Origin of the sequence: Streptomyces sioyaensis (assembly GCF_004122735.1) — a bacterium.
GTDB classification, from domain to species: Bacteria; Actinomycetota; Actinomycetes; order Streptomycetales; family Streptomycetaceae; genus Streptomyces; species Streptomyces sioyaensis.
The window spans coordinates 1-99,459 of sequence record NZ_SDIF01000017.1 but is presented as its reverse complement, the minus strand read 5'-3'; the positions used below and the strand labels follow the sequence as shown (position 1 = coordinate 99,459).

The following is a 99,459-nucleotide window of genomic DNA, read 5'->3' as shown; positions in this document are numbered from 1 at the left end:
CGGCACCCCCTCGGGGGATGGTGAGCGGCGCGTCCGGGCACGGGGCGCGCCGCTCAGCCATGTGCGCCGGCTCGGCCGGCGCGCTTTTGTCTTTCTCCATCGCTCCACCGGCGCCCAGGCATCGCCCCCTCGCCGCCCCCCTTCCCCTCTCTTCCGAAGCGCCGGTGCCGCGGTCCCTCCCGCCCGCACCCGGGCATTGGTCCATTCCACTGACGCCCCGCAGGCCCCGGCACGGGCTCGGGAAGACTCCTCGTGAGATGCCCCGACATGCGACATCCCGATTCGGCAGGGTGATTGACGGACCGTCGGCACAGATATAGCTCTGGGTCGACAGGGGGCTCTAGTCTCGGGTCCCGCCCGTGCGGCCGTTTGCGCACCCACCGTCACACCGCCCCGGCTCGGGCCGGCTCGAGGAGGTTGCTTTGCGAGGATCCGCTCCGGAAGACGAGAAGAGATTCCACCGCCCCGCCCTGCGCAGATCCGTCACCGCCGTCGCGGCGGCGGTCCTGCTGCTGCCGCTCTCGGGAACGCCGTCCGCCACTGCCGGGCAGCCCCGGACGGACGGGCTCCAGCAGGCGTTCACGGATGCCGCCGCCCGCTTCCATGTGCCGCGCAGTGTGCTGCTCGGCGTCTCCTACCTGGAGTCCCGCTGGGACGGCCACGGCGGCGCGCCCAGCGTCTCCGGGGGCTACGGCCCGATGCATCTGACCGACGCCCGCACGGCCCTGGCCCGGACGCCGGAGTTCAGCACGGGCGACCAGGATGCCCGCGGCGACGACGCCCGGCCGCGCACGAGGCCGGCCGCCCCGGCGAAGCGGGCAGCGCTGCCCGCCGAACTCCCCGCCCGGCTGCGTACCTTGGCGACGGCCGCCGAGCTGACCGGGCTGCCGGCCGGGAAGCTGCGGACCGACCCCGCGGCGAACGTGCTCGGCGGGGCGGCGCTGCTCGCCGCGGAGCAGCACAGGCTGGGGCGGTCCGCGTCCGGTGACCCGGCCCGGTGGTACACCGCCGTGGCGCGCTACGGCGGCCAGGACGATGCCCGCGCCGGCCGGGCCTTCGCGGACGAGGTGTACGAGGTGATGCGCCGCGGCCAGTCGCGCACCACCGACGCGGGGCAGCGGGTCACGCTGGCCGCGTCGCCGCGGCTGGCCCCCGATGCCGCGCAGCAGAAACGACTCGGCACACCGTCCGACCGGGGCGCCGCCCGCAAGCTGGAGTGCCCGTGGACCGTCGCCTGCGAGTCGGTGCCGGCGCCGTACGAGGAGTTCGGCGACGGTGACTACGGCAACCACGACAAGGCGGACCGCCCCGAGGACCAGCGGGTGCGCGCCATCGTCATCCATGACACCGAGGGGTCGTGGGAGACCACGCTGAAGTTGATCAAAGACCCCACCTATGTGTCCTGGAACTACACGATCCGCTCCTCGGACGGGCTGATCGCCCAGCATGTGCCGACCAAGGACGTCGCCTGGCACGCGGGCAACTGGTACATCAACTCGCACTCCGTCGGCATCGAGCACGAGGGCTTCCTCGCCGCACCGGACGCCTGGTACACGGAGGCGATGTACCGCGCGTCGGCCCGTCTGGTGAAGTATCTGAGCCGCAAGTACGACGTACCGCTCGACCGTCAGCACATCCTGGGCCACGACAACGTGCCCGGCACGACCCCGGCCACGATCCCGGGCATGCACACCGACCCCGGGCCGTACTGGGACTGGGCGCACTACTTCACCCTGCTGGGCAAGCCGTTCCGGGCCACCGCGGGCGCGCGGGGCGGGCTGGTCACCATCCGCCCCGACTACGACCGGAACCAGCCCGTGTACACCGGCTGCGCGAAGCCCGGAGACGCCTGTGCGCCGCACGGCTCCACGGCGGTCCGGCTGTACACCGCGCCGAGCGAGAGCGCGCCCCTGGTCAGGGACATCGGGCTGCATCCGGACGGCAGTGACTCGACGACCGGGGTGAACGACACCGGTGCCCGCGCCACGACGGGCCAGCAGTTCGCGGTGGCGGACCGGGACGGCGACTGGACGGCGATCTGGTACCTCGGGCAGCGGGCGTGGTTCCGCAATCCGCACGGCCACCGGGTGGCGGTGAACGCCAAGGGGCTGATCGCGACGCCGAAGGAGGGCCGCTCGGAGATCCCGGTCTACGGCCGCGCGTACCCGGAGAAGGAGGCCTATCCGGCCGGGGTGCCGTACCAGTCGGTCTCCCCGCTGCCGTACAAGCTCGCCGCCGGCCAGGAGTACGCCGTCGGGGGCCGGGTCAGGGGCGACTACTTCTACGCCCCGACCTTCGACGTGTCCAAGCACGCGATCGTGCGCGGCGAGGACGTCTACTACGAGATCCAGCTCGGGCACCGGGTCGGCTATGTGCGGGCGGCCGATGTCGAGGTGCGGCGCTCGGGGTCCTAGGCCGGTACGCCCGGGGCGGCGACGACCGGGCACCGGTCGGGTGAAACGCCTCGCGCCCGGTGGACGGATTCCGTCCACCGGGCGCGATCGTGTCCGCTCCGTTGCTGCGCCGGGAGGTCAGCCCTGCTGGAAGAGCTCCGCCGGCAGCGGCTTGAGCAGGGCGTAGAGGTCGTCGGTGATCGGCCGGTCCCAGCTGGCGATGGTGACCAGCACACCGTCGCTGCGGTCGAACTGGGCGCAGGAGATCCGGCTCTCGGAGCACTTGATGCGCTTGACGATCAGCAGGTTGTCCTCGTGCATCACGGGGGTGTCCTCGCTCTCGACGACCGTCACCGGCTCGTCGTTGCCGAGCGCCGCCAGCAGCTGGGCCACCTCGAAGGGCACCTGGTCGTCCGCCAGCTCGCGGGCCGGGGAGCCCTCCGGCAGATTGCCGATGATCATCGCGGGGCCGCGGCCGCCGAACAGGTCGTAGCGGAGGAAGACGCCCTGGCAGGTGCCGTCGGGCGCGGGCAGCAGCCCGGCTCCGAGATTGCCCGGCCAGTCCCCGGGGTCCATGGCGAGGACGTCGAAGTCAGGCCCGGCGGGCGTGGCTGCGCTGCGGCGGCGGAGGAAGGACATGCCGCCATCGTACGTGGCCCGGGCGGGCACGCCGCGCCGACGTCGGGGGTGGGCGACGCCCCGTGTACGGCGCCGCCGGCCGGCGTACAGCCGCTGGTCAGGCCTGGTCGGCCAGTGCGCGGAGCCGACGCAGTGCCTCGTCGGCCGCGGCATACGGCACAAAGAGGTGATCGTGGTGGAAACCGGCGACGACATTGCAGCTGAAACCGGCCTGGGCGAGTGCGGTGGCGACGGCGGCGGTGAGCCCGACGGCGTCCAGTGCGGAGTGCACCCGCAGGGTGATCCAGGCAGCGACATAGTCGTAGGTCAGGCCCGCCCGATCGGCCTCTTCCTGGTGGACGACGAGGGTGCGGCCCTCGGGCTCGGTGACGGTGACCACCGGCGTCAGCCCCTCGGGGACCGCGCCGGGCACGGTGGTGAAGACATAGCGGCCTGCGTTGAGCTCGGGACGCATTCCGCTCAGCAGGGCCCTCAGATCACGTTCGCCGGTCATGCCGACCACCCTACGGGGCGGCGCGGGGCCTGCGGCGTCTCGGGGTGGCGGGCGCGTGGGAGAGAGGAGAGGACGGTGAAGCTGGATGCAGCGGATAGGCCGCACTCCGCTCCCGAGCCGATTACGGCTTCGGATAGGCGATTTCCCAGTGGTGGTAGGTGGTGCGGCGTTGTTCTTCTTCAGAGGCCAGTCCAGTGCGTGCCGGACCACAAACGGCGGTGACCGTCAATGTCTTGTCGTCCGGTGAGAGGGAGGAGTAGAACTGCGCGGTGGCCAGCTTTTTGTCCGCTGCGCACGACGGCGGGACGGGCAGCGGGGTGTGGCCCAGGATTCGGTGGGAAGCGGTGTCCCAGAATGTCAGGCGGAAATCCTGTGCGGCGGCAGCGATCCGGCCGTCGTCAGCGAGGGGCTGTACCGGACTTCGCCGACGGCTGATGGTCTTGTCGGCGATGACACGGCCCAGTTCGGGCTTGGGGTTTTCGGGGCCCGGGACGGGCGGGTGGGGCAGCGGGTCGGTCGCGCGGTAGTTCAGCAGAAAGACGTGGCTGAAGGTGCCGTACAGGATGCGACCGTGACCGATGCGCGCTCTGCCGGTGGTGGGCGGGTAAGCCCGCCGATACAGTCGCAGAGTGGAGGAATTCCACACGTTGACGCAACCCTGAGTTGCCGAGATGAGATCGCCTTTGACAAAGGCGAGGTCATCCGGGGAGTCACAGGGATTGCTGAAGTCCAGCCAGCGCGGGGGTCGGTGGTCCCGCAGACTGTAAACGCCGATCAAATCAGTCTGCACGGCGACGTGGCTACCGGTGGTATCGACGGCGAGCATCCTCGGAGGCAGAGCGCTGTAATAGCGGGACGCCACCTGCAATCGCTGTCTGATGACCGGAGCCTTGGGGTTGCGGGTGTCTGCCACGGCGAGCTGCATATCGGTGTCGGCAGCGGCAAGCCAGCGGCCGGTGGAGTCGAAGGACAGAACTTCCACGGGCCGGGTGAGTACGGCAATCCGCCGTAATCCCGTACGGCCCGTCTCGACATAGACCCCGCCGGATCTGGTGCCGTAGGCCAGCGAGTGGAGGCCCGCGGCCACCCGTGTGACGGGCTGTCCCGCTACGACCGTGCGGAGCGGCGCGGGATGGGGAGCGATGACGTGCGTAGAGCTATTTCCCGGATCTCCCGTACCGCCGGGGCTCGTGCCGGGTTCCGCGGGGAAGGCCACCAGGGCGACGAGGATGCCGACCGTCGCCGCCAGTGCCAGCACGGCAATGATTGCCGGCCTGCTCAGCGCCTGCTTGCGGACCTGCGGCCCGGGACCGGGGGCCGATGTGGAACGCAATGGGCGGTTCACGATGTCCGGCCCTGCGGACGGCCCGAGGCGCCTTCCACGTGCCCCGCTGCGTGCCAGTCGCCGTTGGCGTGCGGATCCAGCGTCCAGGACTCAATTCCCTTGGGGCGTGCCGCGGTAGCGAAGGGTTTGCCGTCGTTGTCCACCACGAGAGTTCGCTTGTGACCGTCCTCCACCACATCGACAGCGAGTTTCCACCTCGATGCGCCGTGCGTGATGTCGGCCGTCACCAGAAAGGTTTCCAACTCCCCTGCCGCGACGGTGAAGTCCAGCGGATGATGCTTTCCCTTCTTTTGATAGACGCCGACCGGCTGCGGTTCGTCGAGATTCAGGTCCACGGCGTACACCTGGGCTTCGCCCTGTGTCGGACACGTGGCCTCGACCATGTGGGAAACAGGGCTCCGGGAGAGCACCTCGGCCCGCATTCCGGTGATCAGTGCCGCATTGGACCCGCTGTTGGTCACGGTGAGTTGGAGCATGGTGCTTCCGTCGTCCACCGCGCCCCGTTTGCGTGCCCAGTCCCAGAATCCGGCGCACCCTTTGTCAGGTCTCGTGCGATCGAATCGGTCGGCGGGAATGAGCTGTACGAGATTCCTTTCGGCGTCGATGCGCAAGGGGTCGGTCTCCACGGTGGTGGAGACCGACGCCGGCGCCGACCACAGATGGACCCCGCCGGTGAAGGCAGCGGTCGTGGCTGCCGCGCAAGCCGTCGTGACCACCGTGGATGCGGCCAGCCCCGGCACCGTGCCCAGCCACCGCCGAAAGCGCCGGCCCAGGGTGGGTCGGGGGGACGATTCCTCATCGTCCCGAGGCGCTGTGATGGTGTTCGTGGCAGCCCCGTCAGCCCCGGCGGTCCCGCCCACATCCGGTGACGGTTCCTCATGGTCAGCTGCTGCTGCGGGAGATACTGCAGCCGCGTTGCCTAATTCACCTGCGCCGTCGGCATCATTCAACTGACGTGATTCCGGATCGCGCCCCTCGTCATCCGGCCCCGCGGCCGCTGACGCTCCTGCAGTCATTGCCGTCCTCCCCCGCTGCACACGTGTCAGAAGATGCAGGCTCCATGGTCCCAGTCCTGGGCCCGTGGCGGTACGGAAACGCGTCACCAGTAAGAACGTGGTGAGCCGTGCACGGATTCCCGGTTTCGCTGTGACATTCCTCCGCCACCAGTTGCCTTCTCGTCACCGCTCTCACCTGGGCATACTCCACGTCTGCCGCGCCCCCGACCAGCAAAAGGGCGAGGACTTCCGAAAAGGCTGATGGTGGAGATGAGGAGCTGATGGTGGAGATGACGTGCGAGACGGTCCGTGCGGGAGCCGCAGGTACCTGGGTGCTCGGAGACCGCACGGTCAACCGGATCGGTTTCGGCGCCATGCGCCTGACCGGCAGCGCCGCCTTCCACCAGGGCACCCCGCGGGACCGCGGCCAGTCGATCGATGTCCTGCGCCGGGCGGTCGACCTCGGCGTCAATCACCTCGATACCGCGGCGTTCTACTTCTCCCGGCTGCGCTCCGCCAACGAGCTGATCAACTCGGCGCTGGCCCCGTACCCGGACGACCTGGTCATCGCCACCAAGGTCGGCCCCGCACGGGACGCGTCCGGCGAGTGGACCTCCCGGGCGCGGCCCAACCAGCTGCGCGGACAGGTCGAGGAGAACCTGCGCCAGCTCGGCCGCGACCACCTCGACGTGGTCAACCTGCGTGTCATGGGCCAGGATTCGATCAGCGAGGACTTCGGGGCGCTCGCCGAGCTGCGTGCGGCCGGACTCATCCGCCACCTCGGCATCTCCCAGGCCCGCCCCGCCCACCTGGCCCAAGCCCAGGCGATCGCCCCCGTGGTCTGCGTACAGAACCGCTACGGCGTCGACGCGCGGGCCGGCGGAGAGATGCTCCGGGCATGCGCCGCACACGGCATCGCGTTCGTGCCCTTCTTCTCCATTGCCGGTGAGGGGCGCGAGGCAGGCGCCGTCCGCGCCGAGCACGCCCAGGTCCGCACCGTCGCCCGTGCGCACGGGGTGTCGCCGTCGCAGGTACGCCTGGCCTGGACGCTGCGGCAGGGCACGCACGTCCTGGCCATCCCGGGAACGGGCAACCCGGACCACCTGATCGACAACCTGGCGGCAGGCGCCCTCGATCTGGCGGAGGAAGAGGTCGCACTTCTCGATTCGATCGACTGCGCTGCGCCCTGATGCGGGCTGCCAGCGGTCCCGCTTGAGCAGGGCTGCCAGCGGTCCCGCTTGCGCAGGGGCACGCTTCACGACAGCGCCAGGCCAGGTCAGACCGGGTCTGACCAGGGTCAGGTCACGCCGGATCAGGTCAGATCGAATGCACCCTCGCGGGCGTCGACGACGAAGGCGCGCCACTCGGCGGGGGTGAAGATCAGTGCCGGGATCTCCGGACTGCGGCGGTTGCGCATCGCGATATAGCCCTCGACGAAGGCGATCTGTACGTCGCCCACGCCCTGGGTGCTCGACTGCCACTCGGCCTGCGCAAGGTCGAGGTCGGGCCTGGGCCCGCCCGCGAGCCGCTGCTCGGTGATGCTGTCGGCCACGATTCCCGCTCCTCCCGGTTCGTCGTCCGCGGTCAGCCTAGCCAGTGCGTCCGGGGACGGACAGGGGACGTGGCGCGGCGGTGGGGTGGTGGTCCGGGGAGGGGCGCACCGGTCCGGTGCGCGCCTGCCCGGGGGTGTCAGGTGGCCGGTGCCTCGGCGCCGACCAGCCACATCGCGAAGAACTGGGAGCCGCCCCCGTAGGCATGGCCCAACGCCCGCCGGGCGCCGTCGACTTGGTGGGCGCCGGCCCGGCCGCGTACCTGGAGGGCGGCTTCCGCGAAGCGGAGCATCCCGGAGGCGCCGATCGGGTTGGTGGACAGCACCCCGCCGGAGGGGTTGACCGGGAGATCGCCGTCGAGTTCGGTGACGCCGGACTCGGTGAGTTTCCAGCCCTCGCCCTCCTCGGCGAAGCCCAGGTTCTCCAGCCACATCGGCTCGTACCAGCTGAAGGGGACGTACATCTCCACGGCGTCGAGCTGCCGGCGCGGGTCGGTGATGCCGGCCTGCCGGTAGACGTCGGCGGCGCAGTCCTTGCCGGCCTGGGGCGAGACGAAGTCCTTGCCGGCGAAGAGGGTGGGTTCGCTGCGCATCGCCCCGCCGTGCACCCAGGCCGCCGGGTGCGGTGCCCGGGCGGCGCCGGCCCGGTCGGTGAGGATCATGGCGCAGGCGCCGTCGGAGGACGGGCAGGTCTCGGAGTAGCGGATCGGGTCCCAGAGCATCGGCGAGGCCTGGACCTTCTCCAGGGTGATGTCCTCCTCGTGGAGGTGGGCGTAGGGGTTCTTGAGGGCGTTGCGGCGGTCCTTGTAGGCGACGAGGGAGCCGATGGTGTCCGGGGCGCCGGTGCGTCGCATGTACGCGCGGACGTGCGGGGCGAAGAAGCCGCCGGCGCCGGCCAGCAGGGGCTGCTGGAAGGGGATCGGAAGGGACAGTCCCCACATGGCGTTGGACTCGGACTGCTTCTCGAAGGCGAGGGTGAGGACGGTGCGGTGGACCCGGGCCGCGACGAGGTTGGCGGCGACCAGGGCGGTGGAGCCGCCGACCGAGCCGGCGGTGTGCACCCGCAGCATCGGTTTGCCGACGGCGCCCAGGGCGTCGGCCAGGTACAGCTCGGGCATCATGACGCCCTCGAAGAAGTCGGGGGCCTTGCCGATCACCACGGCGTCGATGTCCGCCCAGGTCAACTCGGCGTCGTCCAGGGCGCGTCGGGCCGCTTCCCGGACGAGTCCGGCGAGGGAGACGTCGCGCCGGGCGGCGACATGTGCGGTCTGGCCGATGCCGGTGACGGCCACGGGCTCCTTGCTCATCACTCACCCTCCAGGACGGCGACCAGATTCTGCTGCAGGCACGGCCCCGAGGTGGCGTGCGCGAGGGCGCGGTCGGATGCGCCCCGGTGGATACGGGCGGCGGCCTCGCCGATCCGGATCAGGCCGGTGGCCATGACGGGGTTGGCGGCCAGCGCGCCGCCCGAGGGGTTGATGCGGACCGTGCCGTCCGCCGCGTCGAGGCCCAGGGCGCGGCGCAGCACGACTTCCTGGGAGGTGAACGGGGCGTGCAACTCGGCAGTGTCGACGGGGAGTTCGAAGGCGCCGGCGCGCTCGGCGGCGAGCCGGGTGGACGGGGAGTCGGTGAGGTCGCGCACCCCCAGGCTGTGTGCCTCGATGCGGTGGTCGAGGCCGCGGATCCAGGCGGGGCGGGCGGTCAGCCGGCGGGCGGTGTCGCCGGCGGCGAGGACGACGGCGGCGGCGCCGTCGCCGATGGGCGGGCAGTCGCCGGTCCGCAGCGGGGCGACGAGGGGCTCTCCGGCGGGTACGGCGCCGCGCAGCTGGGCGTGGGGGTTGGACTCGGCGGCCGTACGACTGCGGGCGGCGATACCGGCCAGCGCCCGCTCGTCGGTCAGCCCGGCGTCGATCAGCGCCTGGGCCTGGAGGGCGGCGAGCGCGACGGAGTCGGGCCACAGCGGGGCGACGTAATAGGGGTCGAGCTGGCGGGTGAGGACCTCGCGGAGATCGCCGGGCGAGGACTTGCCGTACGCGTAGACCAGCGCGGTGTCCGCCTCGCCGGTGAGGATCTTCACCCAGGCCTCGTACAGCGCCCAGGCGCCGTCCATCTCGACATGGGATTCCGAGACCGGCGGCCAGGCGCCGACGCCGTCCAGGGCCATGGTGAAGGAGAAGGCGCGGCCGGCGAGGTAGTCGCAGGAGCCGGAGCAGGTGAAGTCGATGTCCCGGGCCGCCAGGCCGGTCTGTGCCAGGACGTCGTGGAGCACCGGCATCAGCATCTCGACCTCGGAGGTCTCCGCGCTGTCGCGGACGTGCACGCTCTGCCCGAAGGCGACGACGGCGACCTCGCGCATCAGATCAGCTCCTTGTAGCTGTCGTAGTCGGCATCGGGTTCGCCGGTGGGGCGGTAGTGGTCGGGGAAGCGGCCGCCCTCGGTCCATACGGGCTCCACCCGCAGGCCCATGCGGACCTGGTCGTACGGGATGCCACCGATGCGGGCGTGCAGGGCCAGGTCGGCGCCGTCCAGGGCGATGTGGGCGTAGACGTAGGGGACCTCGATGTCCAGGTTCTTGGCCTTGATGTTGACGATGCAGAAGGTGGTGACGGTGCCGCGGGGGCCGACCTCGACCTGGGTGCCGGTGGCGACGCCGCAGGTGGGGCAGGCGCCGCGGGGCGGGACGTAGACCTTGTGGCAGGAGGGGCAGCGTTCGCCGACGGTCCGGTGGCCGGCGAGCGCCTGGAGGTAGCGGGACTGGGCGCGGCCGGGCGCGTAGGTGTAGTCGAGCCGGGCGGGGGCGGTGAGGGTGGTGACGGGGTCCGCGAACTCCCCGCGGTGCCCGGCCGGCCGGCCGTCGCCGGCGGGGCCGTCGTCCGGTTCGAAGCAGGCGATGTCGGTGATCGCGCCGGTGCGTTCGGCGGCCCAGCGGACGCGCACCCGCATCCCGGTGCGTACGGCGTCGGGGCCGGCGGCGTCCAGGGCGTGCAGGAGTGCGGTGTCGGCGCCGTCGAGCCGGACCAGGACCCAGGCGAAGGGGGTGGCCAGCGGCTGGCCGCGGCGCGGGGAGGGGTTCCAGGCCCAGGTGGTGACGGTGCCGCTGCTGCCGACCTCGACCAGCTCACGCATCTCCTCGGCGGTCACCGGGTCGTATTCGGTCGGCGGGACCACCACCCGCCCGTCGCTCGCCCGCACGCCGAGGACGGTGCGCTCGCGCAGTCCGGTGAGGAAGGCGCTCAGGACGGGGCCGAGCGAGCGGGTGAAGGGGAATTCCACGACGAGGGGCGCCGTGAGGACCTCTGACATGCGGGACTCCTTGGGTCAGGCGCGCCGGAAGACGGGTGGGCACTTCTCCGCGAAGGCCCGGGAGCCCTCCTTGGCGTCGGCGGTGTCGAACAGCGGCCAGCCGCGGGCGAGTTCGGCCTTGAGCCCGTCGGCCTCGGTCATCTCGGCGGTCTCGTAGACGGATGCCTTCACTGCCTCGACGGCCAGCGGACCGCAGCCGTTGATGAGTTCGGCGATCTCCAGGGCCTTGTCCAGCGCGGTCCCGTCGGGCACCACCTGGCCGATCAGGCCGATGCGGGCGGCCTCGTGGGCGGGGTAGGGCCGGCCGGTGAGCAGCATCTCCAGGGCGTGGGTGCGGGGGATCTGGCGGGCGAGGCGGACGGTGGAGCCGCCGATCGGGAACAGCCCGCGCCGGACCTCGAAGAGCCCGAAGGTGGCGCTCTCGCCGGCGACGCGGATGTCGGTGCCCTGGAGGATCTCCGTGCCGCCGGCGACGCAGTGGCCCTCGACGGCGGCGATCACGGGTTTGCGGGGGCGGTGGTGGCGCAGCATCGCCTTCCAGTGCAGATCGGGGTCGGCGCGCAGCCGGTCGCGGTAGTGCTCACCGGCCATGCCGTCGCCCGCCAGGGCCTTGAGGTCCATTCCGGCGCAGAAGGTGCCGCCGGCGCCGGTGAGGACGACGGAGCGGATCCCGTCGTCCTCGTCGGCGGCGACCCAGCCGTCGTACAGGCCCACCAGCATCGGCAGCGAGAGGGCGTTCTTCGCCTCCGGCCGGTTGAGGGTGAGCACCAGGGTCGCGCCGGTGCGCGCCACGGTCAGATGTTCCGTCCCGCCCATGTGTCCTCCCGTCTCACGACGCAGAACAGGGTGCAGGAGCCGCACGGCGACTTCAAGGCTTTTCTGACAGACAGTCAGATTTCTTGGCCGCGGACCTTCCCAGCTCCTCCGGGCGGCGCTCTAATGACCGCCAAGCCGACGCCCGCCCGGTCTGGAGGAGACGTGGAGTTCAACCTTGCCGACCTCTTCGAGTCGATCGTCGACACGGTGCCGGACCGCGAGGCGCTGGTGTACGTCGACCATCCGGGCTCCGGTGCCGAACGGCGGCTGACCTACGCCGAACTGGACCGCGCCGCCAACCGGCTCGCGCACCACCTCGCCGACCACGGCATCGGACCCGGTCAGCACGTCGGACTGCACCTCTACAACGGCGTCGGCTACCTCCAGGCCCTCTACGCCTGCCTGAAGATCCGCGCCGTCCCGGTCAACGTCAACTACCGCTACGTGGAAGAGGAGTTGGTCTACCTCTACCGGGACGCCGACCTGACGGCGCTGGTCTTCGATGCGGAGTTCACCGCGCGGGTGGCCGCCGCCCTTCCGCGGGCGCCCCGGCTGCGGCATCTGGTCCGGGTCGGCACCCCGCCCGAGGGCGCCGCGCAACCGTCCATCGCCCCCGTCGCGCTGGCGGACGCCGAGGCCGCCGCCTCCCCCGCGCGCGGCTTCGGGCCGCGCTCCGCCGACGACCGGCTGGTCATCTACACCGGCGGCACCACCGGCATGCCCAAGGGCGTGATGTGGCGCCACGAGGACCTGTTCTTCTCCGGGATGGGCGGCGGGGCGCCGACCGGTGAGCCGGTGCGGCGGCCGCAGGAACTGGCCGAGCGGGTCGCGGCCGGCGGCGAGGGCATCATCTTCTTCCCCACGCCCCCGCTGATGCACGGCACCTCGACCCTCACCGCGTTCATCGCCTTCCACTTCGGCCAGAAGGTCGTCCTGCACCGCAAGTACGTGCCCGAGGAGGTGCTGCGGACCATCGAGCGGGAGCGGGTCACCAGCGTCTCCCTGGTCGGCGACGCCATGCTGCGCCCGCTGGTCGATGCGCTCGCCGGACCGTTAGCGGGCACCGACTGCTCCTCGCTGTTCAGCGTCAGCAGCTCCGGGGCAATCCTCTCGGAGACCGTCCGCGCCCAGTTCAGCGCGCTGGTCCCGGGCGCCTTGCTGCTCAACAACTTCGGCTCCTCCGAATCCGGCTTCAACGGCACCGCCACCGCCGACTCCGGCCCCGACAAGGGCTTCCGGCTGCAGGTCAACTCCCGTACGGCGGTGGTGGATCCGGCGACCAACGAGCCGGTTCCGGTCGGCGAGGTGGGCCGGCTCGCCCAGCGCGGGCACGTACCGCTGGGCTACTACAACGACCCGAAGAAGACCGCCGAGACCTTCTTCGAGGCGCACGGTGAGCGCTGGGTGCTGCTCGGCGACATGGCCACCGTCGACGAGGCGGGCATCGTCACCGTGCTCGGCCGTGGCTCGCAGTGCATCAACTCGGGCGGGGAGAAGATCTATCCGGAGGAGGTCGAGCAGGCTCTGAAGGCCCACCCGGACGTCTACGACGCGCTGGTGGCGGGCGTGCCGGACGAGCGGTGGGGCAATCGGGTCGCGGCCGTGGTCCAACTGCGGCCGGGAGCCGCGCCGTTGGACCTCGCCGGGATACAGCTCCACTGCCGGGCCCGGCTGGCGGGCTACAAGATTCCGCGCGCCGTCGTCTTCACCGACCACATCCGGCGCTCGCCCAGCGGCAAGGCGGACTACCGCTGGGCGAAGGCGGTGGCGGCGGGCGAACGGACGGCCTGAGCCGGGCCGGTCCACCCGCCGCCGGGATCGAGGGCTGCCGCGGGGCTCAGGCTGCGGCGCAGACCGACGGCAGCGAACGGGCCAGCGCCACCGTGTGCAGCCCGTCCAGCTGCCGCTCCGCGCGGACCCGGGCGGCGGCGGTGGTCAGCAGCGGGGTGCAGGAGGGTGCCGAGCGGGCGTGCGGGGAGGCGGCGATGGCCCGCACCAGCTCGCCGTTGACGCGGTTGATCTCCTTGCGCACCTCTTGGAGGTCGGGCCGCTCGGTCGGCGCCTGCGCCGGGTCCGCGTCCCACTGGCGGTACAGCCCGCGCTGTACGACCTTGTTGGCCTCGATCTGGTCCTTGAAGATCCGCGTCGTCGCCTCGGGATCGGCGCCCAGCTGCCGGGCCTGCTCCGCCACGGACTTCAGCACCTCCTGCTCACGGGCCGGGTCGTCGATCGGGCTGCCGGTACCCCATTTCGCCGCGGCCACCAGATCGGCGGTGGCCAGCCGCTCCGCCGAGAACGTGGCGAGCGACCGGAGCTGGCTGTACGGGGAGTGCGCGGCGGCAGCGGGCGCGGTCGCCGGGGCCGGCGGGGCGGTTGCCGGGGCCTTCGCGGCGGTTGCCGATGCCGGCGGGGCGGCCGGGGCCGCGACGGCCGCCCCGGCTCCGGCGAACAGGACGGTCACGGCGGCGCCGGCTGCCAGGGCGCTCCGTATCGAGGGGGTCAGCTGCACGATGAGCCTTTCTCGCGATCCCCGGGACTCCGGGCCTCCGGGGGAAGTCCCGGTCAGCGTACGACCGCGACTCCGGCAAGACCGGGCAATCGTCGCGCCGAGGGGCATTTCCGTGCGGCGCGGCCGGTACGGGTCGGCGCGGCCGGTACGTGTACGCGCGGGCCCGGCGTCCGCCTGACAGAGCCGGGCGGAACGGTGCGGGCTCTCCCTGGCGGAGTGGTGCGCACCGTCCCTGCCGCTACGCCCCCGCCCCTCCCTGAGACTGCGGCGCGAGGAACGAGTTGACCGCGGCGAGGAATTCCCCGGGGCGCTCCTCGTGGACGAGATGCCCGGCGCCCTCCACCGTCACCAGACGGGCATCGGGCAGCCGCTCGACCAGCTCGGCGAGGTGCCCCCGCGGGACCTGGCCGGTCTCCCCGCCGGCGATGACCAGGGTCGGCGCCGTGACCCTAGCCACCGCCTCCCACCATCCGGGATCGGGCGCATTGCGCTCCGCCGCCACCGCGATCCTGGCTTGCCAGTCGAACGGCTCCGGGCCCCCCGGCTGCGCGGGCACCTCCTGGGGCGGGTCGGCGGGCAGCGGCGGGACGGCCTCCTCCAGGACCAGCCGGTCCACCAGCTCGGGCCGGTCCGCGGCCACCAGCAGGGCGGCCATCGCGCCCAGCGAGTGCCCGATGAGGATCACCCGCTCCAGCCCGAGCGCCCGCAGAAACCCGATGGCGTCGTCCCGCCACCGCGCGAAGCCGTACTCCCCCGGCCAGTCGCTGTGGCCGTGGCCGCGCTGATCGAGGGCGAACACACGATGGGTACCGGCGAGCCGGCCGACCACGCCACGCCAGTCCTCGCCGTCCTCCCCGAGGCAGTGCAGCAGCACGGCGGGCGGGGCGTCCTCCTCGCCCCACACCCGATATGCCAGCTGGACCGCACCGACCTGCACCTTCCGGACGTCACTCATGCGCGGGACGCTACCCGTGCACCGACCACGCCACGCCCCTTGACGCGTTCGCCGCGCGCTGATTACTTGGATCAGCACGCGGCTACCGAATGATCGGTAGGGATACGAGGCGGTGAACTCCATGCCGGCAGCGGCTGAGGGCAGTGAGACGTTCGACGAGGCGGAACGGCTCTCCCAGGACGCGTTGCGCGAGCGGCAACTGACCCGCCTGCGCGCCTCGTTGCAGCATGCCTATGACCACGTCCCCTTCTACCGGGAGTCCTTCGAACGGGCCGGGCTGCATCCGCGGGACTGCCACTCGCTCGGCGACCTCGCCCGCTTCCCCTTCACCGTCAAGGATGATCTGCGCTCCCAGTACCCCTTCGGGATGTTCGCCGTCCCCAGGGCGGAGGTACGCCGTATCCATGCCTCCAGCGGCACCACCGGCCGCCCCACCGTCGTCGGCTACACCGAAGGCGACCTCTCCCGCTGGGCGGACGTCGTCGCCCGCTCCCTGCACGCGGCCGGCGGACGGCCGGGGCACACCGTCCACATCGCCTACGGATACGGCCTGTTCACCGGCGGTCTGGGCGCCCACTACGGCGCGGAGCGGCTCGGCTGCACGGTCGTACCGGCGTCCGGCGGGATGACCAGCCGGCAGGTGCAGATCATCCAGGACTTCCGACCCGAGATCATCATGGTCACCCCGTCGTACATGCTCACCCTGCTGGACGAGTTCGAGCGGCAGGGCATCGACCCTCGTACGACCTCGCTCAGGGTGGGCGTCTTCGGCGCCGAGCCGTGGACCCAGGAGATGCGCCGCGAGATCGAGGAGCGGTTCGCGATCGACGCCGTGGACATATACGGCCTGTCGGAGGTCATGGGGCCCGGCGTCGCCCAGGAGTGCGTGGAGACCAAGGACGGGCTGCACATCTGGGAGGACCACTTCTACCCGGAGGTGGTCGACCCGCTCACCGGCGAGGTGCTGCCGGACGGGGCGCACGGCGAGCTGGTGTTCACCTCGCTCACCAAGGAAGCGATGCCGGTCATCCGCTATCGCACCCGTGATCTGACGCGGCTGCTGCCCGGCACCGCGCGCCCCGCCTTCCGCCGGATGGAGAAGGTCACCGGACGGTGCGACGACATGATCATTCTGCGCGGGGTCAATCTCTTCCCCGCGCAGGTGGAGGAGGTCGTGCTGCGGACACCGGGCGTCGCCCCGCACTTCCAGCTGAAGCTGACCCGCGAGGGCCGGCTGGATCAGCTGACCGTGCGCGCCGAGGCCCGGCCGGACGCCACCCTCCAGGAGCGCACGACCGCCGCCGGACTGATCGCCCGAGCCGTCAAGGACGGAATCGGCGTCTCGGTCGCCGTGGAGATCGTCGATCCGGAGACCCTGGAGCGCTCGGTCGGCAAGATCAAGCGCATCGTGGACGCCCGGCCGCGCGACAGGGGCTAGGGGGTGTCGTCCTGGGCAGTGTCCGTGAAGTCCCGCCTGCCGCGCGGCGCCCGGCCCGCGGCGCTCAGGTCGTCGTCGGATCGCCCTTGAGCAGGGCGAACGGGGCGCCTGCCGGGTCCTTGAGCATGGCCAGTCGGCCGACGCCCGGGGCATCGGTGGGCGGGATCATGGCCGCGGCGCCGTGGTCGGTGGCCGTGGCGAAGGTGGCGTCGCAGTCGGTCACCGCGAAGTAGGGGTGCCACTCCGAGGTCGAACCGGCCTGCAGATTCTCCTGCTGGAGCTGCATGATGCCGCCGTGCCCGGTGTCGTCGGTCTTGCCACCGCCCGGTGCGGAGACGACGGAGTAGACCGCGCCGCCGCCCATGGGCATGTCCTGGGACTGCCAGGAGAAGACCGGGCGGTAGAAGTCCTTCGCCGCCGCCGCGTCGGTGGTGTACAGCTCCGTCCAGCACAGCGTGTTCGGTGCCATGACCGTGTCGAGGCCCTGGACGTCACCGGGCTGCCATACGGCGAAGTCAGCGCCCGTCGGGTCGGTGAAGGCCGCCAGCCGGCCCGCGGTGAAGACGTCCATCGGCGCCATCCGCACCGAGCCGCCGGCCTGCTCGACCGCCTTGGCCGTGGCGTCCGCGTCGGGGGTCTGGAAGTAGACGTTCCAGGCGGAGGAGGCGCCCTCCTCCGTCAGCGGGCCGACGGCGCCGACGGTCTTCCCGCCGAGCTGGAAGAAGCCGTATCCGCCGGCATCCGGGCCGGCGGACCGGAAGGTCCAGCCGAACACGGCGGAGTAGAAGGAGACGGCGGCGTCGACATCGGGGGCCCCGAGGTCGAGCCAGTTCGGTGTGCCCGGGACGTAGTTGGTGGTCAGCATGGGTGGTCCTCCGATGCGCGGATGGTGACGTTCATGGCTGTTTCCCGACGTTTCTCAGGATGGCAGGGGGCACTGACAATCGCCCTTCACGCCCGCCGCGCCGGGCTCGGGTCAGCGCGCGCCGGCCCGGCTCAGGGGGCGCCGAACCGGGAGCGCAGCTCGCGCTTGAGGACCTTGCCGCTGGCGTTGCGCGGCAGCGCGTCCACGAACATCACCCGTTTGGGTGCCTTGAACGGCGCGAGGCGAGCGCGGGCCGCCTCGATCAGCTCCTGTTCCCCCACCACGCCGGCGTCGCCGTCCGCGCCCCCGGCGCCGTCCGCGCCGTGCGGCCGCCGTACCACCACCGCGGTCACCGCCTCGATCCAGCGCTCGTCCGGCAGTCCGATCACCGCGACCTCGGCCACCTGCGGATGCTCGTAGAGCACGTCCTCCACCTGGCGCGAGGCGACCAGGACGCCACCGGAGTTGATGACGTCCTTGACCCGGTCGACCACCGTGAAATAGCCCTCCGGGTCGCGGACGGCGAGGTCCCCGGAGTGGAACCAGCCGTCCCGGAACGCCTCCGCGGTCTCCTCCGGCTTGTCCCAGTAGCCGGTGCACAGTTGCGGGGACCGGTAGACGACCTCGCCCCGGGTGCCGTCCGGCACCTCCCGGCCCGCCTCGTCGACCACCCGCGCTTCGACGAACAGCACGGGGCGCCCGCAGGAATCCATCCGGCCCTCGTGTTCGTCCGGGCCGAGGACGGTGGCCAGCGGGCCGATCTCGCTCTGCCCGAAGCAGTTGTAGAAGGCGAGTTGGGGCAGCCGGGCGCGCAGCCGCTCCAGTACGGGGACCGGCATGATCGAGGCACCGTAGTAGGCCTTGCGCAGTCCGCTCAGCTCACGGGTGGTGAAGCCGGGGTGGTTCGCCAGCGCGATCCACACGGTCGGCGGCGCGAACAGGCTGTCGGCCAGGCCCGCTTCCACCAGGTCGAAGATCCGCTCCGGATCGGGGCCGTCCAGGATGGTGTTCTCCGCTCCGACGGCCAGATACGGCAGCAGGAACACATGCATCTGCGCGGAGTGGTAAAGCGGTAGCGAGTGCAGCGGCCGGTCCGTCTCCTTCAGGTCGAGGGCGACGACGGCGCTGGTGTACTCGTGCACCAGCGCCCGGTGCGTCATCATCGCGCCCTTGGGCAGGGCGGTGGTCCCCGAGGTGTAGAGGAGCTGGACGAGGGCGTCGTCGGGCACCTCGGCCGCCGGCAGCGGGCCGGCGTCCTCGGCCACCCCGTCGGCGAGCCGCTCCAGCAGCCCGTCGGGGCTCCCGTACAGCGGCATGCGGCGTACGGAGTCCGGGAGCCGGTCCGCCAGTGCGGGATCGGTGAGCACCAGCGCGCTGCCCGACTGGTCCAGGAGGTAGCGCAGATCCTCGCCCGTCAGGCCGTGGTTGACCGGCACGTGTACCAGGCCGGCGCGGGCACAGGCCAGAAAGCCGATCAGATACGCATCGGAGTTGTGCCCGTAGGACGCGACCCGGTCGCCGGGCTCCAGGCCGTCCGCCAGCAGCACCCGGGCCGCGGCGGTCACCGCGTCGTCGAACTCCCGGTACGTCCAGGCCCGCGCCCCGTAACGCACCGCGGTCCGCCCGGGCACCCGACGGGCGCTGCGCCGCAGGACTCCGTCGACCGTATTGCTCCGCGCTCGCATCATGGCGCGATCCTCGACCGCGTCCCATCCGGGGTCAAGGCACCCGGCCGCCCGGAGCCGCCGTCAGACGGCGCGCTCGCGTCCCTCCCAATACGGATCACGCAGCCGGCGCTTGTACAGCTTGCCGTTGGGGTCACGGGGCATGACGGTGATGAAGTCGACGGACTTGGGACGCTTGTAGCCGGCGAGCTGTCGCGCGCAGTGGGCCAGGATGTCGGCGGCCAGCCCGGGGTCCGGTCGGTGGCCCTCGGCGGGTTCGATGACGGCCTTGACCTCCTCGCCCCAGTCGTCGTGCGGGATGCCGAAGGCCGCCGCGTCGGCGACCGCGGGGTGGCTGAGCAGGGCGGATTCGATCTCGGCGGGGTAGATGTTCACGCCGCCCGAGATGATCATGTCGATCTTGCGGTCGCGGAGGAAGAGGAAGCCGTCCTCGTCGAGCCGGCCGAGGTCGCCGACGGTGAAGAAGTCCCCGATCCGGTTCTTCTGCGTCTTGTCCTCGTCCTTGTGGTAACGGAAGCCGCCGGTGCTCATCTTCATGTAGACGGTGCCGAGTTCGCCCGCGGGCAGCCGGTTGCCGTCGTCGTCGAAGATGGCCAGCTCGCTGATCGGCCAGGCCTTGCCGACCGTTCCGGGCTTCTTGAGCCAGTCCTCGGCGGTCGCGAAGGCGCCCCCGCCCTCGCTCGCCGCGTAGTACTCCTCGACGCAGCCGCCCCACCAGTCGATCATGGCGCGTTTGACGTGGTCGGGGCAGGGCGCGGCGCCGTGCAGGGCATGCCGCATGGCGCTCACGTCGTACGCCGCCCGGGTCTCGGCGGGCAGCGCGAGCAGCCGGTGGAACTGGGTGGGGACCATGTGGGTGTGGGTGCAGCGGTGCGCGTCCATCAGGGCGAGCATCCCCTGCGGCGTCCACTTGTCCATCACGACGATGCGGTGGCCGATGTGCAGGGAGGCACCGGCGAATTGCAGGACGGCGGTGTGGTAGAGCGGCGAGCAGACCAGATGGACGTTGTCGCCGAACGGCTCGATGCCGAAGATCGCCAGGAAGCCGCCGAGGTAGGTCTCCTCGGGCGGGATGCCGGGCAGCGGGCGGCGGATGCCGCGGGGGCGTCCGGTGGTGCCCGAGGTGTAGTTCATCACCCAGCCCAGGGTGCGGTCGGCGGGCGCGGACTCCGGCTGCCCGTCGACGAGTTGGGCGTACGGGCGGAAGCCGTCGATGGCGCCGACGGCATAGCGCTGTCCGGCCGGCAGGTCCGCCTCGTCGGCGGCCTGCCGCGCCGCCGCCGCGAACCGCTCGTGCGCCACCAGCACCTTCGCCCCCGAGTCGGCGACGATCCAGGCGATCTCCGGGCCGACCAGATGGTGGTTGACCGGGACGAGGTAGAACCCGGCCTGGGACGCGGCGAGGTAGGCGGTGAGGAACTCCACGCCGTTGGGGAGGACCACGGCGAAGGCGTCGCCGCGCTCCAGGCCCGCGGCGCGCAGCCCGTGCACCAGTTGGTTGCTCGCGGCGTGCAGCCGGCCCGCGGTCCATTCCTCGCCGTCCGGGGCGATCAGGACCGGGCGGTCCGGGTCGGCGGTGGCCTGCGCCCAGAAGCCGTTGGGCGGTGGGGAGCCTGGGGTCATTCCGCTGTCCTCCTCGGGTTCAGGCGCGTCCGGCGATGCGGTTGATGCGGTCGACGGCCCGCTCGAAGCCGCGGGTGAGGTCGTCGAAGACCGCCTGTACGCTGCGTTCGCTGTTCATCCGGCCGACGATCTGGCCGACCGGGGTGCCCAGCAGCGGCTCGACCTCGTACCGCTGGATACGGGAGTTGGCCTCGGCGACCAGCAGGCCCTGGAGCGGCATCGGGAGCGGGCCGGGGCCGTTCGGGTCGTCCCAGGCGTCGGTCCATGCGGTGCGCAGCTGGCGGGCGGGTTTGCCGGTCAGGGCGCGGGAGCGGACGGTGTCGGCGGGTCCGGCGGCGAGCAGTTTGGCGGTCAGCCGCCGGGAGTGCAGCTCGGCCTCCTCGCAGGTCAGCCAGACCGAGCCGAGCCAGACGCCCTGCGCGCCGAGGGCGAGCCCGGCGGCGATCTGTTCGCCGGTGCCGATGCCGCCGGCGGCGAGCACCGGCAGCGGATCGACGGCGGCGACGACCTCCGGGGTGAGGACCATGGTGGCGATCTCGCCGGTGTGGCCGCCCGCCTCGTAGCCCTGGGCGACGACGAGGTCGATACCGGCGTCCTTGTGGTGCCGGGCGTGCCGGGGGCTGCCGGCCAGCGCGGCGACCAGGATGCCGTGGTCGTGCGCGCGCCGGATGACGTCGGGGGGCGGGGAGCCGAGGGCGTTGGCGAGCAGCTTGATCGGATAGTCGAAGGCCACATCGAGCTGGGTGCGGGCGACTTCCTCCATCCACCCGGTGATCCGCCAGCCGGACGCCTCGCCCTCCGCGAGCCGCGGTACCCCGTGTGTGTCGAGCAGTTCGGCGACGAAGCGGCGGTGCCCCTCCGGAATCATCGCCTCGACCTCGGCCTCGCTGACGCCGGCCACCTTCTTGGCGGGCATCACCACATCGAGTCCGTACGGCAGCCCCTCGGTGTGGTCCTGCATCCAGTCGAGGTCACGGGCCAGCGCGTCCGGGGCGGTGTAGCGGACCGCGCCGAGCACCCCGAACCCGCCGGCCCGGGTGATCGCGGCGGCGACGGCGGGAAAGGGCGTGAACCCGAAGACGGCGTGCTCGATTCCCAGCGTGTTGCTCAGCTCCGTCTGCATGCGCGCAGGATGCCGCAGCGGGCCGTACGAGGGAAGAGAGTTTCTGATGGAACGTCAGAAACTTGCCCCGGGGCGGCGCGGGGACCGATTCCGCCGCCCCGGGGGCCCTAGCTCTTCCCGGCGCCCTCCTCCAGCACCGCCATCGCCGCATTGTGCCCCGGGATCCCGCTCACTCCCCCGCCGCGTACCGCGCCCGCGCCGCAGAGCAGGACGGTGGGGTGCGTGGTGGCGACGCCCCAGCGGGCCGGTGCGCCGCCGCCGTGCCCGTCCTCCGGATCCGCGTACGGGAAGGCCAGGTCGCGGTGGAAGATGTTGCCGCCCGGCAGGCCCAGTTCGCGGTCCAGGTCGAGCGGGGACCTGGCCTCGATGCAGGGGCGGCCCTCGGCGTCGTACGCCAGGCAGTCGGCGAGCGGTTCGGCGAGATGGGTGTCGAGTTCGGCGAGGGTGGCGGCCAGGAGGCGGTCGCGGGTGGGGGCGTGGTCGGCGGTGTCGGCGGCGAACAGGCGCGCGGGGGTGTGCAGCCCGAACAGGGTGAGCGTCTGGTAGCCCTGGCGGACCAGGTCGGCGCCGAGGATGGAGGGGTCGGTCAGGGAGTGGCAGTAGATCTCCGAGGGCGGGGCGGCGGGCAGCGCGCCGGAGGCGGCCTGCCGGTAGGCGTCCTCCAGCTGGCGGTAGCCCTCGGCGATGTGGAAGGTGCCGGAGAACGCCTCGCGGGGATCCACCCGGGTGTCCCGGAGCCGCGGCAGCCGGGTGAGCAGCATGTTGACCTTGAGCTGGGCGCCCTCGGCGGGTGGCGGCGGAGCCTCGCCCAGGAGGCGGGCCAGCTCCCGCGGGGCGGCGTTGACCAGGACCCGGCGGGCGCCGACGGTGCCCGCCGCGCAGCTGACCTCCGCGGTCCGGCCGTCCGTCGCGATGCCGGTCACCTCGCAGTCGGTGACGATCTCCGCGCCGGCCCGGCGGGCGGCGTCGGCCAGGGCGTCGGTGAGTGCGCCCATGCCGCCGATGGGGACGTCCCAGTCGCCGGTGCCGCCGCCGATGACGTGGTAGAGGAAGCAGCGGTTCTGCCGCAGCGAGGGGTCGTGGGCGCCGGCGAAGGTGCCGATGAGGCCGTCGGTGAGCACCACACCGCGGATCAGGTCGTCGGCGAAGGTCTCCTCGACCAGCTCCCCCAGGGGGCGTTCGAACAGGGCGTGCCAGAGGGCGTCGTCGCCGATGACGGCACGGAGCGCCTCGCGGGTGGGGAGCGGCTCGGTCAGCGTGGGGAAGACCCGCTCGGCGAGCCGCCGGGTGGCGCCGTAGAAACTCTGCCAGGCGGTGAACTCCCGCTCCGATCCGGTGAGTTCGGCGAAGGCCGTACGGGTGTGGGCCTCGCCCTTTCCGACGAGGAGTCCGGTGGGGCGGCCGTCGCGCACGGTGGGGGTGTAGGAGGAGACGGTGCGTTTGCGGACCGCGAAGCGCAGCCCGAGGTCCCGCACGATCTTCGGTGGCAGCAGGCTGACGAGGTAGGAGTAGCGGGACAGCCGGGCGTCGACCCCGGTGAACGCCCGGGTCGACACGGCGGCACCGCCGGTGTGGTCCAGCCGCTCCAGCACCAGCACGCTGTGCCCGGCGCGCGCGAGGTAGGCGGCGGCGACCAGTCCGTTGTGCCCGCCGCCGACGATGACCGCGTCATACGAAGTCCGTTCCGGCATGCCTCTTGGTAGCACGCGCCGATCAGGGTCGCCAGGTGCACGCGGCTGAAACCTTCTCCCCGGTCGGTGCGGCTTCTTGACCGGGCAGGGGGGTGCTCCTAGCGTCCGGCCGTGCTCCGCCCCGGCACCGCCCGCGGCCGTCCTCTCCTCAGCCGTCCCGCCCACCCGTGAGGTGACCCGTGTCCCGTTCCCCGGTACCCCGCACCGGCCGTACCCTCGCCGGACTGACCGCCGTCGCCGCCTGCTCCGCCGGACTGCTCGCGGCTCCCGCGCCGGCCTCGGCCGCCCCCGATCCGGCCCGCGCGCCCGGCGCCGCACGGGCCGCCGGGGCGTATCCGAATCTCGCCCCCAGACCCCCGATGGGCTGGAACGACTGGTCCTACTACATGTGCCGGATCGACGAGAAGACGGTCCTGGACAATGCGCGGGCGCTGGTCCGTACGGGGCTGGCGGGCAAGGGGTACCGCACCGTCACCGTCGACGACTGCTGGATGAGCAGAGCCCGCGGCTCGCGGGGCGAGCTGGTGGCGGACCCGGAGAAGTTCCCGCACGGCATGGCGTATCTGGGGCGGCAGCTGCACCGCATGGGACTGAAGTTCGGGATCTACACGGACGTCGGCACCCTCACGTGTGAGAAGTATCCGGGCAGTCTCGGCCATTTCCCCCAGGACGCACAGCAGTTCGCCCGGTGGAAGGTGGACTACGTCAAGGCGGACGGCTGCAACGTGCCGGTGGCGCCGGGGCGCACCAAGGAGGAGACCTACCGGGACGTGTACGGGCAGATGAGCCGGGCGCTCAGGGACACCGGCCGGCCGATGACCTTCTCGGTGTCGGCGCCGGCCTATTTCCAGTACGACGGGGACAGCGTCTGGCACCGGGTCATCGGCTGGTCGGCGGAGGTCGGCAATCTGTGGCGCGGCGGGCGGGATGTCGCGCTCCAGCAGCACACCCCGGCCGCGAAGTGGTCCTCCATCCTCTACAACTTCCGCTACAACGCGAAGCTGGCGGCCCTCCAGAAGCCGGGGCGCTGGAACGACCCGGACTTCCTGCTGGCCGGCGACACCGGCCTGACGCGCGCGGAGATCCAGAGCCAGATGTCGCTGTGGGCGATGATGGCCGCGCCGCTGATCTCCAGCACGGATGTCGCCCGCCTGTCCCCGCAGGCGCGCGAGGTGCTCGGTAACACGAAGGTCATCGCCGTCGATCAGGACGCGCTCGGCGTGCAGGGGCGGCTGGTGCGGCAGGACGACGGCTCCGCGGTGCTGGCCAAGCCGCTGAAGAACGGCGACGGGGCGGTCGCCCTGTTCAACTCGGGCGACACACCGCGCACCCTGTCCGTCACGGCCGCCGCGGCCGGTCTGCCGGATGCCGGGTCCTACCGGCTGCACGATCTGGTCACCGGCCGCCGGACGGAGAGCGACCGGACCATCGTGGCGCGGGACGTGCCACCGCACAGCACGGTGCTCTACCGGGTCACCCCGCACTGAGCCGGCGGGCCGGCACCCGGACCCGCCCGGACGCGGGCCGCCCGTTCACTGCCGCCCGCGTACGGCGCGCTCCTGGCGCCGGGCCGCGAGCCGGCGGTGGACGGCGGCGGCCTCGTCCGCGCGGCCCAGCTGTTCCAGACACTGGGCGAGGTCGCTCTGGCTGGCCAGCGCGTCGAGATGGCCGGCGCCCAGGACCCGCTCGCGGGCGTCGGCGACCCGGCGGTAGTGGTCCAGTGCCTCGCCCCAACGGCCGAGCCAGCCCAGCGCCACGGCGGTCTCCCGGCGGCTGACCAGGGTGTCGGGGTGGTCCTCGCCCAGCACCCGGGCGCGGGCCGCGGCCACTTCACGGGCCTCCACCAGCGCCTCCTGCCAGCGGTGCTGCCGGCCGAGGTTGACGACCAGGCCGTGCCGGGCGCGCAGGGTCTCCGGGTCGTCGGCGCCCTGGGCGCGGGTACGGGCCGCGACCAGCTCCCGGTAGAGCGCCAGCGCCTCCGCGCTGCGGCCGAGCCGGCCGAGGCCGATACCGACCTCGTAGCGGGCGGCCAGGGTGTCGGGGTGGTCGGGGCCGAGCACGGCCGAGCGGGCCGCCGCGACCTCCTGGTAGACCTGCAGCGCCGCCGCCCACATGCCCAACTTGCCCAGCACGAAGGCGAGTTCACCGCGGGTGGCGAGGGTGTCGGGGTGCAGCGGGCCGAGCACCCGGGCGCGGGCCTCGGCCACGTCCCGCGCCATCGTGTGGCAGTCCTCCAGCCGTCCCAGCCGGCCGAGATTGAGCGCGACATGGTGGCGGCAGCTCAGCGAGTCGGGGTGGTCGGGGCCCAGCGCACGTTCGCGTCCGCCCAGCACCTCGGCGTAGAGCTGGTGCGCCTCGAAGTGCCGGCCGAGGTGGCCCAGTGCATGGCCGGCCTCCAGCCGGCTGGTGAGGGTGTCGGGGTGGTCGGGGCCCAGGAGCCGGGCCCGCTCCGCGGCGAGCGCGCGATGTGCCTCGCCCGACTCCGCCCACCGGCCCAGCCGGCCGAGGTCCAGCGCGGCGGTGTGCCGGCCGGCCAGCGCGGCGAGGGCGGCACGGCGGTCGTCGGGCAGCGGCGGGCCGGCGACGCCGGCGGCCGGGGAGGCATCGTCACGCCGCGGGTCGCTGCCGCCGGTCCAGGCGTCGGTGAGGACCGTGGCGGCCCGGTCCGGTGCCGGGCGGTACGGCCGCCGGACGAGGTGTGCCGCGGAGCCGGGGGTCATGCCGTGCGTCCAGGACGGCAGCGGTCGGGCCGGGACGGTGACCTCGTCCGGGTCGGCCACGGCGCGGTGCGCGAGCAGCGGCGCACGGGCATCGGCGAGGCGTTTTCCCAGCTCGGCGGCGTCCCGGGGCCGGTCGTCGGGGTCCTTGGCGAGGAGTTCGAGCATGATCCGCTCGTAGCTCTCCGGCAGGTCGGGCCGGAGCGTACGCGGCGGCTCGGGGGCCCGGTCGCGATGCCCGACGAGCACCGCCCAGGTGTCGCCCAGGTCGAACGGCGGCACGCCGGTGGCGATCTCGTACAGCACACAGCCGAGCGAGTAGAGATCGCTGCGGTGGTCGATGCCGTGGGCGCCGATCTGCTCGGGCGACATGTAGTGCGGACTGCCCATGGCGATGCCGGTGCCGGTCAGCCGGGCGGTGAAACCGATGTCGTGACCGAGCCGGGCGATGCCGAAGTCGCAGATCTTGACCGTGCCGTCGGCGGTCTTGACGATGTTCGCCGGCTTGAGGTCGCGGTGCACGATGGCCTGTTCGTGCGTGTAGGCGAGCGCGGCGGTGACCTGTTCGGCGATCTCGATGAAGTCCGGGACGGGCAGCGGCTGGCGCCGGTTGTCGTCCAGCAGCTGGCTGAGATTACGGCCGCTGAGCAGCTCCATGACGATGAAGAGGGTGCCGTCGTCCTCGCCGAAATCGTGGACGACGGTGATGCCGCGGTGCTGGAGCGCGGCCGCCACCCGGGCCTCACGGCGGAAACGTTCGCGCAGGACCCGCAGGAACGAGGGTTCGTGCTCCGGGCCCAGCGGCTTGAGGCATTTGACCGCTACCTGCCGGCCCAGCGACTCGTCGCGGGCGCGCCACACCTCCCCCATGCCGCCGCGTCCGATGGTGTCGAGCAGTCGGTACCGTCGTTGGATCAGTCTGTTTTCTGCCACCGTGAATCGCCGCCCCCGTCCCCGTTCCGCGGTCAGCCGCGCAGCTCCCCCTGCGTGCCCCGCTGCCCTGACAGTATGGCGGGGGAACGGCGGAGCTTGTAGGGCGCTGGGCGGGTGTCGGGGCCGAGTCGCTCGACGGCGCGCAGGATGTGCCGGGGCGGGAGCTGCCAGCGGACCTTGGAGGGAACGGCGCGCAGCAGGCGGCCGGTGGCGCACAGCCGGCGGGTGACGGCGGCGGGCGGGGGTGCGGGGAGCCCGTAGAGGTCGTGTGCGTACGCCGGGAGTGCGCCGTAGGCGAGGCGGGCCACCCGCTGCCACAGCAGTGCGCGGGCCGGCCGGAGCACCGCCGGGGTCGGCGGCCGGCGCAGAAAGGCGGCCACCTCGCGGGCCTCCGGGGTGAGCGCCAACTCGGGCCGTACGCGGGCGAAGTAGGCGGCGAGGGCGGCCCGGTCGCCGGGCACGGCGGCCGGGTCGAGGCCGATGAGCCGGGCGCTCTCGCGTTGCTCGGCGAGGTAGGCGTCGGCCCCCTCGTCGCCGACCGGGCAGCCGGAGCGGCGCAGGACGTGCAGGTAGGAGTCGACCTCCGCGCAGTGCACCCACAGCAGCAGTTCCGGCTCGTCGACGCGGTAGCGTGCGCCGCCGGCCGGATCGGCGGCGGTCAGCCGGCGGTGGATACGGCGGACCCGGGCGCCGGCCCGTTCGGCGGCCTCGGTGGTGCCGTAGGTGACGGTGCCGACGAAGTCGGCGGTCCGCAGCAGCCGGCCCCAGGCGTCGCGGCGGAAGTCCGAGTTCTGCAGCACGCCGCGGACCGCACGGGGGTGCAGCGCCTGGAGGTACAGCGCGCGGACGCCGGCGATCCACATCATCGGGTCGCCGTGCAGCTGCCAGGTCACCGAGCGGGGCCCGAACAGCCCCGGGTCGTCCGTGGACACCTCAGCTCACCTCCCGTTGCCGCGTCAGCGCCGTACGCGGGGCATCCCGAGGCCGAGCCAGGAGATGATCTCGCGCTGGATCTCGTTGTTGCCGCCGCCGAAGGTGAAGATCACGGCGGAGCGGTAGCCGCGTTCCAGCTCGCCGTGGAGCACCGCCCCGGCCGAGCCCTCCTTGAGCGGACCCGCGGACCCGACGACCTCCATCAGCCAGGCGTAGGCGTCCCGCCGGGCCTCGGAGCCGTAGACCTTGACCGCCGAGGCGTCCTGCGGGGTGAGGGTGCCCTGCTGGAGCGCGTCGACCATCTGCCAGTTCAGCAGCTTCATGGCATCCAGTCTGGTGTGGGTACGGGCCAGCCGTCCACGCACCCAGCCCAGGTCGATCACCCGGCGGCCGTCGCTGAGCTTGGTGCCGGCGGCCCAGCGCTGGACGTCGTGCAGGGCGCGGATGGCCATGGTGCCGTGGGCGGCGAGGGTGACCCGCTCGTGGTTGAGCTGGTTGGTGATGATCCGCCAGCCCTTGTTCTCCTCGCCGACGCGGCGGGAGGCCGGGACGGTGATGTTCTCGTAGTAGCTGGCGGTGGTGTCGTGCGAGGCGAGGGTGTTGATCAAGGTGCAGGAGTAGCCGGGGTCGCTGGTCGGGACCAGCAGCATGGTGATGCCCTTGTGGGGCGGGGCGTCGGGGGCGGTGCGTACGGCGAGCCACACCCAGTCCGCGGTGTCGCCGTTGGTCGTCCAGATCTTCTGTCCGTTGACGACGTAGTGGCCGCTGTCCTCGTCGCCTTCGCGGACGGCGCGGGTCTTGAGGGCGGCCAGGTCGGTGCCGGCGTCCGGTTCGCTGTAGCCGATGGCGAAGTCGAGCTCGCCGGAGAGGATCCGGGGAAGGAAGTAGGCCTTCTGTTCGTCGGTGCCGTACTGCATGAGCGTCGGCCCGACGGTGTTCAGCGCCATCAGCGGCAGCGGCACACCCGCCTGGGCGGCCTCGTCGAAGAAGAGGAACTGCTCCATCGGGGACATCCCGCGGCCGCCGAACTCCTTGGGCCAGCCCACGCCGAGCCAGCCGTCGGCACCCAGCCGGCGCACGGTCTCACGGTAGAAGCGCTTCCGGTCGGCGGGGGCGGCGTACCGTGCCGAGGCGTCGTCCGGCACCAGCCGGGCGAAGTACGTGCGCAGCTCGGCGCGCAACTGCTGTTGCTCGGGGGTGTATTCGAGGTGCACGGCCCCTCCAGTTCGTCCGCTCCGGTCGTCCGGCCCGGGGGTGGCCCGCGAAGCTGACGGGTCGTCGGCTGCCGGATCGAGGGGCACAGTAGAACTTGTTCCAGAAATACGGAAGGGTGCGCGGACCGGCCGCGGACACACGAAGGCCCGGCCCGGCACCTCCGCGGCACCGGACCGGGCCTTCCCCGGACTCCATCAGCCCACGGCGTGCTTCGCCGGGTTGCTCGGCTGCACCCGGTGGTGCTGCACGTCCTTGCAGTACTTGACGAACCCGCTGTTGGTCACGTACTTCGCCGAGACCCAGGCCGGCCGCTCGCTGCGCGTCAGGTACCAGACGGAGTTGCCGCGGACATTCTGGGTGCGCACCTTGCACACCAGGCCGACCTGCGAGCGGTGACGGAGGTAGCCCCGTACGGAGGAGTCCGTGCTGGGGTACTGACGCTCACTCAGGCCCGCCTTGGCCGTGACGACGCCGTAGGGCTTGAGGGGTCCGGGTGCCGCCTGGGCCGGGGCCGCGAACAGCGTCGCACCGACGGCGACGACCGCGGCCAGTGCGCCCGCGCCGGCCGCGAGCTCTCTACCTCGGGCCACGAGGTTTTCGGTCGTGGACATAGGGGGGGTCTCCTGTTCTTGACGCGCAATGTCACCCATTGGTGCACAGCCGGACATTACGCGCACTTCACCCCCGGAATGTGGTGAAACGACGAACAGGCAGCCAATCGTGTGACGGTGCAAGGGTTGCCGGGTGACACGCCGTCATCGGCGCGCGGCCGGACCCGGGTCGGCGCCGGTCAGCCCTCGGCGCCGGCGCGGTGGATCCCGAAGGAGCCGCCCTGGGGATCCCGGATCACCGCGATCCGCGGACCGTCGGGCACGTCCGTCGGGGGCACCAGCAGCATGCCCCCCGACTCCGCGGCCCGGGCAGCCGTCTCGTCCACGTCGGCGACCGCGAAGTACGGCAGCCAGTGCGCCCGCACGTCGTCCGGATAGAACTCGTCCAGTGCGCTCAGCCCGCCGAAGTCGGCGCCGTCGATGCCCCATTGCGGGTAGTCCGCGTGGGTACCGACGGTCCAGCCGAAGACCCGGGTGTAGAAGGTCTTGGCGGCCTCGGCGTCCCGGGTGGCGAGCTCGACCCAGCCGAGCGAGCCCGGCGCGTTGAGGAGGGCGGCGCCGGCGAAGGAACGGGCCTGCCAGAGCGAGAACACCGCGCCCTCCGGATCGGCCAGCACGGCGAAGCGGCCCAGGTCGAAGACGTCCATCGGCCCCATCAGCTGCCGCCCGCCGGCCTCGGTGACCGCAGCGGCCTGCGCGTCGGCGTCCCGCGTCGCGAACGACACGGTCCAGGCGGTCGGCTGTCCGGGGGCGTAGAGCGGGGTCAGCGCGGCGACCGGGGCGGCGCCCAGGTACAGCGTGGTGTAGCCGCCCGCCTCCTGGCGCGGGTCGGTCTCGGCGCGCCAGCCGAAGACCTGGCGGTAGTACACCTTGGCGGCGTCCACGTCCGAGGTGCCCAGCTCCACCCAGCAGGGCGCACCGGGAGTGGGCTCAGTGATCTTCACGGTGTGTTCCGTCCTCCGCGCCGGGCCGTGGCGGACGGGGCTGCGCGCGTCCGTCCGCTGCCGATCGGTAGCCGTACGCTGCCGATGGTCCGACGGGTGCGACCGGGCCGCAACCGGAGCGCGGGGCGGGCCGGGCGGACCGACCCCGGCGGCTCCCGGGCACGCGGCTCACGGGCCGTCGGCGCGCAGTCGGCGCAGGGTGCCGTGCGGGGCGTCGGGGGCGAAGGCCTCGGCGAGGGCGCCGGCGGCGGCCTCGGCGGCGCGCGCCGCGCGGGGCAGCATGGCCGCCTCGTACGCGCCGAGCGCCGCGTCGGTGTCGCGGTCCCCGGCGAGGGCGAGGGCGAGTTCGGCGCCGTCGAGCAGCGCGAGGCCGGCACCCTCGGCGGCGAACGGCGCCATCAGGTGCGCGGCGTCGCCCAGCAGGGTCAGCCCCGGGGTGGCGGTCCAGGTGTGCGGGACCGGCAGGGCGAACAGCGGCCGGTTGCGGAATCCGCTGTCCTGGTCCCGGAGCAGCGCCAGCAGCCGGTCGCCCCAGCCCGCGAAGGCGTCGAGCAGCACCTCGCGGACCGCTTCGGTGTCCGCCATCGTCACCCCGGCCTCCAGCGCCCAGTCCTGGGAGCCGCGGAAGGCGGCCTGGACATGGAGGCGGCCGGTGCCGTGGCGCCGGACGATCAGACCTTTGCCGGCCGAGAGCGCCAGCAGCGTGCCGTCACCGACCAGGCGGGCGAGCCGCGGATGGCGGGTGTCGACGTCCTCGAACCCGGCCTCGACGAAGGTGACGCCGCAGTAGTGGGGGGTGGCGTCGGAGAGGACCGGACGCACCCGGGACCAGGCACCGTCGGCGCCGATGACCACGTCGAAGGTCTCGGTGTGGCCGTCGTCGAACTCGGCGGTGTGGCGGCCGTCGCCGAGCGGGTGCAGGGTGCGCAGATAGCTGCCCCAGCGCAGGGTTCCGGGCGGCAGGGATTCCAGCAGCAGCCGGCGCAGCGCGCCCCGGCCGATCGCGGACCCGCCGGTTTCGCCGGGGGCCGGGGCGTGCCGGAAGAGTTCCGTCGCGGTGCGGTCGAGCAGCCGCAGCTCCTGGCCCGCCGGGCGGGCGAGCGCGGCGCACTCCTCCTGGAGACCGGCCGCGCGCAGCGCCGCCTGACCGGTCGTCAGCCACAGCTCCGGCACGCCGTGTCGGTCGGGCGCGGCGACGGCGGCGTCCTGCTCGAACACGGTGACCGGCAGCCCGTTGCGGCGCAGGACGCGGGCGCAGAGGAGCCCGCCGGGACCGGCGCCGATGATGGCGATACGGGGCGGGGCGGGGTTCATGGCGCTCCTCGGCTGAGCGAAACGGCAGCCCCCTGGCCAGAAAAGCACAGTGGCCCACCGGGTGCAGCACGGCGCCGGGCCGGCTCCCGCCGCTGCCCGCCCGCAGGATCCACGGACCGGGGCGCCGGCGGGGAGGCGCGCGTGGGCGGGTGCGGACGTGGGTAGGTCGTCCCAGGTCGGGGGCAGTGGGGGCCTGTTGAGGAGCAGGGGCCCGACAAAAGGGAAAGTTGGCCACTTCTACGGAACCGCGCTTGCATATTTAGGTATGCCTAACCTAACGTAGCGACGCGTGTCGACGACCAAACCATCTGCCACCGCACCCGCTGTGCCCGATGCGCCGCCCGCCGCGCACCTCCTGCGGCGCGTCCCGCTGCTCGTGGTCGGGCTTGCGGCGCTGGCGGTCTGTGCCGCCCTCAGCCTCGCCCTCGGTACCCGGTCCGTACCGCTGTCCACCGTCTGGGACGCGCTGACCGGCGCCACCCACGGACGGGACGCCCTCGTGGTGACGGGACTTCGGCTGCCGCGCACGGTGGTCGGGCTCGCGGTCGGCGCGGCGCTCGGGGTCGCCGGGGCGGTCGTCCAGGGCATCACCCGCAATCCGCTCGCCTCCCCGACGACGCTCGGCATCAACGCGGGTGCGGGCTTCGCGGTGATCACCGCGATCTACGCACTGCATCTGACGCGACCCGTCCAGTACATCTGGTTCGCCTTCGCGGGAGCCGCGGCCGCCGCGCTGTTCGCCCAGGCGCTGGCGCGGCGCGCCGGTGACCTGGATCCGGTGCGCCTGGCGCTGGGCGGCACCGTCCTGCAACTCGTCCTGCTGTCCTGGGGGTCGACGGTCATGCTGGCCAGCAAGCGGTCGCTGGACGAGGCGCGGTTCTGGCTGGCCGGTTCGCTGGCCGAACGCCCGCTGGCGGTGCTCTACCCGGTGCTGCCGACCCTGCTGATCGGGCTGGTCGTCGCGCTGGCCATCGCCCCGGCGCTCAACGCGCTGGCGCTGGGCGACGATTCGGCGCAGGCGCTGGGCGTGCCGGTCTCCCGGATCCGCAGCGCGGGCGGGCTGGCCGTCGTCCTGCTCGCCGGTTCCGCGGTGGCCGTGGCCGGTCCGCTCGCCTTCATCGGGCTGGCCGCTCCGCATCTGGTCCGCCAGCTGCTGCGCACCTCCGACCACCGGATCGTGGTCCCCGGCTGTCTGCTCGCCGGCCCGCTGCTGCTGCTCACCGCCGACATCCTCGGACGGCTCGTCATCCGCCCGTCCGAATTGCAGGTCGGCATCATCAGCGCGTTCCTCGGCGCGCCGCTGCTGGCAGTGCTGGCCCGGAAGGTGGCCCGATGAACGGCTTCGTACGCAGTGCCGCGCCGCACGGGGACCCGGCGGTGGACGCCGGCCGCCGGACCCGCCGGGGCGCCGCACGCGGGCGTACCGCGCTGACCGCCGTCGTCGGTCTCGTGGTGCTCTGCGCCCTGGTGACGGTGTCCGTGGCCAACGGTGACATGGCGCTGCCGCCCGCCGACGCGGTCAAGGGCCTGTTCGGGCTCGGCGACTCCGCGACGGTGCTGGTGGTCCAGGAGTTCCGGGCCCCGCGCATGGTCGCGGCGATCGTCGCGGGGGCGGGGCTGGCGGTGGCCGGCGCCCTGCTCCAGCGGCTGTTCCGCAATCCGCTCGCCTCACCCGACGTCATGGGGGTGACCGGCGGCGCCTCGTTCGGGGCGGTGGCGATGCTGGCCGCCGGGGCCTCGCAGGCCCTGATGCCGCTGGCCGCGCTCGGCGGCGGGCTGCTCGCCGCGGTGCTGCTCGGGGTGTTCGGCTGGCGCGGCGGGGTCAGCGTGACCCGCCTGGTGCTGGTCGGTCTCGCCGTACAGGCCGGCCTGTCCGCGGCGGTGAGCTTCATGGTCGTCAGCTTCCCCACCGAGCTGGCCGGGTCGGCCCTGCAGTGGACGACCGGCTCGGTGTACGGGCGGACCTGGCCCGAAGTGTGGTCCGCGGGCGGGGCGGTGGCGCTGGGCCTGCTCGTCGCCTTCGCGCTGCACCGCCGGCTCGCCGTCCTCGACCTGGGCGACGACTCGGCCGGCGCGCTCGGCCTGCGCACCAGCGCCGCCCGGCTGCAGGTCCTGGTCATCGCGATCGTGCTGGCCTCGCTGGCCGCCGCGCTCACCGGACCGGTCGCCTTCGTCGCGCTGGCCGTCCCGCACATGGTGCGGTTTCTCGCCGGGCCGCCGACCGCCGGGACGCTGGCGCTGTCCGGCCTCGCCGGTGCCGTGCTGCTGCTCGCCTCCGACCTCGTGGCGCAGTATCTGCTGCCGGTCGGCGGGCTGCCGGTCGGAGTGGTCACCGCCACTCTGGGCGCGCCATGGCTGCTGGTGCTGATGATCCGTCAAAGCAGTTCCGTGAACAGGAGTGCCCGATGACCGCCAATCAGCTTTCCACCCACGGACTCGATCTGCGCTACGGCGACCGGCTGATCGTCGGCGGCCTGGATCTGGTGCTGCCCGGCGGCGCCGTCACCGCCGTCGTCGGGCCCAACGCCTGTGGCAAGTCGACCCTGTTGCGCGGGCTGACCCGGCTGCTGGCGCCGGCCGCCGGCACCGTCGCGCTGGACGGCGCCGATATCCACCGGATGCCGGCCCGTGCGCTGGCCCTGCGGATGGGGCTGCTCCCCCAGCAGCCGGTCACCCCCGACGCGATCACCGTCGAGGCGCTGGTACGGCTCGGCCGCTACCCCCACCAGCGGCTGCTGAGCCCCTGGTCGGCGGCGGACCAGCAGGCGGTGGAGGAGGCGCTGCGGCGCACCGGCACGCGGGAGTTGCGCGACCAGCCCGTCGACCAGCTCTCCGGCGGTCAGCGACAGCGCGCCTGGATCGCGCTCGCGCTGGCACAGGACACCGATCTGCTGCTGCTCGACGAGCCGACCACCTTCCTGGACCTGCGGCACCAGCTCGATGTCCTCGACCTGGTCGCCGCGCTGCACGCCGAGGCGGACCGCACCGTGGTGATGGTGCTGCACGACCTCGGACAGGCCGCCCGTTACGCGGATCACCTCGTGGTCCTCAAGGACGGGCGGCTGGCGGCGGCCGGCGCCCCGGCGGACGTCCTCGACGCGGAGCTGGTCAAGTCCGTGTTCGACGTGGACTGCCGGGTGATCCCCGACCCCGAGACCGGCACCCCGCTGGTCGTCCCGAAGAGCAGCGCGAAACGGCACACCGCCGTGACCGTCTGACCGCCTCCCCCACGGGCGTTTCCTCCCTCCCTCCGCTCCCGTCAAGGAAGACACCTTCATGCTGACCAGAATCCCCCTCCGCGCCACCACCCGCCGGCTGCCGGCCGCGCTGCTCGCCGTCGCCCTGGGCACCACCGCCCTGACCGCCTGCGGCGGCGGCACCAAGGCCGGCGACGACGCGGCGCAGGGCAAGGCCGGCGCCGGCTTCCCGCGCACCGTCAAGAGCGCCATGGGCGGCGAGGTGAAGATCCCCGCCAAGCCGAAGCGCGTGGTCGTCCTGGACACCGGTGAGCTGGACGACGTCACCACCCTCGGCGTCAAGCCCGTCGGCGCGGTCTCGCCGCACATGAAGACCGAGGGCGGCTTCCCCACCTACCTCAAGGACGAGATCGGCGGCGTCAAGGACGTCGGTCCGCTGTTGGAGCCCAACCTCGAAAAGATCATCTCCCTGAAGCCCGACCTGATCCTGTCCTCCAAGGTCCGGCACGAGAAGATCTACGACAAGCTCCAGGCCATCGCGCCGACCGTCTTCACCGAGACCACCGGCGGCCCCTGGAAGGCCAATCTGAAGGTCCACGCCAAGGCGCTGGGGCTGGAGAAGGAGGCCGACCGGAAGCTGGCGGAGTACCAGACCCGGGCCAAGGCGCTGGGCGCGGCCATCAAGAAGAAGTACCACGGCACGATGCCCTCGGCCTCGGTCGTGCGCTTCGTAGCCGGCCCGACCCGCCTCTATCAGAAGTCCTCCTACAGCGGTGTGGTCCTCGACGACATCGGCCTGGCCCGGCCGAAGTCGCAGAGCTCCACCGACCCGGCCAAGACCATGCTCGACGTCAGCCCGGAGCAGATCGACAAGGCTAACGCGGACCTGGTGTTCGTGGCCTCCGCGGACGCGCCGGGCAAGACCCAGCAGAAGGACGTCACGTCCAACCCGGTCTGGAAGGACCTGCCGGCCGTCAAGCAGCACAAGGTCTTCAACGTGCCGGACGAGACGTGGATGTCCGGCATCGGCATCCAGGCCGCCGAGCACATGCTCGCGGACGTGGCGAAGGCCACCGGGGTGCCACTGCCGAAGGGCTGACCCCCTGGGGTGGCCCCTCCCCGCGGGGCCACCCCCTTTTTTCGCCCTCTCCCGCCTCTCCTGCCCCTCTTGTTCCCCCCGCACCACCCTCGACCCCAAAGGGGCCCGCTCATGCGGATGTATCTGCTCGCCCTCAACCCCACCGACTCGGTCACCGAGGGGTTCCTGCCCGCTGCCGCCCGCCTCGGCCTCGACGTCACGATCCTGACGGACCAGCCATCGGCGCACCGGGACGTCCCTGCGCACACCGAGGTTCTGGAGTGCGACGTCCATGACTTCCGCGCCGTCATCAACCGGATAGCCACCCACCACCGCGCCGACGCGGTGTTCACCAACAGCGACCATCTGCAGACCCAAGCCGCCCTGGCCGCCGACTACTTCGGACTGCCCGGCAAGGACTGGCGGGCCGCGCTGCGCGCCAAGAACAAGGGCGAGATGCGGCGCCACCTGGCCGCCGCGGGCCTCGACGCGGTGCGGTCCATGGAGCTCGCCGCCGGGCAGGACCCGTCCGCGTTCGCCGCCGCCGACCTGCCGTATCCGGTGGTTCTCAAGCCCCGCGAGGGCGTGGCGAGCGAGGACGTGATCCTGGCCGCGGACCCCGAGGAGCTGGTGGCCCGCGCCAAGGAGATCCAGGCGCGGCGCCCGCACGCGGCGCTGCTGGCCGAGGAGTTCCTGACCGGTGAGCTGTACACCCTGGAGACCCTGGGCGACGGCCGGGTACGGCATGTCCTGGGCGGCTTCCACACCGCCGTCTCCGCACCGCCCGTCTTCATCGAGGAGCGGCTGGACTTCGTCGCCGCCCCGCCGGAACCCGTGGTCGCCCAGGTGACGGCGCAACTCGACGCACTCGGCGTCGGGCTGGGCGCCTGCCACACGGAGTACGTGGTGCACGAGGGCCGGGCGCGGCTCATCGAGGTGAACTACCGCGTCATCGGCGACCAGTGCGACCTGCTGCTCGCGCAGATCCTGGACATCGAGCTGTTCGAGCTCATCCTGCGGGCGCATCTGGGCGAGCCGCTGCCCGCGGACCTCGGCGCCCGGCACGACGGCGCGGGCCGGGTGGAGTACGCCCTCGCCGACCGGGCCGGCACGCTCACCGCGGCGCCCGCCGCCACGGACCGGACGGTGGACGGCGTACGCCTGGCGTACCGGCCGCTGCGCGCCGTCGGCGAGCGGCATCCGCACTACGGCACCAACCGCGACTACCTCGGCGTGCTGCGGGTCACCGGCACCGACCGCGGCGCCGTGGACCGGGTGGCGGACGACTTCGTCGCCGCGGAGCGCTGGGAGATCACCCCGTGAACACCGCACTCGCCACCGCCGAGGGCCCCGCCACGCACCGGACCGACGACGCGGCCGGGACGGCGGAAGAGGCCGAACTGCTGGTACGCGTGCTGGGGGCGCTGCTGCGGGAGGACGTCGTCGGCCTGCGCACCCACGGCACGCTGCTGGAACGCCCGGACGGGCACTGGCTGCGGCTCCCCGCGGGCCCGGCCGCCGGCGCCCTGCTGCTGCCGCTCGCCGAGGACGGCTACCAGAGCGCCTGCACCGCCCGCCTGCCGCTCCTGGTCCGCGAGTCCGACGGCGCCCGGCTGCGCACGCTCGACGAGGTCCTCACCGCGCTGCGCGACCTCGCCGACCCGGCCGACCGCGGCGGCTTCGACGCCCTCGCCGAGGAGTGCCGCCAGACCCTGGCGACGATGCGGCTGCACACCCGCACCCGGGACGAGGCCGACGCCGACCTGACGAGCCGCCACGGCGACGATCCCGGCGCCTGGCCGGGCCTGGCCGGCGGCCTGGCGTACGACACGCTGGCCGCCCGGACCGACCACCCCGTCTACCCGACCGCCCGCGGCCGGTCCGGCCTCGACGAGGACCAACTCCGCGCGTACGCACCCGAGTTCCGCCCCGGTTTCGCGCTGCGCTGGCTCGCCCTGCCGCGTGCGGCGGTCACCGTGCCGGGTGGCGCCGCGGCACTGCCCGACTGCTGGCCGACGCCCGGGGAGCTGGGCCTGCGCCACCTCGACGAGAGCCATCTCGCCCTTCCCGTCCACCCGTTGTCCGTCGGCGATCCGCTGCGCGGGGCGCTGCGCCGGACCGGTCTGGAGGACGCGGCGGTACTGTCCGACCGCGAGCCGCTCACCGCGGTGCCGACGCTGTCGATGCGGACCGTGGCGCTCGATGCCGACCCGCGGCTGCACCTGAAACTGCCGCTGGCCACCGCCACGCTGGGCCTGCGCAACCGGCGCACCATCAAGCCGGGCACGCTCGTCGACGGCGCGGCGGGCCAGCGGCTGCTGGAGACCGTGCTCGCCCGCGAGCCGCGGTTCGCCGCCGCGATCCTCCAGGCCGACGAGACCTGCTACGCGCACGCCGGTGACGAGCTGCTGGCCGTGCTGTGCCGCCGCTACCCGGCCGGCCTGGACGACAGCGCCGTCGTGCCGATGGCCGCGCTGCTGAGCCGGGCACCGGGCGGGCGGCTGGTGATCGACCACCTCGCGGACCGCTTCTACGGCGGCGACCCGCTCGCCCTGCTCGATGCCTGTCTCACCCTGCTCTTCGACTGGCAGACCACCCTCTTCGGCTACGGCATCGCGCTCGAATCGCACCAGCAGAACATCTCGCTGGTGCTGGACCGGGCCGCCGGCGGCACCCGGCTGCGGCTGCTGTTCAAGGACAACGACGGACCGCGGATCAACACCGTCCGGCTGCGGGAGGCCCTGGGCGACGACGCCCCGGACCCGGCCGGCTTCGCCGACCCGCGGATCTTCGCCGAGAACGACCGGCCGGTGCTGGACCTGTTCACCACCATCACCGTCCACCTGTGCGCGGGCTCGTACGCCTTCGGCCTCGCCCGGCACCAACGCGCCCCGCTGGACCGGCTGCTGGGCCTGGTCCGCGACCGGCTGGCCGAGGCCGTCGAGCGGCTGGGCACCGGGCCGCACGAGCCGGGCGCCGTGCTGCGCGCCCAGGTCCTCGACGCGCCGGAGCTGCCGGTGAAGGCGATGGTCAGCGCCGGGACGCTGCTGTCCAAGGAGCGCTCGGGCGCCGCCGACATCAACAAGCACTACACCACCGGACCCAACTACCTGCTGCCTACGGGGGCTTCCCGATGAGCACCGCCACCTCCCGCCGGACCGAGCCGGCGGTCGTCGAGACCAAGGCCCGTCCGGCCCTCGCGCGCCGCCAGGTGCACGCCGTGGCCGGCTGCTACTTCGTGGCCTCGTTCGCCGCCCTCGGCCTGCCGCCGTACCTCACCGAGGTCCTGCCCGAGCTGGGCGACGGCGCCGCCCGCTGGGCCGGTCTGCTCTATGTCGTCCCCACCCTGTTCGGCGCCCTCGGCGCCCCGCTGTGGGGGCGACTGGCCGACCGCTTCGGCCGTAAGAGACTGTTGCTGCGGGCGCAGTTGGGGCTGGCGGCGGCGTTCCTCCTGGCCGGCTGGGCCGATTCGCTGGCCACCTTCGCCGCGGCGCTGGTCGTGCAGGGCGTCCTCGGTGGCACCTTCGCGGCGTCGAACGGCTATCTGGGAGCGGCCCTGGAGGGCCATGCGCTGTCCCGGGCCCTGACGCTGATGCAGGGCAGCGCGCGGGCGGCGCTGGTCTTCGCGCCGATCGTGGTCGGCGCGCTGACGCCGTGGCTGTCGCCGCACCGCCAGTACGCCCTGCTGGCCGTCCTGCCGCTGGCCGCGGCCCTGATGCTGGTGCGGCTGCCGGAGCCGGCCGCCGCCCGGGCCGGCGTGGTGCAGGGGGACGGTACCGCGCCGGGTGCCGAGGTCACGGAGCCCGCCGAGCCGGTCCGCCCCCCGGCCGGGCACACGCCGGACGCCGGCCCGCTGCGCGCCCTCTACGCCCTGGAGTTCGCGTTCGTCTTCTCCACCGTCATCTCCTTCCCCTACCTGATCTCCCTCATCTCCCAACGGCTGCCGGGGACCGATCCGCTGGTGTCCGGCGTGCTGTTCGCCCTGCCGCACCTGTGCTACCTGGTCGCGGCGATGGGGGTGCACGCCGCCTTCCGCACCCGCCCCCGGACCGGGATCGCCCTCGGCTTCGGCCTGATAGCGGCCGGTCTGGCCGGGCACGGCCTGGCCGGCTCGCTCGCCTCCTTCATCGCCGTACGCCTGGTGCTGGGCGCCGGGCTCACCCTCGGCCTGGTGTGCCTGTCCGTGCTGGCCGCCGACTGCGCCAAGGGCCGTGCCCCCGGCGGGCTGTTCGGCTCGATCGAGTTCTTCTCCAAGGCCGGCGCGGTCGCCGCGGGCGTGGCGGCCACCGCCGGCAACGACTGGTTCGGTCCGGTCGCGCCGTTGCTGACCGGTACCGCGATAGCCGTGGCCACCGGACTCGCGACCGCCGCCCCTCTCCTCGCCCGTACTCTCCGCACCCGCAGGAGCCACCGATGCCCTCGCTGACCAATTCGCCCGGCACCGCCCCGGTATCCGCCGCCCCCACCGGCCTGCCCACCGCCGACCAGGCCGTGGCGCACACCCTGCTCAACTGTCTGCTGCGGGAGGTCTCCGGTCCCGAGCACCAGACCGCCGTCGATGACGGGCGGCTGCTGATCCGGCTGCCGCGCCGCGGCGTGCTGCTGCGCGTCGCGCTGCGCCGTACCTCGCTGCTGGGCGCGCACCGCTTCACCGGCCCGGTGTCCGAGGAGACCGACGGCGGCTGGGCGGAGGTCGGCTGGCGGCGGCTGGCCGAGTACGCGCACGCCGAGCTGTCGCTGCGCACCGGGGTGCACAACGAGGAGTTCCTGGCGCAGATCGCCTCCAGCCACCAGGCCGTGTCCGCCGCGCTCGCGGCCCGTGCGCAGGACCCGGCCGCCGGGGAGCACACCGCCGAGGACTGGCAGGCCGCCTATGTCGCCTCCGAGCAGTCGCTGCTCTTCGGCCACCGCTTCCACCCGACCCCGAAGGCCCGCACCGGCGACCCCACCGCCTGGCAGTCGTACGCCCCCGAGACCGGCGCCGCCTTCCCGCTGCTGCTGCTCGCGGTGCGGGACGAACTGATCGCCGAGGAGTCCTGCGCGGACGGCGCCACCGCGGTGCTGGACGCGCTGCACCCCGACGTCCCGGACGGCTACCGCCTGCTGCCCGTCCACCCCTGGCAGTACGAGCTGCTGCGCGACCACGCGGGCCTCCAGGAGGCGCTGGAGCGCGGCGACATCCGCGTCCTGGGCAGCGGCCGGACGCCGTTCGCCGCCACCGCGTCCGTGCGCACGCTCTACGACGGCGCGGCCTTCCTGAAGTTCAGCCTGAACGTCCGGATCACCAACTGCCTCCGGAAGAACGCGAGTTACGAGCTGTCCGGGGCGGTGGCACTCACCCGGCTGCTGGCGCCGCAGCTCACCGACCTCGCCACCCGCTTCCCGGGCAGCGCGGTGCTCCAGGAGCCCGCCTACCGCAGCCTGGCGCTGCCCGGCGCCGACGGCCGCCCGGCCACCGAACTGCTCGAAGGGTTCGGCGTCATCGTCCGCGAGGGGCTCTCCCAGCGACTGCTGCCCGGCACCACTCCGCTGCTGGCCGCCGCCGTCGCCGACGAGTACCCCACCGGCCCGGCGCACGTCTCCCGGCTGCTGGCGGGCGCCGGCCCGCAGGCCGCGCTGGACTGGTGGGCCGCCTACCTCGCCCTGCTGCTCCCGCCGGTGCTCGCCGCCTACTTCGACCACGGGCTGGTGCTGGAGCCGCATCTGCAGAACGTCCTGGTCTGCGTCGACGGCGACGGGATGCCCGCGCAGGTCCTCTTCCGCGACCTGGAGGGCACCAAGCTCGTCCCGGAACACCACACCGAGCTGCTGGCCTCGCTGCCGGAGCAGGTGGCCGCACCGATGACGTACGACGCCCAGCGCGGCTGGGACCGCGTGGTGTACTGCCTGCTGGTCAACCACGTCGCCGAGATGCTCGCCGCGCTCGCCGATCTGCACCCGGACACCGAGACGGAGCTGTGGGCGCAGGTCCGCCGCACCCTGCAGACCCACGCGGACCGCTACGGCTGCCCGCCGCGGCTGGCCGCCCTGCTGGCCGGCGTCCCGCTGCCCGCCAAGGCCAATCTGCTCACCCGCTGGGAGCGCAAGGCCGACCGGGAGGCCGGCTATGTGCGGCTGCCCTCGCCGCTGGCCGAGTCCGTGCTGTCGGGCGCGGTACGCACCGACGACACCACCCCCTGGAGCGCCCGATGACCACCCCGAGCCCCGCCCTTCCCGCCACGGTCCGCGACCGGGTCCGCTCCCTCGCACCCGAGGAACTGCCCGCCTACCTCTACGACATGGCGGCGCTGCGCGCGCACCTGGCCGAGGTGCGGGCCGCGCTGCCCGGGCGCGTCGAGCTGTACTACGCGGCCAAGGCCAACCCGGAACCGGAGATCCTGGGGGCGCTGCGCCCGTACGTGGACGGCTACGAGGTCTCCTCGGGCGGCGAGCTGGCACATGTCGCCAAGGCCGTGCCCGACGCGCCGCTGGCCTTCGGCGGACCGGGCAAGACGCCCGCGGAGATCGTGCGGGCGCTGGAGACCGGCGTACAGCGCTTCCACGTGGAGAGCGTGTACGAGCTCCACATGCTGGCGAGCCTGGCCGCCCGCCACGTACCGGAGCGCCGGATCGCGGTGCTGGCGCGCGTCAACCTGCCGGTCGCCGACGGCTCCCTGGACGGCAGCTCGCTCGCCATGGGCGGCCGCCCGACACCCTTCGGGCTGGACCCCGACCGGGCCGGTGAGGTCGTCGCCCTGCTCACCGACGGCAGCTATCCGCACCTCGAACTCCGCGGCATCCACGCCCACTTGGCCAGCGGCCTGGCGGCGCCCGAGCAACTCTCCGTGGCGGAGGCCATCGTGACCTGGGCCGCCGCGCTGGCCGCCCGGCACCGCGTCCCGCTGTCCGAGGTGACCATCGGCGGCGGCATGGCCGTCGACTACGCCGCCCCGGAGCGGCGTTTCGACTGGGCCGCCTACGGCGCGGGCCTGGCCCGGCTCGCCGCCGCCCACCCGGACCTCACCCTGCGCATCGAGCCGGGGCGGGCGCTGACCGCCTACTGCGGCTGGTACGCGACCGAGGTGCTGGACGTGAAGCGCAGCCACGGCGAGGAGTTCGCCGTGGTGCGCGGGGGCACCCACCATCTGCGCACCCCCGCGACCAAGGGCCACGACCAGCCCTGCACGGTGCTGCCGTCCGAGGTGCCCTGGCCGCACCCCTGGCCGCGGGCGGCGGCGGAGGGCGGCCTCGTCACCGTCACCGGGCAGCTGTGCACCCCCAAGGACGTCCTCGCCCGCGCGGTCCCGGCGCCGGGGCTGCGGGCCGGTGACCGGCTGGTGTTCGGCGTGGCCGGCGCGTACGCCTGGAACATCTCGCACCACGACTTCCTGATGCACCCGCGCCCCGGCTTCCACTTCCTGGACGCCGCGGAGCCCGGCGCGGGCGGGGAGGGCTGAGGTACTCCGCCCCGCCGCGGTCCGCCGCCGGCCCGGCGTGCGCCGCGGGCCTCCGGGGCCGACGGCGGGGTGCCGGGGCGGCGCGGCCCGGGCCGTACGCCGCCCCGCGCGTTCCGGGCCGCGCGGCGGACGTGATCATGGTCCGCGCAGCTCAGGGACGGTCGGCAGGCGCCTCACGGAGCGCCGCCGGCCACTGTGTGGTCGCCGTAACGACGGGTGGGCGGTTGCCGTGACACCTGGTTAACGGGCCGTTCGTAAGGTCGGGAGCACAGCAGCCGACCACGAAGGGGACCGTCCGTGACCGCACCGGAACCGCCGGCAGAAAGCATTTCGCAGGTGCGGACGGCGTGCACGTACTGCGGTGTCGGCTGCGGGGTCGTGCTGGACGTCGCGACGGACGCGGACGGGCGGCGGACGGTGCGCAAGGCGGCCGGCGACAAGGCCCACCCGGCGAACGCCGGCCGCCTGTGCACCAAGGGCGCGACCAGCGCCGAGCTGTTCACGGCGCCGGGGCGGCTGTCGACCGCGCTGGTGCGCGCGGACCGCGGCGACGAGCCGGTGGCCGAGGCCATGGACACGGCCGTCAAGCGGACCGCCGCGCGGCTGCGGGAGATCATCGACGAGCACGGCCCGGACGCCCTCGCCCTCTATGTCTCGGGGCAGATGACGCTGGAGGCGCAGTACCTGGCGAACAAGCTCGCCAAGGGCTTCGTCCGCACCCGGCACATCGAGTCCAACTCGCGGCTGTGCATGGCGAGCGCGGGCAGCGGCTACAAACTGTCGCTGGGCGCGGACGGCCCGCCCGGCTCGTACGAGGACTTCGAGCACGCCGACGTCTTCCTCGTCATCGGCTCCAACATGGCCGACTGCCACCCGATCCTCTTCCTGCGGATGATGGAACGGGTGAAGGCGGGCGCCAAGCTGATCGTCGTCGACCCCCGGCGCACCGCCACCGCGGCCAAGGCCGACCTGTTCCTGCAGATCGAGCCGGGGACGGATCTGGCGCTGCTGAACGGCCTGCTGCACCTGCTGGCCGCGGACGGCAGGCTCGACGCGGAGTTCATCGCCGAGCACACCGAGGGCTGGGAGGCGATGCCGGAGTTCCTCGCGGACTACCCGCCGGCGGCGGTCGCCGAGCTCACCGGGATTCCGGAGGCGGACATCCGCCGGGCCGCCGAGTGGATCGGTGCGGCCGGCGCCTGGATGAGCTGCTGGACCATGGGCCTGAACCAGAGCACCCACGGCACCTGGAACACCAATGCCCTGATCAACCTGCATCTGGCGACCGGGGCGATCTGCCGGCCCGGCTGCGGCCCGTTCTCCCTCACCGGCCAGCCCAACGCGATGGGCGGGCGGGAGATGGGCTACATGGGGCCGGGCCTGCCCGGACAGCGGTCCACGCTGGTGGCCGGGGACCGTGCCTTCACCGAGGAGCTGTGGGGCCTGGAGCCGGGGACGCTGCGGGCCGACGAGCCCGGCCGGGGCACCGTCGAGATGTTCCAGCGGATGGCGGACGGTGAGATCAAGGCGTGCTGGATCATCTGCACCAACCCCGTCGCCTCGGTCGCCAACCGCCGCACGGTCATCGAGGGGCTGGAGGCCGCGGAGTTCGTCCTCGCGCAGGACGTCTTCGCGGAGACCGAGACCACCGCGTACGCCGATGTGGTGCTGCCCGCCGCCATGTGGTCCGAGTCCGAGGGCGTGATGGTCAACTCGGAGCGCACGCTGACGCTGGTGCGGCAGGCCGCCGACGCACCGGGCGAGGCCTGGCCGGACTGGCGGATCATCGCCGAGGTCGCCTGCGAGATGGGGTTCGAGGACGCCTTCAGCTACCGCGGCGCCGAGGAGATATTCGAGGAGATCAAGCGCGCCTGGAACCCGCAGACGGGCTATGACCTGCGCGGAGTGTCCTACGAGCGGCTGCGGGAGACGCCCGTGCAGTGGCCCTGCGCCACCGCCGACGGGCCCGCCCGCAACCCGGTGCGCTACCTCAACGACGGCGTCAGCCAGTCCCTGGACGAGCGGCCGGACGGCACCCGGCCCCGGCTGACCTTCCCCACCGCGTCCGGCCGGGCCGTGTTCTTCGCCCGTCCGCATCTCCCGGCCGCCGAACTGCCCGACGACGACTTCCCGTTCGTCCTCAACACCGGCCGGCTGCAGCACCAGTGGCACACCCTCACCAAGACCGGCACGGTCGCCAAGCTGAACAAGCTCAGCCCCGGCCCCTTCGTGGAGATCCACCCCCAGGACGCCCAGGCGCTGGGGCTGGCGGAGGGCGACAAGGTGGAGGTCGCCTCACGGCGCGGCCGGGCGGTGCTGCCCGCGGTGCCGACCGACCGGGTGCGGCCCGGCAACTGCTTCGCGCCGTTCCACTGGAACGATCTGTTCGGCGAGTACCTCAGCGTCAACGCGGTGACCCATGACGCGGTCGATCCGATCTCCTTCCAGCCCGAGTTCAAGGCGTGCGCGGTGTCCCTGGCCAAGGTCGCGGGAGAGCCGGGGCCCGCGCCGGGGACGGCGGCACACACGGACGGGACGGCCGCGGCGGACGCGGGCCCGGGCCCCGGTGGGCGGGTGCCGGTGGCGGCGCTGGCCGGGGTGTTCCAGCTCGCCGAGCCCGCGCCGCCGGTGCTGGCCGCGCACGAGCGCCGCTATCTGTCCGGCTTCCTCGCCGGGCTGGACTCCGGGTCCGCCGTCGGCACCCCGGTGCTGCCGGCCGAGGCGCCGTTCAGCCCGGACACCGCGCTGTGGGTCAACGGCGTGCTGGCCGGGATGTTCTCCCGCATACCCGAGGTCCGGCCGCGGACCGCCGCGGCCGACGCCCCCGCCGCGCCGGCCGGGGACGCGCCGGCCCGGACGCTCGTCGTCCTGTGGGCCTCGCAGACCGGCAACGCGGAGGAGGTCGCCGCCGACACCGCCCGCCGGCTCAACGGCAGCGGCCGGCAGGCGACCCTGCTGAGCATGGCGGACACCGCACCGGCCACCCTGCCGGACGGCGCCGATCTGCTCATCGTCACCAGCACCTTCGGTGACGGCGACGCCCCCGACAACGGATCGGACTTCTGGGAGACCCTCAACGCGCCGGACACCCCGCGGCTGGAGGGCGTGCGCTACTCGGTGCTCGCACTGGGCGATTCCTCGTACGACGACTTCTGCGGCCACGGCCGCCGGCTCGACGCCCGTCTCGCCGAGCTCGGCGCGGTGCGGATGGTGCCGCGGACCGACTGCGAACCGGACTACGAAGCGCCGGCCGGGCAGTGGCTCGACCAGGTGCTCACGGTCCTGACGGACGACCCGGGGCCGGCCGACGCCGCGGAGCCCGGCGGTGCCGGGAAACCCGGGGGTACCGGAAGGCCGGCGGCCGCCCCGGCCCCCGCGGCCCCCGCGGCTCCGTCCGCCACCGGGCCCGCCAAGGCCGCGCCGGTCACCGCCCGCCTCGTCGGCAACCAGCTGCTGAGCCGGGACGGGGCCACCAAGGAGGTGCGGGAGTTCACCTTCGACACCCGTGACGACGACGGCACCCCGCTGGACTACGAGGCGGGCGACGCGCTCGGGGTGCTGCCGCAGAACTGCCCGGAGCTCGTCGCGGAGTGGCTGGCGGTCACCGGTGCCGATCCCGCCGCCATCGTCGACCTCCCGGGCCCGGGCGCGGTGCCGCTGGGCGAGGCGCTCCACCGCCACCTGGACATCACCCGGATCACCCCCGCTCTGCTGCGCCTCGTCGCCGAACGCACCGGTGACCGGGTCCTGAAGAAGCTGCTGCGGCCCGACAACCGGGGTGAGCTGGCCCAGTGGACCTGGAGCCGGCAGGCCGTCGACGTCCTCGCCGAGTACCCGGTACAGGCCGGTGCGGCGGACTGGGCGGACCTCCTCCCCCGTCTGCAGCCCCGGCTGTACTCCATCTCGTCGAGCCCGCTGACCGACCCCGCGCTGCTGCGTCTGACGGTCTCCGTGGTCCGCTACGAGAACCGTCAGGGCCGCCCGCGCAAGGGCGTGGCCTCCACCTTTCTGGCCGATGCCGGGCAGGACAGCCCGGTGCCGGTGTTCGTCCGGCGCACCCCCCAGTTCCGTCCGCCGGCCGATCCGGCGACCCCGATGGTGATGGTGGGCCCCGGCACCGGCGTCGCGCCCTTCCTCGGCTTCCTCGACGAGCGGCGCGCCCGCGGCCACCGCGCCCCCAACTGGCTCTTCTTCGGTGAGCAGCGCCGCGCCACCGACTTCTACCACGAGGACGCCCTCGGCCGGCTGTGCCAGGACGGGCTGCTCACCCGGCTGGACACCGCCTTCTCCCGCGATCAGCGCGCCAAGATCTACGTCCAGGACCGGATGCGCGAGCACGGCGCCCACCTGTGGTCCTGGCTCCAGGACGGCGCCCACTTCTATGTGTGCGGTGACGCGTCCCGGATGGCCAAGGACGTGGACCGTGCACTGCGGGACATCGCCGTCGGGCACGGCGGCCTGACGCAGGAGGCGGCCGCGGGCTATGTGAAACAGCTCGCCGCCGACAAGCGCTACGTCCGCGACGTGTACTGAGGGCACCGCCCTCGGGCCTGTCCGGTGGGTCAGGCCCTCGGGACCTCGGTTCGTCCGGCCGGACGCGTGTCCGCCGTCGCGGGCGCCTCCCTTCCCACCTGAGCCCGGCCCGTCGTCCAGCCGTTGTCCCCCGCTCCCCCGTTCCTCCTGAACGGGCCGACGCCGGGCATCGGACGGACCATGGTGAGGAAGGAGAGGAACATGACCCTGATGACCGCTGCCGCCCTGACCACCGAACCGGAGCCCAGGCGGCCCGATGCCGTGCCGAGCGAGCCGGAGCCGGTGCCGCGGGACCCGGTCCCGGCGGAACCGGAACCCGCACCGGAACCCGACGAGCCGGGCCCCGCACCCGAAGAGCCCGGCGCGGTCCCGGGCGACCACCCGGCCCCCGAGCCACCCGACTGAACCACCGTCCTCCGGTTGCCCGCACCGCAGGCCGGAGCGGGCAGGTCGCGGTGCCCGGCCATGACGTGCCCGTCGCGTGGGTACCCGGACGGTTCCGCCGGTGAACGCCCCTTGCACGCCACCTCGGTGAGGAGATGAGGATGCCCCACGCGGACCAAGCGGACCACGCCCGCACCCCGGACCACGCGGCAAACACGGCAGCGGCGCCGGGCCCCCTCGGCGCCGACGAGCTGCGCGCCCTCGACGCCCACTGGCGGGCCGCCAACTACCTGTCCGCCGGGCAGATCTATCTGATGGCCAATCCGCTGCTGACCGTCCCGCTGCGCCCCGAGCACGTCAAGCCGCGGCTGCTGGGCCACTGGGGCACCTCGCCCGGCCTCAACCTGGTGCACACCCATCTCAACCGCGTCATCAAGGCCCGCGCGCTGGACGCCCTGTGCGTATGGGGGCCGGGGCACGGCGGCCCCGCCGTGGTGGCCAATTCCTGGCTGGACGGCACGTACTCCGAGACCTACCCCGACGTCCCCCGGGACGAGGCGGGCATGGCCCGGCTGTTCCGGCAGTTCTCGTTCCCCGGCGGCATCCCCAGCCACGTCGCCCCGGAGACCCCGGGCTCGATCCACGAGGGCGGCGAGCTCGGCTACTCCCTCACCCATGCCTATGGCGCGGCGTTCGACAACCCGGAGCTGTTGGTCGCCTGTGTGGTCGGCGACGGCGAGGCGGAGACCGGGCCGCTCGCCGCGTCCTGGCACGCCACGAAGTTCCTGGACCCGGTGCACGACGGCGCGGTGCTGCCGGTCCTGCACCTCAACGGCTACAAGATCGCCAATCCGGCGGTGCTCGCCCGGATCCCGCAGGACGAGCTGGACGCACTGCTGCGCGGCTACGGTCACGAGCCGCTCCACGTCACCGGCGACGACCCGGCGGCGGTCCACCAGGCGCTGGCCGCCGCGATGGACCACGCGCTGGACCGCATCGCCGCCATCCAGCGCCGGGCCCGCACCGAGGGGGCCACGGAGCGCCCCCGCTGGCCCATGATCGTGCTGCGCACCCCCAAGGGCTGGACCGGTCCGCGCGAGGTCGACGGGCAGCCCGTCGAAGGCACCTGGCGCGCCCACCAGGTCCCGCTGCCCGGCGTACGCGACAACGCCGGGCATCTGCGCCAGCTCCAGGACTGGCTGAGCTCGTACCGGCCGGAGGAGTTGTTCGACGCCGAGGGGCGGCCGCGCCCCGAGGTGCTGGCCTGCGTGCCGGAGGGGCCTCGCCGGCTGGGTGCCTCGCCGCACGCCAACGGCGGTCTGCTGCTGCGGGAGCTGCCCCTGCCGCCGCTGGAGCGCTTCGCGGTGGAGGTCGACAAGCGCGGCGGTGCGCTGCACGAGCCGACCCGGGTACTGGGCGGGCTGCTCGAAGCGGTCATGGAGGCCACGGCCGAGCGCCGTGACTTCCGGGTCGTGGGCGCCGACGAGACCGCGTCGAACCGGCTGGAGGCCCTCTACGAGGCCACCGGCAAGGCCTGGCAGGGCGAGCTCCTCGGCACCGATGAGCATCTCGCCCGCGACGGGCGGGTCATGGAGGTGCTCTCCGAGCACCTGTGCCAGGGGTGGCTGGAGGGCTACCTCCTCACCGGCCGGCACGGGCTCTTCTCCAGCTACGAGGCGTTCGCGCACATCGTCGACTCGATGGTCAATCAGCACATCAAGTGGCTGCGGACGGCCCGCCGGCTGCCCTGGCGGCGCCCCGTCGCCTCGCTGAACTACCTGCTCACCTCACACGTCTGGCGGCAGGACCACAACGGCTTCTCGCACCAGGACCCGGGCTTCGTCGACCACGTCCTCAACAAGAGCCCGGAGGTGGTCCGGGTCTATCTGCCGCCGGACGCCAACACCCTGCTCGCGGTGGCCGACCATGTGCTGCGCAGCCGCGACTACGTCAATGTGGTGGTGGCCGGCAAGCAGCCGAGCTTCGACTGGCTCACCCTCGACGAGGCCCGCGCCCACTGTGCGCGCGGCGCCGGCGCCTGGGCGTGGGCGGGCACCGAGGACGGCAGCCGCGACCCCGATGTCGTGCTGGCCTGCGCGGGGGACGTGCCCACGCAGGAGACCCTGGCGGCGGCGGATCTGCTGCGCCGGCAACTGCCGGAGCTGGCGGTGCGGGTGGTCAACGTCGTCGACATGGCGCGGCTGCTGACGCCGGAGGAGCATCCGCACGGCATGCCGGACCCCGAGTACGACGCCCTCTTCACCCGCGACAAGCCGGTCGTCTTCGCCTACCACGGCTACCCGTGGCTGATCCACCGGCTCGGCTACCGCCGCGCGGGCCACGAGAATCTGCATGTCCGCGGCTACAAGGAGGAGGGCACCACCACCACGCCCTTCGACATGGTCGTCCGCAATGATCTCGACCGGTTCCGACTGGTGATGGACGTCGTCGACCGGGTGCCCGGCCTCGGGGTGCGCGCCGTCGCGCTCCGGCAGGAGATGGCCGACGCCCGTACCCGTCATCACGCCTGGATCCGGGAGTACGGCACCGATCTGCCGGAGGTCGCGGACTGGACCTGGAGCGGCTGAGCCGGACGCCCGCCGGGTCAGGCGCCGGCGGCCGTCCGTACGTCCTCGACGACGGACCGGTCCAGCGCGGCGCGCACCAGCCCGGAGGCGAACGCGGCGGTGCGGTCCGGCCCGACCAGCCGCGCCAGCTGCCGGCTGTCGCCCGGCAGGCCCAGCCGCTCCGCGCCCTGGACGGCCTTGGCATCGAGGTACGGGGCGAATTCGGGCCAGACGCCCTGCACCTCGCGCAGAAAGATGTGGGAGCCCGCGGGCCCCATCCCCGGGATCTCCTGCAGGGCCCGGCGCAGCGCGGTGGCGTCGCCGTCGGCCGCCTCCCGCATCCGCCGCAGATCGCCGCCGTAGGTGTCCAGCAGCAGCATGGCACCGTCGCCGAGCTGGGTGGCGGTGCGCTCGTCGTAGCGCCGGTAGCCGCCCTTCCCCAGCGCGTCGACCCGCTGTTGCCAGGTCGCCCCGGCCATCCGCCGCGGGGTGCGCAGCCCCGCGTCGAACAGGGCACGGGCGGCCGCCACCGCCACGGACGCACGGATGCGCGCGCTGAGCAGCCCGGCCAGCACCAGCACCTGGTACAGCGGCTGCGGGGTGTTGCCCATGCGGATCCCGCTCTGTGCCGCGAAGGTCTCGCCGTGCCGCTCCAGCAGGGCGTGCGCCAGGGCCCGCTGCCCGCCGAGGGGGCTCATGCCGCGGTCCCGTACGGGCACCCGGGGGCGAGGGGGAGAGTGCCTGCCACGCCATGTCCTCCGTTGCTCGGGTCGGTTCGTCCGCGGTCACCCTCCCCGGTCGGCCGCACGGGAAACGGCCGTTGGGCCAGGGGGCGCAAGGACATGCCGCACCGTACGGGCGGCCGGGCCGGGCCCCGCCGCGGCGGGGGCTCAGCGCAGCGCGTCGAGCCGCCTGCGCGCCGTACGCAGCGACCGTCCACGGGCCGGCACCCCGGACCACGGCCGGGCGGCCGCCTGCTCCAGGACGCCCGCGACATCCCGCAACGACCAGCGCTGCGGGGTGAGTCCGCGCTCGTCGAGCTGGTCGCGGCCGATCGGCGTGGCCACCGGGGCACCCGGCTTCGGCCGCAGCGACCAGGGGGCGACGGCCGTCTGCGCGTAGGCGTTGCGCTGCACATCGAGGTAGAGCCGGTCGCCGCGGGACTTCTTGCGGACCGCGGTGGTCAGCCGGTCCGGGTGACGCTCCGCCAGAACCTGCGTCACGTCCTGGGCGAAGCTCCGCACCGTGTCGACGTCGCTCTTGCCGTCCAGCGCCACGATGACGTGCAGGCCCTTCGATCCCGTGGTCATCAACGCGGCCGGCAGGCCGAGCTCGTCGAGCAGCGCGCACAGCCGCCGGGCGGCCTCCCGTACGGCGGCGAAGTCCGGTCCGGGCGGGTCGAGGTCGAACACCAGCCGGTCCGGGTGCAGGGGATGCTCGGCGCGCGCGAGCCAGCGGTGGAAGGTGAGGCAGGCCCGGTCGGCGAGGAAGAGGAGGGTCGCCTTGTCCTCGCAGACGGTATGGGTGACGGTGCCGCCCTCCTTGGCGACCTCGGCCCGCCGGATCCAGTCGGGGTAGTGGCCCGGGGTGTCCTTCTGCATGAACTGCGGGCCGCCCAGGCCCTCGGGGAGCCGCTCCAGCATCAGCGGGCGCCCGCGCAGCTGCGGGACCATCGACGCGGCCACCCGGCGGTAGTAGTCGAGGACATCGGCCTTGGTCAGCCCGTCGTCCGGGAAGAGCACCTTCTCCGGCCGGTGGAGGTGCACCGTGCGGCGGCCCACCCGCACCGAGGCCGCGCCGGTGTCCGTACCGGTGTCCCTGTCCGTACCGGTGTCCGTGTCCGTGGCGTTCATGCGGGCGGGGGTACCCGGCCCGGGCCGCCGCTACGCTCCCGCGTCCGGGTGGCACGTCCGGTGGCGCGTCCGTGCACCGCCTGTGTCGCGGGGGCCCGCGGGCCCCCGCAGAGTGGGCAGGGACGCGGTCGGTGCGCGGCTGGGCGCATGGGCGGCGCCGGACCGGCAAGGAGACCGGCAGGCCCGCGCGGAGCGAGCGCCCGGCGCCCGTCCGCCCAGGAACGACACGTGAGGAGCAGATGACGGTGCGAGCGCACACAGGTACGCCGGCCACCCCCCGTCCGGACCCGGTTCCGCCCACCCCGGGCCCGGGCCCCGGCCCGCCGGGACCCACTCCGGGCCCGGCGCCCGGCCCGGTTCCCGCCCCCGGCCCGGATCCGGTACCGCCGCCGGTGCCGGGTCCCGAACCGGATCCGGTCCCGCCGCACCCGGCACCGCCGACGCCGGGTCCGCAGCCCGGCCCCGCGCCCGATCCGCTGCCCGCGCCGGGCACCGACCGGCAGACCGGACGGCCGGAAAGCGGGAGTGGCCCGCGCTGAACCGGCTCCCGAGCCGCCGGGCGCCGACCGGCGAGCCGGGGTGGTCGCGGCGTCCCGCACAATGAACCCACCGGTTCATCCAGACGCCGGGCGCGCACCGCGCACCTCTGCACGGGAGAGAACATGCCGAACCCGGACGCCGACCAGGCCTCCGCCGTCCCCGTCCTGGTCCTCAACGGGCCCAATCTCAATCTGCTCGGGCTGCGTGAGCCCGAGATCTACGGGCGGGACACCCTCGCCGACATCGAGGCACTGTGCCGGCGCACCGCCGCCGAACACGGACTACGGGCCGACCTGCGACAGAGCAACCACGAGGGCGTCCTCATCGACGCCGTGCAGGAGGCACGGACCGCACACCGCGGGATCGTGATCAACCCGGCCGGCTACAGCCACACCTCCGTCGCCCTGCGCGACGCACTGGCCGCGGCGGACGTCCCGATCGTCGAGGTGCATCTGTCGAACATTCACCGGCGGGAGGAGTTCCGGCACTTCTCCTACGTGTCCGGGGTCGCCGACGCGGTGATCTGCGGGGCGGGCGCCCACGGCTATGAGCTCGCGCTGGCCCATCTGGCCCGTCTGGTGCACAAGACCTGACGAGGCGCTACCGGCAATCCCGCACGGGCTGGTTAGTCTCGGCGGGTGGGGCATTCCGAGGAGCGCGCCGAGGGTGCGGGACCGTTCATCACCCGGCTGACCTGGCGCCTGGAGGAGGGCGGCACCGCCGTCTGGGAGTCCCGGGCGGCCCGCAAGCGCGGGACGCTCGCGGTGCGGCCCACCGGTGCCGCCGAGAGCAGTGAGCGGCGCGCCGACTCCGCGGCCCTGGCACGGCTGCGCAGGCTCAACAGCCTGGCCGCGGGCTCCTTCACGATCGGCGGGCTCCTCTTCGCCGCCGGTGCGGCGCTCGCCCAGTTCAGCACCGCGGGTCCGATCGTGAGCGCCACGGTCTACTTCATCGGCGGCGTCTTCTTCACCCTCGGCGGCTATGCCTCACTGGCCCAGACCATCAATGCTCCGCGCCGGGAGGGTACGGCAGGTGAGCTGACCACGCACGCGTTCCGGTGGTGGAGCTACGAGCCCGGCCGGGTCGACTGGCTGAGTACGTTTCTGCTGTTCCAGGGGACGCTGGTGTTCGGCGTCAATCTGCTGGATTCGTTTCTGCAGGGGCTCACGGCACGGCAGACGAACCGGCTGGTGTGGACCCCCGACATGATCGGCTGTGTGCTGTTCCTGGTCTCGGGGCATCTGGCGGTCATCGAGGTCTGCCACGGCCGGCCGTGCTTCCACCGGCGCAGCCTCGGCTGGTGGATCGTCGCGGTCAATCAGCTGGGGTCGGCGCTCTTCATGGTCTCCGCGCTGGCGGCCTTCAGCCGGCCCGCGACCGGCAGCCTCGTGAACGTCGGCGTCGCCAACTGGGGGACCCTCACGGGCGCGCTCTGCTTTGCGGTGGCGGGCGTGCTGCAGGCCCGCGAACGTCCCTGACATGCGGGTTCCGCGTACCTGTGGAACCGTGGTGTCACGGCATGATCACCGGCGGGTCCGGTGTGGTCGGCCAGGTTTCTCAAGCAGAGGAGTGACCCATGGCCTCTCAGAAGCAGACTGTGGGCGGATGGACCGCATTCGCCGCAGTCCTGATGATCTTCGGTGGTGCGATGACCGCCCTGGAGGGCATCTCCGCCATCGCCAAGGACAACGTCTTCGTCACCACGCAGAACTACGTCTTCTCCTTCAACCTCACCGGGTGGGGCTGGATCCATCTCATCCTGGGCATCGTCATCCTGATCGCGGGTATCGCCCTGCTGAGCAGCGGCGCGACGTGGGCCCGGGTGGTCGGTGTGATCCTCGCGGGCCTGAGCGCGCTCGCGAACTTCCTGTGGATCCCCCACTACCCGTTCTGGGCCATCGTGGTGATCGCCATCGACATCTTCATCATCTGGGCGCTGTGTGCCGGAGACCACCGCCACGCCGTCGCCGTCTGACCGGGCCCGACGCGCCTCATGGCCACCGGACCCACCGCGCGGGAACGCGCGGAACGGGGCAGGGCACTTCGCTCCGAAGTGCCCCGCTCCCGTCATGCGGAGTTCACCCCGGCACCGGACCGGGCCGATCCGGTGGACATCGTCGAGCGGCAATCGGCCCACCGTGTCCCGGAGTTGGTGCCCCTTCGCTACGGGCGGATGCTGGAGTCACCGTTCCGGTTCTATCGCGGTGCGGCCGCCATCATGGCGGCGGATCTGGCCACGACACCGTCGACGGGGCTGCGGGCCCAGCTGTGCGGGGACGCCCATCTGCTGAATTTCCGGCTGCTGGCCTCCCCCGAGCGTCATCTGATGTTCGACATCAACGACTTCGACGAGACCCTGCCCGGCCCGTGGGAGTGGGACGTCAAGCGACTGGCGGCCAGCTTCGCCATCGCGGGCCGCCAGAACGGCTTCAGCGAACCGGAACGGGCCGGCATCGTCCGGGCCGCCGGCGCTTCCTACCGCGAGCAGATGCGCCGGTACGCGGGGATGCGCACCCTGGAGGTCTGGTACGAGCACGCCGACATGGCCGAGATCGAGGCCGAGGAGGCACAGGAGCTGGGCGCCAGGGGCCGGGCGGGGCTGGCCCGGATCATCGAGGACGCCCATGGGCACGACACCCTGCAGGCGTTCCGCAAGCTGACCCGGCGCAGCGGCGGGCAGGTGCGGATCGCGTCCGATCCCCCGCTGGTCGTGCCGCTGCACGACCTGCTGCCGGGCCCCGAGGGCGACCGGCTGGCCGGCACCCTCAGTGATCTCATCGCCAGTTACGGCCACAGTCTGCGCGCGGACCACCGCCGGCTGCTGGAGCAGTACCGGGTCGTCGACCTGGCCCGCAAGGTCGTCGGCGTCGGCAGCGTGGGCACCCGCTGCTGGATCCTGCTGCTGCTCGGCAAGGACGCCGACGATCCGCTGCTGCTCCAGGCCAAGGAGGCCGACGAGTCGGTACTCGCCCCGTACGCCGGGGCGAGCCGGCACCGCAACCAGGGCGCCCGGGTCGTGGACGGCCAGCGGATGATGCAGGCCGCCAGCGACATCTTCCTCGGCTGGCAGCGGACCACCGGTATCGACGGCCGCCCCCGCGATTTCTACGTACGCCAGCTGCGCGACTGGAAGGGCATCATGCCGGCGGACGAGATGGCGCCGGTGGGCATGCGGCGGTTCGCCGTGCGCTGCGGCGCCACGCTGGCCCGCGCGCATGCCAGGTCGGGCGACCGGATCGCGATCGGCGCGTACCTCGGCTCGGGGACGGTCTTCGACGAGGCGCTGGCGCAGTTCGCGGAGCGCTACGCGGACCAGAACGCGCGCGACCACCAGGCGCTCGTGGAGGCGGTCCGCGCGGGCCGCGTCCGGGCCGAGGCCGGCTGAGCGCACGGACGGCGCCCGGGCGGACCGCCCCCGCCACCCGATCGGCACACCCGGTCGCGCACGGGATGTCGGCGCCGCCCGCCCCGCCTAGCATGGATCCGAATGGCTCCGACGAAGGCGGCCCCATGCGCCCCACGGCGAAGTTCTCCATCAGCTTCGGCCTGGTCACGATCCCGGTCGCGGCGTACAACGCCACGGACAGCTCCGCGTCCGTCAGCTTCGTACGGATCCACACCGCGGACGGCGGGCGGGTGCGCAATCAGCCCGTGTGCTCGGTGGAGGGCGTCGAGATCTCCCCGGACGAGATCGGCCGGGGCTACCGTCCCGGCGACGGCGACACCGTCGTCCCGCTGAGCGACGAGGATCTGGACGCGCTGCCGCTGCCGACCGCGAAGACCCTGACGATCCTGGCGTTCGTCGCCGGCGGCGACATCGACCCGCTGCAGATGGGCAAGGGCTACTACCTGGGCATCGACAGCCCCGCCGCAGCCAAGCCCTATGTGCTGCTGCGCGAGGCGATGGAACGGCATCAGCGCGTGGGCCTCGGCAAGATCGCGCTGCACGGGCGGGAGACGCTCGCCATGATCCGGCCGATGGAGGGCGCGCTGGTGATGCAGGTGCTGCTGTGGCCGCACCAGATCCGCCCGATGGACGGGGTCCTTCCCGAGCGGCAGGTGGAGGTCCATGCCAATGAGGTGGAGGCCGCGGAGACCCTGATGGACTCCTTCGGCGCACTGTCCGAGGACGACGTGCACGACCATTACCGCGAGGCGCTCGAAGAGATCGTGGCGGCGAAGCTGGCGCATCGTGAGCCGCACTTCGAGGCCGGCGAGGAGCCGCCCGCCGGAGGGGTGATGGACCTGATGGCGGCCCTGCAGGACAGCGTGCGCGCGGCCAGGAAGTCCCGCGGTGAGGACGAGGAGGGCGAACCCGCCCGGAGCACCGCCCGGTCCGGCCGCGGTACGGCGAAGAGCACCGCGAAGAAGGGCACCGCGAAGACGAGCACCGCGAAGAAGACCGCGGCGAAGAAGACGGCCGCCGGCGAAACCACCGCCAAGAAGTCGGCTGCCAAGAAGTCCGCCGCCAAGACGACGGCCGCGGCGAAGAAGACTTCCGGCAGGGGCGGTCGGCGGGCCGGCTGAGCCCGGCCGGGGCACCGGACCGCCCGCCGCCCGCCCCGCTTGCGCACATAAGGCGACCGCCTCGGGGTACCCGATGCCTCAACGGGGTTTTCTGCCAAGAGAGTTATGGAGGTTGGCACCATGGGTATCGGCGGGTGCATCGGCCTGCTCGCGGTGGGCGCGATCCTCACGTTCGCGGTGGACTGGCACATGGCCGGGATCAACCTCGACCTGGTGGGGATCATCATGATGATCGTCGGCATCATCGGCCTCGCCACCTACGTCAGCATCCTCAAGCGGCGGCGCACCCAGCCGCCGTCCCCCGGCGCCCCCGTCGTCGACGTCGAGGACGCCCGCTACTACAAGTAGCCTCCCCTGACGGCGCGTTGGGGCTCGCGGGGCGGACCGGTCGGCCGTCAGCCGTCAGCCGTCAGCCGTCAGCCGTCAGCCGTCAGCCGTCAGCCGTCAGCCGTCAGCCGCAGGACGTACGGGGCTTCGGCAGGGTGCCGTTCAGGAAGAAGTCGTCGACATAGTGCTGGATGCAGGGGTCGCCGGTGGTGTAGGCGGCATGCCCCTCACCGCGATAGGTCAGCACGACACTGGAGTTGTCCAGCGCCCGCGCCATGCTGAACGCACCCTGGTAGGGCGTCGCCGGATCATTGGTGGTGGCGACGAGCAGCATGGGCGGGGCTCCGGGCGCCGAGACGTCGCGGGAGGAGTCGTCGCCCGCCACCGGCCAGTCGTAGCAGTCCAGCAGTGTCGGGGCGATGTCCGGGCCGAAGAGCGGGGAGGCCTTGGTGAGTTCGCGCTCCGCCCGGGGGAAGTCGTCGGCACCGTAGCGCTCCGAGGTGTCCCGGCAGGCGATCGCCCGCAGGGCCAGCTGGTCCTGCGACGGCAGCTCGTCCCGCCCGACCTGCCGCGCCGGGAGCCGGCCGGCGTGGGCGCCCCCGCCGCCCTCGCCGCTGTTGCTCAGCCGGAGGATCCCCGAGGCGTCGCCGCGCCGCAGCTGAGCCAGCGCCTGGCGCAACTGCGGCCAGTCGCTTCTGCTGTAAAGGGCCTCCCGCAGGGCGTACACATAGGTGGTCTCGTCCACCGTCTCCCCCTTCACCGTCATCGGCGTCTCGCTCAACTTCCGGTACCAGCTGCGGAGTTGCTCCTGCGCCTGATGCGGATCGGTGCCCAGCGGGCAGTTTGCGCCATGGAGGCAGTCGGCGGCGAAGTCGTCCAGCGCCCGCTGGAAGCCCCGGGCCTGGGCCACCGCGGTCTGCCAGGTGTTCTTGGTGGGGTCCTCGACGCTGTCCAGCACCATCCGGCCGACCTTGCGGGGGAATTCATGGGCGTAGACCGCGCCGAGTTTGGAACCGTAGGAGAAGCCGAGGTAGTTGAGCTTGTCGTCGTGGACCGCGGCGCGCAGTACGTCCATGTCCCGGGCGACGTCGGGGGTGCCGACCCAGGGCAGCAGCCCGCCGGAGTAGCGCCCGCAGGCCTCGTTGATGCGTTTCTCCTTCGCGGCCAGGCTGTTGTCCTCGTCCGTGGCGGGGGGCGGGCTGAGCTTGCTGCCGCAGGAGACGGGGTCGGTGTGGCCGGTGCCGCGCGGGTCGAAGCTGACGATGTCGTAGCGCTGTCCCAGCCGGGCGAAGGCGCTGCCGCTGTCGATCAGATAGTTGACGCCGGAAGCACCCGGTCCCCCGGGGTTGAGCACCAGTGAGCCGAGCCGGTTGCCGGGCCCGGTCGCCTTGAGCCGGATCAGCTGGACCTGCATCGTGTTCCGGCCGGGGTCGGAGTAGTTCCGCGGCACCGTCAGCCGGGCGCACTCCAGGCGCTCCCGGAAGCCGGGCGGCTCGGTGGCGCCCCCGCTCTGCGCGCCGCTCTGCACATCCGTGCCGCACGGTTCCCACGACAGGTGCTGCTTGTAGAACGGCGTCAGATCCTGGTCACCGACTGCCACCGCGGCGGGAGTTCCCGCAAAGACGCCGCACAGCGCCACCACCGCCGCCACGGCCCACAGCCGTACGGACACCGTGCGCCGGCGAACACGCCGCGCTCCCCCTACTCCCACACGAGACGGCGCACGGCGTATTCCCGGCATATTCCGAGCCTAGGGCCGTTACGCGGTGTCCGCACACCTGCTACGGGGGCATGCGACGTGCCGTACACCCCCGTGACCAGCCCTTATGCGAGCGGGCAGGAGGCAGCCGACGGCATTCCGCGTGCCCTGTCCCCCGCGGATATACACCACGCAATGGCATCGGCCGCATTCACGGTGTAGCCGCGCAGGGCTTGTCAGCGCGCTCAAGATGCGGAGGACATCACACAGCTCACCCTGGAGTTAGGGCGGAGCATCACCGCTGGACGGTGACTCCCTGAACGGACGCCGATTCGGCCGGATGACCGGGAAAAGGTGGCGCACCCATGAGTGACGGATCCAAGGCCCTGTTGGTCGCCGCACTGGCCGGCGGCTATCTGCTGGGCCGCACGAAGAAGGCACGGTTCGCCTTGACAGTGGCGTCGTATGTCGCCGGACGTCAGTTGGGGCTCGAACCGCGACAGCTCGTGACGGAGGGGATACGCAAACTCGGCGAGATCCCCCAGGTCGCGGAGCTGGGTGACCAACTGCGCGGAGAAGTGCTGGACGCCGGCCGCAAGGCCCTGACCGCGGCCGCCAACCAGCAACTTGAGAACCTCGCCGACACGCTCCACGACCGGACCCTGAAGCTCGAAAGCGGCGAGCTGGAGCCGGAGGAGGAAGAAGGAGAAGAAGAGGAGGAGGAAGAAGGCGAGGAGGAGCCCGAGGGCGAGTACGAGGAGGAGGAAGAGGAAGAGGAACCCGAGGAGGAACCCGAGGAGGAGCCCGAGGAGGAGCCCGAGGAGGAGCCCGAGGAGCGGACCGGCCGGCGCACCCCGCGGGCGGATGCCGGGAAGAAGGCCGCCACCGGCCGTACGGCCGCGAAGAAGACGGCGCCGGCGAAGAAGACCGCCGCCAAGAAGACTGCGGCGAAGAAGACGGCAGCGGAGAAGGCCCCGGCCAAGGAGTCGGCACCGGCCAAGAAGGCCGCGGAAAAGAAGACCACAGCGAAGAAGTCCGCCGCGAAGAAGGCACCCGCCAAGGAGACCACGGCCAAGAAGAAGACAGGGAAGGCCGCCAAGAAGGCCCCACCGAAAAAGACTGCCGCAGGCAGGAAAACAGGCCCCGCTGCGAAGAAGAGCGCCAAAAAGACATCAGCGCGCGTCGAGCGCCGGAGGTAACCGGTCATGGCCAAGACGGGACAGGACAAAGCGGACTCGGGACTCGACCGACTGCGGGGCGAGCTCGGAGACTATGTGACGAGCTGGGTCGGAAATCTGGCCGAACGAGCCGGCGACAAGCTGATGGATGTGACGGACCAGCTCACCGATGTCGCCCAGAACGGCGGATCCCTTTCCAAGATCGGCGCCAATCTCCTCGGCGGCGACTCCCCCGTCTCCGCCGTACTCAAGGGGACGGCGGAGAACGTCAAGGACAAGGCCAAGGAGGCCTTGGGCGGCGGGAAGAAGCGCAAGTCCGGGGACCAGAAGGTCACCAACATCATCGAGGTTCTCGATATCGGCGTACCGCTGCGCACCGCCTACGACCACTGGACCCAGTACGAGAAATTCAGCAGCTTCACCAAGGGCGTCCGCAATGTGTCGTTGGAGGACGAGACGACCACGGACTGGAAGGCCAAGGTCGGCCCCTCGACCCGGGGTTGGAAGGCGACCGTCCTGGAGCAGGTGCCGGACGAACGCATCATCTGGACGTCCGAGGGCTCCAAGGGAACGACCCACGGTGCCGTCAGCTTTCACGAGCTGGCGCCCAGCCTGACCCGCATCGTGCTGGTCGTCGAGTACTACGCCTCGGGATTCTTCGAGAAGACCGCGAACATCTGGCGCGCCCAGGGACGCCGACTGCGGCTGGACTTCAAACACTTCCAGCGCTACGTGACCCTCACCGAGGAGGAGCCGGAGGGCTGGCGTGGCGAGATCCGCGACGGCGAAGTCGTACGGACCCATGAGGAGGCCGTCGAGGCCGAAGAGGCGGAAGAAGCGGAAGAAGCGGAAGAAGCGGAGGACTACGAGGGCGAGGACGGCGAGGGCGCCGAGGAGGAGTACGACGAGGACGAGGAAGAGGTCGAGGGCGACGCCGAGGACCGGGACGAGGGGGACGAAGAGGACGAGGAGTGGGAAGAGGGCGAAGAAGAGAAAGAGGAAGAGGAAGAGGAGTGAGCCGGTTCGTGCGCCGGGGCCGGTGAGGTGAGGTCATGCCTGCCGCCCGCGCCGGCCGGCGCCCGATGGAAGGACTCACCATGCGTGTGTTTCCGCCTCCTCCCTCGATCGCGGGGCTCACCGCTGTCGTCACCGGCGGTTCGCGCGGGCTCGGGCTGCTGCTGGCCCGCGAGTTGCTGCGGCGCGGCTGTGAGGTCGCGCTGCTGGCCAGGGACGACGCCGAGCTGGGCAGGGCCGTCGGCAAGCTCGGCCCGTGCCGCGGCGGCACGGTGCAGGGGGTGGTGTGCGATGTACGGGACCGGGCCGCGGTGCGCGACCGCCTCGCGGAGATCGCCGGGGACCACGGGGGACTGGACATCGTCATCGCCAACGCCGGCATCATCCAGGTCGGCCCCGCGGAGGCGCTCGGCGCCGAGGGGTTCCAGGACGCGATGGACTCGGTCTTCCACGGGGCCCTGAACACCGCGCTGGCCGCCCTCCCTCACCTCCGGCGCAGCCCGGCCGGCGGCCGGCTGGTGCTCATCGGGTCGGTCGGCGGTCTGCTGACGGTGCCGCATCTGCTGCCGTACTCCTGCGCCAAGTCGGCGGTGGGCGCGCTGGCCGACGGGCTGCACGCGGAGGAGGCCCCGCACGGCGTCTCGGTGACCGCGGTCCACCCCGGCCTGATGCGCACCGGGTCGCATGTCCATGCCCTCTTCGGCGGGGACCGGCGGCGGGAGTACGGGTGGTTCTCCGCGGTGGCCGGGGCGCCGTTGCTGTCCATGAACGCCGAGCGGGCGGCGGACCGCATCGTGACCGCGCTCCAGCGCCGGCGCACGCGCCTGGTGCTGACCCCGGCGGCCAGGCTCGGCGCCACGGCCCACGGGCTGGCCCCGGTGACCACCACCCGGCTGGTGTCGGCGGTCGCCCGGGTGCTGCCGCGGGACGGCACCCATACCACCGTGCGCGGCGCGGCGGTCGAGGCCGGGGAGCAGCCGCCGGCCCCTCGGCTGCGTGCGGTCCTCGGCGCCCTCAACGAACGGGCGGCGGACCGCTTCAATCAGCGCTGAGTTCCCGGCCCATGACGCCGGCCCCGTCGTCGCAGGGAGTGCGGCGGCGGGGCCGTGCCGTCAGTGCCTGCGGTGCCGTCAGTGCCTGAGCGAGTCCCTGCCCTTCTCCATTGCCTGCTTCACTTTCCCCCTGACCAGTTCGGCTTTCCCTCTCCGGGCCAGGCTTTTGTTGCCCAGCGCCTTCCCAGTGGTTTGCATGGCCTTTCCCTCGACGATCTGGCCGAGGTTCCTGGTCTTCTTTGCTATTCCCATGTCACGCTCCTTCAGGGTGATTCAGCGGGTGGCAGCAATGTCCCGAGCGGGCCGAGATCCAGATTGAGGTCCTGCATCGAGAGGTCGTATTGGGTGCAGAGTTCCACCATGCGGTCGTGAAGAATCATCAGCGTTGCTCCCAGTCGCTCCTCCTGTTCCTCGGTGAGGTCTCCGGAGTCGACCCGTTGCAGGGCCTGACGTTCCATGAGCTGGCGCAGCAGCTCGACGAGGGTGAGCACGAGCTTGATGAGGTCGCGCTCCACGGTGTCCGGGTTGGTGCGCAGCCGGTGGGCCGGGCTCCGTCGCTCCCCGCCGCCGGACGGCAGTTCGTCCTGCGGTGCCGCGGGCAGCAGCCGGAATGCCCGGTCGGCCGCGTCGGCGACATCGTCGAAGCGGCTGGCGGGGCGGCGGTCCTCATCCGTCATGACCGTCGCGTACCGGGGGTGCGGTGGCGGACCACGGGGCGGGCATCTGCTCGCTGATGGAGACGATCAGCGCGCGCAGCGAGATGCGGACGAGGTCGATGTCGGCGATGGACAGCACGACATCGCCGGTCAGGACCACGCCCCCGCTGAGCAGCCGGTCCAGCAGGTCGATCAGCGCGATCTGCCGGTCCGGCAGCGGCTCCTGGGCCACTGCCGGCGGCCGGCCGTCCGCCGCCCTCACGGTGCGGCCCGCTTCATCGGCTCGGTTTCGGGGGGCGTGGCGAAGGAGTACGGGGCCCATGGCCCGGTGACCTCGACCCGGACCCCGGTCAGGCCCTCGGCGGCCCGCAGGACGTCGGCGCGGAAGCCCTCGGCGTGCCCCACCGGTACGAGGTAGGCGTCGTTGATGACGTTCTCCCCCGGCCCGCGGGCGAGTTCGCCCTGCTGGGCCCGGTGCTGGACCCGGTCGACGGCATGGTGCCGGGCGGCGTCCTCGACGCGCCGGGCGACCTCTTCGGCCTCCCGGTAGGCGTCCTCGCGGGCGTGCCGCTGCGCCCGGCGATGGCTGAGGTAGGCCCGCCCGGGGCTCAGGTCCGCCGCGGCCGGCGGCGCGGCCGGGCGCTCGGTGGCCGCGGGCGTCTCGACGTAGATCTTGACGCCCCATTCGGTGTGGGCGGTGAGTTCGGACAGCCGGCCGGCGAACGCCTCCTGGCGGGCGTCGAGCATCTGCCGCACCCGCTCGTCGTCGAGGTACACCGTCGCCAGCCGGAGCGGCAGGACAGTGGTGCGCTCGGCCAGCGCCCCGATCACCCGGTGGTGGGCGCGGGCCACCGACTCCAGCCACTCCAGGTCCTCCAAGTGGGCGCGCAGCGCGGACTCCTGGAAGTCCTGCTCGGGCACCGGGCTCACGGCGACCACCATCTCGCCCTGCCGCACCAGGTGCACCGGTGCGTCCGCCACGCCCGGCAGACCGGACAGCGCCCGCGCCAGCGTGTCGTCGTCGTCCCGGGCGACGGCGTACGCATAGCTCATGGTCGCGGTCATGACTCGTCCCGCCGCTTGCTGCGGGGGCGGGGCTCGGCCCGCTTGGCGCGGGAGGTCCGTGCGGCACGGCGCGGCGCGGGGCGGCGCTCCTCGTCCTCGTCCTCGGCCGGCGGCAGCTCGTCGCCCTCGCGCAGGGCCTCGATCTCGGCGCGCAGCCGCCTGTTCTCCTCGGCGAGCGAGTGGTAGCCGTCGGCAGCGCGGGAGGAGAGTGCGGGGTCGTGCTCCCACCAGTCGATGCCCATCTCCTTCGCCTTGTCCACCGAGGCGACCAGCAGCCGGAGTTTGATGGTGAGCAGTTCGATGTCCAGCAGGTTGATCTGGATGTCGCCCGCGATGACGATGCCCTTGTCCAGGACGCGTTCCAGGATGTCGGCGAGGTTGGCCGAGGAGCCCTGGCCGCCGTACGGGCCGGCCCGGGACGGGTAGTCTCCCGTCCTCCGTGCCACGGGTTCGTTCACGGCCGTCGCACCTCGATTCCCGGATGTCCCGGTGTTGCGGCCGCAGCGCGGGCCCGCGCTCCGGCTCGCCGGTGGCCGCGGTCAGCTGCCGGTGCCCTGCACATGAGCCCTGATCTCGTCCAGCCGGTCCAGCAGTTCGTCCTCGCGCCGGTCGAAGGTCTCCTCGTCGATCTCGCCCGCGAGCAGCGCCCGTTCGAGCTCGGCGAGTTCCCGCTCGACGGGTGCGGGGTCGTAGTACTCCTCCTCCGCGGCGTCGAGGACGCGTTCCATCACCCAGGCCACGCCGCGCACGGGCGACAGCGGAAGGGTGGCGAGGTGAGTCAGCAGGCCTGCCATGGGGACTCCTCAGACGAAACTGTAGGGGGGCAGCGGGCCGAGCAGCCGGAAGGAGAAGTCCTCCCCCAGTTCCTGGGCGAGTTCCTGCTCCGCGTAGAGGAAGCTCTTCTCGTTGTCCTGCTCCACCAGGAAGGACACGCTCAGGAAGTCGTCCCCGGTCGCCTGTGACAGGCGCTCCTCCCGCGCGAATCCGCGCAGCTCCCCGACGATCCGGTCGACGAGCTGTTCCTCCCGTGCCTGTACTTCCCCGGCGATCAATTCACCGAGGGCGAGCGGGACTTCCGGGCCACCGGTGCCGCTGGTGATCTGCTCGTTCAGTGCGCGCGCCTGGTCCGACTCCAAGAGGATCTGCCGCAGCAGCGCCTCCTCGGCCTGGCTGACCTTGAGGTGGTACTCGGCACAGCCCTCCAGCGCCTCCAGCCGTTCGGCGTACACCTCCGCACGCTCCTCAAGCACCTCCCGTACGGAGTCGTCGTCCGTGGTGGTGAAGCCGAACTGCAGGGGCAGGACGGTGCCGTCGGCCATCAGCGCTTCCTGGACGGCCTGATGCGCGCCCAGGTCGCGGCGTTTGGGACGCAGTTCCTCGGGGGCGTCGCTCACGACGGCGGTGAGTTCCTCGCTCGGCACCGTGCGCAGCGTGGACGGCGGGTCGCCCACCCCGTTCAGACCGTTGAGGTTCTGGGGGTGGCTGGTTGCGACGATGGAGTAGACATAGACGGCCATCGCTCACTCCTTCCGGCGCCGGGCCGGCCGACGAGCCTGCCGCTCACGACGGCCGGCGGGCTCCTTCTGCTTCTCCTCGTGCTCCTCGTCGTCGCTGTCGCCCTTGAGGGCGTCGCTGACGGCCTCCGCGGCTCCGGACAGCGCGCCCTTGGCCTTGCCGTGCGAACCGCCCTCGGTGACCTCGCCGACGATGTCGGTCAGCTGGGAGGGGGCCTTGCGCCCCGCCTCCAGGTCGAGGCGGTTGCAGGCCTCGGCGAAGCGCAGGTAGGTGTCGACGCTCGCCACGACGATGCGGGCATCGATCTTGAGAAGTTCGATGCCGACCAGCGACACCCGCACGAAGACGTCGATGACCAGCCCGCGGTCCAGGATCAGATCGAGGATCTCGTAGAGATTTCCGGAGCCTGCCCCGCCACCGGGGGCGACGGCTCCTCCGCTCTGCGGCACCACAGTCACGGTGCCTCCCTTCACCGGCTCGCCCCGCCGCGCGGAGCGGCCGAGTCGTTCGCCTGGCGAACGTGGTGCCGCGGCCTGCCCGGCCTCAACGCCGGTCGATCTGGCCGCGGGTGTAGCGGCGGGTGCGCTCGTACGCCACGAGTTCGCCTTCCTCGTCCAGCGTCACACGGTAGGTCGCCATCACGCTCGTCGTCCCCGGCACCCGTTCCAGCTCCAGGACTTCCACATCCGCCTGCCAGCCGTCCTCCGTCGGCTGCACCGCGGAGACGGACTCGGGGACCCGCCCCAGCAGCTCTTCGAGCTGCTCGGAGGCGTTCCGCATGGCGCGTGGCGCCGAAACGCGGCGGGCTGCGCGCTCCGTCCCGCTCTCGCGGCTCTCGGCCCGGGTGCGGCTGGATTTTCCGACGGTTTTCTTGGCGGTCTTCTTGCTGGACGGACGCCGGACTCGTTCCGTGTCGTCCTCTTCGCCTGTGGCCATGGTCCTCTCCGGATTCGGAGGCGACATGCTGCCCACGCCACTTCCAAGAGGCGTCCCTACATGATATACGGCTCAGCTCAGCGCGCCTGGCCACGGCGGCACCGGGGCAGGCCGGGGATCGAGTGCCGCGGCCCGGTCGGCGGCGTAACGTCGGCACTGACCCGGAAGAGACGGCGCGACGGTCTCCTCACGGGAGAAACAGCGGCCGGAGTGGTCTCGATGGCGCGACAGCTGTGTGCAGGTGAGCGATGACCGGCGGGGCCGGGGCGGATCCGGTGGACCGGGCACTGCTCGGCGCCCTGCGGGAGACCGGGGCGTCCGCCGGCGGCCTCTACGAGCTGGCGGCCGACGAGCCGGTGCTGCAGCTCACCGCCATGAGCGGGATACCGGCGCCGTTCCTGGAGCCGTGGAGCCGGGTGGCGCTGGCCGCCCCGATCCCGGTCGCCGTCGCGGCCCGCGAGCAGCGGCTGGTGTGGGCGGGCGGCCAGCAGCAGATGGCCCGGGACTTTCCCCGCACCGCGGTGGCCGTGCCCTACGACTTCGCGCTGGCGGCGGCCCCGGTCGGCGATCGCACCGACGGCCGGGGCGCGCTGCTGTTGTTGTGGCCGGCCGGCCACGCACCGCAGCTGTCGGGGGACGAGAGCGAAGCGGTGACGGCCGCCTGCCGGCGTCTGGCGGCGCTGCTGGACGAACGCCCCCGGCCCGGCACCGCCACCACGCCCGCCGGCGCCCCGCGGGTCCTCTCGCCGCCTCCGGCGCGGACCGTGGGCCACGACGAGGCGCTGGCGGCCGTCGACTACCTGGAGCGGCTGCCCGGCGGCTGCTGCGCCCTCGACCTGGAGGGGCGCTTCACCCTGGTCACCACGGGCGCGGCGGAGCTGCTCGGCGAGCAGGAGGCCCGGCTGCTCGGCTCGCGCCCCTGGGACGCCCTGCGGTGGCTGCGCGACCCCGCCTTCGAGGACCGCTACCGCGCGGCGGTGATCAGCCGCCGGCCGATGTCGTTCACCGCCTGCCGGCCCCCGGACCGGTGGCTCACCTTCCGGCTGTTCCCGGACGCCCGGGGGCTGAGCGTGTGGATCGGCCCCTCGGGCAAGGATTACGGCCCGCTGGCGCCCCCGGCCGCGCAGGGCGAGGTCGTGCCCGTGCGGGCCGGGCAGATCTACCACGTCCTGCATCTTGCGGCGGCCCTCACCGAGGCCGTGGGCGTGCGGGATGTCGTCGATCTCATCGCCGGCCAGATCATGCCGGCGTTCGGCGCCCAGGGCATGATCATGTACGCGGCGGAGGGCGGCCGGCTGCACACCATCGGCCACCGCGGGTACCCCCCTGAGGCCGTCACCGCCTTCGACGGTGTCGCCCTGGACGCCGTCAACAGCCCTGCCGTACGCGCCCTCGCCACCGGGGAGCCCTGTTTCTTCAGCTCTCCCGACGAGAGCGAACGCGACTACCCGGGGTTGCTGCAACTGACCGGCAAGGCCTCCCGGGCCGTGCTGCCGCTGGTGGTCTCCGGCCGCCCGGTCGGCTGCTGCATCCTCTCGTACACCCGGCCCCGCACCTTCAGCCCGGAGGAACGCCAGGTGCTCACCTCGCTGGCGGGGCTGATCGCCCAGGCGCTCGACCGGGCCCGGCTGTACGACACCAAGCAGCAGCTGGCCCACGATCTGCAGGCCGGCCTGCTGCCGCACGGCCTCCCCGAGGTGCCCGGGTTCGCTGTCGCCGGCCGTTACCTGCCGTCGACCCGCGGTATGGAGATCGGCGGCGACTTCTACGACCTGATCCGGCTCGACGCGGGCCACGTCGCCGCCGTCATCGGTGATGTGCAGGGCCACAACGCGACGGCCGCCGCCTTCATGGGCCAGGCCCGCACCGCCGTCCGCGCCTATGCGACCGCGGGGGCGTCCCCCGGAGAGGTGCTGGCCCGTACGAACCGGCTGCTGACCGACCTGGACCCGGAGCTGTTCACCAGTTGCCTGTACGTCCGCATCGATCTGCGGACCCGGCGGGCGTGCCTGGCCGGCGCCGGTCATCCGCCGCCCATCCTCCGCCATCCCGACCGGCACACCTCGGTACTGCACGTGCCGCCCGGCCTGCTCCTGGGCATCGACCGGGACGCCCGGTACTCCGCCACGGAGATCACCCTGCCGCCGAATTCCGTGCTGGCGCTCTACACCGACGGCCTGGTCGAGACGCCGGGCGTCGATCCCGAGCGCTCCGTCGCCGACCTGGCCGGGCGGCTCAACGACGCACCGCCCCTGGGGCCCGAGCGCCTCGCCGACGCCCTCCTGGAGAACCAGGACGCCGATACGGACCGTCAGGACGATGTGGCGCTCCTGCTGTTGTCGGTCCTGCCGGTCGGCCCGGCCATCCCTGTCTGAGAGCGACACGAGAGCGCATGCCGGACCGGCCCGCTCAAGCAGGCGGCGGCCCCCCGACGTCCGGGTCGACGTACGCGGGTCCGGGAAGGCCCTTGCGGCGCATGGCGATGCCGGTCAGGGCCTCGAAGATGGCCCGGCGGGCGTTCATCGTGGTGGTGTAGCCGGGATCGAGGTGGCGTGCGAGGCGAGATGGCCGAGCGTGTCGTGGGCGCAGTCGGGGTGCGCATCGAAGTGGATCACCCCGACCTTGCCCGCCCCGTAGACGTCGGCGACGCCCGCGGCGTCCGGCCACAGGATGGAGTGGTCCCCGCCGAGCACGAGCGGGATCGCGCCGGTGGCGGCGATGTCCCGGACCAGAGTGCGGATCGGTTCCATGGAGTTGTCGATGCTGAGCGGGTCCACCGCGGCATCGCCGTAGTCGACCACCGTCAGTTCCTCGAACGGCTTGATGCGGGTGCTGGGGTTGATCAGCATCTGCGGGGTGTGCGGCAGGATCCGCTCGTCGGACCTGATGGCGCGCGGGCCGTAGGCCGCGCCGCGGTGCCCGGTCGACATGTCCACCGGGGCCCCGAGGACCGCCACATCGACCTGGCCGGCACGCAGATCGTCCGGGTTCAGGCACAACGGCAGCCCGAAGAGGGTGGCGATCCCGGCGTAGGCCGGTACCAGTGCGTACCGCTGAAGGTTGATCGGCCCCGGTTCGCGTCCCGGGCCGGACGTGCGGTCGACTTCCCACTTCCAGGCATCCGGGGGTACGCCTTCCATGCACCACTCCTCTCGCCCCGGCCCGTGCTGCCGCCCGGTACGGAAGCCGCCCGGCCGGCCGCGCCGCGCTCAATCAAGCCGACGGGCAGGGTGCGCCGCGGCCATCGCCGAGCGACAGGCCGGAGCGTTCCACCGTTCGGACCGGTGAGGTGGCCGGTGCCGTGGGCCTGCCGCCGCACGTTCCGTACCGGACCACCCGCCTCGGCGGTCCCTCCGCCCGCCGGTCGGCCGGGCACGTACGGCTCCCCCGGGCCGCGGTGCGTACGGTGACCGGCGGGCGGTGCGGGCCGGTCAGCGGGCGGTGCCGCGCGGGCAGGTCGGCCGGCCCGGCAGCGTGGCGTGAGGGTGTGCCGGGCGCAAGGGTTGGAAGGCGTGGGTGAGCGTCCAGACGCCGATGCGGTTGCCGACGTGGCACCCGGTGAGGTCCGCGGTGCGGAAGTGGATTCCGGCCCAGACCCGGGCGTTGATCATGTCCTCGTTGAACCGGACGGGGTCGTCGTAGTGCCGTGTGGTGCCGGTGGCCTCGGAGGAGAAGGTGAGGTCGAGGTGCGCGGTGCCGAGGACTCCGGTCAGGGTCCGGGTCACGGCGCCGGCGACCGTGGCGTGACCGCTGACGTAGTCGGGGTGCGGTGGGGTGATCAGCAGCGGCTGCCACTGCGGGTCGGCGTCGGTCGCGGGGTTGCCGTCGGTGTCGGCGAGCTGGATGGCGGTGATCGGCCGCCAGAAACCGTAGTGGAGCTTGGTGTTCCAGGCGGTGACGACGGCGTCGGTGGCCGAGGCGTTCGCCGCGGCGATCATCCGCGCGGTGTCGGCGATGCCCAGATGGTGCCGGGCGGAGTAGTCGCGGAAGGCCGACTGGAGCTGCACCACCAGATTGCCCCCGAAGAACAGCGCGGTCTCGGTCTGTTGCGCGGTACGCGGCGAGCCGGTCCTCGCCCCCATGGTCTTCACCTCGTTCACGTCCTGGGCGTAGCGGGCCGAGGACAGCGCGGGCGGCCTGCCGGGACGGAACCGGTCCGGGGAGGTGAGCACCATGGGGCGCAACTTCCCGAGCCAGGTGTCGATGAAGGGCAGGTGGGCGGGCGGGGTGGGCCGCCAGATGCCGGGCGCGGGCGGCAGGGTGAACTCCACCGTGGCGAACCGGCCGTCGCCTTCGCGCAGGGCGATGAGGTGGTCGGCGGCGCGTGCCCCGAAGGCCACGCCCTGCTTCTTCGCCGTGCCGTCGGGGATCTTGGCGAGGGAATCGGCGTACGCGGCGTCGAGCGTCGCCCGGGAGGCGGGGAAGAAGGCGACCAGTACGTGGTGTGCGGCGGTCACGGCCGCCGCCTCGGGCGAGGCGGTGGCGGGCCCGCGCGCCCGCCACTTGTACGGGGCGTAGCGGCCCTGGATGCCGACCACGGCGTTGTAGACGGCGGCCGAGACGAACCCGTGCCAGATGACCGCCTGCCCGGAGGGGCGGGTGGGGCCGAGGTTGGTGCTGATGGTGTCGGTGGCGAGGGCGTTCCAGTCACGGACCGCCGCGGGGTCCGCGGCGGGTGGCGGCTGATCGCCGGCGGTGGCGGTGGGGCCCGCCACGGCCGTGAGGGCGAGGAGGAGGAGTGCCGCGAGAGTGCCGCGGACGGACCGGCCGCGCGAACGAGAAGTATCCATAACCGACTTAACAGCCGAACGGGTGAAGGGGCACGCCGCTTCGCCGTGGGAAGGGGGTGCGCCGGGCGCACACCACTCGCCTTGTCCTTACTCCCGAAGCCGCGCACGGGGCGAGCGGGGAAACCGTCCGGCCATCTTGGTGCTCTAGCCTGCGCCGGTGCCGGAAACCGTGGTCCGGCCGTGGTGCCCCTTGTCGAGGAGCGAGCGGAGGAGCGAGCGATGGAGACGTCGGCGCGATCTGCCGGAGCGGGAGAGCTGGACCGGCGTCTGGGCGTGGGCGACGCCGTGGTGATCGGGCTCGGGGCGATGCTCGGCGCGGGGATCTTCGCCGCGCTCGCTCCGGCCGCGGCGGCGGCCGGGCCGGGTCTGCTGCCGGCCCTGGCGCTGGCCGCGGTGGTGGCGTACTGCAACGCGACCTCCTCCGCGCGGCTGGCCGCCCGCTACCCCCGCTCGGGTGGCACCTACGTCTACGCCCGCGAGCGCCTCGGGGACTTCTGGGGCTATCTGGCCGGCTGGGGCTTCGTGATCGGCAAGACCGCCTCCTGCGCGGCGATGGCCCTGACCGTGGGCTCCTACGTATGGCCCGGTCAGGCGCGCGCCGTTGCCGTGGCGGCGGTGGTGGCGCTGACCGCGGTGAACTACGCCGGGGTGCAGAAGTCCGCCTGGCTGACGAGGGGGATCGTCGCGGTCGTCCTGGCGGTGCTCGCCGCCGTGGCCACCGCCTGTCTCACCTCGGGCGCCACCGGCCCGGCCCGCCCGGACCTCGGCGTGGACGCCTCCGCCGCCGGGGTGTTGCAGGCGGCCGGTCTGCTGTTCTTCGCCTTCGCCGGCTACGCGCGCATCGCCACCCTCGGCGAGGAAGTCCGCGACCCCGGACGGACCATCCCCCGCGCGATCCCGCTCGCGCTCGGCATCACGCTGGTGGTGTACGCGGGCGTCGCGGTCGCGGTGCTGTCCGTCCTCGGGCCCGACCGCCTCGCCCACAGCGCCGCGCCGCTGGTGGAGGCGGTGCGTGCGGCCGGCGTCCCGGCCCTGGCACCGGTGGTACGGGGCGGGGCCGCCGTCGCGGCGCTCGGGTCCCTGCTCGCGCTGATCCTCGGGGTCTCGCGCACCACTCTTGCGATGGCCCGCGACCGGCACCTACCGCACGCGCTGGCCGCCATCCACCCGCGCACCAAGGTGCCGCACCGTGCCGAACTCGCCGTCGGCGCGGTGGTCGCCGTCCTCGTCGCCACCACGGACGTGCGCGGCGCGATCGGCTTCTCCTCCTTCGGCGTGCTGGCCTACTACGCCCTCGCCAATGCCTCCGCCTGGACCCTCACCCCCGCCGAGGGCCGCCCGGCCCGGCTCGTCCCGGTCGTCGGCACGGCCGGCTGCCTGGCGCTGGCCTTCGCCCTGCCGCCGGCCTCGGTCCTGTGGGGTGCCGTGGTGCTCGCGGTCGGTGCCGCCGCCTACGGCGTACGCAAGACAGCCGGCCGCCGCGCCTGAGCGGCCCGGCGCCACGGCCACGACCGACCGGCGGGCAGCACCGGCCACCACGGCACCGGCACCGGCACCGGCACCGGCACGGGCACGGCGATGCCCCACCACCGGGTTCGACGCCCGACCGGATCAGGGAAGCAGCCACGTCACGTCACCCTGACACGCCGGGACCCGACACGCGGGGACACCCACACGGTGGGTGCGCCCCTCCGCGTCCCGGAGAACCGGGGCGCAGCAGGGGCGCACCCCGGGGGGCCGCGACCGGAGGGACGGCACGCCCGCGAGCAACCTCAGGTGAACGCACTACAGAGAGCGCAACGACACCAGCACGCAGCAGTGCCGCCGGGCCCCTCACCGTCCGATACTGGTCCCCGCCGCTCCTCGACGTCCCGGAGGCCCGTACCCACCACCTGATAGGCCATCAACCCAGCCCGCACGAGGTCGGCATCAGCCTGCCCACCCCCGCTTCGCACCGCCGGAGACTATCGGGATCAACTCCGCCATACCTACCATGACCTGGAAGAACACCGGTCAGATGGCCCACTGCCAGTCTCACCAGGAGGTACCCATGAAGATGCTGATCAACGTCGCCGAAACCGTGGTGGCCGATGCGCTGCGCGGGATGGCAGCGGCGCACCCGGAGCTGGTGGTGGATGTCGAGAACCGGGTGATCGTGCGGCGGGACGCGCCGGTGGCGGACAAGGTCGCGCTGGTGTCCGGGGGCGGCAGCGGGCACGAGCCGCTGCACGGGGGGTTCGTCGGGCCCGGCATGCTGGATGCCGCCTGTCCGGGCGAGGTCTTCACCTCACCGGTGCCCGATCAGATGGTGCGTGCCGCGGCGGCCGTGGACAGCGGCCACGGCGTGCTGTTCGTCGTGAAGAACTACACCGGGGACGTGCTCAACTTCCAGATGGCGGCGGAACTCGCGGAGGACGAGGGGGTGCAGGTGGCCAGCGTGCTCGTCGATGACGATGTCGCGGTGGTCGACTCGACGTTCACCGCGGGGCGGCGCGGTACCGGCGCGACGCTCTTCGTGGAGAAGATCGCCGGTGCCGCGGCCGAGGAGGGCATGCCGCTGGAGCGGGTGGAGGCGCTGGCCCGGCAGGTCGTGGCGTCCTCGCGCAGCTTCGGGGTGGCGCTGAGTGCCTGTACGACGCCGGCGAAGGGCAGCCCGACGTTCGATCTTCCGGCCGGGGAGCTGGAGTTGGGGGTCGGGATCCACGGTGAGCCGGGGCGCGAGCGCCGCGCGATGATGACCTCGCGGGAGATCGCGGACTTCGCGGTCGATGCGGTCCTGGCGGAGCTGGATCCGCGGCTGCCGGTGCTGGTGCTGGTCAACGGCATGGGCGCGACCCCGCTGCTGGAGCTGTACGGGTTCCAGGCGGAGGTCCGCCGGGTGCTCGACGAACGGGGCGTGGCGGTGGCCCGCACGCTCGTGGGGAACTATGTGACCTCGCTCGACATGGCGGGCTGTTCGGTGACGCTGTGTCAGGTGGACGGGGAACTGCTGCGGCTGTGGGACGCGCCGGTGCAGACCGCGGGACTCCGCTGGGGCCGGTAGGCCCGCGCCGTATCCGCTTTCTTGTTGAGTGCCCGAACGACCAAGGAGAGAAGTCCGTGTCCGAAACGGTGCTGGATGCCGCATTCTTCGTACGCTGGATGACGGCGGCGGCCGCCGTCATCGACCGGGAGGCCGACCGGCTCACCGAGCTGGACTCCCCCATCGGTGACGCCGACCACGGGAGAAATATGCAGCGCGGCTTCGCGGCCGTGGTCACCGCGCTGGAGGCGGAGCCGCCGGCGACCCCCGGAGCCACCCTGATCGCCGCCGGACGGAAGCTGATCTCCAGTGTGGGCGGGGCGTCCGGGCCGCTGTACGGGACGCTGCTGCGACGGGCCGGCAAGGCCTTCGGCGAGGCTCCCCAGGTGTCCGCGGAGGAGCTGCGGGCGGGGCTGGCCGCCGGGGTCGACGCGGTGGCACAGCTCGGCGGCTCGGCGCCGGGCGACAAGACGATGCTCGATGCGCTGGTGCCGGGCATCGAGGCCCTGGCCACCTCCTTCGACGCGGCGGCCGCGGCCTCCGAGAAGGGCGCGCTGGCGACCGTACCGATGCTGGCCAGGAAGGGCCGGGCGAGCTATCTGGGCGAACGCAGCATCGGCCATCAGGATCCGGGGGCGACGTCCTCGGCACTGCTGTTCGCGGCCCTTGCGGAGGTGGCGAAGTGAGCGAGCGGACGACGGGCGGTACGGCCGCCGGGGCGGGGACACCGGTCGGGGTGGTGCTGGTGTCACACAGCGCGCCGGTCGCCGAGTCGGTGGCGGCTCTGGCGGTCGGGCTCGCCGGTGGCGGTGACACGGTACCGGTGGCCGCCGCGGGCGGCGGTCCGGACGGCGGGCTGGGGACGAGCGCGGAGCTGATCTCCGAGGCTGCCCGGGCGGTGGACCGCGGGGCCGGGGTGGCGATCCTGGTTGATCTGGGCAGCGCCGTACTGACCGTGAAGTCGTTGATCGCCGAGGGAGACGAACTCCCCGACGGCGCACGGCTGGTGGACGCGCCGTTCGTGGAGGGCGCGGTGGCCGCCGTGGTCACCGCCTCGACCGGAGCGGACCTGGACGCGGTCGCGGCGGCCGCCGGGGAGGCGTACGGCTACCGCAAGGAGTGAGGCACCCGGGGCAGGCGGCCGGCCGCCTGCCCCGTCGCGCTCAGGGTTTGCGCGCGACGGCCGCGTAGCTGGCGGCCTCCGCATCGGTGACGTGGGTGGCGTCGTCGGGATCGTCCGGGCGCCACTGGTGGGAGAGGGTCACGCCCGGCTCCAGCAGCTCCCAGCCGTCGAAGAAGCGCCGGAACGCGGCGCGGGAGCGGAACTGGAGCCGGGTGCCCGCCTCGCCGTAGATCTTGATGATCTTGTCCATGGCCGCGGGGCTGAAGTCCGATGTCGCATGAGTCATGGTGAGCGTGCTGCCGCTGGGCAGCGCGGCCTTGAGACGCTCGACGATGTCGTGTGCCCGGTCCTGGCCGTCGTCGGGGACGAAGTGCATCAGCGCGTTCAGGCTGAGCGCCACCGGGCGGCGCAGATCGAGGGTGTCCAGGAGCCGCGGCGCCGTGAGGATGCCCTCGGGGTCGTGGACATCGGCCTGGACGTACGCGGTCCGCCCCTCGGGGGTGCTGCGCAGGAGGGCTGCGGCGTGCGCGAGGACGATCGGGTCGTTGTCGGTGTAGACCACCCGGGAGTCCGGGGCGATGCCCTGGGCGATGTCGTGGAGGTTCGGCGCGGTGGGGATGCCGGTGCCGATGTCGAGGAACTGCCGCATACCGGACGCGGCCAGGACGCGGGTGGTGCGGTGCATGAACTCGCGGTTGATCCGGGCCGCGACCAGCGCGGCGGGGAACACCCCCAGCACGCTGCCGGCGGCCATCCGGTCGGCCAGGAAATTGGTCTTGCCGCCCAGGAAGTAGTCGTAGATCCGGGACGAGTGGGCCCGGTCCAGTTGCAGGTCCACCACGGACTCGTGCTCGCTCATCGTGCGCTGCCTCCCCATTACGCGCTACCGCTCCCGCGCCCCTACCGGCGCGCGGTGCCTCCCCCTCGCAAGCCATGCACCCCGGCGGCGCGTCATGCACCGCCGTGCGCCTGGCTGTTGGAGCACTGCCCCGTGCGCCCTGGAACATGCCGGAGCGCACCGGGCGAGGTGCGCGGCGGCGCATGCCGACCCCCGCCACCGGCGGTCACATGCCACCGTCATGCGTAGTCATATGAATGCGCTACGGAAGATTTTTGCCCTCACCGTGCCACAAACGGGTGTGCTTTCCGGTTCATTGGAGGGTGAGGGCAACCGCCCTCCCGCGGCCGGCGCGTCTCGGCGCCCGGAGGCGGTGCACGGCAACCGGAACGAGGACGGCTCGTGAGCGTAGACCGGGACCGACCGCCACCGGCGTGCGCTCCGGCGCATGTCCGTACCGCGGAGTTAGCGGCGCCACCCCGCTGTGGCCTCCCGGCCGTCACACCGGATCCGTTCGACCGCCAGCTGACGCTCACGTTCGAGGCGTTCCTGTCGACCCACGCCCGCAAGTGGCTGACGTACGCCTATCTGCACACCGGCAGCCAGGCCGCGGCCCGCGACGTCACCCGGGCGGCCTATGAGCGGCTCGGCCGGCTGTGGCCGCATGCGCTGCGGCAGGCCTCGGTGGAGGCGTACGCCTGGTCGGTGCTCAAGGAGCGGGTGGTGGAGTGGCTCTACGACCACCAGCAGCCCACCGCGCTCACCGAGACCGCCGCCTTCGCCGTCGTCACGCACGCCCTGCTGCGCGAGTGCCAGCAGCAATTCGCCATGCTGGAGAGCCAGTTGGGGCTGTATGCGGCCATCGCCCGGCTGCCGGAGCGGCAGTGCGATGTGATCGTGCTGCGCCATGTCATCGGGTACAGCGACGCACAGATCGGCTCCTTGCTCGGCGTCGACGAAGTCACCGTGCGCTCCTATGCAAGCCGCGGCAAGCGCAAGCTCGCCGCCGCGCTCGGCATCGACCGGGGAAATCCCAGGGGGAACTGACCATGTCGCACATCCGTCCCGCCGACCGCAGGGAGACCGTGGAGACGCTGCTCAGCGCGGCCGCGGCGGTGTCCTGGATCGAGGGCCTGTCCGGATTCCACGACCTCGACGACACGGGTGCGCTCGGCGGCCTGGACACCGTCCGCCGGCTCGGGACGGCGGACCCGGACGGCCCGCCGGCCGCGGTGCGCACGGTCCGCGACGGGCAGGGCGCGCCCAGCACGTACCCCAGCGCCCGCGACGAGGCCACCCATGAGCTCCAGCTGGCGTGTGCCCTGGTCGTCAATGCCGCGGCGGCCGCGGCGAGCCTGGAACGGCTGGTCAACGACCACCACATCGACCCCGAAGGGGCGCTGGTCTTCGCCTGTCTGCTGCACATCACCGGACGCGGCGACGCGGCGCACTTCTGGTGGCACTTCGGCGCCGGCGCCGGCAGCCGGACCGCCGCCTACTGCCTGTATCTGGCGCACCGCCGCAACGGCGAGTACCGCGACGCCGCCTACTGGCGCGAGCAGGCCGCGCACGCGCCCGACGAGGAGCGCCGCTGCGTGGCCGCGTTCGACGAGAAGCAGTTGCTGCCGGACTCCGCCCGGCACAACCTCCTGGTCCAGTGGCACAGCGGACTCGCCCCGACCCTGCCGGACGCCCTGGAGAAGGTGATCCACCGTCTTGCCGTGGACGGCGAGGACGAGGACTTCGGGGTGATTCCCCGCCCCTCCCCCACGCTCGTCCGGGATCTCGGCCGGGGCGAGTAGGGCGGGGCGAGCAGGGCCGGGCCGATCAGCGGGCCTCCGGGGTGCGGCCGCCGCCGGGCCGCCGGCCCCGCTCCCGCGGCCGGTGACCACCCCTCACTCCCCTGCCCGGTGGAATGGACGCGGTGTCACCCCGACCTTAGATTCACAGGGCCTGCCTGCCCTCCGATGCCTCCGTGCCGCCCGCACCCGCTGCCCGCCGCACGCCGTGCCGCGCCCCGTCCTGGAGATCCCGGTGAAAGCCGCCCGCCTGGTCGCACCGGCCGCCCTGCTCGCCGTCGGTGCCGGGCTGCTGACCGGCCCGGCCCCGCGCGCCGCCGCGGCGTGGCGCGGCGCCGTCCGGCCACCGCTGTACGAGACCACCGATCTGGCGGTGTCCGGCCGCGGCGCGCACACCTATCGCATCCCGGCGCTGACCACGCTCGCGGACGGCACCCTCGTCGCGGCCTTCGACCGGCGGAACGACAGCGCGGCCGATCTGCCCGGCAATGTGGATGTGATGGTGCGGCGCAGCACCGACCTGGGGCGTACCTGGAGTGCGCCGCAAGCGGCCGTGGACTACGACGGCGGGGTGGGCGCGGGCGACCCGAGTCTGCTCGCCGACCGGGTGACCGGCCGGATTTTCCTCTTCCATGCGTATGCGCCCAAGGGCGTCGGGTTCCGCACGGCGGGCGCGGGCAACGCGCACGACAGCACCACGGTGCTGCACACCGATTACGGCTACTCGGACGACGGCGGCCGCAGTTGGCGCGTCCGGCGGATCACCCATGACCTCAAGGACCCGTCCTGGCACGGCATCTTCGCCTCGTCGGGCTCCGGCATCCAGCTGGCCGGCGGGCGGTTGCTGCAGCAGTACGCGTTCCGCAAGGCCGACGGCAGTATGTGGGCGGCCAGTGCGTACAGCGACGACCATGGCGCGCACTGGCGTCTGGGGACGCCGGTGGGGCCGCTGATGGACGAGAACAAGACCGTCGAGCTCGCCGACGGCCGGATCCTGCTCAACAGCCGGACCCGCGGCGCCGGAAAGCGGCTGGTGGCCTACTCCCGGGACGGCGGGCTGAGCTACAGCACGCCGGTGGCGGACGACGAGTTGACCGATCCGGGCAACAATGCCGCGATCCTGCGCTACGACCCGGCGGCGCCGGCCCGGCGGGCGCGGGCGCACCGGCTGCTGTTCAGCAATACGGCGAGCACCGACGCCCGCCGGAACCTCACCGTGCGGATGTCCTGCGACGACGGCGGGAGCTGGCCCCTCGCCCGGGTCGTCACCGCGGGCCCGGCCGCGTACTCGACGCTGACCCGGCTGCCGGACGGGACCTTCGGGCTGCTTTACGAGTCCGGCCCCTATCGGAAGATCACCTTTGCCCGGTTCGACGACGCCTGGCTGGGCGGGCCCTGTCCGGCCGGCTGACCGGCCCGTCTCACGCCTCGTCCGGATCCTCGGCGGACTCCGTCACCTCGGGCGGCCAGGCCGGGCGGCTGGTGTCGGGGACCGCGGCCAGCGCATGGCCGACGGTGGGGTAGCAGGAGAAGACGTTGAGGGACTGCGTGCCGACCAGCAGGCGCAGCATCCGTACGCCGAGCGAGGCCAGCAGCAGCCGGCCCTCCAGCCGCCGGCACAGCCACTCCAGGGCGAGCAGACAGCTCAGCCCCCGGGAGTCGCAGAAGCGCAGGGCGGTCAGATCCAGCACGAGGAAGCGGTGGCCGGCCGAGACCACCGACCGCGCCTCGGCGAGAAACGCCTGCTCGGTCCGGAGGTCCAGCTCCCCGCTGACGCGCAGCACCGCGCACTCATCCGCCTGCACGATCGCAGTGACCGCCAACGACCGCATCTCCGAACTCATGGCGTCCAGCCTAAGGGCCACGGCGCCCCGCACGACCGTGGCGCTCCCTCGGCAAGCGGAGCGGCCGCCCCCCGCTTCCGGCGCACCCCGCCCACCAGGCCCTACGGGCGCGCCCACCAGGCCGTACGGGCGCGCCCCGGGGCAGCGGAGCCGGTCGGCAGCGGTCCGCGGCGGGCAAAAACGGGCAGAATTTCCCCGATAGCGGGCAGCTATCCACATGGTTCCGCTTGCTATAAACCTGAGGCGGGCGGAAACGGGCAGCCCCGTGACCGAACGGAAGCCAGAAAAAACCAGCAATCGGGCAGGAGTGAGCCATGAGGGCCGAGGAACGCCAGCACCGCATCCTCGCGCTCGCCCGGCAGTCCGGCCGGGTCGAGGTCGTCGATGCCGCAGCCGAGTTCGGGGTCGCCCGCGAGACCGTACGGCGGGATCTGAGCGAGCTGGAGCGCCGGGGGCTGGTCCGGCGTACGCACGGCGCGGCGTATCCGGTCGAGAGCGCCGGCTTCGAGACCACACTCGCCCGCCGGGAGACCCAGCAGGTGGACGAGAAGCGCCGGATCGCGGCGGCCGCGGCAGCGCTGGTCGGCGAGGCCGAGACGGTGTTCGTCGACGAGGGCTACACCCCGGAGCTGGTCGCGATGCTGCTGCCCACCGACCGTCCGCTGACCGTGATCACCGCATCGCTGCGGACCGCGTCGCTGGTCGCGGCGTCCGAGTCGACCACCGTCCTGCTGGCCGGCGGGCGGGTCCGCTCCGGTACGCAGGCGACGGTGGGCTCCTGGGCCCGGGACATGCTCGCCCGGTTCGTGATCGACCTGGCGTTCCTGGGGGCGAACGGCATCTCCCGGGAGCACGGGCTGACCACCCCCGATCCGGCGGTCGCCGAGGTGAAGGAGCAGGCGGTCCGCTCGTCGCGGCGGCGGGTGCTGGTCGCGGTGCACAGCAAGTTCGGCGCCAGCAGCTTCTGCCGGTTCGCCGACGTCAGCGACTTCCAGACGATCGTCTCCGACGCGGGGCTGTCCGCGCCGGAGGCGCATCGCTATTCCCTCCTGGGGCCGCAGGTGCTCCGGGTCTGACCCGGGCGGGGGCCGCCCGGACCGACCGGCCCCGTACGACACCCCTCACCACACCCCATAGCCGCTGCCCGCAGGCCGCACCCCCGGCCTTCGTGCGGTGACCCGGCGTGCCTCCAGCACCGCCATACCCACATAGAGACTCCACATACCCGACATAAACGACATATCGCTACATGCAGCTACAGCCGTATCCGTCCCCAGAGAGGCAAGAGCCGTGAGAGCACAATTCCCCGGAGGCCGTACCGGCCGCGCAATAGGGCTGACCTCGGCCGTCCTGGCCTTGTCGCTGGCCGCCAGCGGCTGTTCCGGCGCCGGCAACGTGGGCAAGGGCGACCCCCACACCATCAATGTGCTGATGGTGAACAACCCGCAGATGGTGGATCTGCAGCGGCTCACCGCCGAGCACTTCACCAAGGAGACCGGCATCAAGGTGAATTACACCGTGCTGCCGGAGGACGATCTGCGCGACAAGATGAGCCAGGACTTCACCAGCCAGGCCGGGCAGTACGACGTGGCCAGCCTCAGCAATTACGAGACCCCCATCTACGCCAGCCACGGCTGGCTCGCCCCGCTCGGCGAACGGGCCGCCAAGGACCCGGAGTTCAACCAGAAGGACATTCTCGCTCCGGTCCGCGACTCACTCACCGCCGCCGACGGCAAGGTCTACGCAGAGCCCTTCTACGGCGAATCGTCCTTCCTGATGTACCGCAAGGACCTCCTCAAGGCGGCGGGGCTGACCATGCCCAAGCGTCCTACGTGGCAGCAAGTCGCCCAGATGGCCGGCAAGTTGGACGGCTACCGCAAGGGCATGAAGGGCATCTGCCTGCGCGGCCAGGTCGGCTGGGGCCAGCTGATGGCCCCGCTGAGCACCGTCGTCAACACCTTCGGCGGGACCTGGTTCACCAAGGACTGGCAGGCGAAGCTGGACAGCCCGGAGTTCACCAAGGCCACCCAGTTCTACGTCGACCTGGTCCGCAAGCACGGCGAGTCGGGTGCACCGCAGGCCGGCTACACCGAGTGCCTCAACGACATGCAGCAGGGCAAGGTCGCCATGTGGTACGACGCGACCGCCGGCGCCGGCTCGCTGGAGAGCTCCGATTCGAAGGTCGCGGGGAAGGTCGGCTACGCACCGGCGCCGGTCGAGAAGACCGCCAGCTCGGGCTGGCTCTACACCTGGGCGTGGGGCGTGCAGAAGGCCAGTCAGCACCAGGACGCGGCCTGGAAGTTCATCCGCTGGGCCTCCAGCGCGAAGTACGAGAAGCTGGTGGGCCGGTCACTGGGCTGGTCGAAGGTGCCCGCCGGCAAGCGGGCCTCGCTCTACCAGAACCCGCAGTACCTGAAGGAGTCCGGCGCCTTCGCCCCCGCGACCCAGCAGGCGATCACCTCGGCGCGGCCGAACGACCCCGGCGTACAGCCCCGCCCGGCCCCCGGAATCCAGTTCGTCGGCATCCCCGAGTTCTCCGACCTGGGAACCAAGGTCTCCCAGGAGATCAGCGCGGCGATCGCTGGAAAGCAGAGCGTGCCCGAGGCCCTCAAGAAGAGCCAGCGGCTGGCCCAGGAAGTGTCCGATGCCCACGCAAACCACTGAGGCGACCCGGCCCGTCAAGGCCGCCGTCACGACCCCCGGCCGTCAGGCGGCCCGCGCCCGGCGGGCCCAGCGGGCGAAGGACTGGGCCCGGCGCGCTCCCCTGCTGCCTGCCCTCGTCTTCCTGATCATCGTCACCCAACTGCCGTTCGTGGCCACCGTGGTGATCTCCTTCACCCGGTGGAACGCGCTGGCCCCCGACAGCCGCGGCTTCGCCGCTCTCGACAACTACCTCGCCGTCTTCACCGACCCCGCGATGCGGTCGTCGGTCGTCACGACCGTGCTGCTGACGGTGACCGTGGTGCTGGTCAGCCTGCTGCTGGGGCTGGGCCTCGCGCTGCTGCTGGACCGCAGCTTCCGCGGCCGCGGCATCGTCCGCACCCTGCTCATCACGCCGTTCCTGGTGGTGCCCGTCGCCTCCGCCCTGCTCTGGAAGCACGCCCTCTACAACGCCTCGTACGGGCTGCTCAACGGCGCGCTGACCTGGATATGGGGGCTGTTCGGCAGCGACAATCCGCCGCAGCCGGACTGGATGACCGACTCCCCGCTCGCCGCCGTGGAGATGTCGCTGATCTGGCAGTGGACACCGTTCATGATGCTGATCCTGCTGGCCGGGCTGCAGAGCCGGCCGGCGGACGCCATCGAGGCGGCCCGGATGGACGGCGCCACCGCCTTCGACATCTTCCGCTATCTGACCCTGCCGCATCTGCGGCGCTACCTCGAACTGGCCGCGCTGCTGGGGACCGTGTACGTCGTCCAGAACTTCGATGCGGTGTTCACCATCACCTCGGGCGGCCTCGGCACCGCGAACCTTCCCTTCACCATCTACCAGACCTTCTACCAGGCCCATGACTACGGACAGGCCTCCGCGCAGGGCGTCATCGTCGTGCTGTGTTCGCTGCTGGTGGCGACCTTCGCGCTGCGCTCCGTCTCGTCCCTGCTGCGCGAGGAGGTCACCCGATGACGAGCGCACTGCTGCCCCCGCGCCGTCGGCGACGCACCGGAAGTCTGCTGGGCCTGCTGGCCTGGCTGTGCGGAATCGCCTTCTTCCTGCCCGTCGCGTGGATGGTGTTGACGTCCTTCCACAGCGAGACGGACGCGGCGACCAACCCGCCGAGCATCGGTGCCGGGCTCAGCCTGCACGGCTACCGCGAGTTCTTCGGCGAGGGCACCGGCGTCAGTCCCTGGCCGCCACTGATCAACTCGTTGACCGCGTCCGTCGTCTCCACCCTCCTCGTGCTGCTGCTGGCGGTACCGGCGGCGTACGCGCTGTCGATCAAGCCGGTGCGCAAGTGGACCGATGTGATGTTCTTCTTCCTCTCCACGAAGATGCTGCCGCTGGTGGCCGGTCTGCTGCCGATCTATCTCGTCGCGCAGAACACCGGGATGCTGGACAGCATCTGGTTGCTGGTCATCCTCTACACCTCGATGAATCTGCCGATCGCGGTGTGGATGATGCGCTCGTTCCTCTCGGAGGTCCCGACCGAGATCCTGGAGGCCGCGTCGATCGACGGCGCGGGACTGCACACCACCCTGCTCCGGATCGTCGCCCCGGTGGCCATGCCGGGAATCGCGGCGACCGCCCTGATCTCGTTCATCTTCAGCTGGAACGAGCTGCTGTTCGCCCGGGTGCTGACCGGGATCGTGGCGGGTACCGCGCCGGTGTTCCTGACCGGATTCGTCACCAGTCAGGGCCTGTTCCTGGCGAAGGTGTGCGCCGCCGCCACCGTGATCTCCCTCCCGGTGCTCATCGCCGGATTCGCCGCCCAGGACAAGCTCGTCCAGGGCCTCTCGCTCGGAGCAGTCAAATGAAAGCCGCAGTGATCAGCGCCCCCGGCAAGGTCGAGGTCGCCACCGTCGAGGACCCCACCCCCGGCCCGCGCGACGTGGTGGTCTCGGTCGCCGCCTGCGGACTGTGCGGCACCGATCTGCACATCCTCCAGGGGGAGTTCGCGCCCACCCTGCCCGTCGTGCCGGGCCATGAGTTCGCCGGTACGGTCGTCGCCACCGGCAGCGCGGTCACCGAACTCGTCGAGGGCGACCGGGTGGCCGTCGACCCCTCCCTCTACTGCTACGAGTGCCACTACTGCCGCATCGGCCGCAACAACCTCTGCGAGGGCTGGGCCGCGATCGGGGTGACCAGGGCCGGCGGCGCCGCCGAGTATGCCGTCGCCCCCGTCGCCAACTGCGTCAAGCTGCCCGATCATGTCCGTACCGAGGACGCCGCCCTGATCGAGCCGCTCTCCTGCGCGGTCCGCGGCTACGACATCCTGCGCTCGGCACAACTGGGCACCCGGGTCCTGATCTACGGCTCGGGCACGATGGGCCTGATGATGCTGGAGCTCGCCAAGCGCACCGGCGCGGCCGGCGTCGACGTCGTCGACATCAACCCCGAGCGGCTGGCCACCGCCCGCACCCTGGGGTGCAGCGGCGCGGCCGGTTCCGCCGACGACCTGGACCGCCCGCGCGGCTGGGACGTGGTCATCGACGCCACCGGCAACGCGCACGCCATCCAGGACGCGCTGGGACGGGTCGGCAAGGGCGGCACCTTCCTGCAGTTCGGCGTGGCCGACTACGCGGCCCGCGCCGTCATCGAGCCCTACCGCATCTACAACCAGGAGATCACCATCACCGGCTCGATGGCGGTCCTGCACAGCTATGAGCGCGCCGCGGAGCTCTTCGCGGCCGGGGCCCTGGACCCGGAGGTCTTCATCAGCGACCGGCTGCCGCTGGACCGCTATGCCGAGGCGCTGAGCCGCTTCCAGGCCGGCGAAGGGAGGAAGATCCAGGTACGGCCGTAAGGCCGGGCGGCCGGCGGACTCCGCCCCCCGCGGCGGTTCGTGCGGGGGCGAGTTCGCCGTGCAGCAACGCCGTGCCGAGCGGGGTGAGGGCGTGGACGACACAGCCGCCGTCCCGCCGGCTACGGGCGAGGTTGGCCTCCCGCAGCGCGCTCACGTGCTCGCTGGCCGAGGGGGCGGAGACCCGTACGCGGCGGGCGAGTTCACCGGTGGTGGCCGGGTCGTCGAGGGCCGCGAGGATCCGGGCCCGGGTACGGCCGAGCAGGGTGGACAGCGCCTGCGGATGGCAGCCGCGGGGCCCGGCCGGCGCCCAGGACGTGGGGTGTTCGACCGGGTGGACGAGCACCGGCGGCAGCCCGGGGTCGGCGAGGGCGATGGGTCTGCGCCAGCAGAAATGGGACGGAATCAGCCGCAGTCCGCGCCCGTTGAGCCACAGATCGCGGTCGCGGGGATAGTCGGCGTAGAGCACCGGCGGCTCCCAGCGCAGTGCGGGGCGGAAGGTCTGGAGCAGCCCGTCGACGCCGTCGCGGCAGAGGGTGCGGGCGCGGGCGCCCCGGTCGGAGTCGACCGTGGCGGCCGCCTGGGTCCAGTCCGGGGCGACCACCGCGCGGTGCACCTCCTGGAGCGCGGCGGCCAGTTCGTCCAGCGGCTGCCGGCTGCCCGCGGCCAGGGCGCCGGTCCAGCGCGGGAGCCGGGCGGGCAGCCCGGCCCGCGCGCTCTCCGCGGCCAGCCGCGCCCCCGGAGTGTCCCGCAGCGCGGCCAGGCCCGCGGCCAGGCCGTCCCGGGCCGCGTCGGGCGTGAGGAAGTCCGGGAAGTAGCCGGCGTCGGCCGGGGCCAGGGCACTGAGCAGCCCGGCCGCGCGGGTCAGCCCCCGCTCGTGCAGTTCGCGGCGGGCCCTGGCGCGCCAGGCGCCGTAGACCGGCACACCGCGCCCCGGCGGCGCCAGTTGGTGCATGGCCAGCACCGTTTCCCAGAGCGGATCGGGTTCGGCGGCGATCTGTACCCGTGCCAGATCCCGGTCTTCGAAGTGGATGCGCAACATGCGACCCCCGCGGCATGCTCATGACCCTGTGACCAGGGCCCCCCGTTCGGGGCCGGTCGTGCGGCCCCCTCCGCCAGACTGCCCGGCGGGGAACGGGGGTGTACAGGGCGACTGGAAGCCTTCGGCCTGCGCGGTGGTGAAGGTGGGGAGCTCGGGGCGCCCTTGTGCTGCCGGTGCGGCGGCTTTCCGGCCACGCGCGGGGCCCGCGGCCGGCCGTACCAAGCCCTGTGCCCCCGGGCCCCCTTGATGCCGGGGGCGGCTTCCCGTGCGGCTCCGGCGCTCAGCCCTCGCCGGCCAGCTGCTCCGCCAGCCGGTCCAGGAACACCTGCTGGCCCGCCACCAGCCGCTCCCGTGCCTCGTGCGGCGGGAACCAGGCCACCCGGTCGATCTCGGGGAAGCTGCCGGTCACCCCGGAGCCGCGCGGCCACTCCATCTCGAAGGTGCCGGGCACGATGTGCCGCGGATCGAGATCGCCCTCGACGGCCCAGACGGTCACCACCTTGCCGCTCGGCTGGCGGGCGTCCCCCAGGGGAAGGTAGCGGCCGGCGGGCGGCGGCATCCCCAACTCCTCCTCGAACTCCCGCCGGGCGGCGTCCCTCGCCTCCTCCGGAGGGACGTACTCGCCCTTGGGCACGGACCACGCCCGCGCGTCACGGCGCTCCCACAACGGGCCGCCCATGTGCCCCAGCAGCACCTCGACCCCGCCCGCCGCGCGGCGGTACAGCAGCAGCCCGGCACTTCGCTTTCCCACCATGGCGGCTACTGTTCCCCGCGGTCGTGCGCGGCAAGCACCGCCTCGACGGTGTCCGCCTCGTCCGCCGTCTTGTCCTCCCGGTAGCGCACCACCCGCGCGAAGCGCAGGGTCACGCCCGCCGGGTAGCGCGAGGAGGTCTGCAGTCCGTCATAGGCGATCTCGACGACGAGTTCCGGACGCACCGTCACCACATGGCCGTTGTCCGCCACCGCGAGCTGCTGCAGGCGCTCGGTCTGCCAGCTGAGGGTGGCATCGGTCAGCCCCTTGAAGGTCTTGCCCAGCATGACGAATCCGCCGTCCGCCGCGCGCGCCCCGAGGTGGAGGTTGGACAGCTTCCCGGTGCGCCGGCCGTGTCCCCACTCCACCGCCAGCACCACCAGGTCGAGGGTGTGCACGGGCTTCACCTTGAGCCATGCGGCGCCCCGGCGGCCCGCGCTGTAGGGGGCGTCCAGCGCCTTGACCACGACGCCCTCATGGCCCCGGCGCAGGGTCTCGGCCCAGAAGTCCTCGGCGGCCGCGCGGGCCCCGGCGTCGGACGGGTCCGCGACCACCTGGCGGCGCACCCGCTGGGGTGCGGGGACCAGCCGGGCCAGCTCGGCGTGCCGCTGTGCCGAGGGCAGTTCCAGCAGGTCGCGGCCGTCGACCGCGAGCACGTCGAAGAAGACCGGGGACAGCGGCAGCGCGGCCTGCGCGGCGGAGACGTCCACCCGTGAACCGAACCGCCCCGCGACCCGCTGGAAGGGCACCGGCCGGCCCGCCCCGTCCAGGGCGATCACCTCGCCGTCGAGGATGAACCGGCCGGCCGGCAACTCCCGTGCCAGCGCGGTGACCTCGGGGAGCCGGTCGGTGACCTCGTCCAGGGTGCGGGTGTGGATGTGCACGTCCGGCCCGTCGCGGTGCACCTGTACGCGGATGCCGTCGAGCTTCTCCTCCACGGCGCAGGCGCCGAGCTTCTCGATGGCCTCGGCCACGGTCTTGGCGCTGTGCGCCAGCATCGGCCCGACGGGCCGCCCCACGGTGAGCCGGAAGCGCGCGAGCGCCTCCGGCCCCTCGGCGAGCAGCGCCTGCGCCACGTCCTGGAGCGACCCCGCCAGCATCACGGCCCGCCGGACGTCCGCCGCCGGCACCTGGGTGGCGGCGGCGAGCCCCTCGACCGCGATGGCGTCCAGCGCGCCCTGCCGCACCTCACCGGTCAGCAGGCCGACCAGGAACCGCTGCTCGCCCTCCGTCGCCGCGGCCAGCAGCGCACGGACGAGTCCGCGCCGCTCCCCCTGCGCGCCGGCTCCCGAGACCCGTGCCCAGGGCGGTCAGCGCGGTGTCCACGTCGCGGACGGTCAGGGTGGCGTGCTCCGCGGCCGCGACCGGCTCGCGCAGGACGCTCCAGCCGACCCCGATCCGGCCCTGGGGCAGCCGCCCGGCGAGGTACGGGATGACCACCGGGACGTCCTGGGGCGCCGCGTCCCGGAACAGTCCGGCCAGCAGCGCGATCTTCCGCGAACGCGCCGACGTCGCGGCGACCTCCGCCGACACCTGGGCGAGACCGGCCAGCAGCATAGGGCCATGGTGCCCCCGCGGCGCCGTTTCCGCTCCCCGGCCGGCCCGTCCGGCAGCCGGCGCCCGGTCACGGGGCGAGATAGGAGTGGAAGACGTTGTCCGGGTCCCACTCCGCCTTGACCTCCTGCAGCCGGTCCCAGGTGGCGGGGGCGTACGAGCGCCGGGGCCGGGCCGCGTCGGCCTCCAGGTCCGCTTCGGCGATGTAGTGGCGGCCGTCGCCCTGCGGGTCGGCGGCGGCCATGACGTCCCGCAGCCACTGCTCGTTGGCGTCGTCCGCCGCCGGGTCCTCCCAGACCGCGTAGCAGACCAGGTAGGACTCGCCGAGCGGGGCGAAGGCCATGTTCCGCAGCAGGGCGGGTTCCGATGAGACCGGCTGCACGGGCGAGAGCACCAGGGACTTCCCGGACGGGGCGCGGGCCACCACGTCGGCGATCCGGCCCAGTTGCGTCGGATAGCTCTCCGGCGACCACAGGGTGTCCGCCGCATACCGGTGCAGGGGCGGCCAGAGGACCGCCGCGCCCTCGTGCAGGGCGGCGAAGGAGGTCGGCGCCGGCGGCTGCCGGGTGACGGCGAGTTCGCCGAAGGGGCAGTCGGCGACGGGCTCCAGCGCCTGGAGGGCCTCCCGCCGCGTCGCCGCGAACGCGGTGGCACCGACCGTGATCCGCAGCCCGGGCGCGCCGTCCGCTGCCGGCTCGGCGGGCTGGAGGACGAACGCCACCTCGACGTACGGCGGGAGTCCGCGGGCGACCCGCTCCGTCCACTCGGTCACCCGGGCGAGTTCCGCCATCGGAAACGTCAGGGAGGTCGTCATGATCGAGGCGGGGTGGGGGTGCAGGGCGAGCCGGAAGCGGGTGACGGCCGCGCAGAATCCCGGCCCGGCGCCCCGCGCGGCCCAGAAGAGTTCGGGGTGCTCTCGCTCGCTACAGGTGACCGTCCGCCCGTCGGCGGTGACGGCCCGGATCTCCAGGACGTCCGCGCAGGACGCCCCCCATGCGCGGGAGTTCCAGCCGAGGCCGCCGCTGAGCAGAAAGCCGCCGACCGCCACGCTGGGGCAGTGGCCGACGGGGAAGGCCAGATCCTGCGGGGTGAGGAACGCGACCAGTTCCTGACCGGTGGCGGCGGGCTCCACCGTGACGGTCGCCGGGGCGGTGTCGGTCGCGGGCGCGAGGCGGCACTCCCGCAGCCCGGAGAGATCGAGCAGCAGGCTCCCGTCGCGGAGTGGCGAGCCGGACCAGTTGTGCCCGCCGGAACGCAGCGACACCCGCAGCCCGTGCGTACGGGCGTAGCGCACGGCGTGTGCCACGTCCGTCTCCGACGTGACCCGCACGACGGCCTCGGGGAACCGCTCGGGCCGCAGCTCGTTCCACACCGCACGGGAACGGGCGGTCTCGTAGCCGGCGTCGCCCCGCCGGATCAGTGCGCCCGCGACCTCCGGCCCTGTTTCCGGCACATCCGGCCCTGGTTCCGGTACGGGTGGACACATCGCGGCCTCCTCACCAGATCTGGTGGGTGATCAGGCCGAAGACACCGATGGACACCAGGTACCCGAGCACCACCACTCCGGTGCCCAGCACCTGCGTCCGGCGGCTGGTGCACCGGCCGGGCACCAGCCAGAAGGCCAGCGCCCTGTTCACCAGCGGCATCAGCAGCCAGGTCAGGGCGCTGACGCTCAGCACGTTGGACAAGAACAGGCCGATGTACTCGCGGACGGTGAGCGCCTGCAGCCCGATGCCCACGGTCAGGTTGAGCACCATCACCGTCGGATAGAGCGCCAGGACAACCGACATCGCCTGTTTCCAGTTGGGCGGAGCGGCGCTGTCCTTGCCTTCGTCGAACCGGAACCAGCCGCTGAACGCGGAGCCGACCTTGCGGACGTCGAACGAGACGAAGTGCTGGCTTCCCTCGTCCAACAACTCCTGGCGGACGTCGGATTCCAACCACTCGTCGAGGTGCTCACGGGAGTCGAACCGGAAGACGACGACCCAGTGCTCCTGCACGCCCTGGACCGGTCTGAACAGCTCGGATCCCATGAAGCCCGGCGCCTGCTGCTGTGCTTCGAGGGCCTTCTGCTGCCAGTCGAGGAACGCCTGCTCGTGTCCCGGCCGCACGTCGTGCGAGATGACGGCCGTGACCGCTTCCGGGGCCCGCTCCGAGGGGGTACCTCCGCGAAGCACCTCCTGCGTCGGAGGACCCTCGAAGAATTCGGCCGCCTCCTGGAGCAATGCCTGCCGCCGGCTCGAATCCAGCCAGGCGGTCAAGTGGTCCATGCCGGAAAACCGGAATACAGTGACCCATTCATTTTCTTCGCCGGCGCCGGGCGGATATACCTCGGCGCCCACGAATCCCTCGAATTCACGGGCCACACGGTTCGTCTTCTCCTGCCACCGCTGAAACTCATCCGTCCGCCCCTCGCGCACCTTCTGCGAGGTCACGACGGTGGCATTCTCGGCCGCGGCAGCACGGCTTGCACGGGGACTCACCTTGAGTAGCCTAGTGCATAAGAGATTTACCGGGCAAATGGAGCATATATGCCCTACCGTTCCACAGAGGAATCGATGCCGATCGGAGACTCCGTAATGGAACAGAAAGAACTCCTCGCAGAAGCCGTCCGACTCGCCACGGAATCCGTGAACAACGGTTGGGGCGGCCCGTTCGGCGCGGTCATCACGCGCAACGGGAAGATCGTGGCCCGCGGGCAGAACCACGTTCTGCTGACGGGCGACCCCACCGCCCACGCAGAAATCGAGGCGATCCGGAAGGCCGTGCAGGTCCTCAACCCGGATGCGCCGAGCATCGCCGTGGACCGGCAGAACGAGAGCACGCTGGCGTACGTCCCCCGCCCCGAGGGGTCACCGGACCCGCTCCCGGAGCGCGCCCGGATGCTCCAGGGCCACGAGATCTACATCAGCGGCGCCCCCTGCCCGATGTGCATGAGCGCCATCTACTGGGCGCGGATGGACGCGGTGTACTACAGCTGCGACCTGACCGACACCGCCAAGATCGGCTTCGACGACTCGTTCCAGTACGAGGACTTCGAAAGGCCGCTCTCCGAGCGCCGGATCAAGATCCAGCAGATCTACCCCGAGATGGGCGCCAAGGCCTACGAGGAATGGAACAAACGGCGGCTCCAGCACGCCTACTGACGCTCCCTCACCACCAGCAGGCGCCGGGCCCCGCCGCACGGGCGGCGGGGCCCGGCGACCGGCCTGCGTGGGCGCCCAGGTGGCACGCGTCCATGGGCGTCACTCGTACATCACGTACTCCGGCTGCGGCCGGAGGGCCAGCACCTCCTCCGGCGTCATCAGCCGGCTGCCCCGGGCGTCTTCCTCGTAGAAGAGCTTGAAGCCGGTGTGCAGGCCGTCGGGCAGGTCGTGGACCAGCCGCTGCCAGGTCCCGCGCTTCAGGCCCGGGGAGCCGATGCCGTCGGCGCTCTTGATCAGTGCCACGCCGGGCTGGGGCCGCAGCGCGGACTGGGCGTGCACGACGGACGTGGCGACCTGATGGAAGACCAGCGGCTTCTGCGGCAGGTCGTGCGCCTCGACCAGCCCGGACAGATAGCGGGCCACCTCCGTCAGTTCATGGCCGTCGGTCCGCCCGTAGGTGTCGCCCGGCACCTGCCCGCGGGCCATCTCCCATTCCGGGTCGAGCGCGATCCCCACATCGGGGTGGACGAGCCAGTCGCGCAGCGCCTTGACCTCGTCGAGCACGGGCGCGCGGCCCGGCTGGATGTTCAGCAGCAGCAAGGCCCGCCGGTCGCGCGCCACGCGGTGGAAGCGGCGGATGGTCGCGGCGGGCGTCCGTGAGCGGTAGGTGCCGTCCGGGCCGGCCGAGGCATTGGCGACGGTCGCCAGGAGTTCGAGCACGGGCAGCGGTTCACGCCCCGCGGCGTAGCGGTGCGCCACCTTCTCCACCTCGGCTGCCCGCTGTCCCGGCGCACCGGTCCCGAGCCGGCCGAGCGCCGGGGCACCGGGCAGCCCGCAGAACCCGACCAGCCGGTAGCGCGGAAACAACTCCCGCCCACCACGCGGGAGTTCGGGACGGCGCCGCCTGGCCGGAGGGGCCGGGTGCCGCGCGGTCGCGGAGCCGGACGGGCTCGGGCTCCCGGTCCCGGCGGAGGGGGACGAGCGCGAGCCGCCCGGCGGTGACGCCTCGGGGGCGGGGTCGGCACGGGAGGGAGTACCTCCGCATCCGGTGAGCACGCCGAGCCCCGCCGCCGCGGTGACCGCGAGCAACCCTCGCCGGCTCGTGTCCGGCGACGGCACCGGCCGGGCGGAGCGGCCACCGGCTGCCCGCGCCCGGGGTATCCCGGAGCCGTTTCGGCCTGACACCTCGTCCGTCACACTGCCTCCGTCCCCCGGCGTCCGGCCGATGACCGGCGCCGGCTGTCGTGCGGACAGGTCCTGTCCGTGCAGTGCGCATCTCCACACCCCCCGCGGCAAAACCCGGACGGAAACGATCAAGCCACGGCCGCCCCGGCGGACCGGGCCGCGTAGCGTGAGGGCGTGATCCGGCCCCGACGCCTCGAAGCCCTCGACCACTCCCCCGAAGCCGTCCGCCGCCGCACGCCCGTGCACCGCGTCTGGTATGCCGCATACGGCTCCAACATGCACCGGGAACGGCTGACCGCCTACCTGGCCGGCGGCCGGCCCCCCGGCGGACTGCGCGCCTGCCCCGGCTGCCGGGACCCCCGCGACCCCCTCCGTACGGCCCCGGTCCTGCTGCCCGGTCTGCTGTACTTCGCCACCGAATCGCAGGTGTGGACCGGCGGCCGGGCCTTCTACGACCCCGGCCCCGCGCGGACCGCCGACGACGCACCACGGACCGAACTTCCCTCTCAGGGCTATCTGCTGACCGTCGGCCAGTTCTCCGACATCGTGGCCCAGGAGATGTACCGGGAGCCCGGCGAGGACCTCGATCTGACGCAGGCCCTCACCCACGGCCGGGCCCAGATCGGTCCCGGCCGCTACGAAACCCTGGTGTGCGCCGGGGCGCTGGACGGATACCCCGTCCTGACCTGCACGGCCCCGTGGCGCAGCGACGACATCGCGGTGAACGCCCCCTCGGCCGCCTATCTGCGGCACATCGGGGCCGGAATCGTCGCCGCCCACGGATGGAGCGTGCACCGGACCGCAAGGTATCTCGCCGGCTGCCCGGGAGCCGCCGGTCACTGGAGGGCCGGGGAGATCGAGTCACTGCTCACCGCCGCCCCCTGACCGGCGCGCGGCGCGTCCCTCCTCCCCCGCCGCGCCGGTCCCCGGCACACTGGTGCCCTCCGGCCGGCGCCCCGGCCCCTGACGACTCGACTTCGGCGAGGACCGCGATGAGAAAGATCGTCCTGACCATGTCGGTGTCCCTCGACGGCTTCATCGAGGGACCGCACCGCGAGATCGACTGGCATCGGGTCGACGACGAGTTGCACCGCTACGTCAACGCGCAGCTCAGGACGATGGGCGGCTTCCTGAGCGGGCGGGTCACGCATGAGCTGATGGCCGGATTCTGGCCGACCGCGGATGCCGACCCGTCAAGCACCGGGCCCATGGTGGAGTTTGCCGGGATCTGGCGGGACATGCCCAAGATCGTGTTTTCCCGGACCCTGGAGCGGGCCGACTGGAACACCACCGTCATGCGGGACGTCGTCCCCGAGGAGATCAGGGCGCTCACCGCACAGCCGGGCGGTGACCTGGCGCTCAGCGGCGCCGGCCTCGCCGCGGCCTTCCGGCGGCACGATCTGATCGACGAGTACCGCCTCTACGTCCACCCGGTCCTCATCGGCCGCGGCAAACCGCTGTTCGCGCCGTCGGACACCACCGCCGACCTCCAACTCGCCGACACCCGCACCTTCGGCAACGGCGTCGTCCTCCTCCACTACCGACGCGCCCGCGCCGCCTCGGCGGCGTGACTCCCGCGACCGGGCGGCACTGCGGGCGGACCGTAGGCCGTGCTTGAGAAGCAGTATCGGTCGCCGGCACGGCATGAACCTCACGCGACGTGCGGATGCATCGTTGCTCCATGACCACTTCCGCTCTTACGGCGTGCCCGGGTTGGGCTGTGGATTGGCCTGTCCGGGTGAAGTCGAGTCAAGGGCATGGTGTCGTATTGATGATTTCGAGTTAATGGTGGTGACCGTTTTCCGGTGGGTTGCCCATCTCTCCGGGGAGAGATGGGCAACCCCTGTGGTGCGCGGGTGCGTGGTACGTGTCGGCGTGTCCTCTCTCTGTCCCGGTGTGCAAGTGGTGATCCGGTGCGCGTATACCGGCGCCGTGCGACGCGGGCCCCGGTGGGAGTTCTTGGGCGGCCCTCTCAGCTGAGAGAGGTGTGTCATGGAACCGACTACGGGTTGGTTGGGAGCTCCGGCGGTAGCCGGCGGGTTTCGGCCGGTTGTACCGGCCGGTGGATCCGAGGTGGCCGCTGTGCGGGGGCTTGTGGCCGCGCCGTTCAGTGCGGCGTTCTCCACGGTGACGATCCCGGCGGGCACGACCCCGCTGGCGGTGGCGGTGGCGCCGAACGGCAACGTCTACGTCGGCAACGCCAATTCGGCCAACGTGACGGTGATCAGCAGCACCACGAACACCGTCCTGGCCACTGTCCCCGCCGGCTCAGACCCGGCCATGATTGCGGTGGCGCCGAACGGCAACGTCTACGTCACCAACCAGAGCTCGAACAACGTGACGGTGATCAGCAGCGCCACCAACACCGTCCTGGCCACCGTCCCCGTCGGCGGGGGCCCGTTCGCACTCGCGGTGGCGCCGAACGGCAACGTCTACGTCGCCAACAGCACTTCCAACAACGTGACGGTGATCAGCAGCGTCACGAACACGGTCCTGGCCACCGTCCCCGTCGGCGCGGTCCCGGACGCGGTGGCGGTGGCGCAGAACGGCAACGTCTACGTCGCCAACCGGAACGCGAACACCGTGACGGTGATCAGCAGCGCCACGAACACCGTCCTGACCACCCTCCCCACCGGTGGTTTCCCGGGCTATGCGGCGGTGGCGCAGAACGGCAACGTCTACATCGCCAACCAGACCTCGAACAACGTGACCGTGATCGACAGCACCACGAACACCGTCGTGGCCACCGTCCCCGCCGGCACGGTCCCGGGGGTGATCGCGGTGGCGCAGAACGGCAACGTCTACGTCACCAACACCGTTTCGAACAACGTGACGGTGATCAGCAGCACCACGAACACCGTCCTGGCCACCGTCCCCACCGGCGGGGGCCCGTTCGGGGTGGCGGTGGCGCCGACCGGCAACGTCTACGTCGGCAACAGCAATTCCAACAACGTGACGGTGATCAGCAGCACCACGAACACCGTCCTGGCCACCGTCCCCGTCGGCGCGTTCCCGTTCTCGGTGGCGGCGGCGCAGAACAGCAATGTCTACGTCACCAACGCCAATTCGGCCAACGTGACGGAGATTTCGCCGTTGACGGTGACGACCTCGCCGGCGTCGCCGGTGTGCGGGCAACCGGTGACGTTCAACATTTCCGGGGGGACTCCGAACGGGACAGCGGTGGTGAACTTCGGGGACGCCAGCCCCACGGTCACCGTCCCCCTGGACGCCACCGGGAGCGGGCAGACCACCCACACCTACACCGCCGGTTCGTTCACCGCGACCGTGAACGGCAACCCCACCCCCGTCACCGTGAGCCCCAACCCCACAACGACGGCGCTGTCGGTGACGCCGAACCCCTCCACCTGCGGGCAGAGCGTGACCGTGTGCGCCACCATCACCCCGGCACCAGGAACCACCTCGGTGCCGACCGGTACGGTCACCTTCACCCTCCCCAACAGCCAGACCCAGGTGGTCCCCGTCAACGCATCGGGGCAGGCCTGCTTCACCACCACCGCCCTGACCACCGGCACCCTCACCGCCGCCTACAGCGGTGACAGCTGCTTCACCAGCTCCACCACCAGCACCCCCGTCACCGTGAACCCCACCCCCACAACGCTGACCGCGCAGCCAGGCACGATCCGGCTCCGGCTGACCCCGCTGCCCGAGTTCTACATCCCCACCCTCAGCGCCACTCTGACGACCACCTCGGGGATGCCGGTGGCCGGTCAGCCGGTGACCTTCACCGCCACCACGCTCTTCGGCCCGGTCAACCTCGGCACCGCCGTCACCGACGCCAACGGCACGGCCACCATCCACAACGCCGTCGTCCCCGTCTTCGCCATCGCCACCCCCTTCTACACCGCCACCTTCCCCGGCAATGCCTGCTACAACGCGGCCACCGCCCACGGCATCCTGCTGTTCATCCCCCTCCCGGGCTGATCTCCTCGGCTCCGAAATCCCCAGGTCGCCTGGTCTGCAGGGGCGGGGCGCCCGCGGTGAGGGCGGCTCCGGCATCGGCACGGTGCTCCAGCAGACCACGGCGCAGGAGGGGCGGCGGGGGGGCGGCACGGGCCCGGAGAAGCTGCGGACGTGCGCGGGTGTTAGCTTCCCTTGCCGTGAGGGAGCACCAGGACGAGACCAGGGCGGCGTACGACGGGGTCGTCGAGCTGTATGCGTCGAAGTTCGCTGATCGGTTGGAGACGCACCCGTTCTCGCGGAACATGATCGGCACCTTCGCCGAGCTGGTGCGCGGGAGCGGGAACCCGCGGGCAGCCGACGTCGGGTGCGGGCCGGGGCATCTGACGGCCATGCTGCACGACCTGGGGCTGGACGCCTTCGGGCTCGACCTCTCCCCGGGCATGGTCGACCACGCCCGGCGGGCCCATCCGGCGCTGCGGTTCGACGAGGCACGGATGGAGGCCCTGCCGGTCGAGGACGGCGCGCTCGGCGGCGTGCTGGCCCACTACTCGATGATCCATACCCCGCCCGGGGAACTGCCCGCGCTCCTCGCCGAGCAGGTACGTGTCCTGGCACCAGGGGGCCTGCTCCTGGTCTCGTTCTTCGCGACCGACGGACCGGAGCCGGTCCGCTTCGACCACAAGGTGACGCCCGCCTACAGCTGGCCGGTGGACCGGTTCGCCGAGTTGCTGGCCGGAGCCGGGCTCGTCACGTTCGCCCGGCTGCTCCACGATCCGGCCTCCGAACGGGGCTTCCTCGACGCGCACTTGCTGGCCCGGCTCGACTAGAGCGTGCCGCACGGGACAGACCCTAGGTGTAGCCGAGCAAGCCGGGCAGGCCCGCGAAGGAATCCAGCACGTGGTCCGGTGTGCCGTCGGCGGTCCGGTGGGTCTCCGGGAGGTATTTGCCGGTCTTGACGAGCACGCCGGTGATCCCGTGGCGCTGGGCCGCCAGCACGTCGGACTCGATGTCGTCGCCGACCATCAGCGCCTCCGACGCCGGAACGCCGAGGTGGGCCAGGGCGGTGTCGAAGAACGCCGGTGACGGTTTGCCGGTGACCGTCGCCGTCACCCCGGCGGCCCGCTCCAGCCCCGGCAGAAAGGCTCCGGTGTCGAGGTCGAAGCCGTCCGCGGTACGCCAGTACAGATTGCGGTGCATCGCGACCAGGTGGGCGCCCCGCTGCAGATGCCGGAAGGCGCGGTTGAGCACCGGATAGCTGAATTCCGGGCCCGCACCACCGAAAACGATCACATCCGGGGCGTCCCGGCCGGCGGCTCCCTCCCCCTCCGGCTTCCCCTCC

The 99,459-nt window shown here is 72.6% G+C and carries 88 protein-coding genes and 1 pseudogene; 44 read left to right on the top strand and 45 right to left on the bottom strand.

Annotated features, from left to right (window positions below):
* The first annotated feature begins 422 nt into the window (after positions 1-422).
* Positions 423-2,414, top strand: a complete 1,992-nt coding sequence (locus EST54_RS09120; RefSeq protein ID WP_129246863.1) for an N-acetylmuramoyl-L-alanine amidase — start codon at positions 423-425, stop codon at positions 2,412-2,414.
* 117 nt (positions 2,415-2,531) lie between these two features.
* On the opposite strand, the gene EST54_RS09115 is transcribed toward EST54_RS09120, so the two are convergent.
* The 4 genes from EST54_RS09115 to EST54_RS09100 all read right to left on the bottom strand — a co-directional run bounded on the left by EST54_RS09115 (position 2,532) and on the right by EST54_RS09100 (position 5,886).
* The gene (locus EST54_RS09115; protein WP_129246861.1) at positions 2,532-3,032 is read right to left on the bottom strand and encodes a hypothetical protein; all 501 of its coding nucleotides are present in this window, start codon (positions 3,030-3,032) and stop codon (positions 2,532-2,534) included.
* A gap of 97 nt (positions 3,033-3,129) precedes the next feature.
* Positions 3,130-3,525, bottom strand: a complete 396-nt coding sequence (locus EST54_RS09110) for an ACT domain-containing protein (protein WP_129246859.1) — start codon at positions 3,523-3,525, stop codon at positions 3,130-3,132.
* A 121-nt stretch (positions 3,526-3,646) separates the two neighbouring features.
* Positions 3,647-4,870: a hypothetical protein gene (locus EST54_RS09105; RefSeq protein WP_129246857.1), complete on the bottom strand. Its 1,224-nt coding sequence runs from the start codon at positions 4,868-4,870 to the stop codon at positions 3,647-3,649.
* Entirely contained in the window at positions 4,867-5,886 is a 1,020-nt protein-coding gene (locus tag EST54_RS09100; protein WP_129246855.1) for a hypothetical protein, read from the bottom strand. The genes EST54_RS09105 and EST54_RS09100 overlap by 4 nt, the downstream gene beginning before the upstream one ends.
* Positions 5,887-6,155: 269 nt before the next feature.
* Between EST54_RS09100 and EST54_RS09095 the strand changes: the two genes are divergently transcribed.
* Positions 6,156-7,055: an oxidoreductase gene (locus EST54_RS09095; protein ID WP_129246879.1), complete on the top strand. Its 900-nt coding sequence runs from the start codon at positions 6,156-6,158 to the stop codon at positions 7,053-7,055.
* 122 nt (positions 7,056-7,177) lie between these two features.
* Here the strand turns inward: EST54_RS09095 and EST54_RS09090 are convergent, their stop codons facing one another.
* The 5 genes from EST54_RS09090 to EST54_RS09070 form a co-directional block, all read right to left on the bottom strand.
* A complete protein-coding gene (locus EST54_RS09090; protein WP_006607192.1) occupies positions 7,178-7,417 on the bottom strand; it encodes a DUF397 domain-containing protein in 240 nt (79 codons plus the stop codon).
* 137 nt (positions 7,418-7,554) lie between these two features.
* Positions 7,555-8,721 (bottom strand): thiolase domain-containing protein, encoded by a 1,167-nt coding sequence (locus EST54_RS09085; RefSeq protein WP_129246853.1) that lies wholly within the window; start codon positions 8,719-8,721, stop codon positions 7,555-7,557.
* On the bottom strand, positions 8,721-9,770 hold the full coding sequence (locus tag EST54_RS09080; RefSeq protein ID WP_129246850.1) for a thiolase domain-containing protein: 1,050 nt from the start codon (positions 9,768-9,770) through the stop codon (positions 8,721-8,723). The genes EST54_RS09085 and EST54_RS09080 overlap by 1 nt, the downstream gene beginning before the upstream one ends.
* Positions 9,770-10,717: a Zn-ribbon domain-containing OB-fold protein gene (locus EST54_RS09075; protein WP_129246848.1), complete on the bottom strand. Its 948-nt coding sequence runs from the start codon at positions 10,715-10,717 to the stop codon at positions 9,770-9,772. Before EST54_RS09075 ends, EST54_RS09080 begins: the two co-directional genes overlap by 1 nt.
* 15 nt (positions 10,718-10,732) lie before the next feature.
* Entirely contained in the window at positions 10,733-11,533 is an 801-nt protein-coding gene (locus EST54_RS09070) for a crotonase/enoyl-CoA hydratase family protein (RefSeq protein ID WP_129246846.1), read from the bottom strand.
* A 162-nt stretch (positions 11,534-11,695) separates the two neighbouring features.
* Here EST54_RS09070 and EST54_RS09065 point away from each other — a divergent pair, with 162 nt between their 5' ends.
* Positions 11,696-13,324, top strand: coding sequence for an acyl-CoA synthetase (locus EST54_RS09065; protein ID WP_129246844.1), 1,629 nt, complete (start codon positions 11,696-11,698; stop codon positions 13,322-13,324).
* A 46-nt stretch (positions 13,325-13,370) separates the two neighbouring features.
* Here the strand turns inward: EST54_RS09065 and EST54_RS09060 are convergent, their stop codons facing one another.
* Together EST54_RS09060 and EST54_RS09055 are read right to left on the bottom strand one after the other, a co-directional pair.
* Positions 13,371-14,042, bottom strand: a complete 672-nt coding sequence (locus EST54_RS09060; RefSeq protein ID WP_129246842.1) for a chorismate mutase — start codon at positions 14,040-14,042, stop codon at positions 13,371-13,373.
* 238 nt (positions 14,043-14,280) lie between these two features.
* A complete protein-coding gene (locus EST54_RS09055) occupies positions 14,281-14,997 on the bottom strand; it encodes an alpha/beta fold hydrolase (protein WP_129246840.1) in 717 nt (238 codons plus the stop codon).
* A gap of 121 nt (positions 14,998-15,118) precedes the next feature.
* Between EST54_RS09055 and paaK the strand changes: the two genes are divergently transcribed.
* A complete protein-coding gene (paaK, locus tag EST54_RS09050) occupies positions 15,119-16,435 on the top strand; it encodes a phenylacetate--CoA ligase PaaK (RefSeq protein WP_129246838.1) in 1,317 nt (438 codons plus the stop codon).
* Positions 16,436-16,499: 64 nt separating this feature from the next.
* Here the strand turns inward: paaK and EST54_RS09045 are convergent, their stop codons facing one another.
* The 5 genes from EST54_RS09045 to EST54_RS09025 form a co-directional block, all read right to left on the bottom strand.
* Entirely contained in the window at positions 16,500-17,300 is an 801-nt protein-coding gene (locus EST54_RS09045; protein ID WP_129246836.1) for a VOC family protein, read from the bottom strand.
* A gap of 131 nt (positions 17,301-17,431) precedes the next feature.
* Positions 17,432-18,988 (bottom strand): acyl-CoA synthetase, encoded by a 1,557-nt coding sequence (locus tag EST54_RS09040; RefSeq protein WP_129246833.1) that lies wholly within the window; start codon positions 18,986-18,988, stop codon positions 17,432-17,434.
* A 60-nt stretch (positions 18,989-19,048) separates the two neighbouring features.
* Entirely contained in the window at positions 19,049-20,608 is a 1,560-nt protein-coding gene (locus tag EST54_RS09035) for an acyl-CoA synthetase (RefSeq protein WP_129246831.1), read from the bottom strand.
* Positions 20,609-20,627: 19 nt separating this feature from the next.
* Positions 20,628-21,731 carry an NAD(P)H-dependent flavin oxidoreductase gene (locus tag EST54_RS09030; protein ID WP_129246829.1) on the bottom strand — a complete coding sequence of 368 codons (1,104 nt, stop codon included), beginning with the start codon at positions 21,729-21,731 and terminating at the stop codon, positions 20,628-20,630.
* Positions 21,732-21,838: 107 nt separating this feature from the next.
* Positions 21,839-23,422: a phytoene desaturase family protein gene (locus EST54_RS09025; RefSeq protein ID WP_129246827.1), complete on the bottom strand. Its 1,584-nt coding sequence runs from the start codon at positions 23,420-23,422 to the stop codon at positions 21,839-21,841.
* A 179-nt stretch (positions 23,423-23,601) separates the two neighbouring features.
* Here EST54_RS09025 and EST54_RS09020 point away from each other — a divergent pair, with 179 nt between their 5' ends.
* On the top strand, positions 23,602-24,909 hold the full coding sequence (locus EST54_RS09020; RefSeq protein ID WP_129246825.1) for a glycoside hydrolase family 27 protein: 1,308 nt from the start codon (positions 23,602-23,604) through the stop codon (positions 24,907-24,909).
* Between the two features lie 45 nt (positions 24,910-24,954).
* Here the strand turns inward: EST54_RS09020 and EST54_RS09015 are convergent, their stop codons facing one another.
* The 6 genes from EST54_RS09015 to EST54_RS08990 form a co-directional block, all read right to left on the bottom strand.
* Positions 24,955-27,072 carry a serine/threonine-protein kinase gene (locus tag EST54_RS09015; RefSeq protein WP_129246823.1) on the bottom strand — a complete coding sequence of 706 codons (2,118 nt, stop codon included), beginning with the start codon at positions 27,070-27,072 and terminating at the stop codon, positions 24,955-24,957.
* 32 nt (positions 27,073-27,104) lie between these two features.
* A complete protein-coding gene (locus EST54_RS09010) occupies positions 27,105-28,004 on the bottom strand; it encodes an oxygenase MpaB family protein (protein ID WP_129246821.1) in 900 nt (299 codons plus the stop codon).
* Positions 28,005-28,028: 24 nt separating this feature from the next.
* A complete protein-coding gene (locus EST54_RS09005; RefSeq protein WP_129246819.1) occupies positions 28,029-29,219 on the bottom strand; it encodes an acyl-CoA dehydrogenase family protein in 1,191 nt (396 codons plus the stop codon).
* A gap of 195 nt (positions 29,220-29,414) precedes the next feature.
* Complete coding sequence (locus tag EST54_RS09000; protein WP_129246816.1) at positions 29,415-29,831, bottom strand: SH3 domain-containing protein; 417 nt, start codon at positions 29,829-29,831, stop codon at positions 29,415-29,417.
* A 179-nt stretch (positions 29,832-30,010) separates the two neighbouring features.
* Positions 30,011-30,775 carry a VOC family protein gene (locus EST54_RS08995; protein ID WP_129246814.1) on the bottom strand — a complete coding sequence of 255 codons (765 nt, stop codon included), beginning with the start codon at positions 30,773-30,775 and terminating at the stop codon, positions 30,011-30,013.
* A 168-nt stretch (positions 30,776-30,943) separates the two neighbouring features.
* Complete coding sequence (locus tag EST54_RS08990) at positions 30,944-32,089, bottom strand: FAD-dependent oxidoreductase (RefSeq protein ID WP_129246812.1); 1,146 nt, start codon at positions 32,087-32,089, stop codon at positions 30,944-30,946.
* A 325-nt stretch (positions 32,090-32,414) separates the two neighbouring features.
* Here EST54_RS08990 and EST54_RS08985 point away from each other — a divergent pair, with 325 nt between their 5' ends.
* From EST54_RS08985 to EST54_RS08930, 12 genes are all read left to right on the top strand, one after another.
* Positions 32,415-33,425: a FecCD family ABC transporter permease gene (locus EST54_RS08985; protein ID WP_129246877.1), complete on the top strand. Its 1,011-nt coding sequence runs from the start codon at positions 32,415-32,417 to the stop codon at positions 33,423-33,425.
* Positions 33,422-34,498, top strand: a complete 1,077-nt coding sequence (locus EST54_RS08980) for a FecCD family ABC transporter permease (RefSeq protein ID WP_129246810.1) — start codon at positions 33,422-33,424, stop codon at positions 34,496-34,498. Before EST54_RS08985 ends, EST54_RS08980 begins: the two co-directional genes overlap by 4 nt.
* Complete coding sequence (locus EST54_RS08975) at positions 34,495-35,307, top strand: ABC transporter ATP-binding protein (protein WP_129246809.1); 813 nt, start codon at positions 34,495-34,497, stop codon at positions 35,305-35,307. The genes EST54_RS08980 and EST54_RS08975 overlap by 4 nt, the downstream gene beginning before the upstream one ends.
* A 58-nt stretch (positions 35,308-35,365) precedes the next feature.
* Positions 35,366-36,385, top strand: a complete 1,020-nt coding sequence (locus tag EST54_RS08970) for an ABC transporter substrate-binding protein (protein ID WP_129246807.1) — start codon at positions 35,366-35,368, stop codon at positions 36,383-36,385.
* Positions 36,386-36,496: 111 nt separating this feature from the next.
* The gene (locus EST54_RS08965; protein ID WP_129246805.1) at positions 36,497-37,687 is read left to right on the top strand and encodes an ATP-grasp domain-containing protein; all 1,191 of its coding nucleotides are present in this window, start codon (positions 36,497-36,499) and stop codon (positions 37,685-37,687) included.
* Positions 37,684-39,501, top strand: a complete 1,818-nt coding sequence (locus EST54_RS08960) for an IucA/IucC family protein (protein WP_372448110.1) — start codon at positions 37,684-37,686, stop codon at positions 39,499-39,501. Before EST54_RS08965 ends, EST54_RS08960 begins: the two co-directional genes overlap by 4 nt.
* The gene (locus EST54_RS08955) at positions 39,498-40,790 is read left to right on the top strand and encodes an MFS transporter (RefSeq protein ID WP_129246803.1); all 1,293 of its coding nucleotides are present in this window, start codon (positions 39,498-39,500) and stop codon (positions 40,788-40,790) included. Before EST54_RS08960 ends, EST54_RS08955 begins: the two co-directional genes overlap by 4 nt.
* Positions 40,778-42,556 carry an IucA/IucC family protein gene (locus EST54_RS08950; protein ID WP_129246801.1) on the top strand — a complete coding sequence of 593 codons (1,779 nt, stop codon included), beginning with the start codon at positions 40,778-40,780 and terminating at the stop codon, positions 42,554-42,556. The genes EST54_RS08955 and EST54_RS08950 overlap by 13 nt, the downstream gene beginning before the upstream one ends.
* Positions 42,553-43,800, top strand: coding sequence for a type III PLP-dependent enzyme (locus EST54_RS08945; RefSeq protein WP_129246799.1), 1,248 nt, complete (start codon positions 42,553-42,555; stop codon positions 43,798-43,800). Before EST54_RS08950 ends, EST54_RS08945 begins: the two co-directional genes overlap by 4 nt.
* A 297-nt stretch (positions 43,801-44,097) precedes the next feature.
* A complete protein-coding gene (locus EST54_RS08940) occupies positions 44,098-48,333 on the top strand; it encodes a bifunctional nitrate reductase/sulfite reductase flavoprotein subunit alpha (protein ID WP_129246797.1) in 4,236 nt (1,411 codons plus the stop codon).
* A 201-nt stretch (positions 48,334-48,534) separates the two neighbouring features.
* On the top strand, positions 48,535-48,738 hold the full coding sequence (locus tag EST54_RS08935; protein ID WP_129246795.1) for a hypothetical protein: 204 nt from the start codon (positions 48,535-48,537) through the stop codon (positions 48,736-48,738).
* Positions 48,739-48,878: 140 nt separating this feature from the next.
* The gene (locus EST54_RS08930; protein WP_129246793.1) at positions 48,879-51,305 is read left to right on the top strand and encodes a phosphoketolase family protein; all 2,427 of its coding nucleotides are present in this window, start codon (positions 48,879-48,881) and stop codon (positions 51,303-51,305) included.
* Between the two features lie 17 nt (positions 51,306-51,322).
* Here the strand turns inward: EST54_RS08930 and EST54_RS08925 are convergent, their stop codons facing one another.
* On the bottom strand, positions 51,323-51,982 hold the full coding sequence (locus EST54_RS08925) for an endonuclease (RefSeq protein ID WP_129246791.1): 660 nt from the start codon (positions 51,980-51,982) through the stop codon (positions 51,323-51,325).
* 192 nt (positions 51,983-52,174) lie between these two features.
* Entirely contained in the window at positions 52,175-53,137 is a 963-nt protein-coding gene (gene ligD, locus EST54_RS08920) for a non-homologous end-joining DNA ligase (RefSeq protein ID WP_129246789.1), read from the bottom strand.
* A gap of 662 nt (positions 53,138-53,799) precedes the next feature.
* Here ligD and aroQ point away from each other — a divergent pair.
* From aroQ to EST54_RS08890, 6 genes are all read left to right on the top strand, one after another.
* The gene (aroQ, locus tag EST54_RS08915; protein ID WP_129246787.1) at positions 53,800-54,270 is read left to right on the top strand and encodes a type II 3-dehydroquinate dehydratase; all 471 of its coding nucleotides are present in this window, start codon (positions 53,800-53,802) and stop codon (positions 54,268-54,270) included.
* Between the two features lie 45 nt (positions 54,271-54,315).
* On the top strand, positions 54,316-55,155 hold the full coding sequence (locus EST54_RS08910) for a hypothetical protein (RefSeq protein WP_129246785.1): 840 nt from the start codon (positions 54,316-54,318) through the stop codon (positions 55,153-55,155).
* Positions 55,156-55,253: 98 nt separating this feature from the next.
* Positions 55,254-55,652 carry a DUF7144 family membrane protein gene (locus EST54_RS08905; RefSeq protein WP_129246783.1) on the top strand — a complete coding sequence of 133 codons (399 nt, stop codon included), beginning with the start codon at positions 55,254-55,256 and terminating at the stop codon, positions 55,650-55,652.
* An 18-nt stretch (positions 55,653-55,670) separates the two neighbouring features.
* A complete protein-coding gene (locus EST54_RS08900) occupies positions 55,671-57,062 on the top strand; it encodes a DUF2252 domain-containing protein (protein WP_129246781.1) in 1,392 nt (463 codons plus the stop codon).
* Between the two features lie 125 nt (positions 57,063-57,187).
* Positions 57,188-58,204, top strand: a complete 1,017-nt coding sequence (gene ku / locus EST54_RS08895) for a non-homologous end joining protein Ku (protein WP_129246779.1) — start codon at positions 57,188-57,190, stop codon at positions 58,202-58,204.
* 120 nt (positions 58,205-58,324) lie between these two features.
* A complete protein-coding gene (locus EST54_RS08890) occupies positions 58,325-58,552 on the top strand; it encodes a DUF6458 family protein (protein ID WP_040901776.1) in 228 nt (75 codons plus the stop codon).
* Between the two features lie 103 nt (positions 58,553-58,655).
* On the opposite strand, the gene EST54_RS08885 is transcribed toward EST54_RS08890, so the two are convergent.
* Entirely contained in the window at positions 58,656-60,203 is a 1,548-nt protein-coding gene (locus EST54_RS08885) for an alpha/beta hydrolase (protein ID WP_244942477.1), read from the bottom strand.
* A 392-nt stretch (positions 60,204-60,595) separates the two neighbouring features.
* On the opposite strand from EST54_RS08885, the gene EST54_RS08880 reads away from it, so the two are divergent.
* The 3 genes from EST54_RS08880 (at position 60,596) to EST54_RS08870 (ending at position 63,474) form a co-directional block, all read left to right on the top strand.
* Positions 60,596-61,429, top strand: a complete 834-nt coding sequence (locus EST54_RS08880; protein WP_129246777.1) for a histone protein — start codon at positions 60,596-60,598, stop codon at positions 61,427-61,429.
* 6 nt (positions 61,430-61,435) lie between these two features.
* Positions 61,436-62,425, top strand: a complete 990-nt coding sequence (locus EST54_RS08875) for an SRPBCC family protein (protein ID WP_129246775.1) — start codon at positions 61,436-61,438, stop codon at positions 62,423-62,425.
* An 80-nt stretch (positions 62,426-62,505) separates the two neighbouring features.
* Positions 62,506-63,474: an SDR family NAD(P)-dependent oxidoreductase gene (locus EST54_RS08870; protein WP_129246773.1), complete on the top strand. Its 969-nt coding sequence runs from the start codon at positions 62,506-62,508 to the stop codon at positions 63,472-63,474.
* A gap of 78 nt (positions 63,475-63,552) precedes the next feature.
* Here the strand turns inward: EST54_RS08870 and EST54_RS08865 are convergent, their stop codons facing one another.
* From EST54_RS08865 to EST54_RS08825, 9 genes are all read right to left on the bottom strand, one after another.
* Positions 63,553-63,726 (bottom strand): CsbD family protein, encoded by a 174-nt coding sequence (locus EST54_RS08865; RefSeq protein ID WP_129246771.1) that lies wholly within the window; start codon positions 63,724-63,726, stop codon positions 63,553-63,555.
* An 11-nt stretch (positions 63,727-63,737) separates the two neighbouring features.
* Positions 63,738-64,151, bottom strand: coding sequence for a gas vesicle protein K (locus EST54_RS08860; protein WP_129246769.1), 414 nt, complete (start codon positions 64,149-64,151; stop codon positions 63,738-63,740).
* A complete protein-coding gene (locus EST54_RS08855; protein ID WP_006607243.1) occupies positions 64,141-64,392 on the bottom strand; it encodes a gas vesicle protein in 252 nt (83 codons plus the stop codon). Before EST54_RS08855 ends, EST54_RS08860 begins: the two co-directional genes overlap by 11 nt.
* Positions 64,389-65,195 carry a GvpL/GvpF family gas vesicle protein gene (locus EST54_RS08850; RefSeq protein WP_129246767.1) on the bottom strand — a complete coding sequence of 269 codons (807 nt, stop codon included), beginning with the start codon at positions 65,193-65,195 and terminating at the stop codon, positions 64,389-64,391. Before EST54_RS08850 ends, EST54_RS08855 begins: the two co-directional genes overlap by 4 nt.
* Positions 65,192-65,653, bottom strand: a complete 462-nt coding sequence (locus EST54_RS08845) for a gas vesicle protein (protein WP_129246766.1) — start codon at positions 65,651-65,653, stop codon at positions 65,192-65,194. The genes EST54_RS08850 and EST54_RS08845 overlap by 4 nt, the downstream gene beginning before the upstream one ends.
* Positions 65,654-65,734: 81 nt before the next feature.
* The gene (locus EST54_RS08840; protein WP_129246764.1) at positions 65,735-65,989 is read right to left on the bottom strand and encodes a gas vesicle protein GvpG; all 255 of its coding nucleotides are present in this window, start codon (positions 65,987-65,989) and stop codon (positions 65,735-65,737) included.
* A gap of 9 nt (positions 65,990-65,998) precedes the next feature.
* Positions 65,999-66,712, bottom strand: a complete 714-nt coding sequence (locus EST54_RS08835) for a GvpL/GvpF family gas vesicle protein (RefSeq protein WP_129246762.1) — start codon at positions 66,710-66,712, stop codon at positions 65,999-66,001.
* Between the two features lie 3 nt (positions 66,713-66,715).
* Positions 66,716-67,168 carry a gas vesicle structural protein GvpA gene (locus EST54_RS08830; RefSeq protein WP_129246760.1) on the bottom strand — a complete coding sequence of 151 codons (453 nt, stop codon included), beginning with the start codon at positions 67,166-67,168 and terminating at the stop codon, positions 66,716-66,718.
* A gap of 85 nt (positions 67,169-67,253) precedes the next feature.
* Positions 67,254-67,646 (bottom strand): gas vesicle protein GvpO, encoded by a 393-nt coding sequence (locus EST54_RS08825; RefSeq protein ID WP_129246758.1) that lies wholly within the window; start codon positions 67,644-67,646, stop codon positions 67,254-67,256.
* Positions 67,647-67,894: 248 nt separating this feature from the next.
* On the opposite strand from EST54_RS08825, the gene EST54_RS08820 reads away from it, so the two are divergent.
* Positions 67,895-70,021, top strand: a complete 2,127-nt coding sequence (locus EST54_RS08820) for a SpoIIE family protein phosphatase (protein WP_129246756.1) — start codon at positions 67,895-67,897, stop codon at positions 70,019-70,021.
* Positions 70,022-70,165: 144 nt separating this feature from the next.
* Here the strand turns inward: EST54_RS08820 and EST54_RS08815 are convergent, their stop codons facing one another.
* Together EST54_RS08815 and EST54_RS08810 are read right to left on the bottom strand one after the other, a co-directional pair.
* A complete protein-coding gene (locus EST54_RS08815) occupies positions 70,166-70,786 on the bottom strand; it encodes an arginase family protein (protein ID WP_239012457.1) in 621 nt (206 codons plus the stop codon).
* Between the two features lie 291 nt (positions 70,787-71,077).
* The gene (locus tag EST54_RS08810; RefSeq protein WP_129246754.1) at positions 71,078-72,436 is read right to left on the bottom strand and encodes a vanadium-dependent haloperoxidase; all 1,359 of its coding nucleotides are present in this window, start codon (positions 72,434-72,436) and stop codon (positions 71,078-71,080) included.
* Between the two features lie 219 nt (positions 72,437-72,655).
* On the opposite strand from EST54_RS08810, the gene EST54_RS08805 reads away from it, so the two are divergent.
* From EST54_RS08805 to EST54_RS08790, 4 genes are all read left to right on the top strand, one after another.
* Positions 72,656-73,924: an APC family permease gene (locus EST54_RS08805; protein WP_129246752.1), complete on the top strand. Its 1,269-nt coding sequence runs from the start codon at positions 72,656-72,658 to the stop codon at positions 73,922-73,924.
* Between the two features lie 562 nt (positions 73,925-74,486).
* The gene (dhaK, locus tag EST54_RS08800; protein WP_129246750.1) at positions 74,487-75,479 is read left to right on the top strand and encodes a dihydroxyacetone kinase subunit DhaK; all 993 of its coding nucleotides are present in this window, start codon (positions 74,487-74,489) and stop codon (positions 75,477-75,479) included.
* Between the two features lie 68 nt (positions 75,480-75,547).
* The gene (gene dhaL / locus EST54_RS08795; protein WP_161989269.1) at positions 75,548-76,144 is read left to right on the top strand and encodes a dihydroxyacetone kinase subunit DhaL; all 597 of its coding nucleotides are present in this window, start codon (positions 75,548-75,550) and stop codon (positions 76,142-76,144) included.
* On the top strand, positions 76,141-76,581 hold the full coding sequence (locus tag EST54_RS08790; RefSeq protein WP_129246747.1) for a PTS-dependent dihydroxyacetone kinase phosphotransferase subunit DhaM: 441 nt from the start codon (positions 76,141-76,143) through the stop codon (positions 76,579-76,581). The genes dhaL and EST54_RS08790 overlap by 4 nt, the downstream gene beginning before the upstream one ends.
* 40 nt (positions 76,582-76,621) lie before the next feature.
* On the opposite strand, the gene EST54_RS08785 is transcribed toward EST54_RS08790, so the two are convergent.
* The gene (locus EST54_RS08785) at positions 76,622-77,440 is read right to left on the bottom strand and encodes an SAM-dependent methyltransferase (protein ID WP_129246745.1); all 819 of its coding nucleotides are present in this window, start codon (positions 77,438-77,440) and stop codon (positions 76,622-76,624) included.
* 381 nt (positions 77,441-77,821) lie between these two features.
* Between EST54_RS08785 and EST54_RS08780 the strand changes: the two genes are divergently transcribed.
* The 3 genes from EST54_RS08780 (at position 77,822) to EST54_RS08770 (ending at position 80,629) form a co-directional block, all read left to right on the top strand.
* Positions 77,822-78,466 (top strand): RNA polymerase sigma factor, encoded by a 645-nt coding sequence (locus EST54_RS08780; RefSeq protein WP_129246743.1) that lies wholly within the window; start codon positions 77,822-77,824, stop codon positions 78,464-78,466.
* A gap of 2 nt (positions 78,467-78,468) precedes the next feature.
* Entirely contained in the window at positions 78,469-79,221 is a 753-nt protein-coding gene (locus EST54_RS08775; protein WP_129246742.1) for a hypothetical protein, read from the top strand.
* Positions 79,222-79,453: 232 nt separating this feature from the next.
* The gene (locus tag EST54_RS08770; RefSeq protein ID WP_129246740.1) at positions 79,454-80,629 is read left to right on the top strand and encodes a sialidase family protein; all 1,176 of its coding nucleotides are present in this window, start codon (positions 79,454-79,456) and stop codon (positions 80,627-80,629) included.
* A gap of 10 nt (positions 80,630-80,639) precedes the next feature.
* Here the strand turns inward: EST54_RS08770 and EST54_RS08765 are convergent, their stop codons facing one another.
* Positions 80,640-81,062, bottom strand: coding sequence for an STAS domain-containing protein (locus tag EST54_RS08765; protein WP_239013836.1), 423 nt, complete (start codon positions 81,060-81,062; stop codon positions 80,640-80,642).
* A 314-nt stretch (positions 81,063-81,376) separates the two neighbouring features.
* On the opposite strand from EST54_RS08765, the gene EST54_RS08760 reads away from it, so the two are divergent.
* The 5 genes from EST54_RS08760 to EST54_RS08740 all read left to right on the top strand — a co-directional run bounded on the left by EST54_RS08760 (position 81,377) and on the right by EST54_RS08740 (position 86,524).
* Positions 81,377-82,138, top strand: coding sequence for a DeoR/GlpR family DNA-binding transcription regulator (locus EST54_RS08760; RefSeq protein WP_129246738.1), 762 nt, complete (start codon positions 81,377-81,379; stop codon positions 82,136-82,138).
* Between the two features lie 214 nt (positions 82,139-82,352).
* Positions 82,353-83,726 carry an ABC transporter substrate-binding protein gene (locus tag EST54_RS08755; protein ID WP_129246737.1) on the top strand — a complete coding sequence of 458 codons (1,374 nt, stop codon included), beginning with the start codon at positions 82,353-82,355 and terminating at the stop codon, positions 83,724-83,726.
* Entirely contained in the window at positions 83,707-84,687 is a 981-nt protein-coding gene (locus tag EST54_RS08750; protein ID WP_129246735.1) for a carbohydrate ABC transporter permease, read from the top strand. The genes EST54_RS08755 and EST54_RS08750 overlap by 20 nt, the downstream gene beginning before the upstream one ends.
* Positions 84,684-85,535 (top strand): carbohydrate ABC transporter permease, encoded by an 852-nt coding sequence (locus EST54_RS08745; protein ID WP_129246734.1) that lies wholly within the window; start codon positions 84,684-84,686, stop codon positions 85,533-85,535. Before EST54_RS08750 ends, EST54_RS08745 begins: the two co-directional genes overlap by 4 nt.
* Entirely contained in the window at positions 85,532-86,524 is a 993-nt protein-coding gene (locus tag EST54_RS08740; protein ID WP_129246732.1) for a zinc-dependent alcohol dehydrogenase family protein, read from the top strand. The genes EST54_RS08745 and EST54_RS08740 overlap by 4 nt, the downstream gene beginning before the upstream one ends.
* Here EST54_RS08740 and EST54_RS08735 read toward each other — a convergent pair.
* The 5 genes and pseudogenes from EST54_RS08735 to EST54_RS08715 all read right to left on the bottom strand — a co-directional run bounded on the left by EST54_RS08735 (position 86,436) and on the right by EST54_RS08715 (position 92,138).
* Positions 86,436-87,563, bottom strand: a complete 1,128-nt coding sequence (locus tag EST54_RS08735; protein WP_129246730.1) for a winged helix-turn-helix domain-containing protein — start codon at positions 87,561-87,563, stop codon at positions 86,436-86,438. The genes EST54_RS08740 and EST54_RS08735 overlap by 89 nt on opposite strands.
* Before the next feature lie 280 nt (positions 87,564-87,843).
* Positions 87,844-88,317: an NUDIX domain-containing protein gene (locus tag EST54_RS08730; RefSeq protein ID WP_129246728.1), complete on the bottom strand. Its 474-nt coding sequence runs from the start codon at positions 88,315-88,317 to the stop codon at positions 87,844-87,846.
* Positions 88,318-88,322: 5 nt separating this feature from the next.
* A pseudogene (locus tag EST54_RS08725) lies at positions 88,323-89,871 on the bottom strand (ATP-dependent DNA ligase).
* 67 nt (positions 89,872-89,938) lie between these two features.
* Positions 89,939-91,321, bottom strand: coding sequence for an FAD-binding oxidoreductase (locus tag EST54_RS08720; RefSeq protein ID WP_244942476.1), 1,383 nt, complete (start codon positions 91,319-91,321; stop codon positions 89,939-89,941).
* A gap of 43 nt (positions 91,322-91,364) precedes the next feature.
* Complete coding sequence (locus EST54_RS08715; RefSeq protein WP_372448279.1) at positions 91,365-92,138, bottom strand: antibiotic biosynthesis monooxygenase; 774 nt, start codon at positions 92,136-92,138, stop codon at positions 91,365-91,367.
* Between the two features lie 309 nt (positions 92,139-92,447).
* Here EST54_RS08715 and EST54_RS08710 point away from each other — a divergent pair, with 309 nt between their 5' ends.
* Positions 92,448-93,014 (top strand): nucleoside deaminase, encoded by a 567-nt coding sequence (locus EST54_RS08710; protein WP_129246724.1) that lies wholly within the window; start codon positions 92,448-92,450, stop codon positions 93,012-93,014.
* Between the two features lie 99 nt (positions 93,015-93,113).
* Here EST54_RS08710 and EST54_RS08705 read toward each other — a convergent pair whose 3' ends face one another.
* Complete coding sequence (locus EST54_RS08705; protein ID WP_129246722.1) at positions 93,114-93,881, bottom strand: hypothetical protein; 768 nt, start codon at positions 93,879-93,881, stop codon at positions 93,114-93,116.
* A gap of 492 nt (positions 93,882-94,373) precedes the next feature.
* On the opposite strand from EST54_RS08705, the gene EST54_RS08700 reads away from it, so the two are divergent.
* From EST54_RS08700 to EST54_RS08685, 4 genes are all read left to right on the top strand, one after another.
* A complete protein-coding gene (locus EST54_RS08700) occupies positions 94,374-95,084 on the top strand; it encodes a histone deacetylase (protein WP_174857417.1) in 711 nt (236 codons plus the stop codon).
* A 107-nt stretch (positions 95,085-95,191) separates the two neighbouring features.
* A complete protein-coding gene (locus tag EST54_RS08695) occupies positions 95,192-95,770 on the top strand; it encodes a dihydrofolate reductase family protein (RefSeq protein ID WP_129246720.1) in 579 nt (192 codons plus the stop codon).
* Between the two features lie 511 nt (positions 95,771-96,281).
* The gene (locus tag EST54_RS08690) at positions 96,282-98,141 is read left to right on the top strand and encodes a virginiamycin B lyase family protein (RefSeq protein ID WP_244942475.1); all 1,860 of its coding nucleotides are present in this window, start codon (positions 96,282-96,284) and stop codon (positions 98,139-98,141) included.
* Positions 98,142-98,317: 176 nt separating this feature from the next.
* Positions 98,318-98,947 (top strand): class I SAM-dependent methyltransferase, encoded by a 630-nt coding sequence (locus EST54_RS08685; protein WP_129246716.1) that lies wholly within the window; start codon positions 98,318-98,320, stop codon positions 98,945-98,947.
* Positions 98,948-98,969: 22 nt separating this feature from the next.
* Here the strand turns inward: EST54_RS08685 and EST54_RS08680 are convergent.
* Positions 98,970-99,459: HAD-IA family hydrolase (locus tag EST54_RS08680; protein ID WP_153189270.1), on the bottom strand; the 490-nt coding region annotated here is incomplete at its 5' end.

Coding starts and splice junctions, on each gene's coding strand:
- EST54_RS09115 (WP_129246861.1), bottom strand. CDS start 3,032: ATGTCCTTCCTCCGCCGCCGCAGCGCAGCCACGCCCGCCGGGCCTGAC.
- EST54_RS09110 (WP_129246859.1), bottom strand. CDS start 3,525: ATGACCGGCGAACGTGATCTGAGGGCCCTGCTGAGCGGAATGCGTCCC.
- EST54_RS09100 (WP_129246855.1), bottom strand. CDS start 5,886: ATGACTGCAGGAGCGTCAGCGGCCGCGGGGCCGGATGACGAGGGGCGC.
- EST54_RS09095 (WP_129246879.1), top strand. CDS start 6,156: ATGACGTGCGAGACGGTCCGTGCGGGAGCCGCAGGTACCTGGGTGCTC.
- EST54_RS09085 (WP_129246853.1), bottom strand. CDS start 8,721: ATGAGCAAGGAGCCCGTGGCCGTCACCGGCATCGGCCAGACCGCACAT.
- EST54_RS09080 (WP_129246850.1), bottom strand. CDS start 9,770: ATGCGCGAGGTCGCCGTCGTCGCCTTCGGGCAGAGCGTGCACGTCCGC.
- EST54_RS09075 (WP_129246848.1), bottom strand. CDS start 10,717: ATGTCAGAGGTCCTCACGGCGCCCCTCGTCGTGGAATTCCCCTTCACC.
- EST54_RS09070 (WP_129246846.1), bottom strand. CDS start 11,533: ATGGGCGGGACGGAACATCTGACCGTGGCGCGCACCGGCGCGACCCTG.
- EST54_RS09055 (WP_129246840.1), bottom strand. CDS start 14,997: ATGAGTGACGTCCGGAAGGTGCAGGTCGGTGCGGTCCAGCTGGCATAT.
- paaK (WP_129246838.1), top strand. CDS start 15,119: ATGCCGGCAGCGGCTGAGGGCAGTGAGACGTTCGACGAGGCGGAACGG.
- EST54_RS09045 (WP_129246836.1), bottom strand. CDS start 17,300: ATGCTGACCACCAACTACGTCCCGGGCACACCGAACTGGCTCGACCTC.
- EST54_RS09040 (WP_129246833.1), bottom strand. CDS start 18,988: ATGATGCGAGCGCGGAGCAATACGGTCGACGGAGTCCTGCGGCGCAGC.
- EST54_RS09035 (WP_129246831.1), bottom strand. CDS start 20,608: ATGACCCCAGGCTCCCCACCGCCCAACGGCTTCTGGGCGCAGGCCACC.
- EST54_RS09030 (WP_129246829.1), bottom strand. CDS start 21,731: ATGCAGACGGAGCTGAGCAACACGCTGGGAATCGAGCACGCCGTCTTC.
- EST54_RS09025 (WP_129246827.1), bottom strand. CDS start 23,422: ATGCCGGAACGGACTTCGTATGACGCGGTCATCGTCGGCGGCGGGCAC.
- EST54_RS09000 (WP_129246816.1), bottom strand. CDS start 29,831: ATGTCCACGACCGAAAACCTCGTGGCCCGAGGTAGAGAGCTCGCGGCC.
- EST54_RS08990 (WP_129246812.1), bottom strand. CDS start 32,089: ATGAACCCCGCCCCGCCCCGTATCGCCATCATCGGCGCCGGTCCCGGC.
- EST54_RS08980 (WP_129246810.1), top strand. CDS start 33,422: ATGAACGGCTTCGTACGCAGTGCCGCGCCGCACGGGGACCCGGCGGTG.
- EST54_RS08975 (WP_129246809.1), top strand. CDS start 34,495: ATGACCGCCAATCAGCTTTCCACCCACGGACTCGATCTGCGCTACGGC.
- EST54_RS08970 (WP_129246807.1), top strand. CDS start 35,366: ATGCTGACCAGAATCCCCCTCCGCGCCACCACCCGCCGGCTGCCGGCC.
- EST54_RS08965 (WP_129246805.1), top strand. CDS start 36,497: ATGCGGATGTATCTGCTCGCCCTCAACCCCACCGACTCGGTCACCGAG.
- EST54_RS08955 (WP_129246803.1), top strand. CDS start 39,498: ATGAGCACCGCCACCTCCCGCCGGACCGAGCCGGCGGTCGTCGAGACC.
- EST54_RS08950 (WP_129246801.1), top strand. CDS start 40,778: ATGCCCTCGCTGACCAATTCGCCCGGCACCGCCCCGGTATCCGCCGCC.
- EST54_RS08945 (WP_129246799.1), top strand. CDS start 42,553: ATGACCACCCCGAGCCCCGCCCTTCCCGCCACGGTCCGCGACCGGGTC.
- EST54_RS08935 (WP_129246795.1), top strand. CDS start 48,535: ATGACCCTGATGACCGCTGCCGCCCTGACCACCGAACCGGAGCCCAGG.
- EST54_RS08930 (WP_129246793.1), top strand. CDS start 48,879: ATGCCCCACGCGGACCAAGCGGACCACGCCCGCACCCCGGACCACGCG.
- EST54_RS08925 (WP_129246791.1), bottom strand. CDS start 51,982: ATGAGCCCCCTCGGCGGGCAGCGGGCCCTGGCGCACGCCCTGCTGGAG.
- ligD (WP_129246789.1), bottom strand. CDS start 53,137: ATGAACGCCACGGACACGGACACCGGTACGGACAGGGACACCGGTACG.
- aroQ (WP_129246787.1), top strand. CDS start 53,800: ATGCCGAACCCGGACGCCGACCAGGCCTCCGCCGTCCCCGTCCTGGTC.
- EST54_RS08905 (WP_129246783.1), top strand. CDS start 55,254: ATGGCCTCTCAGAAGCAGACTGTGGGCGGATGGACCGCATTCGCCGCA.
- EST54_RS08900 (WP_129246781.1), top strand. CDS start 55,671: ATGGCCACCGGACCCACCGCGCGGGAACGCGCGGAACGGGGCAGGGCA.
- ku (WP_129246779.1), top strand. CDS start 57,188: ATGCGCCCCACGGCGAAGTTCTCCATCAGCTTCGGCCTGGTCACGATC.
- EST54_RS08890 (WP_040901776.1), top strand. CDS start 58,325: ATGGGTATCGGCGGGTGCATCGGCCTGCTCGCGGTGGGCGCGATCCTC.
- EST54_RS08880 (WP_129246777.1), top strand. CDS start 60,596: ATGAGTGACGGATCCAAGGCCCTGTTGGTCGCCGCACTGGCCGGCGGC.
- EST54_RS08875 (WP_129246775.1), top strand. CDS start 61,436: ATGGCCAAGACGGGACAGGACAAAGCGGACTCGGGACTCGACCGACTG.
- EST54_RS08870 (WP_129246773.1), top strand. CDS start 62,506: ATGCGTGTGTTTCCGCCTCCTCCCTCGATCGCGGGGCTCACCGCTGTC.
- EST54_RS08865 (WP_129246771.1), bottom strand. CDS start 63,726: ATGGGAATAGCAAAGAAGACCAGGAACCTCGGCCAGATCGTCGAGGGA.
- EST54_RS08860 (WP_129246769.1), bottom strand. CDS start 64,151: ATGACGGATGAGGACCGCCGCCCCGCCAGCCGCTTCGACGATGTCGCC.
- EST54_RS08850 (WP_129246767.1), bottom strand. CDS start 65,195: ATGACCGCGACCATGAGCTATGCGTACGCCGTCGCCCGGGACGACGAC.
- EST54_RS08840 (WP_129246764.1), bottom strand. CDS start 65,989: ATGGCAGGCCTGCTGACTCACCTCGCCACCCTTCCGCTGTCGCCCGTG.
- EST54_RS08835 (WP_129246762.1), bottom strand. CDS start 66,712: ATGGCCGTCTATGTCTACTCCATCGTCGCAACCAGCCACCCCCAGAAC.
- EST54_RS08825 (WP_129246758.1), bottom strand. CDS start 67,646: ATGGCCACAGGCGAAGAGGACGACACGGAACGAGTCCGGCGTCCGTCC.
- EST54_RS08820 (WP_129246756.1), top strand. CDS start 67,895: ATGACCGGCGGGGCCGGGGCGGATCCGGTGGACCGGGCACTGCTCGGC.
- EST54_RS08815 (WP_239012457.1), bottom strand. CDS start 70,786: ATGGAAGGCGTACCCCCGGATGCCTGGAAGTGGGAAGTCGACCGCACG.
- EST54_RS08810 (WP_129246754.1), bottom strand. CDS start 72,436: ATGGATACTTCTCGTTCGCGCGGCCGGTCCGTCCGCGGCACTCTCGCG.
- EST54_RS08805 (WP_129246752.1), top strand. CDS start 72,656: ATGGAGACGTCGGCGCGATCTGCCGGAGCGGGAGAGCTGGACCGGCGT.
- dhaK (WP_129246750.1), top strand. CDS start 74,487: ATGAAGATGCTGATCAACGTCGCCGAAACCGTGGTGGCCGATGCGCTG.
- EST54_RS08785 (WP_129246745.1), bottom strand. CDS start 77,440: ATGAGCGAGCACGAGTCCGTGGTGGACCTGCAACTGGACCGGGCCCAC.
- EST54_RS08775 (WP_129246742.1), top strand. CDS start 78,469: ATGTCGCACATCCGTCCCGCCGACCGCAGGGAGACCGTGGAGACGCTG.
- EST54_RS08765 (WP_239013836.1), bottom strand. CDS start 81,062: ATGAGTTCGGAGATGCGGTCGTTGGCGGTCACTGCGATCGTGCAGGCG.
- EST54_RS08760 (WP_129246738.1), top strand. CDS start 81,377: ATGAGGGCCGAGGAACGCCAGCACCGCATCCTCGCGCTCGCCCGGCAG.
- EST54_RS08750 (WP_129246735.1), top strand. CDS start 83,707: ATGCCCACGCAAACCACTGAGGCGACCCGGCCCGTCAAGGCCGCCGTC.
- EST54_RS08745 (WP_129246734.1), top strand. CDS start 84,684: ATGACGAGCGCACTGCTGCCCCCGCGCCGTCGGCGACGCACCGGAAGT.
- EST54_RS08740 (WP_129246732.1), top strand. CDS start 85,532: ATGAAAGCCGCAGTGATCAGCGCCCCCGGCAAGGTCGAGGTCGCCACC.
- EST54_RS08735 (WP_129246730.1), bottom strand. CDS start 87,563: ATGTTGCGCATCCACTTCGAAGACCGGGATCTGGCACGGGTACAGATC.
- EST54_RS08730 (WP_129246728.1), bottom strand. CDS start 88,317: ATGGTGGGAAAGCGAAGTGCCGGGCTGCTGCTGTACCGCCGCGCGGCG.
- EST54_RS08715 (WP_372448279.1), bottom strand. CDS start 92,138: ATGGACCACTTGACCGCCTGGCTGGATTCGAGCCGGCGGCAGGCATTG.
- EST54_RS08710 (WP_129246724.1), top strand. CDS start 92,448: ATGGAACAGAAAGAACTCCTCGCAGAAGCCGTCCGACTCGCCACGGAA.
- EST54_RS08695 (WP_129246720.1), top strand. CDS start 95,192: ATGAGAAAGATCGTCCTGACCATGTCGGTGTCCCTCGACGGCTTCATC.